We start from the raw sequence: 115343 nt of genomic DNA on the forward strand, positions 1-115343 counted from the left end.
ACATGATCCGGGTTGCAACCATGCCATAAAAGATGGCATTGTAGAATTGATTACCCCTTTGAATTAACGCCACTTTTTTTTGAAATACTTAAATATACTTATTGTCAGGAGAGGTTCTTGCAAAAAACCGTTTGGTCACTTATGAGATGCTTCGGTTGCTTCTTTCCCTCAGAATGACAGGCAGGGGATATTTGCAAGAGGCTCTTTTGGCAATGAGATAGCTCTCTGACCCACCTGTTTTTCCACCTGCTTCAAATCTGGATTTTCCGGGATGAATGATTAATCTATCAAAAAATTCCTGCTGCGGCAGAAAGGCGGTTTTCCATGGCGAGACTTAATCCGGGCGATGCGGCCCCAAGGTTCCAATTGCCCGACCAACATGACCAGACGGTCAGCCTGGCGGATTTTCACGGCCGGAAGCTCCTGGTCTACTTTTACCCCAAGGCCGGCACTCCGGGGTGCACCCGGCAAGCGTGCAGTATCCGGGATGCCCGGGAGGCATTGGCCGGCCTGGGTCTGGCCGTGGTGGGCATCAGCCCCGATCAGCCGGCCAAACAGAAAAAGTTCGACGACAAGTACGGGCTGGCCTTTCCGCTCCTGGCGGACCCGGACCATCGGGTGGCCGAGGCCTACGGCGTCTGGGGCGAAAAGACCATGTACGGCAAAAAATCTATGGGTATTATCCGCTCGTCGTTTTTGATCAACGCGGAAGGCAAGATTGTGCAGGCCTGGTACGGGGTTAAGCCGGAGGACACAGTTCCCAAGGCCCAAAAGGCCCTGGCGGGTAAGTGAAAAAGTGGGGCGGGTTTTAAACCCGCCCCTTAAATCCCTTTCAAGGATGTCTGCTCCGCTTTCCCCCTCCCCTGGTGGGAGGGGGTTAGGGGGAGGGGGGAAGGTATTGATAATCCTAAAGTAATTTTATCAACACGAGTGCCCCCCTCAATTCTTTACCGTTTCCCCCGAAAGCTCCGACGGGTACAAGGGTAGATACCGGGTGCCCAAATCGAAGATCAGAATACCCCCGGCGATCAAGGCCAGGGTGATGATGATTTCGATGAACGACGGGAAGTAGCTGAACTGGCGGTAACCGCCGTAGCTGGTGAGGCTGACGTTGAAGCGGTTCAAAACCACCCCGAACGCCGATAACCCCGCCGCCCAGTAGAGGCCCTTCACCGAGTTGCGCACCTCCTTAAACGTCAGCAGAAGACCCGGCAGGGCCACGGTCCCGAACAACTCCAGGTAAAAGAAGAAGTGGGGTGTATCGAAGGCCCAGACCGTGGCCCCCCGGGCATAGAGGTCCGTGACCTTCATAGCGAAATAGACCAGAAGAGCGATCCCCAGCCCCTTGCTGAAGTCCGACAGCAACTTGATCTCAGATTTGCGCTTATAGGCCCAAGAACTGATGAGGCTCTCCAAAGTCACTACGCTCATCCCGCCGATCACCGCGCTGCAGAAAAACAGCGGCCCTATGGCCCGGCTGGCCCAGAGATCGGACATCTTTTCCGGCATCAACAGGTACAAGGCTCCCAGGGACGATTGGTGCAGGGTGGAAAGCATCACCCCGGCCACCACAAAGACCAGGTAAATATTCCGTAAAAAATTCACCCACTCAAACTTCTCCCAGCGCTCCAGGGCCATGATCAGGATGTCGATGCCCAGGACCGTGGTATAAAGCATGACGCACCAGGACACCTCGAAGAGCACCGAATGTGGATTCCACATCACCATGGGGTGCCAGATACGCCAGGGCTGCCCCAGGTCGAAAAACAGCCCCACGACAAACATCAGGTAGCCGAGGAAGGCCGAGAGCTTGGCGGGCCGGAGTAGCGGTTCGAATTTTTTCAGGTTAAAGATATAGATGGCTGCGGCCATAGTGAAGCCGCCCCCGGCCAGGGCCACCCCGGCCAGGATGTCAAAGCTGATCCACAGCCCCCACGGGTAGGCGTCGTTTAAGTTGGTAGTAGCGCCCAACCCAAAAAAGAGCCGGATCAAGGCCGAAATGAGGCCCAGCACCAAGATCACATAAAGGATGGCGCGTCCAGGGGTCAACTTACCCTCGCCCGGATACCATTTTTCCACCTTATCGGCCATGGCTCACTCCTCCTTACCTTCCCGGGACTGCTGTTCCTGGACTTCGGCCCGGCGCTTGTTGATGTAATGCAGACCCACGGCCAGGCCCCCTACTCCCAGGGCCACAAAGGGCACCTTGGACATCCATTCCCGGCCGTGGACGCCGTAAGGCTGCTCCCCCAGGTCGGTGCGGAAGCCCCGGTGGTTGAGACCCAATTGCTCGAAAGACACCGCGGTCAGATAGAGCTTGGCAGTCCCACCCGCGACCTTCTCGCCGTAAACCTCGGGGTAATACTTGCCGGGATGAGCGCCGATGCGACGGTGGGCTTCTTTCAGAAGCTCTTTCCGCTCCCCAAAGAGCAGGGTCTCGGTCGGGCAGACGGTGGCGCAGGACGGGTTCAGGCCGATCTCAATGCGGTCGGCGCAGAAGTCGCATTTCCTAATCAGGGGCACCGCCGAACTCCATTGGAATTTGGGAATCTGGAACGGACAGGCCATCATGCAGTAGCGGCAACCGATGCAGCGTCCGTCATCATAGACCACCGGCCCGCTGGCAAGTTTTTCCAGGGCCGCCACCGGGCAGGCCGTCACGCAGGCCGGATCATTGCAATGCATGCAGCGCCGGGAGATGAAGTGCCAACTCAACTGCCCGTCAGGTTTCTCAATCTCTCGAAAAATAATCCGGGTATAGTTGTTGCTGTCCAGGTATCTGGGATTGCTCCAGGTCTCGCTGAACTCCGTGCGTTCGCCCGGCAGGTCGTGCCAGCTCTTGCAGGCCACCTGACAGGCCCGGCAACCGATACAGCGAGTCGTATCGATCAACATGGCTTTACTCATGGCTGTCTCCCTTGCGGCCTATCAGACCTTTTGCACGTCCACCAGGAACACCTTGTACTCCGGGATCATGGTGTTGGCGTCCCCCACCATGGGGGCCAGTTGGTTGGCGGCGTAATTGTCCTGGGAATTGGGGCCACCGGTAGTCAAGCCGGCAAATCCAAAGTGCCAGGGCAACGCCACCATCTCTACGGTGTTCGAAAAACCCGCCTTGCCACAGCAAAAGGGCGCGACCCGGTTGGTGACATTGGCCCGGGCCTTCACTTCCCCCCGAACGCTTTTCACCTTGACCCAGTCCCCAGCTTTGATACCCCGGGCCTTGGCCAGCGACGGGCTCATCTCCACGAACATCTCGGGCATCATCTCCGCCTGCCAGGTGAGGTTCCGGGTCATGACCCCGGACTGCCAGTGCTCCGTCACCCGGAAGGTGGTGGCAATGACGGGATATTTGGGGTCGCAGAGCTGGGCTACCTTATCCATCTCCGATTTCCACACCTTCATCACCGGGTTGGATTGCTGCGGCGACATGACATTCACATACGGGCACTCCAGCGCCTCGTAGTGCTCCGGAAAAGGCCCTTCCTTGCAAACACCGCCGGGGACAAACAGCCGGCTCTTGCCTTCCGGCAGCATGATGAAGGGGACCTTGGCCGACACGTCCGGCGGGATATGCTCTTTAGTCTGAGCGTTGATCCAGCCGAAATCCGGGATGTCCAGATTCTTCCAGGTCTTAGCCGCCGGGTCCCAATGGAACATGGCTTTCTTGGGGCTCCAGGGCACTCCCTGGGGATCCAAAGAACAGCGATTGTAGATGATCCGGCGATTCACCGGCCAGGCCCAGGCCCAGGTAGGATAGAGCATCAGGCCGCTGGGGTCTTTCTTGTCCCGGCGGGCCATGAGGTTGTTCTTCTTGTCCGGCCCCGGATAGGACCCGGAGTAGATCCAACAACCACACGCAGTGGAGCCGTCGTCTTTCAGGGCCAGGAAATTGACTACCTGTTTTTTGTCCGCCACGGTGGAGCCGTTGATCTCCTTGGCCACCAGGTGCACGTCCGGGTCATCCCCGTAGTTCCAGTTAAGGTTGACGATGGGGTCGGGGAAAACCGCTTTGGGATCGTCTTTATAGAGTTTTTTAAGCTCCAGGGCCAGGCGGTTGGCATACCACAGGTCACTATGGGCGTCTCCATGGGGCTTCACCGCCTGGTAGCGCCACTGCAGCCAGCGCCCGCTGTTAGAGGCGCTTCCTTCCTTCTCCAGGGCATCCGCCGCAGGGAAGAGAAAGACCTCGGTCTTGATGTCCTGGGTCTTGGCCCCGGGGCGCTTCCAGAACACGGAGGTATCCGTCTCAAAGAGGTCAAACGCCGCCATCCACTCAAGCTTCCCCAGGGCGTCGTAGGCCTGGGTCAGGTTGGGGGAACTCACCGCCGGGTTCATGCCCCACACCAACATGCCCTTGATACCGCCTTGCCCCATGGATTCAAACAGGGGAATCCAGGAATATCCGGAACCCTGATAACCCTTGCCGATCTTGGGGAGATAATCATAGGCAAACTGGTTTTGAGGAGTGGCCGCGTCCCCCCAGAAGGCCTTGAGCAGGCTCACAAAGAACTTGGGCTTATTGATCCAAAAGCTAGCCTTGGGAGTTTCTTTGTCCAGGTAGTCCTTCAGGGTCGGGTGCGCGGCCTCATTGGGAATGGCCATGTACCCCGGGACGATATTGAACAATAACGCCATGTCCGTGGAGCCTTGGACGTTATTTTCACCCCGCAGGGCGTTGATGCCGCCCCCGGGCATGCCCATGTTCCCCAGGAGTTGTTGCACGATGGTATAACTGCGGATAATCTGCACCCCGGTGGAGTGCTGGGTGCCGCCCATGGCATAAAGCAGCGAGGCGGACTTGCCCGGGGCGCCCGTGGCGCTGTACACCGCCGCCATCTCCAGGAACTGCTTTTTCGGCACTCCCGTAACCGCTTCCACCATCTCCGGGGTATAGCGGCTATAGAAGGTCTTCATAAGCTGGAAGACGCACTGGGGGTTGACCAGGGTGGGATCGGTGACCGGTTTCTTCTCTGCGTCCAGTTCATAGCTCCAACTGGCCGGATTATATACGTGCTTCTCTTTGTCAAAACCGGAAAAGAGGCCGTCTTGGAAACCAAAGTCTTTATTTACCAGAAAGGCGGCGTTGGTATAGTTCACCACATAGTCTTTATGATAAAGGTCGTTTTGGAGAATATAATTAATGAGGCCGCCCATCAAGGCGATATCGGTGCCGGGCCGCAAACGCACAAAGAGATCGGCTTTGGCCGCCGAGCGGGTGAAGCGGGGGTCCACGACGATGAGTTTGGCCCCCTGGTCCATGGCCTTGGTAATCCATTTGAAACTGACGGGATGGTTTTCGGCCGGGTTACAGCCGATGATCATGACGCAATCGGCATTGGCAATATCGTTCCAGTGATTGGTCATAGCGCCTCTGCCAAAGGTGGGCCCCAACGAGGCCACTGTGGAGGAGTGTCAGAGGCGGGCTTGATGTTCTAAATAGACGATGCCCAGGGACCGGGAGAGCTTACTGAGGAGATAACATTCCTCATTGTTTAAAGCGGCCCCGCCGATGGAGGCCAAAGTTTCCGTGCGGTTCACCGGTACGCCGCTTTCGGACTTGGTGATGAAATTCGCATCCCGGGTGGCCTTGATGCGCTGGGCCAGGGTGGTGATGGCCCAATCCAGGGGCTTTTCTTCCCAATGGTCGCTGCCCGGGGCGCGGTATTTTACTTTGTTGAGGCGCCGGGGACTGGTGACCACCTCGAAGACCGCCTGGCCTTTGCTGCACAAGGTCCCTTCGTTGATGGGATGGTCGGGGTCGCCTTCGACGTTAACGAGTTTGCCCCCCTTGGTGTTGGCTACGAGACCGCAGCCCACCCCGCAAAAGGGGCAGATTGATGTAGTGACTTGGGTGTCCTTGGTCTTGGCGGGAGCGACGAAACCGGCCCATCCGGAGCGCGTGAAGATGACGTCCGAGAGCCCCAACGCGGTGATCCCGCTTCCCAAACCCTTAATAAAGGTCCTGCGGGTGATGCCCATTTTCCACCTCGGCTTGGGTGTGGAGTTCAGGAATAAAGAGGAATATAGTGGCGAATTTAAACTTATCTGTAACCTTTACCTGAACCGCTATCACCTCCTTCAGATTTTGTGACTATGTATTCGCACTGTTGCACAACTGTTGCATATTTGTCAACTATGATTTCCTGGCATATTTTAGGAAGCGCCGGGCAGAATTATACCGGGGCAGGGTCTGGGCCTGATGGCGGAGGAGATTATTGTGCAGGAGTTTGAGGTTTCTCGAAGAGACTAACCTACTTCAAACCGTGGGAAATTCTCATGCTTAAAATTTTTTTATTACCACAATTGATGGCTCCTTGACATTAATTTGACTACGGCGCCCTTTAAAAGCTGGGTGTCTGCTAACCTGTATCTTGTTGATTTGTATCTCCGGATTCTCATATATTCGGGCAACCTTATGGTGGTATAAGTCGGTGACCCCAAGGCCATGGCACAACTGGACCAGGAAACTATAAGGATTTAAGAGCTCATCTCTACACATACGATGATCAGCATAAACCTGGAGGTGAAGATGCGCCTCAGACTGCTGAAGCCCCGTGCGGCCTACATAACCGATGAGTTCCCCCGATCTTACCTGCTTACCCTCGACGATCCCTTCAGCGTATCCTTGCAAATGCATATACCCATAACCTTTGCGGTCTTGACCACTTAAGATCAGGGTTATGCCACCTTCCTGAGAAGTTGAGAGGGTATTGACGACCCCAGAGGTTATGGCATAAACCCTGGTCCCCTCCCTGGCAAAAATATCCACGGCGCGATGATGCCTCCCCCCGCTGCGCCATTCGCCCCAACTGTCCCGGAAGGAAAAGGGATAAGCTACCGGGAAACAGTAGCCGGGGTGGTTTGGTGTAGGCAAGCGCATTAAGCCTCGCTGCATTTGGTCCACTCCGGGAAGCTGTTTCTGGGCATATTGGAGGAAATCATTGTACGCTTGCCGGACCAAGGCCTGAGCCTCATGGCTGGGAGAGAGAGCTGGCTGGTGGTCTTCTCGCCGCAAACCAGAGTTAGACATGTTTGACATAAGACGCGCAAGAAAACCGATTCTTGCCCACAATCTGCCCAGGTAGCGTGGGGCCAGCCACATATTTTCACAGAAATCAGCGTCCTGTAGATCATTTGCCTTTCCCGGCTTTATTTGCGTCGATTCCGGGATGCCTTTGGAAGGGCAGGCCTTAGGATGCTGACTGGATTCCATCTGGCTCACTGCTTTGATTAGCGAGGGCCACAAGTTATGGGATTGGCCGGTCTCCTGGATGATGGCGCTGGTCCGGGTGTTTGGAGGAGCCCACTGACGTGGGGGAGGGTTCGTAGCAGTCTGTTTAGGCGGGGAGTGTTCCCGGTCAGAGAAGTTATAGTAGACCACCCCTTTTTCCAAAACCCTGACATATGATTCAGCGAGCCCCGGTGAATGACCTAAGAGCAGCACCCCGGCGATTATGAGCCATACTCCGCTGAACAACTTCGATATCCTCCTGTGGTGAGAATTATCCAAAAGAGTACCTCGAAATTTATGCAATAATTATGCCGATATCATCCAACTGAGCGCGTACCGGATATGGGGCTCATGGTCAAGTTGGGTGGGCTGGGCCTTATAGCATTTGCCAAAAGTTTTTTCCTCTAATTCTCCTCTCCCCTTGTGGGAGAGGGTAGGGTGAGGGGTTAATAAGAAAAAACTTTTGAGCCTCTTGCAAAAGTCTCTTTGCGGTCGAAACCTTATACGGGTATTGATAAGTTCGCCGGTAGCACAGGCCTTCCAGCCTGTGCTACCGCAGGTTAAACCTACATGGCAGAAGCTGCCACCCCTGAGGGATAAAATCCTCCTACCCACTGAAGGGGCTTTAAAAGTCCCCCTTTGAAAAAGGGGGATTTAGGGGGATTTGGATTTTCACGCTAAAGCCTGCGACTCCATAATGTCCGGCAATTTTGCAAGAGGCTCTTTTGGCAATGAGTATAGATGTCGGATTAGTATCTCTTATTTCGGACGCGCTGGCAAGGTTTACAGCACACGAGAGAGGAGACCGGGCCTTGGAACCTGAGACATAGAGAACGTATGTGTGACAGATGATGTTGGCGAATATCAATCAGGGTAAGGCGAAACTATTATTTATATTCCTAATTATTACATTTATAAAATATAGAAATATAAAAAGAACTTAGGAGCGGCTTACCCGAAAAACTCCGCCAACGCCGCGGCCATCTCCTTTACCTGGTCGGGGGCAAACCACTTGATCTCCTTATCCGAGCCGAACCAGGTGTGCTGCCGCTTGGCGTAGCGGCGAGTGTCCCGGGCGAGAAGCGTCAGGGCCTCCTCCCAGCTCCAACGCCCGGTGAGGTAGTTGATGAGATGGCGGTAGCCTAAAGCCTGGAGGGGTTTTAAATCCGGCGGGTAGCGGGTGAGCAGCTCTTTGACTTCTTCCAGCCACCCTCGCGCCAGCATGAGCTCCACCCGGGTCTCGATGCGCTGATAGAGCTCCTCCCGGGGCAGAGCCAACCCCAGCTTCAGCACCTTGTAGGGCGCGTCCTGAAAGCGGTGGGCGTTGATAAACTCGGACAGCGGCGTGCCCGTGGCCTCCATGACTTCCAGGGCCCGGATAATCCGGTAGGTGTCGTGGGGATGGAGCCGGTCGGCCGTGGCCGGGTCCAGGTAAAGGAGGCGCTGGTAGAGCACGGGCAGCCCCAGATCCTTAAGCTCCCCCTTGAGCCGCGCCCTGACTCCCGCCGCAGGCTCGCCTTCTGTGAACAGGCCGGAAAGCAAGGCCCTGAGATACAGCCCGGTGCCGCCCACCACCAACGGCGGCGCCTGGCGCTTTTGCAAATCCGCCAGGACCTCCCGCCCCTCACGGCAGTAGCGGGCCGCGTCATAGGGCTCCGGCGGGTCCGCCACGTCGATGAGATGGTGGGGCACCTGGACCCGTTCTTCTTGGGTGGGCTTGGCGGTGCCGATGTCCATTTCCCGGTAAACCTGGAGGGAGTCGGCATTGACGATCTCGGCCCCGATTTTTTGCGCCAGGGCAATCGCCACCGCGGTCTTACCCACCGCGGTCGCGCCTACCAGGACCGCCACCCGGGGTTTTTCTATGTCACTGGACCTGATAATTTTCATTCGACCATAAAAGTGAATCGGGTTTTACCCTGGCAATAAACCTCGGGGAAAAAGGGGAAAAGGAAAGGAATGACGATTAATTTTTTGGACATGCCTCAGGCTAACGTGTTCAATCGTTGTTCTTTTTTTGTTCTTTCCCTTTTCGCCCTTTCCCCTTTTCCCCTTTTCGCCCCTCTTTTACCGCCGGAAGCTCTGCCGGATGTCGTGGTAGCTCATAAGCCGCCACAGGGGCCGCCCGTGGGGGCAGTGGGAGGAGACGGCAAGGTCATCCAGCTGGGCCAGCAAAGCCTGAATAGCTTCCGGAGCCAGGGTTTCCCCGGCCTTGACCGCGCCTTTGCAGGCCATGAACTGCAGGGCCTGCTCCTTGACTTCCTGGGGGCGGGTGCCGCTTTTAAAAGGTGCCAAGCTTTCCACCGCTTCGGCTACCACCGCCTCCAGGTCGGCATTGGCCAGGCAGGTCGGGACCGCCGTGATCACAAAACTGGCCCCGCCAAAGGGTTCAAGCGACAGCCCCGCCTGGGCCAATACCTCCAGGTGCTCCTTTACCCAATCCGCCTGGCTTGCTGGCACTTCCACCACCTGGGGAAAAAGCAGGCTCTGTTTAGCCGCCTCGGCCCCCTTTGCCTTTAAGGCCTCATAAAGCACGCGTTCGTGGGCCGCATGCTGATCAATGAGAATAAGCCCGTCGGGTCCTTGCGCCAAAATATAGGTCTGGGCCAGGGTGCCCAACACGGTCAAATCTTGAAAACGCCAGGTTCGCTGGACAGGCGCAGGCCCGGGGGCCGGCGCCGTCGCGGCCTCAGGATAAGTGAACGGCGGCGGTCCGTAACGGTCTGGCGGAGGCGCCATCCGGGGAAACAACGCCGGCGGCGCGCTCTCCATGGCTCGGGGGGCAGCTTCCGGCTGCCAGCTCACCTTCGGCCGGGGACGCTCGCCATACAGGGGCCCCAGCCCCTGGCGCAAGGCGGCGAGGAGCAGCGGGTAGACCTTGCCGGGGGCTTGAAAGCGAATCTCGGTTTTAGCGGGATGGACGTTGACATCCACGGCCTCAGGAGGGGCCGATAGCTGCACCACCGCCCCGGGGTGCCGGCCACGGGGCAGGAGCCCGGCGTAGACCTCTTTTAAGACCGCCCCCAAAACCATATCTTTGACCACCCGGCCGTTCACCAACAAGACCTGGAAGCGGCGGCTGGCCAAGTTAAAATCCGGCTCCGTCACCAGCCCCGTAACCTGCCAGGCCCCCTGGCCTAGAGATAAGGGCAGCATATGGGCCGCCAGGTCCGGGCCGAAAACCGCGGCCACGCGTTCATTCAAGCTGCCTGCCGCCGGGGCCGCCAACAAGGTCCGGGTTGCGGTGCTCAGGGTGAAGTGCACCTGAGGGTAGCCCAGGGCGAGACTGCGAAGGATTTCTAAAATCTGGGCCTGCTCCGAGTCTTTGCTTTTCAGGAATTTCTGCCGGGCCGGGGTGTTGAAAAAGAGTTCTGCCACCTCCACCTGGGTGCCGCGGGCCGAGGCCCAAGGAGAGGCCGTCATAATCTCCCCGGCCCGGGCCACCAGCCGATAACCGCTTGGCGCCCCCTCCGGACAACTGATGAGGGTGAGGTGGCTCACGGTGGCAATGGATGGCAAGGCCTCGCCCCGGAATCCCAGAGTTCTGATGCCCAGCAGGTCGGTTTCAGCTTGAAGCTTGCTGGTGGCGTGGCGCTGCAGGCTTAATGGCACCTCTTCCGCACTCATGCCGCAGCCGTCGTCCACCACCCGGATGAGTTTGCGGCCGCCCTCCTCCACCGTCACGCTGATGGTGCGAGCCCCGGCATCCAGGGCGTTTTCCACCAGTTCTTTGACTGCCGCGGCGGGGCGCGTAATGACCTCCCCGGCAGCAATTCTGGCAGCTACCTGGGGGTCCAGGATACGGATGCGACTCACGGATTCCCCCTTGCCTTGCGGGTGTCCCTGGTTTATCATGTGCCTCAAGGAGGGCTGTGACGGTTCTTCTTACCTGCCTCGCCGGCCATTTGAATTGGCCTTCTTCTGGCCGGCGGGGAAACTTTTAGCTATCAGCTATCAGCTTTCAGAAAAACAAACTTGTCGGATCAAAGACCCCGCTATTTTTTGGCTGACTGTTGAAAGCTAAAAGCTGACTGCTCTTTACTATAACAAAAAATTACCCCACGGGGGAGGAGCATACATGGCCCGGGACAAAGAAGCCCACACACCCCTGACTCCCCGGGAGGAACTGCTCCTGAAGGTGACCAAGGAGATCATGGTCAAATTCATCGAAGTGGGACGGGTCTCCCCGGCTTCCTTTGCCGACACCTTTAACTTAGTCATCGGCACCTTGCGCCAATCTCTTAAAGAAGGGGAAAAAGGGTAAGAGGAAAACAGGCGAAGAGGTTAAAACAAAATAGATCTTTTCCCTTTTGCCCTCTTCCCCTTTTCGCCTTTTCCCCCGATTTTTACCAGAGGAACCACTATGCGACGAAGCGGCGCTCGCGCAGACAATGAACTCCGGGAGATCAGCATCACTCCGGGCTATCTGGATTTTGCCGAGGGGTCTTGCCTCATCACCTGGGGCCGGACGCGGGTCATCTGCGCCGCCTCGGTGACTGAACAGGTTCCGCCTTTTCGCCTCCATACCGGTGGCGGCTGGGTCACGGGAGAGTACGCCATGCTGCCCCGGGCCACCCATCCCCGGGGGGACCGGGAATCTCTCAAAGGCCGGGTGGGGGGCCGCACCCTGGAGATTCAACGCCTCATCGGCCGCTCGCTTCGGGCCGTGGTGGATTTGCAGGCCCTGGGGCCCCGCACCGTCACCATCGATTGCGACGTCATCCAGGCCGACGGCGGGACCCGCACCGCCAGCATCACCGGGGCCTTTGTGGCCCTGTGCCTGGCCCTGGAGGATTTGCGGCGCCGGGGGCTGCTGGACGCCTCCCCCATCAAAGAACAGATGGCCGCAGTGAGCGTGGGGCTCGTCGGGCCGCGGCTGCTCCTGGATCTGGACTACGACGAGGACTCCCAGGCCATGGTGGATGCCAATTTCGTGGGCACCGCGACAGGCAACCTGATCGAGGTGCAATTAACCGGGGAGGGCGGGTCGTTTCCTGCGGCCCAACTTAACCGCATGCTGGAGTTGGCCCAGGTGGGGTTAAGCCGGCTCACCCGCATCCAGGAAGAGGTTTTGGCCCCGTGTCTGCCCCTACCCTGGTGATAGCCACCCGCAATCCTGGGAAGGTCCGGGAACTTCAGGAACTCCTGAAAAATACCGGAGTAACCCTGTTAAGCCTGGCAGATTTTCCGGAGATTCCCGAAATCCCAGAAGATGGGGCAACTTTCAAGGAAAATGCCGCCACCAAGGCCCAGGCCGTGGCCCGGCTCACCGGGTTTCCGGCCCTGGCCGATGACTCCGGCCTGGCCGTGGACGCGTTGAACGGCTCTCCCGGGGTCTTCTCCGCCCGCTACGCCCAGGACTTAACCGCTCCCCGCCCCCCAGATGACGCGGATAACTGGCGTAAGCTTTTAGAGGAAATGCGCGACGTTCCTTGGGAGGCCCGCTCCGCCCGCTTCGTCTGTGAAATCGCCCTGGCCTTGCCCGATGGCCGCCTCTTTAGGGCGCATGGCGAGTGTGAGGGCATCATCGCGCTTTCCCCCCAGGGGGACCATGGCTTTGGCTACGACCCGGTCTTTTGGGTGCCGGAGCACGCCGCCACCATGGCCCAACTGGGACCTGCCGTGAAAAATCAGATCAGCCACCGGGCCAGAGCCCTGGCGGCCTTCCGCGACCTTTTGGCCTCCGTGCTGGATGAATTGACTTGAAGCATGTAGGGGCGGGTTTCAAACCCGCCCCTACAAATCACACATGAGATAGATTTATTCTCAGCCCTGCACCGCCGCCAGAAACTTCTCCAGACTCTCCCGGTTTTCCACGTTATAAAAACTCTCTTTGGGCTCGTCCGGCAGGATCTTGCGCACCAGGCCGGTAAGCACGTTTTTGGGCCCCACCTCCACCCAGGTGTCGATGCCCGCGGCCTTGAGGTTGACGATGAGTTCGGCCCAACGTACCGGGGAGGTGAGCTGTGCGCCCATGGAGGCCCGCAAAATCTTGGGGTTCGTCTCCGGGGCCGCGGTGGCATTGATGTAGAGGGGGAACTGCGGCGCCTGAAAATTCAAGGTGTCCATAAACGCCCCGAAATCGGCGTTGGCTCCCATCATTAAAGGAGAGTGCCAGGCCCCGGAGACCTTTAAGGGGATGACTTTGGCCCCTTCAGCCTTGGCCGCATTCCCGGCCCGGGCCACAATCTCGGGAGCACCGGAAATTACCGTCTGCACCGGCGTATTGAAGTTGGCCAGGGCGATGGGGCCTTCTTTGGTAAAAGGATGCACCAGCCCCTTCACCTTCTCCGGGGTGAGGCCAATAATTGCAACCATAGCGCCGGGATATTTTTGGGCCTCGCGGTGCATGAGGCGGCCGCGTTCGCGCACTGCCGCCAGGGTGTCGCCGGCGGAAAGCACGCCCGCGGCAAACAGGGCGCTGTATTCTCCTAAACTGTGGCCGCACACCGCGGCAGGCGTAACTTTGGCTTTGGCCAAAGCCCGGTAGAGACAGAGGTTGACCGCGGTGACTGCGGGTTGCAGATTCACCGTCAAGGTAAGTTCTTCCATGGGACCGGTGAAGCAAAGTTTTCGTAAGGGCAGGCCGGTGGTGGCCTCGGCCAATTCGAACAACTGCTGGGCCTCGGGGTCGGCGTTAAACAGGTCCTGGCCCATGCCCACGTACTGCGAGCCCTGTCCGGGAAACAAAAATGCGATCTGGGACATGATTACCTCGACAAGATTATGGAATTGGTGGGAGCGTCGCCCGCCTCATCTTAGTTAGTTCAGCGGTCAATCGCCCTTGATATAATTGCCTTTCTGAGGGCCGCCGCCGCGGCGGTGACGTCTTTGGCCGCGGTGACCGCGCTCATCACTGCAGGATGCCGGGCCCCCTGGGCCACTACCTGGCCGATATTTCCCTGATTGATGCCGCCCATGGTACTCCAGGGAATCTTAAGATGCGGCGCGATGCGTTTCAGAGCCTCAACCCCCAGAGGGACGGCGGCAGGCTTGGTGGGGGTGGAGAAAACCGGGCCGATATTGACGTATCCGGCCCCAGCGTTTTCGGCTGCCAGGGCCTCTGCCAGGGAATGGCTGGAGGCGCCGATAATCAGCTCCGGGGCGATCTCTTGGGCCGCGGTCACGGGCAGGTCCGCCTGGCCCAGGTGGACCCCATCGGCGCCTGCGGCCAGGGCGATGTCCGTCCGGTCGTCGATGATCAACAAAGCCCCGGCGGCCTGAGTTCGCCGGCGGAATTCCACTGCCAACTCATAAAGGGGGCGGCCTGCCATGTCCTTTTCCCGCAACTGCACGATTCCCACTCCGGCGGCCAGGACTTTATCCAACACTTCCAATGAGTTTCGACCGGCGCAAAAGGCTTCGGTGATGACCACATAGAGGTCAGCTTGCATAAACGCGGTTAAACGCCGGGCCAGGTCCATCAACCGCCTCCCACCAGGCGCACCAGTTCCAGAACGTCACCTTCGGACAGATGGGTTTCCCCGTAGGCCTCCCGGTCCACGATCTCCCGGTTGCGCTCCACTATGGTCCCCTGGGGGTGGAGGTCCAGTTCCGCAAGGAGGCTTAACACCGTGGCCGCCGCCACCTCCCGGTCCTGGCCGTTGATGGTTACTATCATTGCTGCATTCCTGATTCCGTAGGGCGCAGCTGCGTGTGCTCCCTCAAATAAGGCGGACACACAGGTCCGCCCCTACATGACTGCTCTTACTCCACAAAGGCCCGGTCAAAATCCTTCCATACCGGGTCGTAGCCGGCCCGCCGGATGGCCGCCACCACCTCGGCCGGGCTGCGGCGATCCTCAATCTCAAACTGCTCCAGCGCGGCGTCATCGTTTAAGTGGGCATAACCGCCGGGCCGGGTGGAGGAGCCGGCGCTCATCATGGTCACGCCCAAGGGCATCAAGCTGTCCCGAAGACGGGAACTTTCCCGGGTGGAGAGATTGAAGCCCACTTCCGGCAGAAAAATCCGCAGGGCCAGCATCAATTGCACCAACTCCCGGTCAGTGGGCAGATGCTCCACCTGGTAGCGTTCGGGCACATGGCGCAGGCGCGGAAAGGAGACGGAGATGGCGCTCTGCCAACACTCCTTTTGAAGCTGGCGGGCATGCAGGCCCATCCAGAAACCGTCCGCCCACCAGTGGTAGAGGCCCAAGAGCGCCCCGATACTGAGTTTTCGGACCCCGGCCCGGCCGGCCCGTGCCACGGCCTCAAGGCGGTAGTCGTAATCCCGCTTACGGCCCCGGGGGTGCACTGCGGCGTAGGTCTCCCGGTGGTAGGTCTCCATGTAAAGGGTGACCCCTTCCAGGCCCTTATCCACCAGCAGATGGTAGTCCGCCTCATCCAGGGCGTAGACCTCCACGGCCACGGAGACGAAGTACTCCCGGGCGATGGCCACGGCCTGGGCCAGGTACGAAGCCGGCGCCACTTTCGGGGCCTCGCCGGTAAGCAAGAGGATGTTCTGAAAACCATGGCCGGCCAGGCTCTCGCATTCACCCCGGATTTCCGCCGGCGTCAGGGTGCGCCGGTCGCCGACGCTCCCGGAGTGCAGGGCGTAGCCGCAGTAAAGGCAGTCGGAGTGGCAGATATTGGATAGGTAAATAGGGGCATACAACCCGATGGTCCGTCCGAAGTGCTGCCGGGTGAGGCGGTGCGCCGCCTGGGCCAGGTCCTCCAGGAACGGGACCGCGGCAGGCGACAGCAAAGCCGCCAAATCCTCCGGAAACAACTGCTCCCGGCCCAGGGCTCGCTTGACGTCTCCCGGCCCGGCCCGGTCCATGACCTCCCGCAACCGCGCCTCCGGCCAGTCATCTAAGATTTTGCCGAAGGGGGATGTTTTTGATGCTATCTGCATAAAAAGTTTTTTTGTGACTACATCTCAAACGGCCACTTGTCTTTATCCCTGCACTCTTCCCAAAGGGCTTTGATAACGCTTCTGGTCGTTTCAAGCAAAACCTTACCATTTATCGCGTGGTTATCTTCATAAATCACATTTCCATTACCATTCCTGCCCTCATTGATTAAGGGAAAATCATAGTTATGTACGGCGTCGCACCTAACGTAGCGATAAAGCAACTCGGCCAGAGAGAAAAGAGGAAGTTTATCCCGTAAGTTCTGCTCGTCAAAGCCAGGGATGGCCGCTGCCACAACATTTTCAATGAACTTAGCTGGCGAAACGTATCGAGTCCCAGCTTTGATTTTATCTTCGGTTCCATAACACAGCTTCAAAGCTTCAACGATTTCCGAATGTTGTTTTAGAGCTTTGTAATTGCCATTTTCCCGGAGCTTGGAACGAGGCCACTGATAGAAGAATAGAAGATCAATTTTTTCAAAGAATTCGCGAATATCTGAATATTCGAGTACAATCTTAACGTAAGCTTCGCCGTCTCGAAGAGTTGGAAATCGCAATGCAGCAAAGGCCCCTAAATAGCAACTAAGAACCAATATGCCTTCAAGGAGATAACGTTGGTTCTCTATCAATTCATTAGCCTTTTCAACATTCTTCTCCCATTGCTTGAAATACTCATCTATAAAGAAGGTTTTGTCGGACATAGAAATCGGTCACCTCTGACAACTCAATGTAATGCCATTTTACTTTTCTGATTCGCACACAGGAGCTTGTTTACAAAAGTGTTTAAGAATTAATGAATGAATTTTCCCCTTAGTCGAAAATACCATTTGTGAGATCGTCTACAAAATCTGCTGCCCAATGTGATCCATGGCCTGCTCTATATGTTCTATACACATTAGACGATTTACGTCTCACTCTTACTTCGCCTATAATTGGTTGCACACCTAAACCATTCACTGGTTCTTCCCGCTCTGTAAGCTCAAAGTCGAATGGCTCAAGTCCATTTGACGAAATCGCATTATTGAAATCTTCTATTTCGGATTTGTCGACAATCATCTTTTATTTCCAATCAAACCCTAAGGCCAGGCTCATTCTCCCGATTTAGTGCGCCGGTTGGAGGGCTTGGTTGGTCCAGTAGCTCTCCGGGCGAGTTCAATCAGGGAGCGCAGGGCTTCATTGACCGCTTCTTCCGTGGGAAAGGCTTGGGCCACATCAGGACTGAGAAGGACCAGATTGGTGGCACTACGGGAAGCTTCCAGATACTTGCCGCGCACCCCGGGACCGAGGTCCTCACGACGATACTCCGAACGCAAATCGTCAGTCTTATCCTTCTTCATAGATTTTTACCTCTTGGCGAGTCATAACCCGCGCACTAATAATTCTAATCCGACCCTCACGATCGGTATGGGAAACGATGAGCAACCGGCCAAACCTGGAAAGGCCGAAGCTGAGGAATCGTTGTTCGTTCACAGAATGATCCGGATCAACAAAGGTTATCGCCAGTGGGTCCCCGAAAATCGTCGCTGCCTCAAGGAAGGTGACACCGTGCTTTTTTTCATTAGTTGCAGCTTTATCAGGGTCCCATTCAAATTTCATTCAGCCGTCCTTTACACCAAAAACCCCGTCAACGGCGAAGACGCGGCGGCAACTTCCCGCTCCGGGCCCAGGCCGGAGAGAAAGGCCAGGCGGCCGGCCTCTACGCCCATGGCAAAGGCCTTGGCCATGGCGGCGTGATTCTGGGCGTCGGCCAGGGCGGTGTTCACCAGGACCGCGTCCGCGCCCATTTCCATGGCCTCCGCGGCGTGCGAGGGGGCGCCCAGGCCTGCGTCCACCACCACCGGCACCGTGGCCTGCTCAATGATGATGCGGATCATGTCCCGGGTCCTGACCCCCCGGTTGCTGCCGATGGGCGCGCCCAGGGGCATGACCGTGGCGGTGCCCAGTTCTTCCAGGCGCTTGGCCAGAACGGGATCGGCCTGGATGTAAGGCAAGACCACAAAGCCAGACTTAATCAGCAGTTCGGCGGCCTTCAGGGTTTCCACCGGGTCCGGCAGCAGATACTTGGGCTCGGGAGTGAGTTCCAGCTTCACCCAGGCTGGGAGACCCATGGCCCGGGCCATTTTGGCCAGGCGCACGGCCTCATCCGCGGTTCGGGCTCCCGAGGTGTTAGGGAGAATCAGGTATTTTTCGGGGTCCAACACCGAAAGGATGCTGTCGGTTTCCGGCTGGCCCAAATCCACCCGGCGCAAGGCCACCGTGACGATTTCCGCGCCAGAGGCGGCCAGGGCGGCTTGAAGCGCCGCGGCGGAGGGGAACTTTCCTGTGCCCACCATAAGGCGGGAGCGGAACCGGCGTCCGGCGATGATTAGCGAGTCGTTCTGCATATTTATTTGCCCATCGACTATGATTAAGGAGGGCAAGTCCCTCTTTCTTAAAGGGGGATTTCGGGGGATTATCGGGAGCTTATTATAATCCCCCCTGCCCCCCCTTTAGAAAAGGGGGGAACTTCCCTCCACTTTTGCTTTCACTGCTCACTGATTACTGATTACTTTCCCTGACCGCACAGCGGACAGTCCGGCCGTTTAATCCGGGCCAGGGATTGAAATCTTCCCGCCAGCCCATCATAGGCCAGGAGCCGACGGGTCAGGTTTGATTCCCGGCCCAAGAGCAGTTTCAAGGCTTCCACCGCCTGCAGGCAGCCCATGGTGCCGGCCACTGCGCCCAGGATGCCCGACTCGCTGGAGGAGGGCACCGCCTCCGCCGAGGGCATCTCCGGCACCAGACAGCGGTAACAGGGATTCTCCGCCCCGGGCAGAGCTACCAGGAGCTTCCCATACCACCCCGTGGCCGCGGCTGACACCAGGGGAATACCGTCCCGCCAGCAGCACTCCGCCAGGAGGAAACGGGTGGGAAAGTTGTCGCTGGCGTCCAACACCACCTCAAAGCCGTGCAACACTTCCTTAACGTTGGCCGGGTTGAGGCGCTGGTCAAAAGTTTCTACCCGGCAATGGGGGTTCAGGGCCGTCAGCGCTGCTTCCGCCACGGCCACCTTCTGCCTGCCTAAGTCGGCCGACCGGTAGAGAATCTGGCGCTGGAGGTTGGACTCCTCCACCGCGTCGCCGTCCACCAGGCCCAGGCGCCCTACTCCCGCCGCCGCGAGATACAACAGCGCGGCAGAACCGATGCCTCCAGCCCCCACCACCATAACTCGGCTGGCTCGCCAGCGGGCCTGTCCTTCCCAACCCACTTGGTCCAGGAGGGTGTTCCGGGAATAGCGTACGGTTTCCTGGGAGGAAAAGTCCGCCCGCGCTTCGGTCCTCATAAGCTTCCTTGAATTTGCGGCCTTGAGCGGCCCGAACAATTGCACCTTTCCTTATTATCTTATGCAAATTATAAACTTACGCAAGTCATCCGACAACCCGGGGCGCGGGGATTTCCTCTTCAGACCACTCAAGGGCTTGCCTTGACAGACTTTCTCCATTTAGGTAACCTTCAATAATCTTAAAGGAGAAGAACGTGGAATTTGAAGCCGTCATCGGGTTGGAAGTCCACGCCCATCTGCTCACGCATAGCAAGATCTTCTGCGGCTGCGCCACCTCCTTTGGGGCCCCGCCCAACACCCACGTGTGCGAGGTCTGCCTGGGGATGCCCGGCAGCCTGCCGGTCTTAAACGAAAAGGCCGTGGAATTCGCCCTAAAAATGGCGCTGGCTACCGACTGCCGGGTCAATCCGGAGTCGGTCTTCGCCCGAAAAAATTACTTCTATCCCGATCTGCCCAAGGGCTACCAGATTTCCCAATATGAGCTGCCCCTGGCCGAGCACGGCTTTCTGGATATTAAAGTCGAAGGCCAACCCCGGCGCCTGGGCATCACCCGCATCCACATGGAAGAAGATGCGGGCAAACTTATCCACAGCGAATCCCGCCCGGTGAGCTTCGTGGATTTTAACCGCACCGGGGTGCCCTTGATCGAAATCGTCAGCGAGCCGGACATGCGCACCCCTGACGAGGCGGTGGAGTACCTCAAGGGCTTGCGAAATATCCTCCTCTACCTGGAGATTTGCGACGGCAACATGGAGGAAGGCTCGCTTAGGTGCGACGCCAATATCTCTTTGCGTCCGGTAGGGCAAACCGAACTCGGCACCAAAACCGAACTGAAGAACATGAACTCCTTCCGGTTCGTCAAAGCGGCCCTGGAATATGAAATCAAGCGGCAGCGGGCGCTGTTGGCCGCGGGTCGGGAAATCGTCCAGGAGACCCGCCTGTGGGATACGGCCGCCAATCAGACGGTGTCCATGCGGGGTAAGGAAGAGGCCCACGACTATCGCTACTTTCCTGACCCGGACCTGGTGCCCATCAAAATTTCTCAGGAGTTGATTGACCGCCTTACAAAACAACTGCCGGAATTGCCGGCGGCGCGCCTGAAGCGCTTTCAAGCGGATTATGACCTGCCCGAATACGATGCCGAGGTTCTGACTGCGGACAAAGCCCTGGCCGACTACTTCGAGGCCGGAGTCCGGGAGTTCCCTCGGCCCAAGCAGGTGAGCAACTGGATTATGTGCGAAGTCCTGCGAGAATTAAAAAAAGAAGAAGCGGGGATTGCCGCAATAAAGGTTACGCCCGCGGCCTTGGGGCAATTGTTGAAGTTGCTTGAAGCCGGTACTATCAGCGGCAAGCTGGCCAAAACCGTGTTCGAGGACATGGTGGCCACCGGCCGCGACCCCGAGGTCATCGTCCAAGAAAAAGGCCTTACCCAAATCAGCGACACCGGAGCGCTGGAGACAGCGGCTCAGGAGATTATCGACGCCCACCCCCAGGAAGTGGCCAACTACAAGGCAGGCAAGACCAAGGTCATGGGCTTTTTCGTTGGCCAACTGATGAAAAAAACCAAGGGTCAGGCCAACCCGCAATTAGCTAATGAAATTTTTCAGCGGCTTTTAGGTTAACAATCCTTTGCGCCTTCGCGCCTTGGCGAGAGACTTCACGCCAGGACGCATAGGCGCAAGATAAAATCAGGAGCATAAATGATCCCCTATTGCAGCATCTGTTGGGACATCGACAAAGTGAAGCTCCTCGACCAGCGGCGTCTGCCCGCGGAAGAGCTCTATCTGGAAATCACCGATTACCACGACGTCATCGAGGCCATCCGCACTTTGGCGATTCGGGGCGCGCCCGCCATCGGCGTGGCCGCGGCCATGGGCGCGGCGTTGGGGGCCTTGGCCTTAGAGACTCAGGACCAAGTAGAGTTCCAGGCGCGCTTTCAGAAAATCTGCCAGGAAATTGCCCAGGCCAGGCCCACCGCGGTGAACCTGTTTTGGGCCCTGGACCGCGTCCAGCGCCTGGCCCAGGCCCACGCCAATGAGTCCGTCGCGGCGCTCAAAGACCGCCTCGTGAATGAGGCCCAGACCATGCTGTCCGAAGACGAAACCACCAACCGGCACATGGCTCAGGCAGGGCACGTCTTGATCCACAACGGTCACCGGGTCCTCACCCACTGCAACACCGGGGCCCTGGCCACCGGGGCCTACGGCACCGCCCTGGGGGTGCTGCGGGCGGCCTGGGAGGCTGGCAAGCGCTTTTCGGTGTGGGTGGATGAAACCCGGCCACTCCTCCAGGGGGCTCGGCTCACCACCTGGGAGTTAGGCAAGCTGGGGATTCCCTACACCCTCATTCCCGACGGGGCCGCGGCCACGCTGATGCATCAGGGTAAAGTAGACCTGGTCATTCTGGGGGCGGACCGCATCGCTGCCAACGGGGACACCGCTAACAAGATCGGCACGTATAGCGTGGCGGTCCTGGCCCACCACCACGGCATCCCTTTTTACGTGGCGGCGCCCTTGTCCACCTTTGATTTCTCGATTCCCGACGGCAACCATATCCCGGTGGAAGAGCGCGCCGCAGAAGAGGTGACCCATCTTTGGGGGCAGGCCGTGGCGCCATTGGGAGCCCCGGCCTTGAACCTGGCCTTTGACGTTACCCCCAACGACTTGATTGCCGGCATCGTCACGGAAAAAGGCATCATGGAACCGCCCTTTACTTCCAGTTTGAAGCCTTATCGACACACCCAGGAGTAACCTGATGCGCACAATGGTCCGATGCCTCCTGTTCGCGTTAATCGTGCTCATGGCCCAACCCGTGCTGGCGGCAGGCCCTTACAACATCCGGTTCCCGGCCTCCCCCGGAGGCTGTGACCCCAATGCCGTCACCGTAGTGGGCAGCATCCAGCACTACCGCATCAAGAAAGGCGACGACCTTCTGGATCTGGCCCGTCACTATGGCCTGGGTTATTCGGAGATCGGGGTTATGTACCGCCAGTGGGATCCGTTCTTGCCTCCAGTGGGGGCGGAAATGACCATCCCCACCATGTGGATCGTGCCCAATAACCATGGCAACCAGATCATTGTCAACACCGGCGCCATGCGTCTTTACTATTTTATCAACAACAACACCCAGGTTTATACCTTCCCCATCGGCATGGGTGTCCTGGATTTCAAGACTCCCCAGGGAAAATTCCGGGTGATTGAGAAAAAAGTTAATCCCACCTGGCATATCCCTAAAAATTTGCAAAAGAAATATGAAATGGCGGCAATGCCCCCGGGGCCGGATAACCCGCTGGGCGAATACAAGCTAACCCTATCCTGGGGCGATTACGGCATTCACGGCACTGCCATGCCCTTGGGGGTGGGGCGCATGGTGAGCCACGGCTGCACCCGGATGTACCCTGAGCACATTAAGAAGCTCTTCCCTATGGTGCCCATGGGAGCCTCGGTCGAATATGTCTATGAACCGGCTTTGATTGGCTTCCGCCAGGGCCGCATTTACCTGTCGGTGCATGAAGACGTGTACTTCAAAATCCCTTCCATGATCCTTCACGTTCTGAATATGATAGAGCAGCGCGGCCTGGCCGATCAAGTTGATATGCGTAAGGTGATGCAGACGGTGGAAGAGCACTACGGTAATCCAGTGGATATCACCAAGCAAGGGGCCGGGGGCCTGGCCCTTAACGTTTCTAACGAATAGGCGAAATTTTTACTCTATCAAAAATTTCGTCAAGCTACGATAAATAGGGGCCGCTAATCCGGCCCTTTATTTTTTCCTCCGAGTCCTCCGCTTTTCCTCTTCTCTTAAAGCGATTGCCAAAAGAGCCTCTTGCAAAAGTCTCTTTTCGGTCAATATCTTATTTGGGCTTATGAGTTCGCCGGTAGCACAGGCTTTCCAGCCTGTGCTCATATAGGCTAAAGCCTGCGACTACATCATGTCCGGCAATTTTGCAAGAAGCTCAAAAGTTCTTTCCTTTTATCCCTGTCTCCCCTTGCGGGAGAAGGTCAGGGTGAGGGGTAAATACGAAATAAAAGTTTGCCAATGAGTATATAGCGTTTGCCATAAATTTATGCCGCTGGCTGATTTTTAAATCTCCATAAATCCCCCTTTTTCAAAGGGGGACTTTACAAGTAATTCCTTATAGTTCCCCCCTTTACCAAAGGGGGGTTAGGGGGGATTTGGGGTGTTAAAGTATCTTCTATTACGGAAAAAACTTTTGGCAAACGCCATAACTGTCGACTTATCCAAAAAGGCTTTCACCTGCCCATCAAGATGGATCATTTTGAACCTCTTCGTTGCTTGTCTTATATGGCGGGAAATTATCTGGTTTGGCTATCTGGAGGCGGTGGTTAATATAAAGGCAGATGTCAGATGGGTGCCAGCCTTACCCGACTTTAACGTGACTCAAATCTTCAGGAGGCAAGCAAGTTAGGGGGAGGCAACGACTGCCCCAAAAGACAGAAGGTGTGGTGAGCCCAGCTCTCCACACCTTCTGAATACGTTGGGGTTACCCCCAAAATAACTGCACTAGTGCTTTACATGGCCTGTTTGGCTTTTTTCGGTTTAGCCGGCGGGCATTTCACTGCTTTTTTCTTCTTGCCCTTTTTGGCCTTACCGTATTGTACCTTGGCGCACACTTTTTCCGCCGCGTCTTCGGCCCTGGCAGCAGCCGCCTCAGCCTTGTTGGCCGCAGCGGAAGCGCGAGGTACGGGGACTTTGGCATCTTGTGCGGCCGCTTCAGCCTTTACTACCGACGCGGCTGCCCGATCTGCAGAAGCCTTAGCCTGCTGTGAGTACATTGAACACTGATCATAGTACTGTTGGCAGCAGCCAGCACCTCCCAGCACCAGGGCAAAGACCGCGAGGAGAGCCAAGGCATAACCTTTTCTCATTGCCTTCCTCATCGATTACCCCCTTTCGGAGAGATATTTTCACTCTCCATGAGCTAAATCACCCTTGGTGCTACTTACTTCCGCATCTTCTTCATCAGACATGCTTCTGCTTTCGCAGCAGCAGCCTCAGCCCGATCAGCCGCGGCCTCAGCTTTATCAGCCGAAGCTTTCGCGTCTGCCGCCGCCATTTCGGCGTTCCGCGCCGCACTGTCCGCCTTAGCAGCCGAAGCCGCCGCCTGATCGGCGTACATCTTGGCTTCGTCTACGCTCTTCTTGCAGGCGTCGCAGCACCCCATTCCCATGGCAGCGATAAACGCCAGGAGAATGGCCCATGCAAAGCCTTTCCTTACCAAAGCTTTCCTCATCATCTATCCCCCCTTCTCAAAGAGATGGTTTAAGGTAAGTAAGATGCCCACATTTAATAATACTGGGCTGGAAATATCAAGAAAAAATGTAACCTCCTTGATATTTTTTCCTTAGACCCTTTTACTACGGTACTAAAACCCTGTTTCGATTAACTATAGGTATGGATTGAAAAATATCAAGGAAAAAGTTTCCAATTAATAATTTTTTTTTGAGGCTTTCTGAATGTCAATATTTATCACCTTGATTTTATTGATTAAACAGGTTTGCCTGCAGATTCTTTACAGAATAAAAATTCATCTCGCCCCAATTTTCTCCCACCCTGAGGTCCACTGTCAGAGGCACTTTCAACCGCACGACCCCCTCCATAACCTGCCGCACCAGTCGTGCGGTGTCCGCCAATTCAGTCCGGGGCACTTCAAATAAAAGCTCGTCATGGAGTTGCAGGAGCATCTGTCCAGATAAGCCTGCCTTCGCTAGCGCCGTTTCCACTTCCAGCATTGCTTTTTTGATGATATCCGCCGCGGTTCCCTGGAGCGGGGTGTTAATGGCGCTGCGCTCCGCCTCCTGCCGCACGATACGGTTGCTGCTGGTGAGCTGCGGCGTCTGCCGCCGGCGTCCCATGAGCGTGGTCACCCAGCCCCCCTCTCGAGCCTGCTGCAAGGTATTCTCCAAATATACCTTAACCCCGGAGTATTTGGCAAAATAACGCTGAATAAACTCACTAGCCAAGCGATTGCCCACCCCTAGCTGTTTGGCCAGGCCGAAGGCGCTCATGCCGTAAATAATGCCGAAATTGACCACCTTGGCCTGCCGGCGCATCTCCGGAGTCACCAACTCAGGATGGATGCCGAACACTACCGCTGCGGTCTGACGGTGGATGTCGATCCCGTCCTTAAAAGCCTTGAGAAGAATAGGGTCCTCAGAGAAATGGGCCAGGATGCGCAGTTCCATTTGGGAATAATCGGCGCTGAGGAATACCCGGCCGGTTTCCGGCACAAAGGCCTGGCGAATCTGCCCTCCCAACTCCCCCCGGACCGGGATGTTCTGCAAATTGGGGTCCCGGCTGGAAAGACGCCCCGTGGCCGCCACCGACTGCAGAAACGTGGTGTGCACCCGTCCGGTAGCCGGGTCCACCAACTTCAGGAGGGCGTCTACGTAGGTGGATTTGAGCTTGCCCATGCTGCGGTACTCCAGGACCTTGGCGGCGATGGGACTTTCTGAGGCCAGGGCCTGAAGCACCTCCACGTCGGTTGAGTAAGCGGTTTTGCCCCGCGTCCGCTTTTGGGGTGTGAGCTTCATTTTCTCAAAGAGGATGCGGCCCAATTGCTGGGGCGATTGGATAAGAAATTCTTCACCCGCCAGGGCATAGATTTCTTGTTCCAGCCCCTGCATCGCCCCTGCCAGGTCCTGGCCGAAGCGTCGCAGAAATTCCCGGTCCAGGAGGATCCCACGGGCCTCCATGCTCGCCAGGGTACTGACCAACGGCAATTCCAGGCCCGTATAGAGCTCCCAGAGGCCTTCCTGGCGCAGCTCCTTTTCAAGTAAGGGCCAGAGGCTGAGGGCCACCTCGGCCCGGTTGGCGGCGTACTGACAGGCCAGATCCCGGTCCAACTTAACCGCCGTGGTGGGCCGGCCCGCTAGTTCTTTGGGGCCTTGCAGAGTTATTCCCAGGTAGTGCAGCGCCACATTTTCCAGGGTCTGCTCGTACCGGCCGGGGTTGAGGAGGTATGAGGCCAGCAGAATATCGCCGGTAAGTCCCTTAAGCTTCTTCCCAAAACGATGGGCCAGGAGCAGTGCGGCCTTGAGATCCGCCCCCACTTTGGCAATCTCCGGCGCAGCCCAAAGCGGCCCCAGTTTCTCCCACACGACGGATTCCCCCGGTGTCAACGGGACATACGCAGCTTCACCGCTCTGCCAGGCCACCCCGACCCCGGCGACCTCCGCCAGCACCGGGTGCTGTTCGCTGGTGACAAAGCACAATCCCATCTCCCCTGCGTCCCCCACAGCCCTGGCTAGCCGCTCCAGCTCATCGGCCCCAAGCGCTAAGGAACAGGCCGCCGTTGGTTGGGAATCGAATCCCAAATCCTTGGTCAATTTGGTGAATTCCAGATCCACGAACAGCTGACGTAGGGTTTCACGATCCGGCGGGCCGGGGTGGAGCGCCTCCAGATCCACTTCCAACGGCACCTGGTCATCGAGTTCCGTCAACTGCCGGCTGAGCCGCGCCAATTCGGCATGTTCCTGCAATCGGGCTTTCACCGCTTTTTCTTTAAGGTCACTTATATGGGCCAGCAAATTTTCCAGGTTATGGAACCGGACGATCAACTTGAGGGCGGTCTTTTCCCCGATGCCCGGCACCCCGGGAATATTGTCGCTGGCATCTCCCGCCAAAGCCCGCACTTCCACCAGTTCTTGTGGGTCCAAGCCATATTTTTCCCTAATAGCCGCCGGGTCGTACCGCACCTCCTTCATGGGATCCCACATGTCCACCCCCTCGGCCACCAGGGGGAGGAGATCCTTGTCCCCGGAAATGATTTCAACCTCATAGCCCTGCTCCCGGGCCCGCCGCACCAAGGTGCTGATAAGATCATCGGCTTCATAGCCTTCATACACCAGGGAAGGCAGATTGAGAGCATCGATAATCTGGCGGATGTAGGGCAGCTGGGTCACCAGGGCCTCCGGCATAGGGGGCCGGTGCGCCTTGTAGTCTTTATAGAGGTTATGCCGGAAGGTGGGGCCTTTGGCGTCGAATACCAGGGCCAGATGTTGGGGTTGCCGCTCCCTGAGCACCTTGAGGAGCATAGTGGTCACCCCGTAAGTGGCGTTGGTGGGCACCCCTCGGGAATTGGACAGGGCCGGCAGAGCATGAAAGGCCCGGTAGAAATAGGAGCTGATGTCAATAAGATAGAGGACACGGGATTCTTTGGCCATGGGAAATCCTTTTCCACCTTATAGCCACTGCTGTCTCACCTGTCAACTCGAGAAGGATGCTTGTGTCCCCGCTTCAGAATTTATACAAGCTCAGACGAAAAAGGGTGCCACTACATTCAAATTGCCACTCAATAATTTCAACAACTTATGTTAGTAGAAATGCCCAAAATCGACCCCAATCGTCGAAGATGAGTCTGGGAGCGAAGCGATCCGAAGAATTTTATAATTAAGCATAAATACAAATTCTTCGCTGCGCTCAGGATGACAAAACTGCTTTTCATAGAGATCTCAGATCTTGAGAACATGGGGGAGAAGGGGGGCAGGGGGCACGCCTGGGGGTATACCGTATCCCCTTGAAATGAAACAATCTGTCGGGGCCGACCTAGGTGTCGGCCCTCCATTAGGGCGGACACGCGGGTCTGCCCCTACAGGGTTTGTCGTTTTCCAATGTGAAGAGCATTACAGGCCATCATCCCAAGGGAGGGCGGCCGTTGAGTAAAAAAGGTGTCTGGATTATAACCAGACACCCTGTAGCAAGCACGGCTACAAGAGAAATTTACCCTTGCCGGTGCTTTCTCCGGGCATAGGCCGCCAGCCCTACCAGGCCGGAGCCCAGGAGCAGCACCGTGCTGGGCAGGGGGATCACGTCAGATTTAGCATTTACAACCAACCCAGGGAAGTCGAATAAGTTTTGGAGGCCTCCGGTTTCCGTTATCTCTTTAGCAGTAGGAAATTTAAAATCAAAGGCTGCCAGTTCCCTCTCAAATCCGGTCGCCCCGTCAGAAAAAAAGGAAAGGGTGAATCGCTGTGGCACAGTTACATTGACGTCATATACCGTCAAGATGGCGAAATCGCTCACCCCCCCGCCTTCGAAAGCCGGTTCCAGCATCTTGATGCCATATTCCGCGAACTTCCCATTGTTGATAAAGTTGGCGACCAAGTTGCCGTCGATGAATACGCTTTCATTAGTCGTAGATACAGACGGGTTGCCCTGAGTTGTAAAGCCAGAGAAGGTCACCTTAGGGAGGGCGCCTTCTAAGGATTCATCAATGTTGATGGTCGGCACCGCCCAGGCTGAGGACGTGGCCAGGACCAGCAGGGCCGAGATCGTCATGACGAAATGGGTTTTCTTCATAAGAATTCCCCTTCTGCTGCGTTTCACTTACTTTCAGGTAAATATGCCCGTCGGCAATTTTACGCCGTGACAATGAACATTATTGGATAGAAAGCCTTTGACGCAGAACCTCCTTTTCCGCTTTTTTGAAGAGTAGTTTATTCGGCTGGAAGAGCGGACAATTTTTGACTGGTTTACAAGAAGAACAAAAAAAGAATTGTAACTTATCTTTTAAATTATTTTATTCCTATTGTCAAGGGATAAGATGAATTTTTGAGAAAGATGCTTGTGACGGCTATAGCGTTTGCCAAAAGTTTTTTCCTTTTATTCCCCTCTCCCATTGTGGGAGAGGGTTAGGGTGAGGGGGGATTAGAAAATCCTTTGGCAACGGGTATAAGTCTATACTTTCCCTTCGATTCCATTCCTTAAGTAATTACTTCAGGGAGTCGCTGAGACCGCTTACAGGCTCAAATCCTCTTATTTTGAATTCAAGCAATTTCCATTAATGCTGATAACTTACTTAAATAACAGATAATTATAAGATGACGGGTCGGACTGGCATAAAGAATTATTTCAGCCAGGATCTTCGGCCCGGCCTTTGCATAATTTATGGATAAAGGGAGGTAAGAGACATGGTGAGCTTGTGGTGGGGCGGCGCAGTTGTTCTGACGATTGCAGGAGCGTTGCTTTATTGGGGAGCCCGGGTGTTCGAGGTGGAAAGTTTCTATATCGACAGCAGCGCAATGTTGGGACTGGCCCTGGTCCTGGTGGGTTTGGCCCAGATCTGATCCCGCTTCGCTTTCCCAGATATTCCTTTCTAACTACCAGCCATGCCGGGTGGGGAGAGTAAGCCAGCTTAAACAAACAGATAGGATGACTCAGCCATCTAAAGATTATTCGAAGTCCCGGACGCTTGTAAGCCCCTCGGGCGACCCTGACGGAGCCTGCCGAAATAATCTCATGGCAGCAGGTACCGGCGCCACTGGTTACTGGCAATTCCGTCCTCGGGTCATCACACCCGGGGCTTGCCCCAGATCTCCAGGACGGAGAGCTGCATGAACCGTTTGGACGCCGCGCTCTTGATGATGGCAACGGTGTCCCAGCCCCTGGCGGTGCCGCCGATGGCCACCACTTCTTCGCCTTCGGGAATGAGGCCCGCATCCACTGCCTCCATGACGATCTCGCAACACACCTTGAGCCCCTGTCCCAGGCGCCGCAAGGTATTGGCGATGAGCAAGGTGGGGGCGCTGCCCTTGAATTGGTCCGCCAGGCTCGCTTCCAGGGAATGGGTGAGAATGGTAGCCTTAAGGACCTTGCCCCCCAGATGGGTGATTTCTTGGTAGTGCTCGTCCCTAAACTCGTCGATATTCGGCCCCTTGAAGCCGACGGAGTGCCCCACTACCACCAGGTTGACGTCTTTGCCCTGCAGGCGCCGGGCAGCCTGGACCCCAGAATCTCCGGTGGTGGAGGCCACTACCAGATGACGAAACTTTTCAGCCACGGCCTTTTCCATCAAGTCCAAACAGGCCGCAGTGTTTTGCGGGCCTACACCCCGGAAGTACCACGCCTCTCTTTTAATCATGGGTTTCTCCTCAAAGATAATTGCTGTGCTAAGTGTACCAAATGATCGATAAACTTGGACAAAAAAACCCTGGCAGAGTCAATCTTCAGCGTGATACAGCCCTCCCCAATAATCCATATCCCCCAGCCATCTTCCCTTTGCCTTTGATCCCCATGGCCTGTCAAGACGGTTTCATGTTATTTGCAGGTTTGCCGATAAGAATATTTAAGAAAGAGCCAAGGGGCCCTGTGAAGGAAGAAGCCCTGGGGAGGGCCGAGGTTAAGCCGTTTTCTGTTTGGTGAACTTATGAAAAATCCCATTGATAGCCTGAGAGCCTGTGAATCTCTTGACGGCAGAATAGGTCCGAGCCCCGGCTCCGAGGCCTCATCACAACATGGGCACTCTATTGTTTTATCATCTTTGCCCGCAGATTATTCCGGAGAGGATGAAGCCCTGGAACGGAGCTTCAAAGAATTGGTGCGTTACTATCGCCACTCCAGCGTAGGGCGCCGCTGTCTGGGCATCGTTCACCAGATGAATACTCCGCTGCAGGTCCTCTCCTTCCAGCTGGACCTTTTGGAGCAGAAAGCCCGGGAAGAACTGGAGCTTCTCAGCGAATCTTCCCTGTCCAGCGCCGAAAAGCTGGAGACTCTGCATCTCTACCGCCAGGAAAAATTTCGCCAACTACGGAATGAACTGGAAAAGCTGCAAAACTTTACTCGAAGCCTGGCTCTTCAAGGGATGCATGAGGACACCCGGGAGAAGTCTCACCTGGATCTCAATCAGGTCTGTGGGCAGGAACTTGAACTCTATCTGTCTAACCCGATTTTCAAACACCGGATTACCAGAGAATTTCACTTCGGGGATGGCCTGCCTCTAATCTATGGACACTATATCGATTTTAGTCAGAGTTTCCGGAATCTCATCGATAATGCCCTGGAAGCTATGGAAGGATTGGAGCACTGCCACTTGACGGTGGTCACAGCCTGCCTGGATAGACGATTTATGGTGCGCATCGGTGACACCGGGGTAGGGATCCTGCCCGAACAATTACCCTGGATCTTCGAACCCTACTTCACTACCAAGCGAACCGCTGTCGGGCCCCGGGCCGGCCTGGGGTTGTTCATGGTCCGCCGACTCCTGGCTCCCTACAATGCCGAAATTCGAGTGGACAGCCTCCCGGGTGCGACTTGGCTGACCCTCTCGATTCCGCTGGTTTAAGCTAAGAGGCGCAGGAGAATCTTCCTCCATGGCAGGCGCCGGCGCCGTTGCGGGAGCTTTGCCGGCAACGGGCTCGATCATCTGAGGTGGTGGCCGGCGGTTCAAATCCGCGGTTTGCAGGAAGACGTCCGCGGCCCGGCCGGCTTTGAAGTATTGAGCCACGAGTTGCAAACGGGCCAGGCGCTCCAAGGGCGGCGGGTGGTCATCCAAGAAATAGGTTCTTTGAAAAGGGTCATGATAGTTAACTCCAGCCATTCTCTCCCAAATGGCTGCCCCCTTCTCGATATTATAGCCGGCCTGAAAAGCATACCAGGCCCCATAAATATCTGCTTCCCGCTCATTATCCTTGGAAAAGACGCTTACTACCGCATTTTGGGACACCCGTCGCACGTCCGGCGACACCATGGCATGCCGCCAGTCCATGAGGCGGTTGAGGGATAACGTACTAAACGCGGTAAAGGCCTCCCCCACAAATTGTCCCAGTTCCCTGTGCAGTGCGCCTCGAACGAGGTGACCTTGGGTCTGATGAGCTAGTTCATGGCCCACAACTAAGGCCAGCTCATCGTCATTCAGACAGAAACTTACCAGGCGCTGGCTTAGAATGACTTGTCCGGGAGCGGCACAGGCATTAATAGTTCTGTCCTTTGTATTTACCAGAATGGCGTATTCCGCCGGTAAAAGTTGAGGATAAAGCACTTTCGTAAATTTTTGATCATCACGCCTAATCAAAAGTTCCACCGGTCCGGTAAGGTAGCGCCCCCTGGCTTCCAGGTTGATATGCTTGAGGTCTAACATCATAGCAGGTAAGAGCTCCCCAGGAAGAGCCATCTTGACCATTCGTTGAATACTACTGGATCCGGAACGCTGAGAACTAGATAGTGGGAGGAAAAAGAGAAAATTCTTGAAAAAGTTGCGTGTCGTATTGATGGCTTCATCCCACGCCACCGCCTCGGTGGGAATGGGCCAGTTATTCACCGCCAGGATAATATCCCCCTGCTTCAAATTGGCATCCCGGGCCGGAGAGGGGTACCAGACCTGATCCACCACCACCTGGCCAGTGGCCGTGACCCACCAGTTAAAACCCAAGAAGGGATAGGTGCGGCCCTGAGTCTGGGGTAGCCACGGCATCAGACGGAGAAAGACCCGAGCGGCACGCTCAGATGACCATGAGGCATATGGGTGGCGTTTGGCGACGGCCAACTGAGCCGCCTCCACGTGGTGAGCCGTGGGGGTTGGCTGCGTCACCTCGGCACACCCGCCCAGGCTCAGAAGACCAAGGGCCAGAAAGACGATGAGCCTCAATTTGAAAATGTCTTGGGGACGGGGATATCCAGCCCAATATTCTCTGGCAAGGTCATCAGACCCGGAAGAAACCGTCACTTCATGAATCCCCTGTGAGCAAATTGGTTATCTCAGCTGGAGTCGGTTTTCTCACTTGAGACTGCTCCCGTGAGTAAACCCGAGCTGTTTTAGACTCAGAACCAAAGCCCACATGATAAGAAGGACCAAGACCAAAATACTGAAAAATCGCAGTAAGACTCTGGAAGATATAATATAATTTTGAAAATGATGAATTGATTAATCTATAAAAAGGTATACGGTAAACAAAATTTGATTTTTTATTTAACACTCTTTTATAACTAGTTCCCTTCCGTATTACTTTGCAGGTTTTATTTCGAGGTAATTTGGGCAATTCATTTTCTAAAATATTTTTTATCAAGGTTTTGGAAGAAGGTATATTAGTTAATGCCTTGGGAGTCGATATTGTGGCGAAAATATCATAATCATATTTAGCTTCACAGTTTTCACATAGGACAAAACTTTTTAGATAAGTCTTATATGTAATATTGAATAGGTTTAAATCTCTAGCCCCGATGGGTGGAATTTTCGGAGTTTTAAACTCAACGGTAAAGCTTTTTGTCAATATATTCATGGTGTTGCCGCAATATGCGCATCTTTGATAGTAATCACATTTATTATTACGCAAATCTTTCAAATAATTCCAACTATTCATCTTAAGCTTTCCTTCCTCCTTAAAAGCGCCAGCGGAACGAGACCCCGGCGGTAAGGAGTCGATAGTTGTCCACCCATTCCCGAAAATAGAAGGCATGTACATCCATGTAAAAATTCTGAACAAATTCCCATTCCAGGGCAGCCAACCCTTGGAGGGACGGACCCCAATCCCCATGCTCGCCCACGGCTTGCACCGTTCCCTGGAGGATCAAGGTGGGGAGGCGGAAGATTTGCTTGTCGAAGTTCACCCCGATACCGATGGCATTATAGATCTTGGGGCTGAAATAGGCTTCGTGCCGCTGGCTATAGGATGTCAGGAAATAGTGCGGGTTAAACTCCAGGTGCATCCGAGGTTGTCGCACGGCCTGCCAATTTAAGCCCTGGTATAAGGTCAAGCGCTGGTTATGATCGGAATAGAAGGCGCCCCCAACAAAGCCCCGCCAGTCCAAGCCCGGGCGAAATTGGTGATTATATGAGAGGTCCACCTGCTGATACGTGGTGATTTGAGCCTCCGTGAGATTGATAACCGATTGGTAAAGGCGGGGAAACAGGTAAGAATCCTGGTCAAAGATATCCCGGCGGCTGTACCGTAACGTGGCATCGGTACGGGGTCCGGCGGCGAACGCCAGTTCCAGGGTTCCCATGAGGCGGTTCTTATGGTCTTTTGAAGTAAAAGAATAAGATTTAGTAAGATCTTCTGATAAAAAAGATGTTGTAGGAACGGGAATTGGGAATGGAAATGGCCTTAATGCAGGGGTAGTAGTCAATGTCGACCGAACTTGTCCGGTTTGGACTACATGAAAATCGTCCCGCTTCCAATAACGGCGCAAAATAATTTCCCCGCTAAGCTTCAGGCGATCATGTGCCGCCAGAGGCCCCAGCCCCAAGGAAACTTCGGCCCGGCGTAAGCGGCTAGACGCATCGGTTCCTTGGGAGAATACCGGGTTTAACCCTAAATCAAGCTGACCATACTTGACGTTCTGGTTGTTCTGATTGTATTCCCGGTATTCGATCCCCAATTGGGCCGGCAGCACTTTGGTGATCCAAAAGCTGCCGCCAACCCGCACAACCCCGCCGTAGAGCTTGTTGCTGTCGGTGAAATAGAGGGCTTCGGGTTGGACGATGGGCAGGAAATCAGAGACAAAGGCCGGCAGATAATTGCTGAGTCCCAAACCCTGGGGCTCCCGGTTAAAGCGGGAGAATTGCCAGGGACGCTGGGCCTCTTCGGGATGGCGTTCTCCCCGGTTGCCGGGAAAGCCCCGGGAGGCCAACTGCGGCCTCATCTGCTGGCGAACATCCTCCAATTCGTTAAGTAACTCGATATCCTGGGGTGTATCCTGCAAGGCCAGAGCAAAATCCTTATGGGCCGCCCCCCAATTGCCTTGAGAGCGGGCTGCCCGGGCCCGGGCCACCTTGGCGCCCTGGGAATCTGGTTTCATGGCGATGATTTCCTGGTAGACCGCGGCCGCCCCTTTATCCCCCATGCCTTCCAGATTTCTGGCCTTTTCCATGAGGTAGTCTTCCCGAGGAACCTTGCCGTCCAACTGGGCAAGGGTTGTCTGAGCCTCCGGAAAGTTTTGTTCTCCCCGGCAAGCCCGGACCAATAGGAGAAGCCCCTGGGCATAACCCGGAGAATCCGCCGGGATTTTGGCCACCGCGGCCTTGACTCCCTCATATTGATGGCGCATGAGATAAACTTTGGCCATCTCCAGAGGCGCGCCGGGATTGTTCGGGTCTTTCTCCATGAGGCTCAGGGCCTGGCCCCAATTCTTCTGGGACATCTGGCATGCCAGGAGACGCTTGGCGATCGATTGATCGTGTGGCCGAAGTCTTAAAGCCCGCTCGTAATAGCGGACTGCAGCGGCCTGGTCTTCCAATTCCATGGCCAGAGCCGCCAGCCCTAAAAGCTCCCCGGGACTATCCGGACGCCGGTGGTTGCCATATTCCCGGAGGACATTCTGCAGATAATTGAGTTTGCCAGCCTGTCGCCCCAGTTGTCCGGAAAAATAGCCCAGGGCCGCGACCTGTTCCGGACCTCCCACCTTGATCCCGGGCAACCGATTCATCACCCGGTTCAGGTCCTCATAGCGCGGCAGCCGGGGTAAGACTGAGGTCAAGATCAGCAGGGAGGCCTGATGGGAGCGGTTCTTCCAGAGATTCTCGGTGAGTAAGTCCACGGCCCGATAGAGATTTTTGGGGTCAGTGGAATGGGCATAACATCGGGCCACCAGAGCTCGCTCATCCTGGCTCAACTTAGGTAACGGCTCCAGTTCCTTCTGGGCCAGAATCAGGGCCTTGGGAAAATCCCTAATTTCCAGGTAGGCTTCGATGGCCGCCACGCGCACCACCGGTTCCTGTGGTTGCTCCATGCGCAGGCGGTTCAGAAGCTCCAGGGCTTCGGAACCCCGCCCCAGATAGGTCAAAACCCGGGCCTTTTCCAGACGGGCGACGCGATCCTCGGGAGCCTTCTTGAGGAAAAGATCATATCTACTCAAGGCTTCTTGCAGGTTGCCCAACCAAAGGTAGAGATGGGCCTGCTCCCGGAGAAGGGCCGAGTCCTCAGGAGTGGAGCATTCCTGCAATTCCGTGGCCGCCTGATCCCATTTCCTCTCTTCCAGGAGGAGACTAATGCGCCGCAGGCGTAGATTGACGTCATCTTTGATTTTTAGAGCTTCGCCGTACTGGTTCAAGGCATCATTCCGCGTTTCGCGCTTGAACGATAGGATTTCGGCCAATTGGCGCCTCACCTCCACGTCCTGGGGATTTTGTTCCAGATACGTGGAAAAGTAATGGGCCGCCTGGCTCCAGTGCTTCTGATAGAATTGGAGTTGCCCGGAAAAGAGCAGCAGTTTCGGATCCTTGGAGTTTTGATTGCGCAATGGCTCAATCATTTCCAAGGCATCCTGATAACGGTGGGCGTAGGAATAAGTCAAGGCCGCTTCCCACCGTAGCTCGCCCCTGATGAGCTGTCGCCGGGAAGCTTCATCCCACATACCCGCGGCCGCTTTAAAACGTTGCTTCCGGGCGTAGAGGCGGGCTAGATTGATGACGGTTTCCTGGTGAGTATCTCCAGCCACCCAGGCCTGGTGGTATTCTTTCTGGGCCTTGTCGAAATCCCCGATGAGGAGCAACTCCAAGGCGTACCAGCGCCGTAATTCCAGATCGGGTTGTTGCCGCATTAGAGGGGCCAAAACCCCTGCGGCTTCCGCATGGTTACCTTTTTGGGCCCAGATCCGGGCGAGGGCCAGGGCATATTCCTTCTGGCCCCGATTGCGGGCATAGAGCCAGAGATACTGATTCAAAGCTCGGTCAGTATCATGGGCGGCATCTGCGGCTTTAGCAGCCTCCAGGCGCAACGCTGAATCTCCCGCGCCCTTTTCCAGCAAGCGCTGGTAAATATCACTGGAGGCTTGATAGTCCCGCTTCCAATAATGCAGGAGGGCCAGGAAGTGGAGGGCTTCGGCGTCCTCAGGGAACTCGGTCACCTCCTCTTCCTGAAGGGCGATGGCCTCTTTATACTGGTCTTGCGACGCCAACAGTTTCACCAGCAGCCGCCGCACCTGGGGGTCGTGGTCCAATCCGTAAAGGCGCTGATAATACGTGACCGCCTGAGGATAATACTTCTCATGACGGGCCGCGATGCCGGCTGCGGACCCCAGGATGTTCCGATCATCCGGCTGGCGCTGAAGGTACAAGGCCAGTGCGTCCAACGCCGCTTGGGTCTCCCCCAGCCGCTCCAAGGCCTGGGCCTGAATCGTCAAGGCGCCGGGCCCGGGGTTCCGATCCATCATCTGGCGGGAAATCTCCAGGGCCGCCTTAACTTGTCCGGCATCAAGATAAATCCGGCTCAAAAGAATGCCGTTTTCTGAACTATCCGGGTCCCGGGTCCAAGCCTTCCGGGCCAGTTCCATGGCGCGAGCCTGATCGCCCTGGCCCGCCGCCTCCTGGGCCGCACGGTATAAAGATTGCTTGGACCTCCAGAAGTCATGGTCCTGACTCCAGGCGAGCCAAAAGATTGCCCCTAAGAAAAACAGGGGCAGCAACCATACCAGCAAGCGACCTTTGCTAACCATAAACCCGCTTGGGATCCATGGCGGGAAGCCACCTAGGTCTGATCATGACCGCCAGCACCAGATCCCCCAAAATCCAAATAATTGCGGCAGAAAACACGGCGTTGAAAAAAACCAGCCGGGGCTCACACCATCCCCTTAAGAGAGCCACTACCGGCAGGCTCAGGTGCAGGAAAATGAACCCAAGATGCGGAGCCAATTGCCACCACGGACTGACATGAGTAAGAGACCCGGCATTGTTGACCCGGTAAGCGGGCTTGCGACCGGGTGGATAGAGCAGGGCCGCAAGGATGGCCAGCGTATGCACCGGAAACAGGCTGCAGAGCATTTTGAACTGCCTGAGCGGTTCTTTGCCAAAAAAGAGATAACGGAACATCAGGATAGTGCTCAGAAGATAGACGCCGCGCAAGACCCCATAGGCCAGTTCGTCGCCGATAATGCAGGACTGGCCGCGACAGTAAACGACCAGCGGAATGGTGTAAAACAAAGGGAATACAAGTCCACTGGCCAAATAACTCACCATAATAAAAAGAAAATGTGTCTTTTGCAGCCAGGACAGACCGGATTTGAAGAGGGGATTGTCCCAGAAGAAGAGGCGCATGGTGTCCAGGCACCATTGGAAACGCTGGCGATAGACCCCACCCAGGGTCATAGGCGCCAGGCCTCGGGAGAGGGGGTAAGGATAGTAAACTCCTTTCCAGCCCCGGCTAACCAATTCATAAGAAGAGGTGAAATCTTCCACAAGGTTCCAGGAAGAGAACCCCCCCATCTCCTGGAGGGCCTGGCGGCGATACACCACCCCGGAACCACAAGAAATCACGGCGTTGGCCTGGTCATTGTGTAACTGGATAGTTTCGTAAAAGACCTTATCACTGTTGTAATACGGATCACCTTCGGGCAAGAAAAAAGCCTGCTTGCTTTGGACATAGCCCACTTGCGGCCGATGGAAAATACCTGCCAGCCGATCCAGGATCTCCGGACTTGGCACCTGGTCGGCGTCCAGGACCAGAATCAAATCGCCGCGACTCTGGCTCAGACCGAAATTAAGGTTGCCGCTTTTGGCATCCTGGCGGGGCGCCCCTGCTTGAGCGCGGGAAAGGTACTGAAATCCACAAGAGTGGGCCAGGGCGGCCACTGCCGGGGACGCGGCATCATCTAAAACGTAAACTTCCAGAGGCCGGTAGTTAATCTGCTGAACCGCCCGGAGCGTGGTGGTGATGACTTCCAGGGGTTCGCCACAGCAGGGAACGAAAATATCCACGGAAAAATTGCCGTGGCCCTTCGGGTCTTCCGGGCGATTTGGCTGAAGGAACCAGGTGCTGTAACACAAGAGGCAGAGGAGGAGATAGGACAGGATCTCAGCCAGAAAGAACGAGATATCCAGCGCGGCGCGGCTGAGGAACACCAGTCTACCTAGCCAGCCCAGATAGGCCAGCCCTACGGATAAGGCAATCAGGGAGAAGAGCCTGGCCCAGTGACGGTATGCAAGGTGCTCCAGGCCGGAACCAGGTTCATTCATAGCCGAATGCAGGGGAGGGGTTCCCCATCGCAAACGGGGATTCTCACCCATCGCCAGAACCCCCGTTCACACCGGCCGGACTTGGACTTTAGCGTTCCATCGGCTGTGATGTTTCATAAATATTCCCTCCCTGGAATGTTGCATGTTGAATCATGATGGCGGAAGGAGTCCGGAAGCCTTTTACACCAATGGATTATTGGTATACTTTTTTTCAATTTAATTCAACTTAATAAATACTATATTCTCTTATTAATTAAGCTTCTTCGAACTATATTGACATTTGTCTCATACCCTCATAATCAACAGCTTTCTTATCCTAACGTAGCTAATTTATACTATATAGATTATTGTATATTATTTTTACTTTAATTTAATTGATTTAACTGGTATTTAGTGCATAGTAATCCCTACTTATTGTGCAGGACGCTACTAGAGGGGAGTAGAACTATGGCAGGGAGAAGGAAATTTTCGGCCAGGTACCTGCGGGTTGAAAATATCACATCCGGGCGAGGCAGTGAATTCGGTCCAGATTCCTTAAACTGAACCGCGCAGCCAAGCCCAGGCCAGCCCCAGGTACTCGTGCCAGGCGGATTCCACCTGCCCCAAGTGCCCGGCTTTGGGAAAAAACCTGCTCGCATCATGCCCCTGGGCTTCCTTGACCAGATAATCGGCCGGGGCCGGGATGGGCTGTAGGCCGTGCTTTTTAAACAAGGCCACGGACCGCGGCATATGGGCGGCGGAGGTGACCAGAATAATTTTTTGAGCGCCCACCATTTTGGCGATCAGGACAGCTTCTTCCTCTGTGTCCCGGGAGTTCCGCTCCAACGTGATATCTTCTAGCTTTACCCCGAGGAGCACGGCAATCCGGGCCATCACGTCGGCCTCCGGGACAGGATCATAAACTCCCCTGCCGGAGAGCAGCAGCTTGCTTCCCGGGATGGCTTTATAGAGACGCACCCCCTCCACAACGCGCCCCAGGGCCGCTTGGCTGATTTGGCTATTCACCGGTAGCCGGGGGTCAGATACGTGCCCGCCTCCCAGTACTACAATCCATTTGGGAGAAGCGGCATCAGCACTCCCCTGCCAGGACATATTCTCAGGATGTAAGAGCGCGGGAAAGCGCCCTTCCAGGGGCGTCAAGAGTTTTGCAGACATGAACGATAAGCTCAGCAGGAGCAGGAACATAGTGCCCAGGGTCACCACTATCTTCCCCAAGCGCTGCATCCTGGTGGCCCAGAGGCAAAATAATCCCAGGACCAAAATCTCCAGGCCGATGGAAACCGGATTAAGGAACTGAGACACGATTTTTTTCACCATGAAGATCATCGGAATTCTCCGCTAAGTTTATACGAGTTTCCCTCAAGAATTTATTGATTCAAGAGGGACGTTGGAATAATATTACAACAATTCCTTCCCTTCATCCAGGCAGGTCTTCAACTAAGCAGTGACTGGGGACGGGGTTGTGTTCCTGGGGCAGAGGAATTTGGCAGATGAAATTTTCTTAACTTTTTTGGGGGCTGCGGGGGAAGAGGTAAAGTGTTAGTCGAACTTAAAACCTTTCTCTTTGAACAACGTTATACATGCCGCCGCTACCTCAGGGTCGTACAACGTGCCCTTATTCCTGGTGATTTCTGCCAGGGCCTCCCCTATCCCCAGCGAAGGCCGGTACGGCCGATGAGAAGCCATAGCCTCCACCACATCGGCTAGCGCCAGGATGCGAGCCTCCAGGCAGATGTCCGAGCCAGTCAAACCCGCCGGATAACCGGAGCCGTCTAAGCGCTCATGGTGTTGCAGCACTATCGCAGCTACGGGCCATGGAAAGTCTATATTCCGCAAGATATCGCACCCTACCTGAGAATGGGTTTTAATGATATTGAATTCATACTTATTAAGTTGGCCGGGCCTATTGAGAATCTCCGCCGGCACCACGATTTTACCGATATCATGAAGGAAACCAGCCGCGTGCAGCCCTGCAATACGGTCCGCATCAAGACCCATTTCTGCCGCGATGGCGCAGGCCAGTCGGGTGACCCCCCTCTGGTGGCCGGCGGTATAAGGGTCGCGCATTTCCAGGATGGCCGCGATAGTTTCCACAGTCTGTTGCATCATGGCCTGCAAACGCTTCAGGCTCTCCGCCAGCCCTTGAGCCAGGCGTAGAGATCTAATCCCCACCGCGATGTCCCCGGCCACCTGGTTCAAGAAGCTGATTTCTTCCTCCATGAAGGCATCGGGGACTCCGGAATACACTTTCAAAATACCGATCACTTCGTCTTCGTGAATTAAGGGCAGGGATATGCTGGATTGATAACCCCGGTCCAAGGCTTCCTGACGCCAGGGGTTTGGAGCTGGGTCCGTGGCAATGCATTGCCTGATAAAAGGTCTTGCGGTTCTGATGGCATCACCCGTGGGTCCCCTGCCCGGGTCCGAATCATCCCACCTCACTTTGATGGTGGCAAGATAGCCCTCTTCCACCCCGGCCCAGGCCACGGGAGTCACCTCAAAGCTGTCCGGTCTGACCAAACCGATCCAGGCGCATCGGACATAGGGTATCCGGCTCAGACGATCACAGGTGTCTTGAAAAAGCTGAGGCTCACTCTTGACGCGGAGCAGATCCTCATTGATCTCCGTAATGGTTTTGAGCAAAATATTTAAATCATCGATCCTTTCTTCGGTGCGTTTCCGTTCGGAGATGTCGAACAACACCCCGTTGATATAAAGGATTCTCCCTTCCGGGTTACAGACAATATGGCTGCGCTCTTGAATCCAGAGGGTTTTGTCATCCCTGGTCTTGATCCGATACTCCCTGACATATGACTTGTCTGTCTTTAAAGCCAGAAGAAATTTTTCCTTGGCTCGGGATATATCTTCCTCGTGGATCAGATCCACCCACTTCAGGCTCCGGGAGTTGAACTCTCCCTGTGTATAACCAGTGAGCTGCTCGACTTGATCATCAAAAAGATTAACCGCCCCATCGGCATTTCCCAGAAAGACCACCGCCGGCAGATTACTTATCAATAATCGGAATTTTTCTTCACTGGCGCGCAGGGCAGCTTCGCCCTGCCGGCGAGCCGTCATGTCCCGTGCCACACTGAGGATCAATCTGCGATCGTCCAGGTCCATGAGACGGGCATGAATCTCCACTGGCATAATAGAATGATCTTTGCGAAAGTGAGCCGAGTCAAAGATGATCTCCCCTTTTTGCAGCAATTCCTCAACGAGCCGGGCGCGTTCCACCATAAACTCTTGAGGAGTCAGCTGCGCGATATCACCTGCCAGCAGTTCCTCCTTCTCATAGCCCCGGGACTTATAAGCCGCTTCATTAATGTAAATTAACCGGCCATCCAGATCATGCAAGAAAATGGAATCACTGGCGCCATCCAAGAGCTTTTCCTTTAACTTTAGTTCTGCTTCGGCCCGTTTATGCTCGGTGGTGTCCAGGGCCAAAATGGCCAGTTCTTCGATCTCCCCGGCCTCATTGGGTATCGGACGAAAATAGTTTTCATAACATCTCCCGCCATGACAATCCATAAAACGAACCAGTTCCTTGGTCCGTAAGGCTTTATGCAACTGCTCCCTTCTTTTCTTAGCCACCTCCGGGGGCAACAGATCAAATACATTAACCCCCACGGTGTCCTTAATTTTTTTCCCCAGTCTTCGAGCCGCTACCTCATTGATGGCCAGGATGACTCCTTCGCGGTCCAGGAGCAGCACTGTCTCCGGAGTGGCGTCCAGGAGGGCTCTTAAAGTTTCCCGGCTTTTCAGAAGGGCTCCTCCCACCTTTTTTCGCTCGGCGATTTCCTCCTCCAGTTGGGTGGCAGTCTTTTTATATTCAAGATTAGTGAGCCCTTGCTCGACGATCATAACGGCAAGTTCGCTCAGCAGGGATAAGACTTCTTTAAATCGGGCCTCACTGACCACCGGCACCTTGCTTAAGGCTTCCAGATACTTATCCTGATCATAGCCAAAAACTTGCGCCTGCTTCTTAAATTGATCGTAGTCTGGCTCTTCAAAAAATACCTGTCCAGTAAATAGGTTAGCCAGATGCTTGCCTTTAATGATGATGGGTGTGGCCCCATCAATCAGGCCGTGGTTACATTTCCGGACATTTAATTCATGCAAGGCCATTAATTCTTCGGTCAGGGAAGCATCGCTGTGCTTACAATGTCGAAATGATTCCGGGACAACCCGATGGAAATTGGTACAAATATCTTGCCAACTGGTGGCAATGAGGACATCCTGAGACGGGTGGGCAATTAAGGCAAAAGGAAAACCGGTGACCAAAGAGAATTTTATAAAGATTTCTCTTAACCGGTCGATATCCACCAAATCCTGGATGGAGTATTTCCCGTCAAGGAGATCGGGAGCCACAGGATTTGCAAAATCCGGCGGGATAATTGTTGCTAATTTTCCCGCTCGCTTGGTGAGTTTGGTTCTGGGTCTGTCGACTTCTGTCATCCTAATATTTCCTCAAGTAATACCCCAACGAGCACTATCAACTATATATTTGAAGGTCGCTTTTACGGCCTCGCGTGGACCAGGGAGCGATTTACTCTTTAAAAAACTTCACCCACGAACGCCATACTGATTTTTCAAATAGACCTCGTTCCTTTTAAAGCCGATTGGAACAATTATAGTATCGGGTTATTAGAACGATTTGATTAATTTTTTAATGAAGCTGCAAAAAATTAGGGCTGATTTTTATCTGGCAACAATTGGTTTTAGTTGCAGACCGGCGGCCCTCACGGTGAAGCCACCACCAGGTCATCAGGCCATGAAATTATGATGGTATTAGCGTCAACTTACTGATATAAGCGGAAATAAAAAAGCGCGTTTTCAACGTTTCGATATTGCTGAAGGCTGGCTGGCAGGGTTGATTTGGCAGATTATAGCGTTTGCCAAAAGTTTCCTCCAATTCTCCTCTCCCCTTGTGGGAGAGGGTAGGGTGAGGGGTTAATAAGAAAAAACTTTTGGCATGAGTATAAGCCGCGTAATCGAGCCATCATGCCGAGGTGGCATTTTTGACGTCATCGAAAGTGCCACAAGGGCATCGCTTATTCTGTTTAAGGGGTTAGATCAAGGATGAATCAACCTATTTCCATAAGTCTTTTTAATGTTTTTCTCATGATGGTCATTATTGCCGGCTCCATCGGTCTCAGCATCGCCGTCATGGTCATTTTATTGCGCAAGCGTCATAGTCAGGCGGTGAAATTTGACCCGATGCACATTTCCGAATTGATCAAACTGATCGTTTCTGTTGCTTCCTTCATTATGGTGTGCATCACGCTTATTTTGCTGGTATACCAAAATCGCACTATCGTGCTGCAAACCAGATATAGTTGGCAATCAGTAGAGAGCAATGTCTTTGGTATTGTCACGAATCAGACCTTGGCAGAAGATCAGATGTTTGTAAATGCCCCCGAGTTAAGGCCATATTTTTACGATGGCAAGCTCATTACCACTTCCGACCCCCTCGCTGAAAAGGTTAAAGCCACCGCTGAGTACCTGCTGGATTATTTTGACTCTCAAACAACCCAGTTAGCAAAATATCCCAATCTCTGGCGCAGCGAAAAAGATGCCTGGGAAGCAAACATCGTCGATCAGTTTGCCTGGAGTCCGGTCTTATGCTGGTACCTGGAGATGAATAAGACCTGGTGGAGTGATGAACTGTACTCTTTAATGGGAAAAGGAGAAGAAAAGCGGAAAAAAGGCCATAAGCAACAACCTCCATTCGATCCAGTTAAAAATCGCGACGAAATACAGCCAAACAATATCATGAGGCGATAATCGCTGGTGCATTACATCTCGCAGTTTTAATTATTATGAAGCAGGTCTATGAGCCCTCGGCCCAATCTACCAACTGGAGCTTGGGGGTAACCATGCAAGGAGGTGGTTAACGGGGAAATTTGGCCCGGGCCGCACCTCCCCTCGGCAGCGCTCTTTTCCTTCCTCCGGCGCAGCGTTTGCCGACCCTTCTTTTGACCTATAACTCCTTAATGAAACTTTGATTTCATCTCTTCCCAGGTCTTTTTCATTTCTTCCAGGGTCCTTTCAGAGCCAGCCTTAAGGGCCTCCCAGCTCTCTCCGCTGGCCGCCTTGATTTCACTGAGCTTCTGCTTGGCGGCTTCCACCTGGGGGCGCAGGTGATCGATCTGTTGATACATCTGGATCTTGGCGTCGGCGCTGGCCATATCGGCCTTGGCCTTGTACTCCTGCAGCTTGGCGGTCCATTCTCTGATCTGGGCCTCCATTTTCTCTTGATACGCTTCTTTTAATCCCATATCACACGTCCTCCTTTAGGGTATTTGCCGGCAAAACCGTGCCATTCAGGGTTTGTTCAGGCGAGACCGCATCAACAGGTAGATGGCCAAGCCGCCCAGTCCCTGGCCCGTGGCCAGAGCCCCCAAAAGGATACGGTAGACGCTGCCTACGGGGTTCCATTCGTGGTGAATCCGGGCCATGGCCGTAAACCAGAAGCCATCCCCCGGAGAACCCGTCAGGGTCCACAGAGAAATGAACAGGCCGGTAATGGCCTGGAGGGCCAGGAATCCCACCAGATAGACCCCCACGGTACGGTGAATTTTGCGAAAAGTGGCTTCCAAGATGAACACCTCATCTAAAAGTTAACTCGCCTAAATCCATTTGAAAATAACCGGTAATAGTAAATTAAGAAGTATTCCCGTTACTGCAATATCTTTTGAGAAAAAGATTTGTGGGCCAGGTTCACTCAACCCAGGCTCCCTTCATGGCTTGGCCATCAGCCTCCATCAACCAGCAATTCTCAAATACTACAACAAGATTGTATTTATTTTTAATTCGATTATGACAAAAATGTGATAGTTGGACGGAAAGAATTAACGAGGTCCAAATCCCCTCATCGCCCTGAAGATTAAGAAATCAAGGCCCTTCGTTGATCTCCGGTAGGTCTGCTGCTGCCGATATACGCAGGCATATTTCTTGCTTTAAATTTGGCATATGGAAACTAACCTCACTGAACTGGAATTAAAAGTTCTCTATGAGATTAGTAAGATCATGGGCCAGGCCCTGAATCTCGATCAGGCTATGGAAGCCGTGTTGGCTATTTTGTCCGATTCCCTGGCCATGCAGCGGGGCACCGTCACCCTGAAAGATCCGGAAACCGGCCACCTGCGCATCTGTGCCTCCCATGGCTTAAGCCCCGAAGAAAAGCAGCGCGGCGTCTATCGCCTGGATGAAGGGGTTACTGGACTGATCTTTCGCACCGCCCAGCCTTTCGTGGTTCCCGATGTCAGCAAGGAGCCGTTATTCCTCAATAAAACCAAATCCCGCAAAATCGACAAAGGCAAAATCTCCTTCATCGGGGTGCCTATTATTCTGCATAGCGCCCCCATCGGGGTCTTGAGTGTGGACCGCCTTTATGGGGAGGATATCTCTTTTGAGGAAGACATCCGTTTTCTTTCCATCGTGGCTACACTCATCGTCCAATTTGTCAGCCTCAACCTGCAGGTGCGGGCCCGGGAAGAAAACCTGCGTAACGAAAACCTGTCCCTCCGGGTGGAGCTCTCGGAGAAGTGCCAAAACCTGGTTATCGTAGGCAAGAGTCCGGCCATCCTGGAGGCCCAGAAACTGATTAAAAAAGTGGCTCCGGTCAAGGCTTCGGTTTTGCTGATGGGGGAGTCGGGAACAGGAAAGACCCTGATGGCCCAGGCGATTCACGCCTTGAGCCCCCGGGCCCAGTATCCCTTTCTCAAAATTAATTGCGCCTCGCTGCCGGAAAATCTCTTGGAGGTGGAGTTATTCGGGCTGGAGAAAGGCGCTTCGCCGGCAGCGGTCCGGGCCAAACCCGGACGCCTGGAAGAAGCCGACGGCGGCAGCGTGTTCCTGGATGAAGTGGAGGAGCTGTCACTGCCCCTGCAGGCCAAACTCTTGCGATTTCTCCAGGAACGCGAATTCGAGCGTCTCGGCAGCACGAGAATCAGAAAAGTGGATGTCCGGATCATCGCAGCTACCGCCAAGGAATTGACCGAGCGGATCAATGCCGGTTCCTTCCGGGAAGATCTCTATTACCTACTCAGCATTTTTCCCATTCGAGTACCGCCCCTCAGGGACCGCCGGGAGGACATCCCGCCTCTGTTGGATCACTTCCTGGATAAGGTTTCGGATGAATACGCCCGTCGCTTTTATTTTACGGAGAAGGCCCTGGAGGTCTTATGGAATTACGGCTGGCCCGGGAATGTGCGGGAAATGGAGAACCTGGTAGAACGCCTGTGCATCATGGTAGAGGGTTCGGAAATCGATCTCAAAGACCTGCCGGCCTATTTATCCCCGGCGGGAATCAAAGCCGAGCCTGAGGATCAGGCCTTTCTTTCCCGTCTCAAGGAGATGGAAAAGCGGGAAATCGTGGCCGCCTTGGAGCGCAATCACTGGATTCAATCCCAGGCCGCCATGGATCTAGGCCTGACCTTAAGGCAGATCGGCTACCGCGTCAAACAGTTCGGTCTGGAACGGCTGATCAAGGAGCAACGGGGTCAAGGCCCGGGCGGCAAGCTGAAGGTCTTGAACCACCGCTAATTGTATCTCCCTTCAGGTCTTGATTGGAGAACTTGGCCTGGCCCGCTTACAAAAAAGTAAATCCTATCGCCAGACATCCCTTTCTTACGTTTTTGTCGACCAAATGTTTGAGCTTCGATACCATTGACGCCAAAGAACAGGACCTACCACAAACCAGGTACTAAACGATAAGGCACCTTCTGGGCATAGTCGGTATAGCCCGCCAGTTCCGTCTGTAACATGCGGTCCTCTATCCCCGTGCGCCGGATCAACCCCGCCAAGGCAAAGAGCATCGGCAGTATGGACCACCAGGACCCCAATGCCAGGCCGCTGCACAGCAAAAACAGGATGCCGCCGCTGTATCCGGGGTGGCGCACAAATCGGTAGGGACCCGTGGTGATCACGTATTGACCGCGATCCGCCTGGATGCGTACTGCGGATGAAAAGAAAGGGTTGACCAGCATTGACCACATGCCCAGCCCCATCCCAAAAGCATAGCCGATCAAACCGGCAATCTGCACCGCCAGGGGCATAGGCCCGGACCAGTGCAAGCGCCCCACATCCAGACCGGCGATCCCCCAATGCACGGGCAGGGTAAGATACATTAGGCCCAGGGAAAGCCTGTCGTGCTCGCCGGGACCGGGACGCAGGCGTTCTTTAATCAAGTCCGGGTTGTGTCGGTAGAGCCACAGATAACCCAACGAACTAAAGACCGCCATCACCCCGATATAGGCCCAGAACATGGGCAGATTTAAGCGGCCCGCGGTGGCGAACAAAGCTCCCGCCATCAGTCCGAACCAACCCAAAAATATTGCCACAAGTGCCAAAGCTCGATTCCTTTAAAAAGATCCGCAATCAGTATTACCCCAGGCTGTTCAATTGCAGCGTAATGGGCTTGGTATCCGCGGCCGGACCCTCGAACTGAATGGGGCCGGGGAAGCGGTAATGGTCCTCATCGGCCCACTTCTGGCGTTCTTGCTCAAGGAACTTGAAGGCCGGCGCCGTCAGGTCCACCTTTTGCTTGGCGATCACCAATTCGAGGCGCCCTTTGCGCTCCTCCAGATGCATGAGGGGAGCCAGGGGGATGCCGATGGGCTGCCACGAAGCCACCGGCTTGTGCAAATCCTTGATCGCCGCCATGTACCCCGTCGCACCGTTGGCGAGTAAGCTATACGCCGCGAACCCCAGGTTATAGCCGTAGTCGCAGTCGAACTTGGTGGGGAAGGTGCCCCGGCCGTCATAGCCGTAATAATGATTCTGGGTGCGCAGGGTGCCTTTGTAAATCCCTTTGGCCTTTTGCTTGCGCAGGTAGGTGGCTACCATCTCCAAAAGGATGCGTTCGGTATTTATCAGGGAAAACGGGAAGTTGCCGTGGCTGTCCCGGGGCAGCAGCAGGCCCCTCTGGAGCAGGGACGGAAAGCCCAAAAAGACGCGGCTGTCATAGTCGCGCCAGATGTCACTGTTGTCGATGAGCTGCACCTGTTCTTCATAAGAGAGCTTGTGGAAGGACTCGTCTGCCGTGGCCTCCCGATTGTAGGCCGCGATGATGTAGCTGATCTTGATGATCAAGACGTTGACTTCATGGATGAATTCCAGGATGCCCTCAGGCACCAGGATAGTGCCGTAATTCTTGCCTGCCCGGGCCCGGTCCACGATAACGTCAGCGATAAGGCGCACCACGTTGTGGATGGTAAGTTCCTTTTCTTCGATCTCCTCGCCGATGAGAATCACATTCGGGTGGGTTTGGAAGGCCACTTCCAAGGCGATATGGGAGGCGCTGCGCCCCATCAGGCGGTTGAAATGCCAATACTTCAGATCGGACTTGCAATCGGAGTTGAGATTGCCCACCTCAGTGGCAAAGGCCATACAGGCGGAGTGAAATCCAAAGGGGATCTGGAGCAGCCCCGGCACCTGGAGGTCGCCGTCGATGGTTTTGGGGATGCCGATGACCTGCGTGTTGATGCCCCGGAGGTTTTCCGCAAGAAACGCAGCGTTGGTGTTGGAATCGTCGCCCCCCACCACCACCAGGCCGGACAGCTTCAAGGTGGCGCAGGTTTCCCGGCACTGCTTCATTTTGTCCGGATTATCGATCTTATCCCGGCCGGTGCCCAACATATGAAAGCCGCCGGAGTTCAGATACTCGGAAACCATGCCATCGGTGATTTCCACGTGTTTATCGGTGATGACGCCTTTGGGACCGGCCAGGAAACCGATCACCGTGCTGTCGGGATGGGCCCGCTTGGCCGCATGGTACAACCCCGCGATGACATTGTGGCCTCCCGGGGCCGGACCCCCGGAGAGCACGACCCCGATACGCCGGGGCGTTGCCTGGCGAGGCGGGCCATCCGGAACGACTTCCACCAGCTTATTTTTGCTCACAAAGGGCAACTGTTCCTGGGCCACCTTCAGCACTTCCAGGTCAACGCCGTCCATGGGGCGGGTCTGACCGGTCCCCGCGGCCAGGTTTGGGCACAGGTGGGGTTGGTAGAACCGGCGTCCGGCCTGCAAAGTAGTTTCGTTGCCAAGTAGTGCCTCGATGACGTTCTGCCGGGGTTCACCTGCCATCACCATCCTCCTTTCGAAATCCCTGCACCAGGGTTTGACGATATCCTTTTAAATTCGCCGGTAGCACAGGCTTTCCAGCCTGTGTTCTAGAGGCTAAAACCTGCGCCTCCATAATGTCCAGCTCTTTTGCCAATGAATATATAGCGCTTGCCAAAAGTTTTTTCCTCTAATTCTCCTCTCCCCTTGTGGGAGAGGGTAGGGTGAGGGGTCAATAAGAAAAAACTTTTGAGCCCCTTGCAAAAGTCTCATTAAGGTCGATATCTTATCTGGGCGTTTATAAATTCCTCGGTGGCACAGGCGTCTCGCCTGTGCGAATCGAAGTCCCCCTTTGAAAAAGGGGGATTTAGGGGGATTTATAAATCAGCCAGCGGCATAAATTTATGGCAAACGCTATAATGTCCAGCTCTTTTGGCAATGAGTATAAGTATTGGCTAAAACCGTTCTCATCATACACCAGGAGAAGCCCTGAGAGAAACAATGATCGCGCGGCCCCACGAGTATTATTCGGGATTGACGAAACGTTTTCCGAAAGGTCGGGCAAGGTCTTAGAAACCCAGCCTGCAAGGCCCTACAGAGAATAACCTTATCGTACCCGCCCTTTATACCGGGTTGCAACCAAATGGTTATTTTTGGAAGCAGCAGGCCTTAACCTGCACCTGCACAGGCGAGACGCCTGTGCCACCATTTATAGCGATTGCCAAAAGTTCTTTCCTTATAATTCCCCTCTCCCCTTGTGGAAGAGGGCTTGGGTGAGGGGTGGATATAGCGTTTGCCAAAAATTTTTTTCCGCCCCTCGTTCCCAAGTTGCACTTGGGAACGCCACTTTTCGCCCAAGCTCTGCTTGGGCACCTCCCGTAGGGGCGGACCTGCGTGTCCGCCCTCCATCGGTGCCCATCTCCGGCGACACAGGCTTGCGGCACCAATGCACCTAATACAAAGTGGCTCATAAAGGTAATTTTAAAGAGCAATCGCAAGCTTAACAATCATGAACCGAAAGTGTCTCACTCTCAGGGAATAACCCCTCTGTCCCCTTTTAAAAGGGGGTTTAAAGTCCCCCCTTTGGCAAAAGGGGGAACTATAAGGATTTACTTATAAAGTCCCCCTTTGAAAAAGGGGGATTTAGGGGGATTTGGATTTTCACGCCAAAGCCTGCGGCTACCAAATTACCTGTGTGAACGCATTTCCTTATTAGACATCAGGCCCCGGCGCCGGCCACCTGTCTGGCCACCTCCAGCAAGAAAGCGTCCCGGCCATGGCCGGCCAGAAGCGACAGGCCCACAGGCACACCCCCGACGTTTCCCAGGGGCAGCGTCACCTGGGGCAGACGTCCGATCCCGGCAATGGACGTCAGGGATAGGGTGCGGGGATAGTAGGCAAGTTGCGATTGAGAGCTTCGGGCTTCTTCTCCCAGGGTCCCTTTTTCGGGGGCCAGGGCCGGGGTGGTCGGCAGGCACAGGAGGTCATGGGGCTCCAGGAAGGCGTCGAGGCGGCGGCAGTAGTCCTCCCGGCGGCGGCTGGCGGGTCCGATTTTTCGCCGGTCCAGGCTACGGGCCAGCTCGAAATTATTTTTGGTGCGGGGTCCAAAGGCCGGTTGCACCGCTTCCACCCAGTCCCCCAGGGAACTCCAGATCTCGGCCCACTGAATGGTGCAGAAGGTGTCAAACCAGGCAGTCAGTCCTGAGTCCCGGGGCTCTCCATCGATTTCCCGAAGAGAAGTCTCTTTCACCTTATCTCTAAATAACTCCCGCAATATCCAGAAAGGTTCCGCCAGAGCCTGCCGCACTTCGAGATCGCAGAGTTGCAGGGATTCCCGGAGCACATGGATGGTCCCCAACTGGGCCGGAGCCGCGCTCTGAAATGACAGCAAAGACGCAGCCACTCGCGTCAAAATATTGACGCTGGACGCCAAAATTCCTACCGTGTCAAAGGTGGGGGCAAAGGGCAGCACGCCGGCCACGGAAATCAGGCCGTGGGAGGGGCGCAAGCCGCAAAGCCCGCAATTATTGGCCGGAACCCGCACCGACCCGCCGGTATCGGTGCCCAGAGCGAAATCCGCCAGGCCGCAAGCCACCGCCGAAGCCGAGCCGCTGGAGGAGCCTCCCGGCACCCGGTCCGGCGCCCGGGGGTTCAGGGGTGTGCCGTAGAAAAAATTCTCCCCGTCCAGACTAAAAGCCAATTCATCGCTCACCGTCTTGCCGATACAGGTCGCTCCCCCAGCCAATAACTGGTCCACGCCTACCGCGTTCACCGCGGCGGGGGAGTGGGTTTTGGCCCAGTCCGGATTACCGCCGCCGGTAACGTAACCACCGAGATCAAAAAGGTCCTTACCCCAAAGTTAAGGCCGTCCAAAGGCCCGGAGCCGGTGGGTTCGATCTTTAGGAGTTGGACAAAGGCGCCGGATTCCGCCGCGTTGATCCTTCCCGATATAGGCATGGAAATTCTCCTATAACGCTTGCCAAAGTTTTTTACTACTCACCTCTCACCTAACCGCTCCCTCCTCAGAAAGGAGAGGGGATAAAAGGAAAGTATGACTTGGCTGACCAGGCATTTCAAAACCTGCCTTCGATAAGCATGGTCATCCTGAACGTGGCGAAGAAGCTCATATTTTTAACAAGTTGAGATCGTGCACTTCGTTCAGGATGAAAGATAAAAAAGGTAAAAACGGTGTGTTCATGGCTTAAAAATCACCCTAAACTGCCCTAAAAATCGCCGAAAACGGCCGGGCGCGGGCCGTTTTTGGGGGCAAACCCGGCACATGTGCCGGGACATTGCCAAGGTTCCCTCGCCATATAGCCGGTCTAAACCCGCGTGCAAGTGCGTCCCGGTCGATGCGGTGCCAAGGGTGTGCCGTCCCTGTCCCGAGGTAAATATGCGGCTCATGCAAATCTTAGCCAGTAATATCAAGGGATTATTGGTGAGCCAGTAATCTTGTGCCGGGACACGGCACGGGTGGGACGGCTGGAGCAGGCCCATTTTTCTCAGGTTGGAAGGCTGTGATTCACTTTTATCCCGGCAAGGCATGGAGACAGCATAAACTCTGGACTGCGAGGCATCCAACATTGATGAGGAAGATGACAGGCTTTTCGAGCAGGCATTATTAAAAGTCATTTCAAAACCAATTTTGGGTTCACTTTACAATGACTTGAAAGGAAATAATCTCCCCCCTTTGGAAAAGGGGGGCAGGGGGATTTATATAACGTCTTGAAATCCCCCTAAATCCCCCTTTTTCAAAGGGGGACTTAAACCCAAGCGAGCAAGTTTTTCCTCTCTGAGAAAGAAACCTAATTCTTGAGACAGGTTTTGAAATAGGTTCTAAAAATTAGAGACAGGACTGCTCATCGTCATAACAGAGAAGATAATAATGGCCGTGGAAAAATCCAGTCCCACAGCCGGTGAAGCCGAGGACATGCCTTATGATTGAATCGAAAAAAAATGCTCCTGGGGAGGGGCGCGCCGGGCTGTTTCCTTAAATCTGACCGGGGAGTTTCTTTGCGCTACGGCCTGAGGAAAAAGCTGATTTATGTTCCCAGCACATAACACTTTCCCGGCAACTCCTTCACCAGGCCCTGGAGTTCGAGAAGCGTGAGGCGGGTCAGGATGTCCTTGATGGGGAGGTGGGAGGTATTAACCAATTCCTCTAATTGTTTCGGCTCCGAGCCCAGCAGCTTCAACACAGGGTCCTCCGGAAAAGTTCGGGGAGGGGCCGCGGCTTCCGCCACCCGACTTACGGGGGCAGTTGGAGCAAACAGGGGGCCGGGAGCCTTTTTCAAGCCGGGCAGTTCCTGGAGGATATCCTCCACATCCTGGACCAGCTTGGCGCCTTCCTGGATAAGGCGGTGCGGCCCCAGGCTGGTGGGGGAGTCGATGGGCCCGGGGACCGCAAAGATTTCCCGGTTCTGGTCCAGGGCGCAGCGCACCGTGATGGCGGTGCCACTGGTCACTCCGGCCTCGATCACCACCACCCCCAGGGCCAGGCCGCTGATGATGCGGTTGCGGATCGGGAAATTCTTGGCGTCCGGCGGCGTGCCCAAGGGAAACTCACTCACCAAAGCCCCATGCTCCGGGATCTCTTGATAGAGCTTGCGGTTTTCCGGCGGGTAGACGACATCCAGGCCGCAGCCCAGCACCGCGAGGGTCCGGCCGTTCATTTCCAGAGCCCCTTGGTGGGCTGCGGTGTCGATGCCCCGAGCCAGGCCGCTCACCACCGTCACACCCCGGGCTGCCAGGGCTCCCGCCAGGCGCCGGCAAGCCTTGAGCCCGTAATAGGAAGCGCCCCGAGTCCCCACTATGGCCACCGCCTGCCCATCTTCCGCGGTCAGCGTCCCCTTGATAAAGAGATAGAGCGGCGGATACGTGATCTCCTTAAGCCGCACGGGAAAGCGGGGGTCTTCCTGGGTGACCATCTCGACCCCGGCAGACTTCAGGCGCACCAACTGCCCTTCCAATTTATCCCAATCCCTAAACCCGCGGATGGCCTGAGCAATGGCCGGACTGATCCCTTTCAGAGCCACCATATCTTGAATCCGGGCCTGAAAGACCGCAGCCGGACTGCCGAAGCGCTGGATCAGACGCTGCGCCAGCACCAGCCCTACTCCCGGGATGCTCTTCAGGCCCAGCCAGGGAAGTTTATCGGTCATTTGGCCTCACCACCTGGTTCCGGTTCTAATCGATTTGCCGATGGAGCACAAGGAAAAAGCCATCCGGCGCCTAGCTTCTTTGAAATTAGCTTTATGAGCCCAACTCAGTATTAACCCTCAAGGGGTAGCGGCGATTGACATTTTGGCCAAGGTCCTTATTTTAACTTCAGAATAGCGCAAAACCGCAAGGGCACAAGAGGAGGATTATGATGCTCCGGAAATTAATGGTTCCGGTATTGTTGAGTCTGCTCATTTTATTGTTGGCCAGCCACTTGGTTCAGGCTTATTCGGCCTATTTCTACGTCATCCCCACCAGTGCGCCATTACGGGAATGCGCCGGCCAAGAGTGCGATGTGCTCCTCACGGCTTATAAGGGCGATAAGGTTGAGATCCTGGAACGGACGAGCACGGGCTGGTCCAGGGTGCGCCTGGTGGACCGGACCGGAATAGGGTGGATACCCAGTGACCTGCTCAGTTACAGTCCTGATTTGCAAGCCAAGCCCACACCTCTTTCCTATGTCAATACCAGCAGTCTGCCCCTGAGGCAACAACCCACCCCTAGCGCCAATGTCCTCACTACGCTGCATTTCAATGACCAGGTGGAAATGTTGGGAGTTAGTGCAAGCGGCTGGGCCCAGGTGCGGGACCTGCAAAGCAGCACGGTCGGTTGGGTACCGCCCCGTTATCTGTCCTCGGTGACTTCGAGTACTCCCAAGTCGCCCCGACGCCACCGGGCTCCAGCCCGCAAAAAGGCGCCTCCGAAGGAAGAAAAAGCCCCAACCGAAACTGCCGAACCACCCAGCGCCATGTGAGTTTTGGTCAACCCTGAGCTAACAGCGCCTCTCCCATGGGGGGCGCGTGCAGGGCAATACCGAGTTGGGTTCAAAGGGCAAATTTTGATGGGCGTAGGCTCTGGCCCACGCTTGCACAGGCGAGAAGCCCGTGCCACCATTTGCACGCGAACTGGAATAAAAAACTATTTAATCGGGATTTGATCGGCAGTTGCGCCTCTATTTCGGGCTGGTTTTTTCCGATAGCCGCGCCTCGATGCGGTGGGCCAGGGGAATTAATTCGGACAGGCGCTGGCGACGGGCCGCCCGCTCTTCTTCCGCCAGGTGCATGGTTTCCGCCGCGGCCTTAAGGCTGCCCAAGAGCGATCCCAGAGTATCATCCAGGCTGGCTTCCTGAAGCCGTAGCCACTGATCCACAAGAGGGAAGAAGTACTGAAATTTCAGGCCCTCCCGGTAATTGAGGAGCTGCACCCGCACTTCCTCGGCGAGCCATTCCTTCAGGGCCGCCAGGGCCCGCTCCAGGTCCCGGAGCAGTTGCCGGCGCGGGTCGGTCTCTCCCTTTAACCCCAGGCGGCGCTTGAGGTTATCCCAAGTCCGGCCCAAAAACCCCATGCCGGAGCGCAGCCACACTTCCCGGGCAAACCGCCAATCGGGAACCACTTCCAGGTTCAGCAGAGGCACTTCCAGACCCGGGGGCCGGGGGATGGCCGTCGCTTCCAGGGCCGGGGCCGCAGCCGGCAGCCCCAGTTCGGCAATCTCCCGATAATAGAGAGCCAAGGCTTCCTGGAGGGCCAAAAACAGGGGCTGCCACGAGTGCATCAACTCCTGGCGCAGCCACTCTTCTTGCTCCCGAATGAATTCCACCAGCGCGATGTTGACTTCACCGGTGATATGGTGGGCCAACGCCTTGGCAAAGTCTTGAAAGAGCTGATAAAGGACGGTGCGGAAGACCGGTGTGCCGGACGGCGAGGCGATCTGGTCCCAATCGGGCTTAAAATTTCGGATGAATTCGTCCAGGTCTTTCCCCACCTGGCCGGAATGCCGATCCATCAGGCTGTCCACCCGGGAGCGCAGGGCCTTCTTCAACCGGTTACCGGCGCCCTCCATGGTCTGGCTTAAGGTGGCCATGGTGGCCGTAAGCGGCTGACGCCGGGCCTCCAGACGGGTTTCCAACTCCTTAATGGCGTCCATGCCCCGAGTCATAAGATCCTGGGTGAGTTCCAACTGCTCCCTTAAGCCCCTGGCCACCATCTTCACCTGAGCCAGACTACCCCCGGCCAACCGCCGGGTCCGCAAATCCGACAGGGCGGTTTTCAGATCTTGGTCGAATCGGACCGCCTCTCCATCTGAGAACGCGGTGGAGTCCGGGTCCGTGGCCCAAACCTTTAATACCGCAGCTTCCCGGGGATCAAGGGTTTCACCCCGGGCCTGCCGGCGATCCAGGAGGAGTTTCAGGGCGGAAAAGGCATAGACCCGGGGGTCCGGCTGCCAAGAGGACAACTCTTGTACGACCCGGTCCCGGATCTTCACCACCTCTCCGGAGGAGGTGTGCTCTCCCAAATCCAGGTTAAGCAGGGCCAGGATATGGGGAATCAGCCCCATTCTTTTCAGCTCGGCCAGAAACTGAAAGTCCGCCTGGCGCAGCCCCACCCGGGAGCTCACCACATAAAGGACCAGATCGCTCTTGATGAGATAGGCCAAGACCTGGGCCAGATGCTGGGGGAACGGCGAGTCGCTCCCCTGGCAGTCGCCCAGTTCCACCCCGTGCGCCGGCCACGGGAAGGGTATGGTGAGGAGCACGTCTTTAAGGTACACCGCGGTGGCCTCCCGGGTGACCAGCTCCCGGTGGCGGGCCAGGTCCGGGCCGGTCAGAGGCAGCACGCCGGTTGCGGGCATGAGGTCTTTGAGGAGATCGTAGCCTTCCAGATAGGATTTCAACAGCAGATAGTTCTGGTCCAGGCTGCCCCCGGTCCAGAGTTCGGCTTCCTGGGCCTCGGCCAGGACCTGGGCCAGGAGTTCGCGATCCAAAGCCTCCTGCAGATTCAGGGGCTCAGCCCGCTCCACCAGGCGGGGATTGGGCAGAAGCCCCAGGGCCCGGCGGATTTCACCGTTGATTTCGTCCCACGCCTTGAATTGGAGCACTGCGCCCGCCTCCGGCCCGGGCTGGACCCGGGTGATCATGGCGGTGAGGATGCCGGCGCCCCGCTTTAAGAGGTCCTGCCCCAACAGGCTGTTGATCATGGTGCTCTTGCCGGACTTCACCGCCCCTACCACCGCCAGACGGCAGGTGTCCTCCGCGGCGTGGGCCTTCACCTGGGACAGCACTTTTTGCCAGTGCTGGCCCTGGGCCGCGGCCTGGGGGAAGAGACTGATCCACTCTTGGGCCATATCCTCGAGGCGGCCGATCTCTTCCATGAAGGCCTGATGGGACTGGGGCTCCGTCATGTCTCAAGTTCCTGGACGATTTATCCCTATTGCCAAAAGTTCATTCTTAAAGGTTGGTTTTTAAATCCCCCTAAATCTCCCTTTTCTAAAGGGGGACTTTCAAAGGATTTCCGCTAGTTCCCCCCTTTGGCAAAGGGGGGTTAGGGGGGATTTAGTTCTTGGACCATGTGCCAAAAAGAAAAAACTTTGGCGAAAACTACTGGCAAGCCGCCTCAGCGACTCAGCTACCACCCTTCTTAGGTGCGAACCCGGCGATATAGGGACGGCCCAACTCAATGCGCACCCTGTCGGCGATTTCCACATTGACAATCTGGTCGTCGATATTGATGATTGTGCCGATCATGCCACCACTGGTAATGATGCGATCGCCCTTTTTCAGGTTGTCCAAGAGCGCCTTGTGTTCTTTGGCCTTTTTCTGTTGTGGCCGGATCAGAAGAAAATAGAAGATCACGACCATAAAGATCATGGGCACCACAAAACTCCACATCGGGCTGGCCTCGGGGGCTGCTGCCGCACCCTGGGCATATGCCATATTAACCACCTGTACTACCTCCCTCGTTGCGATTTTGATAGAAATCTTGACGAAACGCGGCAAACCGCCCGTCGGCGATGGCTTGCCGCATGGTAACCATCAAATTTAAATAGTAATACAAATTATGCAAAGTTAAAAGGCGATAAGCCAGAATTTCTCTCGCCACATACAGATGCCGCAGATAGGCCCGGGAATAATGCCGGCAGGTGTAGCAGCCGCAGGCCGCATCCAGCGGCCCGGGATCATTGCCGTGTACCGCGTTTTTTATCACCACCTTGCCCGCGGTGGTAAAGGCCATGCCGTTGCGCGCGTTTCTCGTGGGCAGCACGCAGTCGAACATATCCACCCCTCGGGCCACGCCCTCCACCAGGTCTTCCGGGGTCCCCACCCCCATGAGATACCGGGGTTTGTCTTCCGGCAGCATAGGTGTGGTTGCTTCCAGCATCTCCATCATGAGTTCCTTGGGCTCGCCCACGCTCAAGCCGCCGATGGCATAGCCGTCAAAGCCCATGGCCGCCATGGCCTGGGCCTGATCCCGGCGCAACTCCGCATTCATACCTCCCTGGATCACGGGAAACAGCGCCGCGTCGGGGCGCGTGCGGGCCTCTTTACACCGCGCCGCCCACCTCAGGGTCAGGTCTGCGGCCGCTCTTACCTCCGCCTCCGGGGCCGGATAGCCCGGGCACTCATCCAGGCAGATCATGATATCCACCCCCAGCGCCTCTTGGAGGCCCACCACGCGCTCCGGGGTCAAGAAATGGCTGGAGCCGTCCAGGTGCGACCGGAAGGTCACCCCCTCCTCGCTCATGGTGCGGAACGGCGCCAGGCTAAAGATCTGGAAACCGCCAGAGTCGGTGAGGATGGGGCCGTCCCAATGCATGAAGCGGTGCAACCCTCCAAGGTTTTGGATAGATTCAACTCCGGGCCTCAGATAGAGATGATAGGTGTTGCTCAGGATAATGGCTGCGCCGATCTCCCTGAGGTCTTCCGGCGTCAGGGTCTTCACCGTGGCATAGGTCCCCACCGGCATGAACACCGGCGTATCGATCTTGCCCCGGGACGTGGCGATCTCCCCCAACCGCGGTCCTGCCGGACCGGCGGATTTTATGAGACGAAATTCAAACATTTTAAGTATTCCAGCGAAGTGGCAAGAGGGAAAGGGCCTTTGTTCTTCCTAAGTTAATCGCCAACCTCTTTCAATTTTATTGAAGTCCCAAAAGGCGGACCTCAGCCCAAGCTTTGGAGTTTACTATCGTCAGAATCGCTTTGAATCTATCTTATATTCTTCCTTATTACCTTTGGGTTTCCTTCGCTATCTTTAAAATAATAAAGTAACGAAAATGGGTGTCTTTTAACACCCTGACCCAATGAGGGTAACTCTCCATATTCTGCTTTAAGAGCAGATTCTGTTAATATTTTCTTAGAGAAGTCAAACAAGACAAGTACAGAGTCACCCGAATATTTGGCAAGCTTAGCGATTTCATCTTCATTATCACATCTTTTAAGCTTCGTGCTACGGCAATCTGGTGTTCTAACTGCAAACTCGACAGCAACGTCACCAACCAAAAAATCGAATCTTCCTTTGCCAGTATAGCTATATGGATTAGAAGTTGCTACCTCAGGTTCAAAATCGTTGGCGAAATATCCTAAGAGATAAAATCTTATACAAGGTAATAAATATTTTTCGATATAATAATTAAACCATTGCTGCTTAGAGAATCGCTCATTAAGAATGCTTGAGTATAACAAGAAGAAGGTTTTTTTTATTTGGTTAATAGTAACCATTTATTTCTGAGTTCCTTTATTGATTTTTTTATAATTTATAAAATCAACATACAATCGCCATAACTATAAAACCGGTAACGCTCCTTAACCGCTTCCTCGTAGGCCTGCACAATCAGGTTCCGGCCCGCGAAGGCGCTCACCAGGAGGAGCAGGGTGGACTTGGGCAGATGGAAGTTGGTCAGCATCCGGTCCACGGCCTTAAACCGATACCCCGGGTAAATAAACAGGTCGCACCAGCCCTGCTGCGCCTGAAAGCCTGAGGGCGTTGCGCAGTATTCCAGCACTCGGACGCTTGTGGTGCCTACCGCCACCAGGCGTTTCCCCTGGGAGCGCGCCGCGTTGAGACGCGCGGCCGCAGCCTCGGATAATTCGAAGTATTCCGGCAGCATCTGGTGCCGGGTATAGTCGTCCACCCGCACCGGCATGAACGTCCCCGGTCCCACGTGCAGAGTGAGGCGCACGATCTCGATGCCCCTCTGGCCCAGTTCCTGCAAAACCGTGTCGGTGAAGTGCAGCCCCGCGGTGGGGCAGGCCACGGCCCCGGCTTGGGCTGCAAAGACCGTTTGGTAGGTAGCGCGGTCCGAGAGTTCCGCCAGACGATTGATATAGGGCGGCAGGGGAACCGCTCCCGCCTCCAGCACCGCGGCCACCGCGTCGCCACTGGCGCAGGTGAAGCGCACCTCAACGACCCCCGGCTGCGGCAGAGCCAGAACCATTGCGGTCAGGTCAGCTCCGAAGTTCAGAGCCTGCCCAACCCGAAGGCTTCCCCGGTGCGTGGCCCGGGCCCGGGCTGCCTGGGGGACTTGGCCGTTGCCTTCGGCTTCCGGCAAGTGGTGGAGCAGCAACTCCACTTTGCCGCCGCTATCTTTATGGCCGTTAAGGCGCGCCGGAAAGACCCGGGTGTCGTTGACCACCAGGACGTCGCGATCGTCCAGCCATTGGGGCAGATCCCGAAAGCGCCTGTGACCGATTTCGCCCCCGTCTCGCTTTAGCACCATGAGGCGCGAGGCATCCCTTTTCTCCAAAGGGTATTGAGCCACTAACTCCGGCGGCAAAATGTATTCGTAATCTTCAATCAAGGGCATGGCGACGAGACTCGTCGTGTAATTTATTGTGGGTTGCACACAGCGCACCTATCGTAAGGTCGGGTTTAAAACCCGCCCCTACAGGAAGGTGTTCGCACCTTACGTCACCCTGAGCAGGAAGCCACCGGGAATAGAGTATAATTGACGCCGGAATCCGCATTTGATAAGTTTAACCCAGTCATTTTTTCGTGCAAGGACGACACCTATCGTGACTCGCAAATTCTTGACCACCATGGCGCTGATAGTCTGCCTCTGGCCCCTGCAGGCCGCCGCGGCAGTTTCCCCGGAAGCAGTGATAGCCCGGGTTCAGACCCTTTATGACAAAGCCGGCGGCTTTCAGGCCCGCTTTCTTCAGGATTCCCGTATTAAGGCAACCGGCGCCTCGGACTCCGCGGCAGGGTGGATGTATTTTATGAAACCCTCCCGCATGCGCTGGCAGTATGAGACCCCCCCGGAACAGAAAAAAGAAATCGTCTCCGACGGCCGGCTGGTGTGGATGTATATGCCCCAAGACGGCGTAGTCATGGTCTATAAGTTGGAGAAAGTGCTGCGTTCGGACCTGGTTATGCGGTTTTTTTCGGGAATAGGCCTGGTCCAAAAGGATTTTAATATTTCCTGGCAGCGCCCGCCCCAGGAGGGCGCCAGCTATGTTATCGACCTGTTTCCCAAAAAGGACCAGCCGGAGCTCAAGCGCCTCACCTTAACCATCAACCCCGACACCTATTTGGTGGAGAAGCTGGATTTTACCAACGCCTTAGGGGAGGAGAGCCGCTTCACCTTTACCCAGGTGAAGTTAGAGGTTCCCCTGGCCCCCACGTTCTTTACCTTTACACCGCCCCCGGGCGTCCAGGTGATCCGGGAAACTCCGGGCTCCTGATATGCGGTCCGGGTGGTTAAAAAGCTCTGAAGTATCCTAAAACTGTCTGAAGTATAGACTTCAAAAAACAAACCATGGAATTTACCCAGCAACAACAAGAAGTGCGGCATTGGTTGGAACGGCGCCGGGGAATTCTCCTGGCCCACAACTATCAGCCGGGAGAAATTCAGGATGTGGCCGATTTTTTGGGTGACTCCCTGGCCTTATCCATGACCGCGGCCAAAACCCCGGCCGAAGTCATTGTGTTTTGCGGGGTCCATTTCATGGCGGAAACCGCGGCCATCCTCTGTCCGGACAAAACCGTCCTCCTGCCCCGGGAAGACGTGGGCTGTTACATGGCCGCCACCATCACCGCGGAGCAACTCCGGACCCGGAAAGCCGAACTCCCCGGAGTGCCGGTGGTCACCTATGTCAATTCCACCGCGGCGGTCAAGGCCGAAAGCGACATCTGCTGCACCTCCGCCAACGTCGTCCAGGTTGTCAATTCTTTGACACCCTCCCGGGTTTTGATGGTCCCGGACCGCAACCTGGCCCTCTACACCGCCCGGCATACCAAAAAAGAAATACTCTATTGGGAGGGCTGCTGCAACGTGCACGACGGCCTGGGCGCCGCTGAAGTCCTGGCTTGCCAGGCCGCCCACCCCAAGGCCGTGTTCATCGCCCATCCCGAGTGCCGTCCCGAAGTTTTGGATCTGGCCCAAGAGATTCGCAGCACCAGCGGCATGCTTCAGTACGCGCGCCAGTCCAACGTCAAAGAATTCATCATCGGCACGGAAATGGGCATCCTCCATACCTTGCGCAAAGAAAATCCCGACAAACTTTTTTATTCCCCTTCCCCCCACTTGATCTGCCCGGATATGAAGCGCATCACTCTTCAAGACGTCATTGCCGCCCTGAAAGACAACCGCCACCAGATCACGGTGCCGGAGGAGACCAGGCGGCGGGCCCTCCAAGCGGTAGAGCGCATGTTGGCTGTTCCCCGTGATTAATGCGCCTTCTGATGCGGTGCGGTCAGGCAACTTAGTCCTCCATTCTTTTAAAGTGTTGGCCCGGTTCTTGCTGCTCCATTCAGTAAAGTATCGAATGGAAAGCTGAGAATTCACCATGTCTAAAAAAAATTCAGGGCCACGTCCTAACTATGATAACCTGGGCCATTTTTTGCACGATTTGGCCCAACCCCTGGCAACGGTAACCGGTCTGGTCGATCTTCTGCTCCTGGAAATGAATGAACAAGATAAGTTGTTCCAGGAAGTCCAGTTGATTAGTGACCAACTGGAGAAAATCATGTCAATACTTGGCGACATTCGCCAGATCGCCCGGGAGGCCGCCGAGCGTGAAGCAGAATCCCAGAAATCGCGCCGGTCTCCGTTGTCCTGATCTCCGGCCGCAAACGCCAGGCGCGGTCTGAAAGCCTCGCGTCGGTTTTCTATTCTCAGCAAGATCCTTTCCCAATCTTCCGCTCTCTTTCACATCGCAAGATACGAACTTCGGTCCGGCAGCCTTTCCCTTGCCAATCTCACCAAAAGCCCCTATCATGATGACAAAGCACGCCGGAAGTTATAGTGCTTGCCAAAAGTTCTTTCCTTATTATTCCCCTCTCCCCTTGCGGGAGAGGGCAAGGGTGAGGGGTAAATAAATTGGCAATGAATATAGGTCTGGATTCTTCCGGCTTTCCTATAAACCGGATTCCTGACTGCAAATAACTCGGGGCAGGCCCTCTAAGGCCTCATCCCCTGACCTATTCTCGCCATGGCACAGAAGGATGCTCCCCCTGAAGTTGTCTCCCGGGTGTATGAACTCCGGGACCGGATCAACTACCACAACTACCGCTACTATACGCTGGATGATCCGGTGGTCTCCGATGCCGAGTTCGATCGTCTTCTGGCCGAACTCATCCGGCTGGAGGAAACTTACGGCCTGGCCACGCCGGATTCCCCCACCCAGCGAGTCGGGGCTCAACCCCTGGACAAGTTTGAGACTGTCAACCACCGGCAGCCCATGCTGTCGCTGGAAAACGCCTTCAGCGAGACCGAGGTCCAGGAGTTCGACGAACGGCTGAAGCGGTTCTTGAAGACCGCGGACGAGTTTGACTATGTCCTGGAGCCCAAGATGGACGGCTGCGCCGTGGAGTTGGTCTATGAATACGGCCGCTTTACCATCGGCTCCACCCGGGGCGACGGCTACCGTGGCGAAAACGTCACCCAGAACCTCAAAACCATCCACACCATCCCCCTGGGGCTGTTGACCGAGGCGGAGGCGGTCCCGGAATTGCTGGAGGTCCGGGGCGAAGTCTACATGGACCTTCCAGAGTTCAAACAACTCAACGAAGAGCGCCTGGCCAAGGGCGATCCCGCCTTTGCCAATCCCCGCAACGCCGCCGCCGGTTCCCTGCGCCAGTTGGACCCCAAGATCACCTCAAGCCGGCCCCTGAAGATTTACTGTTACGGGATCGGGGAAGTGCGGGGACGCAGCTTCGCAAGCCAGTGGGAAATTCTCCAGACCCTGAAAGCCTGGGGCCTTAGAGTCAACCCCCTGATTGAGCGAGGCCGGGGAATCATTGCTGCCACCGCCTATCATCAGAAACTGGAGCACCAACGCCACGGCCTGCCCTATGAAATCGACGGCATGGTTATCAAGGTTGACTCTCTCGCCTTGCAGGAGCGACTGGGCACCAAGACCCGCAGTCCCCGCTGGGCCCTGGCTTTTAAATTTGCCGCCACCCAGGCCACTACCAAAGTTTTGGACATCGCGGTGAATGTGGGCCGCACCGGCGCAGTGACTCCCATGGCGGTGATGGAGCCCGTGGAGGTGGGCGGCGTTACCGTGAGCCGGGCTACCCTGCACAACGAAGACGAAGTGGCGAGGAAAGACGTCCGGCTCGGGGATACGGTCCTGGTCCAGCGGGCCGGGGACGTCATCCCGGAAGTGGTGAAAGTCATTATGGAAGCGCGTCCGCCCGACGCCCAACCCTTTAAGATGCCCACCCATTGCCCGGTGTGCGGCACCGAATTGGTGCGGCCTGAGGGCGAGAAGGTCACCCGCTGCCCCAACCCCGATTGCTTCGCGTCCCGGACCCGGGGGATTCAGCACTTTGCCGGGAAAAGCGCCATGGACATCGACGGCCTGGGAGAGAAGATCGTCCTGAAACTGGTGGAGGTCGGCCTGGTCAAGGATGTGAGCGACCTCTACCGGTTGACCGAAGGCGACCTCATTCCCTTGGAGCGCTTTGCGGAAAAATCGGCCCAGAATATCATCATGGCCATTCAGGCTAGCAAAAGACCGGCACTGTGGCGCCTGATCAACGCCCTGGGCATCCGCTACGTCGGCGAGGCCACGGCCCAGCTTTTGGCTCAGCACTTCCACAGCCTCGACGAATTGATGCAGGCCGACCTGGAGGAACTGCTGCATGTAGGGGGGGTGGGCAAACAGGTGGCTGCCAGTATCCGGGAATTTTTCGATGCTGCGCAAAATCAGGCACTGATCAAAAGACTCCAGGTAGCCGGAGTGATGGGATTGCCCCCAGGACCTGCCGCGGCCTCGCCCCTGGGCGGCAAGACCTTTGTCTTTACCGGGGGGCTGCCGCATTTCTCCCGGGACGAGGCCAAAGCCCAGGTGTTGGCCCGGGGCGGCAAGGTAACCTCGTCGGTGTCCGCCAAGACCGATTATGTGGTGGCAGGGATGGACCCCGGCAGCAAGTTGGCCAAGGCCCGGGAACTGGGGGTGACTATTCTGGATGAGGCGGCCTTTGAAGAATTACTCAAAAGGAGTGGCTGATGGCAGATAAGGCACGCGTCCACGTGTTGATCGAGGGTCGGGTCCAGGGGGTCTTCTTCCGGGCCTCCACCCGGGACGAGGCCCGGGCGCGGGGGCTCACCGGCTGGGCCCGGAACCTCCCGGACGGCCGGGTGGAAGCCTTATTCGAAGGCGACAAGCGGGTCGTTTCAGACATGCTCACCTGGTGCCATAAAGGCCCCCCTTATGCCTACGTGGACCGCGTCGAGGTTGAGTGGCAGCCCTATCAGGGAGACCTGACGGATTTTCGGATTGTGTATTGAAGGAAATCTCTGATACGGATTCTTGGGGAGAATGATTTTAAGGAGCTAATTAATTTGGCGAATTAGAATAAGCTTTTATGACAGGAAAATCGGATCCCCAAACTGGCAGCCTTAATGGGGCGCTGAACTTCATATTTGACAACCAGTTGCCACCTATACTATCCTATTAAAAATTTTAATAAATTACAATTTTAGAATTCTATTATGAAACTCGAAGAGCCAGCCAAGCAACAAAATGTTGCCGAAAAAGAACTCAGACGTCTGCAACATTTTGGCATGAAAAAAGTCAAAGAGCTTGGCTTAAAAGAAGAGGACGTACAGCGCTTAATTGATGAGTATCGATCCGAGGCATAATCATGGCTGACAACGAAATTTCTCCTTCCGGCGACCTCGTGTTCAAACCCTGTAGCCGGGCCTTTTTTGTCTATTACGTGGCCATGGCCCTGGTATTTCTGGGGCCTCGGCTCAACCCCGAGGTAGGGCTGCCGGTCTGGTTGGGGACCATTTTGGGGCTGATTATTGTGGCCGCGGTGGTCTACCAGAAATACGGTATGGAGTACCGCGTCACTGCCCAAGGCGTGGCCCGGGTCTGGCGCTGGCCGTCCCCCCGCCGTCAGGAGATTGCCTGGGAACACCTGGGAGAGGTCCTGGTGCTCCGGGGCCTGACCCAGACCGTGCTTCAGGTGGGCAATCTCGCTTTGCCGGATAAATCCGGGGGGCCCGAGATGTTCTGGCACGGCCTGGCCAACCCCAAAGACGTCAAAGACCTCATCGACGGCAAGCGCCCATGACAACCCTGGAAGAAGATTGGGGGACAGTCCCGGCCTTGCCCGAGCCTGCGCGGCAGGGTGTACCGTGGGAAGACCCGGAACTTTCCGGCTGGGTGGGATTCTTCCGCACCCTACGGGACCTCCTGCTCCACCCGGGGGAATTTTTTGACAACCTGGGCCCGGGAGGGCGGGCCGAGCCCTTGGCCTTTGCCCTTATCGTGTCCACCGCAGGGGTGTTGATCGCCCTCTTCTGGCACTTCCTGATTTTAGCAGGAGCTCTCGGGAACGCCCCCGGCCCGGTCTCTTCCTTAAACTTGGGAACTGGGGCGCTACTTGGCCTGATGATCGTATCGCCGCTCCTGGTGCTGGCGCACCTTGCAGTGGGGAGCCTGTGTTGGTGGGGGAGTATGGCGCTGTCAGGGGCCGGCCGGGATTTCACCCCGGCCTGGCGGATTTTCTGTTATGCCCATGGAGGTCTGGTCTTGGCTCTCATCCCCTTTTTGGGCATGCCGCTGGCTGGCGTCTGGATTCTGATCTTGATGTATATCGGCGCCAAAGAGGTGTTCGGGTTGTCTGCTTTCGGCGCTCTGGGCGCTCTGGCCACTTTCTTGATTTTCCAGGCCATGCTGGGGATGGTCCTTTTACTAGGCCTGACTATCGGCCTGGCCGGCCTGGGGTTCATGGCGTTGCTGGGCTGAAGTGGCCTGAGCCACCTGGGCTTCCCGCCGCTTCCGCCTGATTCTCAAGCCATGTCCGCCCCAGCCGATCACCAATCCCAACGCCAGGCTAATGTAGGCCAAAAGATAGGTGGGGATGACGGCCAGCTGAAATTTGAAAAGCTTAAGTTCCGGTCCCGGCTGTCCATTTTCCAAAGCAAAATCCACCAGCACAATGGCCAGGATGATCAGGATCGCCAATTTGAGTTTAGCCATAGGTGCCTCTCTTTTAGGGATCTCATAAGGAAATGCGTTCAAACAGGTATACTCATTGCCAAAAGTTTTTTCCTTTCCACCCCCTCACCCTAACCCTCTCCCACAAGGGGAGAGGGGATAGAAGGAAAGAACTTTTGGCACTCGCTATAATTTGGTAGCCGCAGGCTTTAGCGTGAAAATCCAAATCCCCCTTTTCCAAAGGGGGACTTTTTACTGCCTCCCTTAAGGCCATGCGGTTTCGTACAAAAAGGATCAACCGGCGCCTGACTTCTTTTAAATTACCTTTATGAACGCTCGGTATTACTCTTTCAGGTAGCGTTTCACCACCGCCTTCAGATCTTCCAGGTCCGAGGACTTGACCAGATATTCATCTGAGGCCCAGGTGGCAAAATCCTGCTTGTACTCGCCGTAGGCGGTGCTCAGGACCACCGGTAAATCCGGCCGCTTTTCCTTGATCTGCCGCAACGCCTCGATGCCGTCCATCTCCGGCATTTTGATGTCCAGGATAACCAGATCCAAAGGAATCTTGTCCACAACTTCCAGGGCTTCCCGCCCGTTGGCGGCCTGATAGACTTCGTAGCCCTCCTCCTTGAGTTCTTCGCTATATAAAAGGCGAATGCTCATTTCGTCGTCCGCCACCAAGATTTTTTTCATAACCGTCCTCCTTTAGGGGCCTTGAGCACGCTGGCGGGAACCGCACCCTGGCCAACATCTTTCACGAGACAATATTTTGCCACCGGCAGGGTAACGATGAAGGTTACCCCTTTGCCCATTTCGTTGTTAACCTCTATCTGGCCATAATGGCGGGAAACGATCCGTTGGGCGATAGCCAGCCCCAGGCCGGTGCCGTAATCTTTGGTGGAAAAAAACGGATTGAAGATATTGTGAAGCACTTCCATGGGAATGCCGCCGCCGGTGTCCGAGATGGCCGCCGCCGCATAAAGACCGTCGGGCCTTTCCACCGGAAAGGTGCGAATAGTCAGGGTGCCGCCGTGGGCCATGGCCTGGACTGCGTTCTGGAAGAGGTTATAAAAAACCTGCTTCATTTGCCGATCATCGCAGTGGAGCCGGGGCAACTGGGCAAATTCCCGCACGACCTTGATATTATTGGCATCCAGATCCCGCTGCACCAAAATCAGGGTGTCTTCGATGAGCTTGGCCAGTTCGTGGTCACCGTAATAGGACAGATTTTCCCCGGTGAAATCCAGGATTTCCCTCAGGAGTTTTTCCAGCCGGGTCACTTCCTCCTGGATTACTTCCACATAGCCCCGCAGCGGCGAATTAGGCTCCACCAACTTGGCGATGCGCCGGGCGAAACCGCCGATGGAGACCAGAGGGTTACGAATTTCATGGGCCATGCCCGAGGCCAGACTGCTGAGAGCCGCCAAACGGTCCGACTCCAACATCCTTTCCCTGATGAGAAGCAATTCCCGATTGTTGGCTTCGATGGTGGAATAGAGATGGGCGTTCTCCAGCACCAGGGCGGCCTGGGTGGCAAACATCTGGAGCACGTGGAGCGGCTCCGATTCCAGGGGGCGCCCAGAAGCCTGGTTGTCCACCAGGACCACTCCGGTGGTCCGGTCTTTCACCACCAGGGGCACCACAAAGAATTCTTGGGCCGTATACTTGCCTCCCAGTGCAGGGGGCACTCCCGGTCCTTCAACGGTCTCATGATGATGATAGGGAACCTTCCGCAGCACCGCCAGGGCCAACGGACCCTGATCCGCCCTGAGAGGGATTTCCCAATCACTCACCGGTATCGGGTCCGCCGGCGGCAGCATCAAGGCCCTGAGGCTGGAGGTCACGCCGGCAATGGGACTACGGCTGGCGCCTTTCGCACCTCGCAATATCTGAGCGGTTTCGTCCACCATGAGCACGACCACCCGATCGAACCCCAAGCCCTGCTCCAAAGTGAGGCCCTGGATGATAATCTCCAGGAGCCGATCCTCTTGCACCGACGTCAGCAAGACTTGGGAGATCTCTTGGAGGGCAGTAAGATTGCGGACCATGCGCTCGTTCTTTTCCGCCAGGTCCTCAACCTGTTGATAGGTGAGCGCATTCTCGATGGCGTTGACGATAACCCCCGCCATAGTAAAGAGCAGCTGGCGGTTTTCCGGGTCGAAGGGCAGATATTCGCCGTTGGGGTTGAACTTGTCGTACACCCCCAACGTGCCCGTCAATTGCCCTTTGAAGGTGAGAGGCACGGCCAGGCAGTAATGGGCATGGCCCGCCAGATCCTTTGATTCCCCTTCAAAATAGGGTGGCTCCCCCGAACCCGCAATGGGCAGCATTTTAGGCAAGGCCGGGCAATCCGTGGGGATCTGGCCATAACGGGACGAAACCCGGGGTTCCCCGGTGGCGGCATCTATAATCTGGAGGGCGGCGCCACGGGCGGTGATGACCTTGGCAGTGGTGCTGACGATGCGTTCAAGGATCTCATCGAGCTCGACGGTGGAACTCAACGCCTTCCCCACTTCGAAGAGCACCGACAGCTCGGCAATCCGTTTTTTGGCCTCTTCCTGAACGATGGCCTGGCGCAACGCGGCAGCCAGCATCAGGCAGGTCAACTGGACCCCCTGACGCTCAGGAGTAGTGAAGGAACGATCAGTCCGGTCTACCAGGATCAAGACCCCGTAGAGAAAATTGTCATCTGCCACCGGAAAGGCGGCCAGCGTCTGATAGGCGGGGTGAAGTTTTTCCAGGGGGGCATTAGCGGCCACCACCCCCGGCTCCTGGCGATGGACAATAGTGGCCTTGCGAGTGTTAGCCGTTTCGCCCACCAGCCCCTGACCCATGGGAAATTCCAGGCGCAGGTGAGGGGGCACCGGCCCCTGGCTGCTCACGTTGAGCAACAGGGTCTCTCTGGCTTTGTCCAGACCGAAATAGAGCGCCAGATCCATCTTCAGGTTCCGGGCCAGAAGATGAACCATGTTGTTGAGTCGTTCCCCAAAGCTTACGGTAGAGGTGAGCACCTCTACCATTTGGGTTAAAAACGCCGTGCGCTCCGATGCCATGGAACCTTACCCGCCCACCAAGCGCCGGCGTTTTTCCGCGGCTAGTTGGTACAATTCTACATATTTGGGGGCCGCGGTTTTGCCCCAGGAATAATCCAGGGCCATGTTGCTCTTCATCAGGGCCTCCCAGACCTGGGGTTGCTGGTAACTCGCCAGGGCCCGCTGCACCGCGCTCAAAAGCGACGCCGGTGTATACCCGGCGAACTTGAACCCGGTGCCCGTGACCCTGGCCGGGTCGAATTCCTCCACGGTTTCATCCAGGCCCCCGGTGGCCCGAACCACGGGAATGGTGCCGTAACGCAGGCAGTAGAGCTGGTCCAGGCCGCAGGGTTCATACCGGGAGGGCATGAGAAACATGTCGGCCCCGGCGATAATCTGGTGGGCCAGCGCTTCGGTGTAGCCGATCATGAGACCCAGGCGCTCATGATATTTGAGGCTCATTTCCTGGAGAATATAATGGTGGCGCTCTTCCCCGGTGCCCTGGATGATGAGACCCACATCCAGCTTCATCAGGTCATCCATGATACCTTCCACCAGGTCAATTCCCTTACGTTCGAAAAATCGGGTGGTCATGCCGAGGAGCGGCCGGTTCGGGGACAGCTTCAAGCCGAACCGGTCTAACAGGGCTTTCTTGCAAATTTTTTTCCCGGCAAGATTATTGCGGTCATAGTGTGCGGCCAAAAACTCGTCCTTTTCAGGGTTCCAACGCACATAATCGACCCCCTCCAGCACGCCGTAGAGTTCTTGGGCCCGTTCCTGGAACAAGCCCTCCAGCCCGAAGCCGTATTCCGGAGTCAGAATCTCTTCCCGGTATTTGGCCGATACCGTGGTAATCAGGTCGGCAAAGACTACACCACCTTTCATAAAGTTAATCTTGCCGTAAAATTCCAGGGCCTTGGGAGAAAGCAGTTCCCACCCCAGCCCGGTGAGGGGCAGGTCATAAGACGAAAATAACCCCTGGTAGCCGACGTTGTGGACCGTGTACACCACCGGCAAGCGCTGCAGGGAGGGACGGTCGTTATAGATGGTCCTCAGATAAACCGGTACCAGGCCGGTCTGCCACTCGTGTGCGTGGCAGACGTCAAACTCCAGCTTCAAGGCGTCGATCATTTCTACGACTGCCCGGGAAAAGAAAATAAACCGCTCGGCATTATCGTCGAAATCCCCATACGAGGTGCCGTAGAGACCCTCCCGGTTAAACAGGCTGTCCTGCCCGATAAAGTAAAAATTCAAATTGGGGTCGATCTGGGAGGTAAAGATCTCGGCCGGCAGGGTCTTAAAGGAGAGGGGAATGGAGAGGGTCTGCCCGGTGCAGGTGAGGGTGCGGCCTGATTCCCGCACCTGTCGGTAAAGGGGCAACACCACCGCCACCTCGTGACCCAGCTTGACTAAGGACCAGGCCAGGGCGTAGGTTACTTCCGCCAACCCGCCGCTGCGGGCAAAGGGATTTGCTTCCGGGGTCACCATGAGGATACGCATCTGTCATCCCCCGTGGATTACAGCGTCAACTCCCGAAGATACTTGGCCGCATCTTCCGGAGGCGTAGGATTAATGTAAAAGCCCGACCCCCACTCGAATCCGGCGATCAGGGTGAGCTTGGGCACGATCTCAAAATGCCAGTGATAGTAGGTGAGTTGAGATTCCCGTATGGGAGCGGTGTGCAGGATAAAATTGTACGGGACTTTGCCCAAGGCCTTCTCCAGGCGTTTTAAGGTTTCCGAGAAGATCTCGGCAAGCAGCCGGAAAGACTCTTCTTTTAAATCCACGTAAGAGGAAAGGTGCTCTTTGGGGAGAATCCACATCTCAAAAGGAGACCGGGGCGCAAAGGGACAAATGGTCAGAAATTCCTGATTCTGCAACACCACCCGGCCCTGCTGCTGAAGTTCCTGGCGGATCATATCGCAAAAAACGCAGCGTTCTTTGTAGTTATAATAAAACTTGCCGCCGCTCAATTCCTCCTGGACCAACTCCGGCACAATGGGGAGGCCGATGAGTTGGCTGTGGCTATGCTCCAGGGAAGCGCCCGCAGCCCGGCCCTGGTTTTTGAAAATCAGGACATAGCGGAAGCGGGGATCCTCGCTCAGGGTGACGATCCGGTCCCGGTAGGCCCTGAGCACCCGAGTAAACCCATCCAGGGAAATGGTGGCCAGGGAGAGCTGGTGGTCGGGGCTCTCAATAATGACCTCATGGGCCCCCACCCCGTTCATCTTATCGAACATACCTTCGCCGGCCCGGTCCAATTCCCCTTCCTTGGCCAAGGCCGGGAACTTGTTGTTCACCACCCGCAGTTGCCAGCCGGGAGTGTTGGGTTCGGTCCCGGGGTCCCGGTAGGCCAGAACCTCAGGTGGCGTGGTATGTTCATTGCCCGGATCGAAGGGACAAAAGCCGCCCTTGGTGACCTCCGGCTCCACAACAAAATCATGGGGGCGCTTCCCCCGCTCCGTCGATATGATCACCCAACGGCCGATGATGGGGTCCTTGCGTAGCTCAGGCATCAGTCTCCATTCCTAACTCCGTCGCCTCCTTTTGTGGGTGCTCGCTTGGTGCCGCCACGGGGTAACGGATGTTCCACAGTATACTTCTCTGGGGATATTTCGCAAGGGATTTGGCGGACATGGGATACTTCAACCCGCAACCTACCTCCGATTAAAAGCAAGATTTACGTTCTAAAAATCTCCTTGCAACTCCCTCTAAGTCATAATATAAGACGGCCGGGCTCATAGTCCAGTCCGGCCCGGCCATATGCGCGTTCGCTTTTGCTATAGCTGGCCGCTGATTGCTGTAAGCTACCTCCGAAACAGATACATGATCAAGGTCAGAACGACACTGATAAGGATGCAGGTCCCCAAGGGAAAATAAAAGCTGAAATTGCCGCGCTTATAGCTGATATCCCCAGGCAAATGTCCCAGCCAGGGGAGCTTGGGAGCCAGCAGGAATACCGCGCCAACCATCACCAGGAGCACTCCGATCACAATCAAAATGCGACCTAAATCAGACATATTGTCTTCATTTCAATCAAAGGTTTTTTATGATTTTGTCGTAATCGGCATGGGAACCGATCCAGAACCAAATCATGTGATTGTTGGATTTGACGCCCAAGGCTCTCCAACCCAGCCCGACACGGATGGAAAAGACGGGCTTGATACGATGCACCTTCTTGTAGCGAAGCATTGGATTTCCGGGGTCTTATCGCCAAAAGTGAAAGGCTTTTTTGGCTTTGCGCTGGACCGGCTCGGGAAGATTACGGAAGGCTTGACGAAACTTTTTGGTGACTTGGGTGATCACAACGGTTCTTCGTCAAGGGAGACCGTTCTGCCTTCCATAAATTCCGTCAAAGCCTCATCAGACAATTGGGAAATCTGGTCTTGGGATTGGGCGAAGGCCCGGTCCCAAAGCTTTTCGGAGGCAATTTCGTCGAGCAGCAGCGCGGCCAGCGCTTCTTGTTCTTCGGGGGGAAGTTGGGAAGCCTGGGCGAAGGCTTCCTCAAGCCGAGTGTTCATACTTTTATCCTCGCTTATAAAATAGTTAGCACAATTAAATTATTGATTCAATGCTGCTGCTCCCCCTTGGACTATTATTAGGGTCTTTAAGCAAATTTTCAAGTGGATTCCCGTTTCAGACGAATTATCTCGCCCTATTGTCAGGTGCATTTAATTCAGGTTAAAATGTTTAAATTATGTTGATTATTCCGGCCATTGACCTCAAAGACGGCAAATGTGTGCGTTTGCGCCAGGGGCGGGCCGAAGACGTCACCGTCTTCGGCGACGACCCCGTGGCCATGGGCCTGAAGTGGCAGGAGGCGGGAGCCCAACTCCTTCACGTGGTGGACCTGGACGGCGCCTTCAGCTCCGAACCCAAAAATCTGAAGTCCATTCAGGCTCTCCGTGAGGCCTTGTCCATCCCCATCGAACTGGGCGGCGGCATCCGTACCTTGGATATCATAGCTGCATATATTGAACTGGGCATCGACCGTCTCATCCTGGGCACCGCGGCCCTCAAAGACCCCGACTTGGCGGCCCGCGCCTGCGCCGACTATCCCGGCCGCATCGCCTTCGGCCTGGATGCCCGAGACGGCTTCCTGGCCGTGAAAGGCTGGACCGAAACCAGTCAGAAGAACGTCCTCGAAGTGGCCCGGGAACTGGCCAAACTCAAGCCCGCGGCCTTCATCTATACCGACATCGCCCGGGACGGCGTGAAAACCGGCGTGAATCTTGCGGCAACCCAGACCCTGGCGGAAAGGGTGGATGTGCCGGTCATTGCCTCCGGCGGCGTGAGTTGCCTGGACGACATCAAAGCCCTGCTGCCCCTGGAGCCTTTGGGGATCATCGGGGTCATCACCGGCCGGGCTCTGTATGACGGCAGCCTGGACCTGAAAGAGGCCATCCGCCTGGCCCAAGGCGAGTGAGACAGTAATCAGTTGATAGTTTTTTCTGCTCACTGGCGACTCGACTGTTTGCCTCAGCCACTGATTTTTTAACTGAACGGGCCATAAGTGGTCTGATCAGTTTTTTCTACCACTGATTACTGATTACAGACCATTAACCACTCTTAATAAACATGACGTTAACCGATAACCATGACTATCTCCACCGGGTCCAGCGCCCCACGCGCTACCTGGGCCGGGAGATTAACGCCGTCTTCAAAGACCCCCGGGCCGTCGCCCTGCGGGTGGCCTTACTCTTTCCCGATCTCTACGAAGTGGGGATGTCCCACCTGGGGCTGAGCCTGCTCTACGGCATTTTGAACCGGGAGGAACATATCTGGGCCGAGCGGGCCTACGCCCCGGCGCCGGACCTGGAAGCGGATTTGCGGTTCCGGCGTCAACCCCTCACCAGCCTGGAGTCCGGCACTCCTTTAAACGCCTTCGATCTCTTGGGCGTCAGCCTCCAATACGAATTGGGCTACACCAATCTCCTGAACATGCTGGACCTGGGTGGCGTGCCCCTTTTGGCCGAAGACCGCGACGCTACCCACCCGGTGGTTATTGGCGGCGGCCCCGCCGCCTTCAACCCCGAGCCCGTGGCGCCCTTCTTCGATGCCCTGGTCTTAGGCGACGGCGAAGAGGTGATCCTGGAGATAGCCGCGCTGGTGGCAGATTGGAAGGCGCAAAACGGCACCCGCTCGAAGTTGTGGCAGGCCCTGGAAACGCTCGATGGCGTCTACGTCCCGGCCCTTTTCCGTATGGACTTCGACGAATCTGGCACCCTCCAGACCATTCATCCTCTGGGACGCAAAAGCACCGTGGCCAAGCGGGTCCTGGACGATCTGAATCGCATCCCCGTCTCCGCCTTTCCTCTGGTGCCCTCCTGCCAGATTATCCACGACCGCCTCAACGTCGAGATTTCCCGGGGCTGTACCCGGGGCTGCCGTTACTGCCAGGCTGGCATGATCTATCGGCCGGTTCGGGAGCGCGACCCCGCCGCCGCGATCAAATGGATAGAAGACGCCTTGGCCGCCACGGGTTTTGAAGAGGTCTCGCTCTTAAGCCTCAGCATCGGCGACTACGGGCCCCTGCCTGGCCTGCTCCAAAGCTTGATGGACCAATTGTCCCCGGCGCGGGTAGCCATATCGCTGCCCTCGATGCGGGCCGACACGCTCACCCCGGAGATGATGGCTCAAATTAAGCGGGTGCGCCGCACCGGCCTCACCCTGGCTCCGGAAGCCGGCACCCAGCGCCTCCGCCAGGTGATCAACAAAAACCTCACCGAGGCGGCCATCATGGACTCGGCAAGCCGGGCCTTTGGCGCGGGCTGGCAGCTTCTCAAGCTCTACTTTATGATCGGCCTGCCCAGCGAGACCAAAGAAGACCGGGAGGGCATTGCGACCCTGTCCCGGCAGATTCTCGCGGCCGCGCCCCGAGGCGCCCGCCCCCGGCTCAACGTCAGCCTCTCCAGCTTCATCCCCAAGCCCCACACCCCGTTCCAGTGGGAGCGCCAGGAAAACCTGGAGGAGTGCCGCCGCCGCCTCTTCGAAGTCAAGGACCGCCTGCGCCAGAAAAACATCCAAAGCAAATGGAACTCCGCGGCCCAGACCTGGCTGGAAGGCGTCTTTTCCCGGGGCGACCGCCGCCTGGCTAAGGTTCTGCTGGAGGCCTACCGCTTAGGCTGCCGCCTGGACGCCTGGAGCGAACACATGCGGCTCGAACCCTGGCGAGAGGCCTTTCGCCTGGCCGGGGTGGACCCGGACTTCTATTTACGGGAACGCGGCACAGACGAAATGCTGCCCTGGGACCATGTGCACTGCGGCGTCAGCCGGGAGTTCCTGCTTTCAGAGCGGGACCGGGCCGAGCAGGGCCTGGAGACCCCGGACTGCCGCCAGCAAGGCTGCCAGGACTGTGGCGTCTGTGACCACGACACCATTGACCTTAAGCTTCAAGACCCGGTAGGCTTGCCACCAGCGCCGCCGCAACCCCCGGCCCCGAGTCCGCAGGCCCCCTGCCGCTACCGTCTGACCTACGCCAAACTCGACGAGGGCCGTTGGCTGGGCCACCTGGAACTGGTGGGGTCGCTCTATCGCAGCCTGCGCCGCTCCGGATTGCCCCTATCCTTTACCAAAGGCTTCCATCCCCTGCCCCGGGTCTCCTTCCACGGCGCCCTGCCGTTGGGGGTGGAGAGCCTGACGGAAATCATGGACGTGGAACTGACGGAGCCCGTCCCCGTTGACACGCTGGTGGCCACCCTGAACCGGGTGCTGCCCCGCGGCATTAAGGTCCTTGAGGCGTTCCCTTTGAACCGGCGTCAGGACCCGCCGGGGCGGGAACACGCGGTCTATGAAGTGGCCAGCCGCAACCCGGTCTTTGAGGCCACAGCCGCGGCTACCTTCTTAGCTCAAGCAGAATTTATGGTGACCCGGCATCGGCCCAAGGGCGATGAACGCGTGGACCTGCGGCCCCTGGTTGCCGATCTGACGGTCATGGACCCCTTGCACCTGCGCCTGGACCTGCATCGCCAGGAAAAGGGCAACGTCAAGGTCACCGATGCCCTGGCCGCCATCTTCGCGCTCGACGACAGCCAGGCCCGAGAACTGCGCATCGTGAAAATTAAAAGTAATTAGGTGGGGCGGGCCTCCGCGCCCGCCACCACTTTTCCTTGGTAGCCGCTGGCTTCAGCCTGCGCGCATTTACTTGGTGGCACAGGCGTCTCGCCTGTGCTGAGAAAAGTAGGGTGGGCACCGCCCATCATTAATTTGGATCGATTGACATAATGGGCAGTGGTCGCCCTGCTGCGTGCTGCTCACTGATCACGGATATATTAACTTTATGGCCAATTTGCTCTTAATCAGCGTCACCGCCTGCGACACCCGGGTGGCTTTCGTCGAAGACGGCCGCCTGGCCGAATTCTATGTGGAAGGCCGGTCCCAATACGGCCCGGTGGGCAACATCTATAAGGGCCGTGTAGTCAAGCTTCTGCCCGGCATGTCCGCGGCCTTTGTGGATGTGGGCATGGACCGGCCCGCCTATCTCTTTGCCGAAGATGTCACGACCCAGGAAGATGAATTCTTCCAGCTTTGGCTCAAGGACGAAGTCAACGAGACCCCATCCGGCCGGCGGCTCCCGGCTCCTTCCATCACCGACCTGCTCCATGAGGGCCAAGACCTGTTGGTCCAGGTTTTGCGCGGCCCCGCGGCGAACAAAGGCGCCCGCCTCACCACCCACATCAGCCTGGCCGGTCATTATCTGGTCTATATGCCCACTTTGGTGCAACTGGGGATTTCCCGCCGCATCACTGATGAGGCCGAGCGCCAGCGCCTCAAGGCCCTCCTGGAAGAATTGAAACCCGCCGAAGGCGGCCTCATCGCCCGCACCGCCAGCCGGGACCAAAACCTGGAGAAGATGTCCCGGGAACGGGACGTGCTTCTGGGCGTGTGGCAACGCATTCTGCGCAGAAAAGGCCCGGCCTCTTGTCCTTCCCTTCTCCACCAGGAAATGGAAGCCGGACGCCGGGTGGTGCGGGAGCTCTATTCCCCCGAAGTCGACCGGGTGCTGGTGGATGACCCCGCCGCGTTCGAGGGCATCGCCGATTACCTGGAATCCCTCAACCCCTGGGATAAATACCGGGTGGAACTCTATACCGAGCCTGAGCCCATCTTCAGCCATTTCGGCCTGGACCTCGATTGGCACAAGCTCCTGGCCCCCCGGGTCTGGCTCAAAAGCGGCGGTTATCTGCTCATCGAAGCAACCGAAGCCCTCACCGCCATCGACGTCAATACCGGCAAATTTGTGGGCCGCAACCACCTGGAGGAGACCATCCTCAAGACCAACCTGGAAGCCGCCAAGGAGGTCGCCCGGCAACTAAGGCTCCGCAATATCGGCGGTCTCATCGTCATCGACTTTATCGACCAGGAAAAGGCGGCCAACCGGGACTTAGTCTACCAGACCTTTGTGCAGGCCCTTTCCCGGGACCGGGCCAAGACCACGGCGCTGCCCATCTCCTCTCTGGGGCTGGTCGAGATGACCCGGCAGCGGGTCCGGGACAGTCTGGCCCAGACGATCATGGAGAATTGCAGCGCCTGTAACGGCAAGGGCCTGACCTTGACGCCCCGGACCCTGGCCTGCGACATCATGCGCCAGCTCACCGCCGAAGCCCGGGAGTTCCCCGGCTGCCGCCTGCAGCTTTCGGCCCACCCCCAGGTCACCAAAATTTTGCAGGACGAGTCCGCCCCCCTCCTGGACCGCCTCACCAGAGAGCACCAGGTCCAGGTAGAATTAACCCCCCAGCCCCAGTTTGCCCGGGACCACTTTGTCATTTCCCGCGAACTCCCGAGGTAGGGGCAGGTGTCAGGTTTCAGAGGTTAGGGTCAGACAGTTAGCAGTTGCCAGGGGTCAGTGGTCAGTGTTAAATGAAATAAGGCGAATACCCCTCGTTACCAAGCTCCAGCTTGGCGATGGGAATGTCTCTGGCGGGTGGACCTGTTATTATTCTGGTTCCCAAGCTGCGCTTGGGAACCCCATTGATTGGCAAAGCTTTGCTTTGTTGATGAATCCGTGTCTTAATTGGAAGGTTCCATAAGTCAAAGGTGCCCAAGCCAAGCTTGGGCCAAAATTGCGTTCCCAAGTACAACTTGGGAACGAGAAAACCCCTGAAACCTGGAACCTGAAACCTGAAACCTATGACTACTGCTCCCATCATTCTAGGCACCGCTGGCCACATTGACCACGGCAAAAGTGCCCTGATCAAGGCCTTGACCGGGACCGACCCGGACCGCCTCAAGGAAGAAAAGCTCCGGGGCATCACCATCGAGCTGGGCTTTGCCGAGTTGGAACTGCCCTCCGGCCAGCACTTAGGGATCGTGGATGTGCCCGGCCACGAGCGCTTCGTGCGTCACATGGTGGCCGGCGCTTCCGGCATGGACCTGGTGGCCCTGGTCATTGCCGCGGACGAAGGCGTCATGCCCCAGACCCGGGAGCACCTGGAGATTTGCCAGCTCCTTAAGGTCAAGCAGGGTCTGGTGGTCCTCACCAAGGTTGACCTGGTGGAAGAAGACTGGCTGGACCTGGTGGAGGAAGAGGTGAAGGACGCGCTTAAGGGCACCTTCCTGGAAGGCGCACCCATGGAGCGCTTCTCCGCGGTCACAGGCCGCGGCAAGGAACACCTGCTCGCGACCTTAGGCGAACTGGCCGCCCAGGTGCCCCCCAAGCCGGTCACCGGCATCTTCCGCCTGCCCATCGACCGGGTCTTTACCATCAAGGGTTTCGGCACCGTGGTCACCGGCACCGCCATTTCCGGCCGCTTGAAGGTAGGCGAGGCGGTGAACATCTATCCCCCGGCCTTTAAGGCCAAGGTCCGGGGTCTGCAGGTACACGGTCACACCGTCGAGTCGGCCCTGGCCGGCAACCGCACCGCCATCAACCTCCAGGGCCTCGAAAAAGAGGAAGTGGCCCGGGGCATGGTGGTGGCGCCCTCAGGAGCTTTGATCTCCAGCCGCCGCCTGGACGCTTATCTGGAGGTCCTCCCCAGCGCCCCGCGGCCGCTTAAACACCGCCAGGCGGTGCGCTTCCATACCGGCACCAGCGAGAGTGTCGCCATGCCGCTGATCCTGGACGCGGATGAGTTTGCCCCGGGGGCCTCGGGGTACGTCCAATTTTTCCTGAGGGAACCTCTGGCCCTGAAACCCGGCGACCGCCTGGTGATCCGTAGCTTCTCCCCGGCCTTTACCTGGGGGGGCGGCATCGTCCTCCACGTCAACCCCACCCGGCACAAACGGCGCCAACCCGAATTGCTGGACCACCTGAAAACCCTGGAGCAGGGCGCGCCGGAAGACATCCTGCGCCTCTATCTGGCCGAAACCGGAGCCGCGGGCCGCTCCCGGGCCGAACTCACGGCGCTTTTGCCCTGGGACCCAAGCGACTTGGCCAATCTGCTGAACGCGCTCATGCTCAAGGGCCAGGTCCTCAATTATGACCAGGAGAATCAGCGCTATCTTTTGACCGCCACCCTCCAGGAACTGGAACAACGGGCACAGCAGCTCTTAACCGATTACCACCGGAAATTCCCGCTCAAGCCCGGCCTGTCCAAAGAAGAGTTGCGGCGGCAACTGCCTGCCGCCATGGAGGTCCGCCTGTTCAACTATCTTCTGGGCGATCTGGCCCAAAAGAAACGGATCGTCTCTGAAAAGGACCTGGTGCGCCTGACTACCCATAAGGTGACCCTGGGCCAGGACCAGGAGGACCTCTCCCGCCGCCTGGACGAGCTGTATCGCCGGGGCCATTTCTCGCCGCCCACCTTCAAGGAGGCCACCGAGGCCCTGAAGATCCCCCCCGATAAAGTCAAACAACTCCTCCAGGTCTTGGTCAACCAGACCCGGCTGATCAAGGTTAAAGAAGACCTCTATTTTCATCAGGCCGCTATGCATGAACTGAAGGCCGCGCTTATCGATTTTCTCAAGAAAAACCAAGAGATTACCGTTAACCAGTTCAAGGACCTGACCCAAACCAGCCGCAAATTCACCATCCCCCTCCTGGAATACTTCGACTCCACCCGCACCACGGTCCGGGTGGGCGAGGCCCGGAGGTTGCGGGAAGGCGCCTGACCTATCCTGCGGCTAAGAGGACCAGCCATGAATCCCCCTCGCCTAAGCTATCGGCAATTCTGCCTGATCATTCTCCTGGCCTGGTGCGCCCTGGTTTCGCTTCCTTCCGGGGCGCTGGCCTTATCGGCCCAAGACCTCATCGTCGTTTACAATCGCAACGTGCCCGACAGCCAGGCCGTGGCCGCCTATTACGCCGAAAAACGCCAGGTGCCGCCTGATAATCTGGTGGGGGTGGAGGTTTCTTCCACGGAAGACATGTCCCGGAAGGAGTTTGACGAGAAATTGACCCCTCCGGTAAGAACCCTGGTGAATAAACTCAAGACCCAAGGCAGGACTCCGGCCATTCTGCTCGCTTACGGCATCCCCTTGCGGGTGGGGGCGGCCCCGGCCACCAAAGCGGATCAGGCCCTTGGGGAACTCGCTACCCAAAAGCTTAACGAATATCAAAAACAGGTCATGGAACTGGCTATGAGGCTGGACCAATTGACCCCGGCCTTGCCTGCCTTACCAGGCAAACCCGTTTGGGGCGAGCCCTCCAAAAAACTGACCTATACCCCGCGGCAAATCCTGACCATGGCCCAGCAGTCATACCAGCGGGGAGTAGCATATTTGCAAAAGCAGCCCGCAGACCCAAAAAATCGATCCGAGATCACGTCCCTGTTGATTAAATTGGGCGGGGTCTCCCCCGAAGCCCAAGCCTTGATGGCAAGAACCGCCCAGAAACGGGACAGGCATTTGCCCCCGCGGCAAAGAGAATTCTTGGGCTTAAATCAGGACGACAAACAAGAAGTGGAAGAAGGAATGTTTCGGGGTATCTTGCCGGACACCGCCCAGAAAACCGCGGCGGCTATCGGCTCTACCCGCGGACTCCTGGGAGAAATGAAATTCTGGTTTGAGGCCCGGCTACAGTATGAGAATCACCAAACCATAGCGGCAGTGGATAGTGAATTAACCCTAATAATTGCCGGTCCCTATCAAAAAACCGGCTGGCTTCCCAATCCCTGGAACTTAACGTTTAACCGCCTCTCGTTCATTCGCGCCGTTCGAGATCATACCGTTATGGTGGGCCGCCTGGACGGCCCCACCCCCGCCATTGCCCGGCGCCTGGTGGACGATGCTTTGGCCGTGGAAAAAACGGGCCTGAACGGTGTCTTTTATATTGACGCCCGGGGGCTTTCGGGCAAAGCCGCAACGGGCAATTATGCCTGGTTTGATGAACACTTACTGCGCCTCTCTGATCTGATGGCGAAATACTCTGCGATGAAGGTGGTTCTGGATAAAAAGCCCGCGGTCTTTCCACCGGGTTCCTGCCCGGATGCGGCCCTCTACTGCGGCTGGTATTCCGCGGGCAACTACGTGCCCGCCTTCAAATGGCAAAAAGGCGCGGTGGGCTACCACGTGGCCAGCTATGAGGCCACCACCTTGAAGAAGCCGGACGGCAAAGTCTGGTGCAAACGCATGCTGGAGGAAGGGGTGGCTGCCACCCTGGGGCCGGTGACCGAACCCTATCTAAACTCCTTTCCTCTTCCGGACCAGTTTTTCCCCATACTGATGACCGGCAAACTGACCTTGATAGAGGTTTACTTTCTTACCGTGCCGCAGGTCTCCTGGATGCAAATCCTCATCGGTGATCCCTTGTATTGTCCATTTAAGAAAAATCCGGCCATCCAGGCCTCCCGAGGCAAAGACGTCGTGCCCCCGAAGCAGGACTAAACGATTTGCCTCACGTTGCGAATGGCGGGATCATGGGATAAAATGCGCTATGTTTTATCATAGTTTTTGGGGGTTACGGTGCGCTGACCGATTAGGGGTGAGGAGATTAGACCTCCCACCCGGATCTGCCCGAGAGAATTTTCCGAGATGACCACCATGTCATTTTTAGAGCACCTGGAAGAGTTGCGCCAGCGTCTCATTGTCTGCGTGGTGGCCGTCCTCATTTGCATGGCCATTGCCTGGCCTTTAGTCCCCACGGTGCAGAAATACATCACCCGCCCCTTGCAGGAACCCTCGGTGACCCAGGAATGGTCGTATGCCGCGGAATCCTGGGTTATGCAGAAATTTCCCAGTCTGGCCCAACGCCTGGGTTTACACCCGGAGCCTCCCAAAGTTAACCCCCACCGATTGAACTACATGGCCCCGCTGGAGCCCTTTTTCGTCCAGATGAAGATTGCCATGATCACCGGCCTGGCTTTGGCCTTTCCCCTCATCCTTTACCAGATGTGGCTGTTTTTTGCCCCCGCCCTTTACCCTAAGGAAAAGAAGATTATTTACTATTTTCTTCCCGTCGGCACGATCGCCTTCATCCTGGGAGATATCTTTTTCCTCAAAATGGTATGGCCCCTGATCATCTCCTTCTCCATGCGCTTTGAGAGCGACTTCCTATTCTCCATGCTCAACCTGACTCAGTTTGTCAATTTCTGCCTGCGCCTGCTCCTGCTGTTCGGGTTGATCTTTGAACTGCCCCTGATCCTGTTGATCCTGGCTCGGGTTGGGATAGTCCGGGTAGATTTCTTGCGTCGCCAGCGGCGGGTGGCGTTCCTGCTCAGTGCCGTGGTGGCGGCCTTTCACGCCGACGTGCTCACCATGGCGGCCATCGCCATACCGCTGTATGCCATGTATGAACTCTCCATCCTGACGGTCCGGGTGTTCGGCGGACCCCACAGTCGGGGTCAGGAGCCGGAGTCCGCCCCGGTGCCGGCGGAAACTGATCTGGAGCCACCCTCCGCATCCTAATCCCTGGGTGATCTTGCCGATTCCCTGAAAGTACAAATACTCGCTTCCCTTGAATTTATTGATAATTTGGCTATCTTCACCGGTAACCGATAACTGAAAACTGTATTACATTGACATCTTTGTGGACTGACCTATATATTCACGAGATAAGGATAATCAGAGGTTTATGATGCACACCGACATGGAAAAACCGGGCGCAGGCGGTGACACCCCCGGTGCCGAAAAGCCCCGTAGCTGGCTGGGACAGGTGCTCGGTCGCCTGGCCGGTTGGATGGGGGGATATGATTACCATTACGCCGGGTATCTGCCCAGCCGCCCGGGATTCTTGTTGCGCTATACTCTGGACCCGTTCTTCAAACGGGTTACGGTGAACCCCCGCCATCTGGAGCGGTTGCAGGAGCTGTCTCAACAGGGCGCAGTGGTTTATGCCTTGAAATACCGCAGCCATATAGATTTTCTGTTCTTTAACCGACGTTATCAAAAACTGGGTGTGGTGGCCCCGGAAGTGGCCTTTGACCTGAACCTGTGGATGTGGCAGCCCCTGTCCCATCTGATTCAGATCATCTCCGCTGCGGTCAATTATTTTACCCGGCGCCGCTCCTGGCCCAATCCTTTCCAGGATGGTTATTTCCTCAAGACCATTCAGGAGAAACGCGGCTCCCTCCTCTTTCTGGTGGACCAGGTGGGGTTCCGGCAGCGCTTCCTCAAGCCCCGGGAAGACCCCATCCGCCATCTCCTGGAGATCCAGGAACAGGTGGATTTCCCGATTTTTCTGGTCCCCCAAATGGTGATGTACGAAAAGATCCCCTTCCGGGATTACAAGGGGTTATGGCAGCTCTTTTTCGGCGATAGCGAAAACCCCGGCCGGCTGCGGAAGCTGGGTCTGTGCATCCTCAAGGCCAAGGGCGCGGTAGTGGAAGTGGCGGAGCCGGTGAACCTCAAAGAGGCCCTGGCCGCCGCGGCTGACGACGTCCGCCTGCGCGATCTGGCCCAGCATATCCGGCGAGAAATGATTCAGCGTCTCGACTTGCAGCGGCGGGTGATTACCGGACCGGTGGTCAAGTCCCGGGAAGAAGTCATGGAACTCACCCTCACCGACCCGGCCCTGAGCCAGTCCATGGAGCACCTGGCGGAAACCGAAAAAAAGAAGCTCGCCAAAATCAAGAAGACGGCCCAGGATTACTTCTGGGAAATCTCCGCCGATCCCAGCGTGTTTTACACCAGCAGCATGCATAAAATGGTGAGTTGGCTATCCCAGCATCTGTTCGACGGCATTGTCTTTGATGAGCAGGGGTTCGAGAAGGTGCGGGAAGCCAACCAACGGGGCGGCCTGATTTTCGTGCCGTGCCACAAAAGCCACCTGGATTACCTCATCCTTAATAACCTCATTTTCCAACACCACATGCAATCGCCGCGCATTGCCGCAGGCAAGAACCTCTCCTTCTGGCCCTTAGGCCCGATTTTCCGGGGCTCCGGCGCTTTTTTCATCCGCCGCCGGTTCCTGGGCGGCAAACTGTATGCCGAGGTGCTCTACACCTACATCAAGACCCTGATCAAAACCGGCTTTAACCTGGAGTTCTTTATTGAAGGGGGGCGCAGCCGCACCGGCAAATTGGTGCTGCCCAAGCTGGGACTCCTCAATATGATCCTTCGGACCTACGATGAAGGGGCCGCTCCCGATATTCTCTTTGTCCCCACCTTCATCGGTTATGACCAGGTGTTGGAGGAAAAAGCCTATCTCAAGGAGTTGGAGGGCGGCAAAAAAGAGACGGAATCGATGGGCCAACTGGTCCATGCCCGAAAATTTCTCAAGAAAAGTTACGGCCGGGCCTATATCCAGTTCGGCGAACCCCTGTCCCTGAAAAACTACCTGTCCCAGTTACACCAGACGGAGCCCGGAGAGGTTCAGGCCCGTCACCATGGCCAGGAACTGGCTTACCGCATCATCCAGGCCATTAATCAGATTTCCGTGGTCACCCCCTTCTCCCTGGTCTGCGCCGCTCTCCTCACTTATCCCAGGAAAGGCGTCTACCGCCGGGAACTGCTGCAAATCATCCAGGTTCTCTTTGATTATCTCAAGGCCCAGAAGGTGCCTGAGGCCGATTCCCTGGAGGATCTCAATCAGGCGGTAGAGGATACTCTGACCCTGTGCGAGTCCCGCAAGCTCGTCACCCCTATCGAGAAGGAAGAGGGTTTGACTGATGAATTAGGGTTGGGCGGCTACAGCATCGATGAGACCAAACGCCCACTTTTGGAATACTACAAAAACAATATTCTCCATTTCTTCCTGCCCGCGGCCATGGTTTCCCTTGGAATCCTGGCCCGCCAGGGTTTCGAATTCAACCGGGCCCAAATCCTTGAGGATTATGGCTTCCTTCAGGATTTTTTCCGGAACGAATTCATTTTCAGCGATGCCGATCCCCAGGCCCAGATAACCCAAACCCTGGCCTATTTCCAATCCCGAGGAGTAGTGATCAATCTCGATCCCGAGGAGGCCTCCTATACCCTGTCGGCTTCCGGCCTCAAAGAACTGGTCTACTTCGCCAACCTGCTGTTCAACTACCTGGAGTCCTATTGGGTGGTGCTGCGCTCCATGAAGTATCTCCAGAAAAAGCCCCGGAGCGAGAAGGAATTCTTGAAGCGTATCCAGTCCATCGGCCAGAAACTTTTCAAGCTGGGCGAAGTGGAGCGCAGCGAGGCCCTCTCGGAAGCCACCTTCCAAAATGCCTTGAAGATTTTCGGGGAAAAGGGGATTGTCCTAAAAAAGGCCCCGGAAGGCAAAGGGGCCACCACCTTCAGCCGGCCCGCCGACGAAGACGCCAAAGAATACTACGGCCGCCAACTGGCAAGGTTTCTCCGGCGCTGAGAGCTGGAAGGAGCTATGTCACCCGCCCAGCCTTTACCATTGTCGATGTCGCGGTAAAGTCCGCTCGGACGTAGGGGCGGGGTTTCCCCGCCCGGCCAGTGACGTTTTTTAAACCGGGCGGGGACCCATTCTCTACACTTGCTTAAATGAACAGTATCGTGGCTAAGCCATCAATTCCCGGAGCCGCCGGACGTTTTCCGCAATGGGTTTCTTATTGAAAAGCCCGGAACCGGATACGAACACATCCGCGCCCGCAGCCACCAGGTCTTTCACCGTGTCCACATGCACTCCGCCATCCACCTGGATAAGCGTGGGCAGGTTCTGTGCGTCAATCATCTGCCGCAGCCGCCGTATCTTGGGGAGGACCCCGGGGATGAATTTCTGCCCGGAAAAGCCCGGATTCACCGTCATCAGCAGCACCATGTCCACTTCCTTGAGCACATATTCCAGGCAGTTCAAGGGAGTAGCCGGGTTCAGGGTCACCGTCGCTTTGGCCCCGGCTTCCTTGATCTGCTGGATAAGCCGTTCCAGGTGCACCGTGGCTTCCACATGAATCCCCAGCCAGTCGGCCCCGGCCCTGACAAAATCTTCGACGTAGCGCTCGGGATTGCTGATCATCAGGTGTACATCCATGGGCAGGGTGGTAGCCTGCTTGAGGGCCTGGGTCACTGCCGGACCGATGGTGATATTGGGGACAAAATGCCCATCCATGACATCCACGTGAATCCAATCAACGCCGGCCTGCTCCGCTTCCTTCACCTGCTCCGCCAGGCGGCCGAAATCTGCTGATAATATCGAGGCAGACAGTTTTTTCATAGACGCTCCAGTTTCCCCTTTTTGACAATCACAGGCCGGGTCTTGGTTCAACTTACCCTTTGCATCAGAGAAAAATCAAGGCGGGAATGCTGCCGGGAGGAATTTTGTTCGCCAAAACCTCTCTCAGGGGAACGGTGCCTGGCAATGCCCCTGCCCCCGAAGGATTCTTGCACCTTAAGCGATGTAACTGGCTTCGTCCTTTACCCTTGCGGCCGCTTCAAGGTCCGTCAGCCAGAGAATCTCCCCCGATTGCGGGTCAATGAGTTGGGCCGGCAGACGCTCCGGGTCCCGGGGACCGTGCAGGATGTCCCGGAGGACCTCGGCCTTGCCTGCGCCCGCCACCAAAAAAGCCACCAGCGCTGCCTGGTTGATGAACGGAGCAGTCAGAGTGACCCGATAGAGGTCCTGCTCGGCCACATAGACTTCCGCGGTCCAGCGCTCGGTTTCCTTGAGCACCGGCGTACCCGGGAACAGTGAGGCCGTGTGGCCGTTGTCCCCCAGCCCTAATAACACCAGGTCCAGGCGGGGGGGGCGTCCCGCAAAGAATTGCCGCAGTTGCGCTTCGTACTGCCTGGCGGCTTCCGCCGGCGTTTGGGCGCAATTCAGGAAGTGGATCTGCCCTGCCGGGATGGGTACGTGGTCCAGCCAGGCCTCCCTGGCCATGCGGGCGTTGCTGCGTGGATCATCCAGAGGCACGCAGCGCTCATCCCCCCAAAAAATATGCAAACGATGCCAGGGAGCCTGTTCCTTGAAGGGCAGACCGGCCAGCAATTCATAGGTGCGCCGGGGGGTGTTGCCCCCTGACAGGGCCACGCTGAACCGGCCCCGGGCGGCCACGGCCAGGTTGGCCTGTTTCACCAACAATGCTGCCGCGGCCCGGCTCAAGGACTCCAGGTCAGGGTACACCTTGATCATGGCTGCACCATGGTGACCCGGCAGACTGGCTGGTCTGTCTGACATTGGAGAAACGTGGGCGTTATCCAACTGCGACCGTCCTGGGCCATCAACATATCGGCTGCATCCGGCCCCCAGGTGCCTGCGGCATAGTTGGGAAAGTCGGTGGGGGTGATGGTGTTCCACACATCCAGGACCGGCATGAGTATGGACCAGGCGACCTCAGTCTGGTCCGCCCGCATGAACAGGGTGGCATCTCCCACCATGACGTCCAGCAACAGGGTCTCATAGGCCTCAGGCGTAGCCACTTTAAAGGCCTCCCGGTAGAAGAATTGCATCATCACTGGGGACAGACGCATGGTCGGACCCGGATACTTGGACTCAAAACGCAGAAAGATGCCTTCCTCAGGCTGAATGGCAATGATAAGCCGGTTAGGTCGCCAGTCCATCACCGATGCCGCGGGGAAGCTCTGATGGGGCACCCCCTTAAACTGGATGGAGACCTCCGAAATCTTGGCGGGCAGGCGCTTGCCGGTGCGCAGGTAAAAGGGCACCCCCTGCCAACGCCAGTTGTCCACCTCGAGTTTGACTGCCGCAAAGGTATCAATAGCAGAATCGGGGGCTACGTCGGTTTCGGAGCGGTAGTCCTTGACCATCTCGCCGTCCATTGTACCGGCCCCGTATTGGCCCCGCACCGCAAACCGGTGAATCGAATCCGGCGGGATGGGCCTTATGGCCCGGAGCACATCCACTTTCTTGTTGCGTACTTCGTTGTCGCTGAAGGAGATAGGCGGCTCCATGGCGATGAGGCACATGATGGTGAGCAGGTGGTTCTGGAGCATGTCCCGCAGGGTCCCGGCGTGGTCGTAGTAGTGAGCCCGGCTGCCTACACCCTCGGCCTCCGCCACCGTGATCTGCACGTGATCGATGTAATGCCGGTTCCAAATAGGCTCGAACAGGGTGTTGGCAAAGCGGAAGGCCAGAATATTCTGGACCGTCTCTTTGCCCAGATAGTGGTCGATGCGAAAGATCTGGGATTCTATAAAAATTTCTCCCAGGTCGCGGTTCAGTTTCTGGGCGGACTCCAGGTCATGGCCAAAGGGCTTTTCCACCACGATGCGGGAGCGCTTGCGGTCCAGGTTCAGCTTGGCCTTACCCAGCTCCCGGGCGATGGGGTCGATCATGCGCGGCGGCAGACTCAGGTAAAAGATGCGGTTGGCTTTGGTATCCCAGTTCTTGTCCTGGTCTGCCAGCTTCTTGGCCAGATCCCCGAAGACCTCGGGCTTGTCCAGGTCTGCTGCCATGAAATTCAGGTGCGCCGCAAAACCCTGCCATTCTTCGTCTACAGTTTTGCCCCGGCGGGAAAATTTGTCCACGCCCTCCCGGAGGTGTTGGCGGAATTCTTCGTCGGTAGTATGCCGGTGGCCGGTGCCGATGATGGAAAATTTCTCCGGCAGCCACTTGTCCAGGTAAAGATTGTAAAGCGCGGGGATGAGCTTGCGCCAGGCGAGGTCGCCGGCGCCCCCGAAGATGACGAAAACCGTGGGCTCCGGCCGATGATCGGTTCTCATAAAACCTCCCAAAAAGCAGTGGTCAGTTATCAGTGGTCAGTGGTCAGAAGCGCCTCTTGTAAATAGGGTAGCCGCAGGCCTTAGCCTGCGCCGCACAAGCTGGAAAGCCTATGCTACCTAAGATCCATTAGCTTGCGGGCCAAATAGTTGTCAACAGGCATTGGCCTATCTTTTTCTGACCACTGGCCACTGGCTACTCCCACTCTGTATGAAAGCTGCCAGGGGCATCGAGGCGTTCGTATTGATGCGCCCCGAAAAAATCCCGCTGCGCCTGGATCAGGTTGGCCGGCAGCACCGCGCTGCGGTAGGCGTCGAAGTAGCCCAGAGTCACCATCAAGGCCGGGGCCGGCAGCCCCAGGGTGACAGCCACTTTCACCACTTCCCGCAAGTCCGCCTCCCGGCTCAGAAATTCCTTGCCCAGGCGGGGGTCCATAAGGAGATTCGCCAGGTCCGCCTTAGCCTTATAAGCATCGCGGATATCCTCCAGCAGTGCCGCCCGGATGATGCAGCCGCCCCGCCAGATGCGGGCCACTGCCTCCAGATCCAAATTATAGGCATAGGTGCTTGAGGCCGTATGGAGCAGGGCCAAGCCCTGGGCGTAAGTGGCGATCATGCTGGCGTACAGGGCGTTTTTCAACTGGCCGATGAAGCGCTTCTTATCCCCGGTGAAGGTCTGGGCAGGTCCGCCCAGAACCTGGCCCGCGGCCAGGCGCTCACCCTTATAACCCGACAAATCCCGCATGACCACCGCCACGTCGGTAGTGGGTGTCCCCGTCTGCAAGTCCATGGCATCCCAGGAGGTCCACATGCCGGTGCCTTTCTGCTTGGCTTTATCCAGGATCATATCCACCAGAAACTTGCCGGTGCGGTCGTCTTTTTTGGCAAAGATTTTGGCGGTGATTTCCACCAGGTAGGAGTTAAGCTCGGCCCGGTTCCACCCGTCATAGATGGCGGCCAAATCCGGCGGCGTCAGGCCCAGACCCCGCTTCATGAGATCATAGGTCTCCACGATCAGTTCCATGATGCCGTATTCGATGCCGTTATGGACCATCTTGACATAGTGTCCGGCAGAGCCCCGCCCCAGATAAGTTACGCACGGGTCGCCGTTGACATGGGCCGAGGCCGCTTCCAGGATGGGACCCACCCGGTCGTACATCTCTAAAGGGCCACCGGGCATCAGGCTGGGGCCATAACGGGCGCCGGCCTCCCCCCCGGAGATCCCCATGCCCATGAAGTTCAGGTTTTTGCCGGAGAGGATTTTGCCTCGCCGGTTGGTATCAGTGAAATGGGAATTGCCGCCGTCGATGATCAGGTCGCCTGGCGTAAGCAACGGAAGCAACTCCCGGATCACCATATCCACCGGATCACCGGCCGCCACCAGTATGATCATTGCCCGGGGCTGTTTCAGCAGCCCTAAGAATTCTTTCAGGTTGTAGCCGGCTTGGATGGTGCGGGACCCCACCTCGGTTTCCATGAAGTCTTTGGTCTTCTCGGTGGTCCGGTTATACACGGCCACGGAAAAACCGTGGTCGGCCATATTCAGGACAAAATTACGCCCCATGGTCCCCAGACCGATCAAGCCGATGTCACAACCCTGCTTGCTCATAGAAAACTCCACTTATGAGAAGTTCAAGGTTCAAAGTTTTCATTCATCAGGAACTTCTCATAATTTAGTGCTGGGCCTGAAGCCAGTGAAGGGCTCTTTATACCTGACTACTAACCGCTCACTGATTACTGATTACTGCTCACTCCTCCAGCCCCAACTCCTTTAATTTACTGCGGGTAACCTCGAAGTCGGTATGGTGGATCCCATGGAATCCCAGGCTCTGGGCGATCTCCACAAACAGGGCCCGATCATCAATATAGACGGACCGCGCCGGGTCCGCCTGGGAGATGTCCAGGGCTATGCGGTATATGTCCACATCGGGTTTTTTGAAATGGACAAAGCAGGACGACACGAAATAATCGAACAGGGCCGTGAGATCGAATTTCTTGATCCGGTAGATAGTCAATTCCCGCCCTTCATTGCTGATGGCCGCGGTCTTCAAACGATATTTCCATTTGAGGGCGCTCACCAGGTTGATCATATCCACCTTGGGCTTGGACTGGGCGAACATGAACTCTTTGAAGTCCTCCCGGCTAAACGGCCGCTCCTTATAAAACACCACCTGGTTCAAGTAAGTGTCCAGGTTCAGTTTACCCTGTTCATAGGTGTCGAAGCTCATCTTATGCCGGTCGTTAAAATCCTCCAGGTCCAGGGCAAAGCTCGCGGCAGCATCCCGGCGCATGTGGCGGTCCCAACCGTTGGTAAGCAAGACCCCGCCAATATCCGAAAATATATGCGTAATCGTGGTGGAACTCATTATTTACCCCAAGGCCTTTTGGCGCTTGGCCTCCAGAGTTTTCATGAGGGAGTCAAAGGGCTTGTTAAACTTGTCCACCCCTTCGTCCTCCAATTGCTGGGTCGCCTGATTAAGGTCAAGGCCCAACTCCGGCAGGCGCTGGAGGAAACTTGCGGACCGGGGCACCTCCTCCGTCAGGCGGGAGGCGGGGTTGCCGTGGTCCCGGTAGGCTTCCAGGGTCTCCAAGGGCAGGGTGTTCACGGTTTCTTCCCCTATGAGGGGCTCCACGTATTTGAGATCAGGGTACGCCGGGTTCTTGGTGCTGGTGCTGGCCCACAGGAGGCGCTGAGGCCGGGCCCCCTGAGCCGCCAATTTCTTGAACCGCTCGCTCCCAAAGATTTCCTGGTAGAGGGTGTAGGCAATTTTGGCGCTGGCGATGGCGATCTGCCCCACAAGGTCCTTCGCCCCCGTTGCTTTGGCCCCGCCCGCGGCCGCGATTTTTTCCAGTTGGGGGTCCAGCAGCACGTCGATGCGGCTCAAGAAGAAACTGGCCACGGACGCCAGCCGGTTCGTGGGTTGGCCCTGGGCCACCCGGGCTTCCATACCGGAGATATAGGCTTCTGCCACTTCCTGATACCGGGGCAGGCCGAAAAGCAGGGTAACGTTGACGTTGATGCCTTCACTGATGAGCTCTTGGATAGCAGGCAGCCCCTCTTTGGTAGCAGGCACCTTGATCAGGACATTGGGGCGGTTTAGCGCCTGCCACAAGCGCCGGGCCTCGGCTATGGTGCCCTGGGTATCGTGGGCCAGGTGGGGATTGACTTCCAGGCTGACGAAGCCGTCTTTGCCGTCCACCCGGTCATAGACGGACCGGAAGACGTCCGCGCCCTGCCCTACGTCCGCCACGGTAACGGTCTGATAGATCTCCTGGATGGACTTGCCTGCCTGGGCCATCTTCCGGATATCCGCGTTGTAGTCCTCGGAGCCGGCAATGGCCTTTTCGAAAATCGCCGGGTTAGACGTGACCCCTTTGAGTCCGTCTTCATCAACAAATTTTTTCAGTTCCCCGGAGTCGATCATCTGCCGGCGGATATAATCCAGCCAGATGCTCTGGCCAAAGGTGCCCAGTTTTACTAAAGGATTCTCTTTCATGCCTGATTCTCCTATTTTTCCAGTGCCTTGATTTTGGCCAACCGCCGTTTGAACCTTTCCTCCCCTTTAAAGCTCGCTTTCAAAAAATTCTGAATCAGCTCCCAGGCCAGGGCATAGCAGGTCACCCGCCCTCCCAGGCACATGATGTTCATGTCGTCGTCCTCCACCCCCTGGTGGGCGGAAAAGGGGTCGGTGATGAGCGCCCCCCGGGCTCCCGCCACTTTGTTCACCGCCACACAGGCCCCCACGCCGCTGCCGCAAAAGGCGATGCCCCGTTCCACCTCGCCTGCCGCCACGGCCCGGGCCAGGGGCACTACGAAGTCGGGAAAGTCGTCGGCGGGAGTATACTCATGGGCGCCGTAGTCTACCACCTCGTGCCCCAGGCCCTTGAGGTCCTCTTTCATCTGCTCTTTCAGTTCAAAGCCACCGTGATCAGCGGCGATGCCCAAACGCATGGCGTGCTCCCTTTAAGTACCGTTTTCGGTTTCCGGTTTTCGGTATGAGATTGCCGCATCATCTTGGTGGCACAGGCTTTCCAGCCTGTGCGCCCGAGGCTTTTGATTGCTGTGCCACCGAATTCAATCATTGGGCGGTCCGGTGGCGCGGGCCTCCGTGCCCGCCAAAACTCAAATAATGGGAGCAGGAGGCACCGTATTGAAAATGTGGGGCCGCCGCCCTCGGCGGCCATTCCTTAATCACTCCTATTTGATTTGCTTTACTAACTTCACGATGGCACTCCGGGAGATCTCTTCGAAATCTAGAAGTTGCGCGGGCTTGCCGGTCTTTGGCTTCTTGGTCACCGCCAGGGAATAGACCGCCACCGGGTTGGGCGCCAGAGCCCCCAACACCGCTTCACCGATGCCGCCGGCGGGATAATGGTCTTCCACGGTGATCAGGCCCTTGGTGGCTTTGGCCGCCGCCAGCAGGGTAGCCGCATCCACCGGTTTAACGCTGTACAGATCGATCACCCGGATATTGATGCCTTCTTTCTGTAACTCGTCGTAGGCCGCCAGAGCTTCAGACAGGGTAACCCCGGCGCCGATGACCGTGGCCACGTCGCTGACGCTCTGGCGCAGCACCTTGCAGCCCCCGATGGGAAAAGTCTCTCCGGCTCCATATATGATGGGCGTGGCCGAGCGGCTGGTGCGGATATAGACAATGCCGTGATGTTGCAGCGCCTCTTCCACCAGCCGTTCGGTGGATACCGCGTCCGCGGGGTAGAGCACTACGCTGTCCCGCACCGACCGGAACATGGACAGGTCTTCCAGGCCCATCTGGGACGGCCCGTCTTCGCCGATGGCAACCCCGGCATGGGACCCCGCAAACTTTAAGTTGGGCTCAGTATACTGGCTCATACGAATCTGGTCGAAGGTCCGGGAGAAAAAGGCCGCAAAGGTGGAGACAAAGGGAATTTTGCCCCGGGTGGCCAGACCCAGCCCGGCGCCCACCATGTTCTGCTCCGCGATGTACATTTCAAAAAATTTCTTGGGATAGGCGTCCTCGAAGATTTCGGCATAGGTGGAGTTGCTCACTTCGCCGTCCAGGCTCACCAGGTTGGGAAACTGGGGATAGAGTCGTTTCAAGGCGTTGCCGTACGCCTTTCGGGTGGCCAGGGAGTCGCCCAGCTTATAAGTCATGGCTCCCGCGGGCTGAGGCTTGACCTCCGCGGGTTTCAGGTCCTCGGGTTTGCCGACCTCACCTTTGACCGACTTGTCCACGGGGCCCAACTCCGGCAGGGCTTTATCCAACTGTTCCTGGTTCAAGGTCTTGCCGTGCCAGCCATTAATGTTCTCGATGAACGACACCCCTTTGCCCTTGATAGTATGGGCAATGATCATGACGGGTTTGTCGGTCACGGTCATGGCCTTCTCGTAAGCGGCGATAGCCTCCGGAAACGAGTGGCCGTCGTTGACCAGAATGGTCTCCCAGCCGAACGCGGCAACGCGGTCCTCATAAGCCATCAGGTCCCAGCCGTACATGGTCTCGCCCCGCTGGCCCAGGCGATTGACATCCAGCACCGCCACGAGATTATCCATCTTATAATGGGCCGCCAGCTGCATGGTCTCCCACTGGGACCCTTCGGCCATTTCGCTGTCCCCCAGGAGCACATAGGTCGTATAGGGCAATTTGTCCAGGTACTTGGCATTTAGGGCGATGCCCAGCCCGATGGACAGGCCCTGTCCCAACGACCCGGTGGCCGCTTCGGTGTAGCGGAACGTCATGGTGGGGTGGCCTTCCAGGGGGCTGCCGAAATGACGGTAGGTCATGATTTCGGCTTCGGTCAGTTTGCCGGCCGCGGCCCACAGGGAATAAAACAGGGGCGTGGCGTGTCCCTTGGAAAAGATGAGCCGGTCGTTGTTGGGGTGCTTGGGGTTATCCAGATCATATCTGAAAATGCCCCCAAACATGAGGCCTGCCATGAGCTCGGTAGCCGACATAGACGAAGTGGGGTGGCCCGAACCCGCTTGGGTGGTCATGTTGAGAATATAATAACGGATCAGGGTGGCCAGTTTCTTCAGGTGCGTAAACTTCGCAGCGTCAGGCATGTCAAAGTTCCTCCTTGATAAAACTCATTCAAGAAATGGGCGGCGACTATCCTCGCTGACGTCCATCCGGACAACAGGCAAACAAAAGTCTGAGGAGGCATTCCGGAGGCCAAACCATTACCCCGCTGAAACACCAAACCCAACGGCGGCGTGGCGCGGCCTTCGACCAACGTTCCACAACTCCATGATTTATCGGTCAAAAGAGCCGTGGTTTAAATACTTTTACTTAACTTAATAACGAAACTTCGTTTGGCAATATCTTGAGACCACAAAGATATCTCATTCACGACGCACGGGAAACGTCATGACTGCCCCATAGGCGCCGATGAGGCTCACCAGCGGGGCTAAAGAGCAGATCAGGGCCAGATAGACCACACTGGGCCATTCTCCCAGTTGGACGAGAATTTCCGGATTCAGGAACCGCCAGACAAAGGTCCCCACCCCTATCAACAGTAGGATGGGGGAGAGGATCAGCTTGATGACTACGGGTTTGAGGTAACGAGATTCATAGTTCAGCCACCAGGTAAACCAGCCGGTGACCATGGCCACGGGGGTGAAGAGCACCCCGCCTCCCAGGCAATGAAACCCCGTGACTTCAAAGGACCTCACCCCGGAGAAAAGATAGAGCAGGGGAAAAACCGTGGCCGCGATCATGAAAACTATGGGGAAATGCACTACCATGGGATGGGGATGGCGGCGCAGCAGCGGCACCCGATGCGCCTGCCGCAGCCAGAACTCCCGGGCCGCCGAGGGCTGGGCCGCCGGGATCTCGGGCTCCACCCCTTCCTCTATCATGACCCCCACCTGGGGATAGCGTTCGAAGACTTCTTCGCCGTGGGGGGCGTCGGCAAACTCCCCGGTCAGGTCGGCCCCGGCCCCATGCGCCTCCATGTGCTGGCCGCCCTCCCACAAGGCGCTGCCGCTGACGTCGTATACTTTGCCCTGAAAGACAATATAGACGGGCCGGCCGTCGGCCCCGTTGTTGGCGGCCAGGTCCGCGGGCGTGAATTCCCGGAGTTTGTCAGGCTTCTCTGCCAAAGGCTATCCTTTCTGAGCAGTTCTTTTATTTTCCAATCCCGGAGTCTGGCCTTTTTCGGTCTGGAGCGCCTCGTCCTCCAGGGGAAAGGTAACCATGCCCCCGAAATAACCGTTGGCCGTCACCAGGGGAGTTAAGGATAGCACCATCAGGAAATAAATGAAATTGATCCCCGTGAGATTTGCGAGGACGTTGGGATCCAGCCACCGCCAGAAAAAGGCCACCCCGGCAATGGTCATAACCGCATAAGACAGGCCCATTTCGATATGCACCGTCTTGTGCATTCCCCCTGGGAAATTGAGCCAGTGGGTAAACAGGCCGGTGGCCACCGCGAGGGGCATGGTCCCAAGCCCTGCCCCCAGGCAATAAAACGCCGTGTCATCAAAGGATTTATCCCCGGTAATGGCATACAGGACGCTGAAAAAGGTGGCGGACAGCATAAAGACAATGGGAAAGTGGGACATCATGGGATGCGGGTGCCGCCGCAGCCAGGGGAAGCGTCTTAGCAGCCCTGCCAAGCCCGGCGGGACCTCTCTACCCGGGCACTGCAGCCCCGGGTCCTGTGGCCTTGAATAAGATGATGCACTACCCCTCGCACGCACGGCCTCCTGCCCCCTACCTTCCCTGGCATTTTCTCGTCTGCACCACTCTACCCCATCAAGTTGACCAGGGCCAAGCTCAATATGGCTAACGGATAGTAGCTGGCTCGGTTGAACAGCGCCGCCGCCTGCTCCTTGTCTTTGGTCCGGTACAGCCGCAGGGCCGGAAGCAGAAGCAGCACAATGCCTGCTACCGCCGAAAGAATCACCATGACCGGCGTGAACCTGAGCGGAGAGAACCGCACCAGGAGCGCGCCCAAGACCACGCTCAGGGCCAGCATCCCCAGAACCATAGCGCTGGACCGCTCGGGGCCATACCTCACCGGAATGGTTTGAGCCCCCAAGCGTTGATCCTCATCCACATCATGCCAGTCGGCAGGGATATTCTGACCGCCGATTTCCCAACAAAAGAGCCACAAAAATAAAAGCAACAGGAAGCCCGGCGCAGGGTATGGGTCCACGGCAAAGACCGCGGCCACCCCTCCCAGGCTCTTGACCAGGCCGCTGACCAGGATCCTTAAATGGCTGACCCGCAGCAGCAGACAATAGATTGTTTCTAACAGACAGCCGGCCAGAAAGATATAAGCACACACAGGATTGAGATAATAAGCGCCTAACAAGGCCATAAGCGCCCAAGCCAATGTCCACAGGAGCCCCTCGCCGAAACTCACCTGTCCCTGGGCCATGGGGTGGCGCATGAATAAGGCGTCCAGATAGCTGGCCTTAGGCCTTCCGCCGGCAGCCTTAAGCTTCTCCTGATCCACCCGGTAATCTACCACATCATTTAAGGCATACACCGCAGTATAGCCCGCAAAGACGGTCCACAGCCCCACCGCAGTGACTTCGAAGGGAGGAATCCCGCCAAACCAAAGGAGCGCCGCTAAGGCCGGCGTCGCCAAATCCAGCAGGCCATGGGGCGTCCGGGACAGGGCGAAAAAGAGCTTGACCCGGGAGAGTCCGGCAGCCATCATGGGCGTTGTGACGTTCAGGGTCCTCTCCTTTCCACGTATTCATCTTACCGGTCAGGGAGAAAGGCATCAGCATATTTCCCTATTAAAGTAAGGAGCCCCTGGGGTCTGTCAAGCAGTACATCCAGCATGGACAGCCGGTTTTTCAATACTTCTCTCGAATGATACGAGGTTACCAATAATTTTCTAATCTTTGCGGCTACTTCTCTATATGCAGGTTGTCTTTTCCTCCTTGACAGGCGCGGCTCCTGTTCTTAGGTTTGTTGATAGTTGGTTCCCAAACCTGGATTCCGGAAACGGCTGTCCTCAGGTAGCGCCGGGATGACTGTGATCGGGGGCCACTTTTGGCCTTGGAGAAAGACGCCTATGCATCCGGTAACGGCCGCCGAGTTATCCCCCTGGACCCCGGAGTTATTGAGCTTTGGGTTTTATGTCATCATTGTCCTGGGCCTGCTGGCCGTCCTACTCTTTCTGACCAGTTGGCTGGGGGAAAAGAAACCCGATCCGGAAAAATCCCGCCCTTATGAATGTGGCGTAATTCCCACCGGCTGGGCCCGCTTCCGCTACCCGGTGCCATTCTACCTGGTTGCCGTCTTCTTCCTCATCTTCGACGTGGAAGCCGCTTTTATCTTTTCCTGGGCCGTGGCCATGGAGGATCTAAGCTGGCGCGGCTGGTTGCAGATTTCCTTTTTTATCATCGTGCTGCTCTTAAGCCTGTTCTACATCTGGAAAAAGGGAGGTCTCGATTGGAGGCCCGTAGCCCCGCCCCGCCGGATAAACCCGAAAACCTGATCCTCAGCCGCGTCGATGCGCTGATCAACTGGTTTAGGTCCTACAGCTTCTGGCCGATGTTTTTCGGGCTCTCTTGCTGTTTTATCGAGGAATCCGTGGCGCTCACGCCTCGGTATGATATGGCCCGGTTCGGCGCGGAGGTCCTGCGCGGCTCACCTCGGCAGGCGGACCTGTTGATCATCTCCGGCACGGTCTTTAAAAAGATTGCCCCGGTGGTGCTCCGGCTCTACGAACAGATGGCGGAGCCCAAGTGGGTCATCTCCATGGGCTCGTGCGCCAATTGCGGCGGCATGTACGATTGCTACAGCGTGGTGCAGGGGGTGGACCAGATGATGCCGGTGGATATCTATATTCCCGGTTGCCCGCCCCGGCCTGAAGCCGTACTCCAAGGTCTGGTGCTCCTCCAGGAAAAGGTGAAAACCGAGCGCCCGTCCCGGAAACTTTTCCACCTGGCCGGCGGTACTCAGGGCACCCAAAGACCGCTGGCGGTAGACGGCGTTAACAAATCCCGGGACGCACGCGGCCCCGGTTACTACGGCACACCCCTCCGTGGCACCGCGGTGACCCCGCCCTGGTTTTGGGAAAGCCGCTCCGAGCTTATGTGGACACCACCTCCGGCCCGCATCGAACTGACTGAGGCCGATAAGACTCTCACCCAGGCGCTCCAGGAAAAATTCGGGGATGCGGTGAACCCCGCGGCCGAAACCTCCGATATGCCGACCTTTCAAGTGTCACCGGAGCGGGTTAAAGAGGTGCTGCGCTTTCTCAAGACCGAGGCTACCCCCCGGTTCCGGCGTCTGGATGACCTCACCGCGCTGGATGAATCCACCCGGCGCGAGCGGCATGATTACCCCGATTATACCCTGGTCTACCAACTGCTCTCCTTCGATCCCCCCAGCCGGGTGCGATTGAAGGTGCCCCTACACGGGAAAAGCCCAGCCGCCGGCAGTATCACCGATATCTGGCCGTCGGCCAACTGGTACGAACGCGAATGTTACGATATGTTCGGTATCCGCTTCGACGGCCACCCCCGGCTCTGGCGGCTCCTCATGCCCCATGACTGGGAGGGGCACCCCTTGCGGAAGAGCTACCCCGACCGCGCCACCCACATGCCGCCCTATACCCAGGAGGACGCCCGGAAATACCAGCCCCTGGATGCCGGTAAATATCTGGAAGGGCGGGCCGGGGAACAAGAATTCATCTTGAACGTTGGCCCCCATCATACCAGCACCCACGGGCTGATCCGCTTCATTCTCGCCCTCCGCGGCGAAGAAATCACCGCCATGGACACGGACATCGGCTACCATCACCGGTCCGTGGAAAAGATCGGCGAGCGGCAAAGCTGGCTTCAGTTCATCCCCTACACCGACCGGGCCGATTATCTGACCGGCGTGGCCAACAACTTAAGCTATCTCCACGCGGTTGAGACCCTGGCAGACATCAAAGTCCCGGACCGGGCCCAGTTCATCCGCGTGATGCTCACCGAACTGTTCCGCTTAAGCAATCACCTGGTCTGGTTCTCCACCTTCACCGTGGACACCGGCGCCATCACCCCCACTTTTTACGCCTTCGCGGAACGCGAAAAGATCATGGACATCGTCGAATTGATCACCGGCGGCCGGCTCCACCCGTCCTGGTTCCGGCTGGGCGGCGTCGCCGCGGACCTGCCCGAGGGTTGGAAAGAACTGGTGGATGATTTCGTCAAAGGCTTCACCAAACTGCTCAACGAACTCGAAAAGGCCATTACCAAAAACCCCATTTGGGAAGCCCGGACCCGGGATATCGGCTATCTCTCCCTGGACGATGCCATAGACTGGGGCGTGACCGGGGCCAACCTCCGGGCCTGCGGCCTGGAATGGGACTTGCGGAAAAAGTTCCCCTACTCCGCCTACGAGGCCTTTGATTTCGACATTCCCACTGCCAGCGAGGGTGACTGCTACGCCCGCTATCGGGTGCGGGTGGCCGAGATGCGTCAAAGCCTCAGGATTATCCGGCAGGCGGCCAACGAGATGCCCCCGGGGCGCTACGTCACTGACGACTACCGTTACGCCCTCCCCCGGAAAGAAGACACTCTGAAGGACATCGAAAGCCTGATCCATCATTTCATCAACGTTACCCGGGGGCCTAAGATTCCCCGGGGCGAAGCCTACGCCGCCACTGAGCATCCCCGGGGCGAACAGGGTTTCTATGTGGTCAGCGACGGCCTCAACATGGCCTACCGGATGCGCATCCGCTCTCCCGGGTTTGCCAACGTCCAGGCCCTGCCACTCATGTCCGTGGGGCACCTCTTGGCGGATTTGATCATCATTATCGGTTCCATTGATTACGTCATGCCGGATATTGATCGGTAAGGGCTTATGATTCCAGACGAATTACGAGAACGGCTCAAAACCCGCATCAGCGAGGCCGAGTCCCCTCGGGAACAGGCCATCAATGTCATGTATGAAGTCCAGCGGCATTATGGCTATCTTACCGACGAAGGCCTGGAAGAAGCCGCGGCCTTGGTGGGGATGACTCCCCTGGAGCTGGAGGAGCTGGCCACCTTCTATGATTTCATTTATCGGGAGCCGGTGGGCCGCTTTGTCCTCCACGTCTGTGACGGCGTGGTCTGTTGGATGTTCCACGAGGGGTCGCTGTTTGATTATATGTGCCAGAAACTGGGGGTCTGCGCCGGGGAAGTTACTGCGGACGGCATGTTCACCGTGCTGCCCACCGCGTGTATCGGCTACTGCGACCAGGCCCCGGCCATGGTGGTTAACGGCCAGTTTTTCGGGCATCTTACCCCAAAGCGGATCGATGAGATCCTGGAGCAATTAAAACTCGCACCCTGTGATATTGTTTTGTGCCGGTGACTAGATGTACGTGCAAGCCCTTTTAAAAGATTGCGAGAAGAGCTGTCCCACCAGCTTTGAGGACTATCGCGCCGGGGGCGGCTACGAGGCCCTGTCCGAAGTGGTCCTGAAATTATCCCCTCAGGATCTGATCGAGCGCCTCAAGGAGTCCGGCCTGTTAGGACGGGGGGGAGCCCGCTTCCCCACATGGCGCAAATGGAGCTTTGTCCACGAAGGCGCCCCCCACCCACGCTACGTCGTCGCCAATACCGACGAAATGGAGCCGGGCACTTTCAAGGACCGCTACCTAGTCAACACCAACCCCCATCTGGTCATCGAAGGCTTGATCCTGGCGGGTTACGCCATCAGGGCACAGAAAGGGTTCTATTTCATCCGCCCCACCTACGAAAAAGACGCCCAACTGATGGAACGGGAGCTGCAGATGGCGCGGGAAGCGGGGTTTTTGGGGAAAAACCTCCTGGGCAGCGATTTTTCCTTTGATATTATAGTGCACCGCAGCGCCGGCCGCTACATCTGCGGGGAGGCGACGGCCCAGGTCCAGGCTATTATGGGCAAACGGGCCCACCCACTAAAAACTGTGCACATGACTGACACCGGCCTATGGGATAAGCCCACCATCGTCAACAACGCCGAAACCCTGGCATGTGTGCCCCTGGTTATTCGTAACGGCGGCAAATGGTTCAAGAGTCTCGCCCGCACCGAAGCCGGCGATGGCACCATGCTTTTCTGCATCAGCGGCAAGGTCAAGAATCCCGGCTGCTATGAGCTGCCCATGGGCATCCCCTTCCGGGAAATCCTGGAGGAAGTAGCCGGAGGGATGCTGCCGGGGTCCGAACTCAAGGCCTTCATTCCCGGCGGCGCTTCCACCGCCTTCCTGCCCCCAAAATTTCTGGACGTGGCCATGGACAACGAGGGCTTGAAGGCCATAGGCCACCGCCTCGGCACCGGCGCCATCATGGTCTTTGACCAGCATAGCTGTCTCGTGGGCGCCACCTTGAACCTGATGGAATATTTTTCCCGGGAATCCTGCGGCTTTTGCACCCCCTGCCGGGAAGGCATCCCCTACATCCGGGATCTGTTGTGGCGTATCGAAACAGGCGATGGCAAAGAGAAATATATCACGATGCTCCGGGAAATGGCCGGACATATGAGCAAGGCCTATTGCGCCTTTGCTCCCGGAGCCGCGGAATCCCTCCTGGGCCTTCTGAACTACTTTGAGGATGAAGTCAGAGAGCACATCAGGCAGCGGCAGTGCCCGTTGAAGATGATCGATGGACCCGGCCGGGAGCTCTGGTATCCCCCTCAGGAATAAAGACTGATGCCCAAACTGACCATCGACAACCGGGTGATTGAAGTCCCAGAAGGCGCCAATGTGCTGGAGGCCGCCGAAAAATTGGGAATTATGATTCCCCGGTTCTGTTACCACCCGGCCATGGGGTCCATCGGGGCCTGCCGGGTTTGCGCGGTCATGTTTTTAGAGGGGCCGGTGAAGGGGGTGGAGATGAGCTGCATGACCAAGGCCAAAGACGGCATGGTCGTGTCCACTACCCACCCGGAAGCCATGGAGTTCCGCCGCTATGTCATCGAGTGGCTTATGTTGAACCATCCCCTGGACTGCCCAGTCTGCGACGAAGGCGGCCACTGCCTCCTCCAGGACGAGACCGTCTCCGGGGGCCACGGCATCCGGCGCTATTTAGGCCCCAAGCGCACCTATCACGACCAGGACCTGGGCCTGTTTGTCCAGCACGAAATGAACCGCTGCATCCAGTGCTGGCGCTGCCGCCGCTTCTACCAGGAGTTTGCCGGCTACCGGGACCTGGGGGCCATGGGGATCGGCAACCGCACCTATTTTGGGCGCTTCAGCGCTGGCGCCTTGGAAAGCCCGTTTGCCGGCAACCTCATCGATGTCTGTCCCACCGGGGTGTATACCGATAAACCCTCCCGCTTCAAAAGCCGGCGCTGGCACCTCGAGAGGGGGCCGTCCCTTTGCCTCCACTGCTCCCTGGGCTGCAACATCGTGGGCAGCGCCGAATACCGGGAAATGGTGCGCCTGGAAGCCCGCCTGCATGAGGACGTAAACGGCTACTTCATCTGTGACCGGGGCCGCTACGGCTTTTACTATGCCAATCTTCCTACCCGGCCCCGCCAGGCCAGGGCAGGAGGCCGGAACGTCCCCTGGGACGAGGCCATTCAGGCGGCCGCCGCGAGGCTGGCTAAGGTCAGCCGGAAGTACGGCCCCGGCGCGGTGGCCTGCGTCGGTGGCGCCCGCAGCAGCCTGGAGACCCAGGGAGCCCTCAAGCTCTTTTGCAGAACCCACGGCTGGCGGGACCCCCAGTTCTTCTGGGACCCTCTTCTAGAACGCAAAGTCAAGGCCGCGGTGGGCCGGCTGGATGAACGGCTGGCAGTTTCCCTGCGCCAGATTGAGGCCGCGGATTTTATCCTGGTCGCGGGCGTCGACCCCATCAACGAAGCCCCCATGCTGGCCCTGGCCCTGCGTCAGGCTCAGCGGCAAGGAGCCACGCTTGCGATCCTGGACCCCCGGCCCGTAACCCTGCCGTGCGAATTTCAGCACCTGGCGGTTGCCCCCGGAGAACTCGATACCGCGCTGGGCGCCCTGGTCAAAAACGCTCTGTCGTCCGATCAGGTGGCGGCCCTGCCCGAGCCCGCCCACGCCTTCTACGATGCCCTCCCCGGCCAGTACCCCGGTGACCCTAACCTGGCAGAGCCTTTGCCGGACCTGGCCGCAGCCTTGCAAAAAAGCCAAAAGCCGGTGGTGGTCTGTGGCACCGACATTGTCCGGGAGACCACGCCGTCTATCGCCGCGGAACTGGCCCTGCTCCTGCAAGCCGCCGGGAAACAGGCCGGATTATTCTATCTGTTGCCCGGGGCCAACGCCTTCGGGGCCGGGCTGATCATGACGCCGGACCAACCCAACCCCGCCGATCAGCCGCAGGCCCAGTGGCCCTGGGGCACGGCCGAGCTGGGGGAACCCCTGGGTCCCGGGCAGCACGCCTTAAGCGCCGACCAGATCCTGGAAGCCATCGACCAGGGCGAGATCAAGGCCCTGGTCCTGGTGGAAAACGACCCTTTCTGGCAGTCCTATGATGAAGAGCGGCTGGCCTGGGCCTTGGAAAGACTGGAACTCCTCGTGGTCCTGGACTATGTGCCGTCGCCCATGGTGATCCGGGCGAACGTGCTTTTGCCCACCATTTCTCTGTTCGAACGGACCGCGTCAAGTTTCGTCAACCAGGAAGGCCGGGCGCAAACGGCGCCACCGGTTCACTTCGGGGGGACGCCCATTGCCCTCATCAGCCCGGATCTTCATCCGCCCCGGACTTTCCTCGATCATGTACCCGGGAGCGATCCCCGCACTCCGGCGGAAATTTTCCAGGAGCTGACCCAGGCCGTCTCGAGGCTCAAGACCCCTGCCCCAGACCTCTGGGTCTGGCTGGCCCGGCAGAATCCCGTTTTCAGCCGCATGACCTCTTTGCCCGAGCACCCGGAGGGGGTCCGTCTGCTCCCGGAAGCGAACTCCGAGCCTGATTTTGCCGCGTCCTTTAAGCCGCCCGCAGCCTTGCCTCCAGATACCGTGGAACTCCTGCTGGTGGATTGGACCTTCGGCACTGAGGAACTGGCCGGTTACGCCGAAATCCTCCGGCGGGCGGAAACGCTCCCGGTACTCTGCATGCATCCCCGGGATGCTGAGAAATCTGGCCTGACAGACGGCAACCGGGCCGCCATCCATCTGCCCAAGGGGTCCCTGGCCGTCAAAGTAAAGGTAACAGCCGCCATGGCCCCGGGGGTGGTGGTGCTGCCCCGGCACCGGCAATTGGATTGGCGCAAGCTTTCGGAGACCCCGGTATATCTGACCCCGCAGCACATCGACAAGGTACAGGGATGATCCCATGAGCCTCTGGATTATTGGCATCATCTTATTGATCGTGAAACTGCTGGTGGCGCTGGTGGCCCTCCTGCTGTTTGCGGCCTACCTGATCTTGGTGGAACGCCGGCTCCTGGGCTTCCTGCAAATCCGCCTCGGTCCCAACCGGGCCGGCTACCAGGGACTTTTGCAACCCATCGCCGATGCCGTCAAACTCCTGACCAAAGAGGACCTCATCCCTCAGGGCGCGGACCGGTACATCTTTCTTTACGCCCCGGTGGTGGTGGCCTTCACCGCCATCCTCATCTTTGCCGTAGTCCCCTTCGCTCAAGGCTGGACCTGGCGCGGCCAACCCATCCCCGGGGTCGTGGTCGACCTCAACGTCGGCCTGCTCTACGTCTACGCCCTCTCTTCCCTGGCGGTCTACGGCGTGGCCCTGGGCGGCTGGGCCTCCAACTCCAAGTACAGCCTGCTTGGCGCCATCCGGGGGGCGGCCCAGATGATCAGTTACGAGTTAGCCCTGGGGTTGTCCCTAGTTCCCGTAGTCATGCTGGCCGGCTCCTTCTCCCTGGTGGACATTGTCAACGCCCAGGCCCGCTGCCCTTTTATCGTGTTTCAGCCGCTGGCCTTCATCATCTTTTTCATGAGTTCCCTGGCCGAAATGAAGCGCATCCCCTTCGATATCCCCGAGGCGGAGCACGAGCTTATCGCCGGTTACCACATGGAATACAGCGGTATGCGTTTCGGCCTCTATTTTCTGGGAGAGTACGTCACCATGGTGACCCTGGGAGCCCTGGTGGCGGTCTTCTTCCTGGGGGGCTGGCGCGGCCCGTTCCTGCCGCCGCTGTTGTGGTTTTTGATCAAGGTGGCCTTTGTTGCCTTTGTCATCATCTGGATTCGGGGCACCCTGGGCCGTCTGCGCTATGACCAGCTCATGCACCTCGGCTGGAAGCTCCTGATCCCGGTGGCCTTGCTCAACATCATCATCACCGGCGGGGCCATGCTGGCCTTTGGATACAAGTTGTAACCCGTAGGGGCGCACCTCTGTGTGCGCCCGGGATTAGGGAGGACACAGAGGTCCTCCCTACAAAAGTGATCGGTGGCTAAAAATGGTTCATCATACCGAGCCCCATAAACTCCCCGGCCAGGGGAAAAGCAGCTATGACCTGATCGACGCTGGCGCCCTCTGGGCCGAGCTCGATCTGGAGAAGGGGATAAATTTCCTCGATTTGGGCTGCGGGCAAGGTAATTATGCCCTGGCGGCCGCGGCAGTCATCGGGCCCACCGGTATAGTCTTCGCCGTGGACCTCTGGGAAGAAGGCATCGCTTTACTCCAAGACCGGGCGGCCAAAGCGGGCCTGACCAACCTCAAGGCCCTGGTATCTGCAGCGGGCCAAGTCCCCTTGGCAGACGAGAGCGTGGATGTGGGGTTTATGGCCACGGTGCTTCATGACCTGGTGGAGGCTGGGACTGCGACCGGCGCCCTGACGGAAATTACCCGGGTGCTCAAGCCCTGCGGGCGCTTTGCCATCGTGGAATTCGACAAGATCGACGGTCCGCCGGGACCGCCACGGCACATTCGACTGGACCCGGAGGAAGTGGAAACCCTGGTGGCCCCTTATGGGTTTAGGCGCCAAAAGACCGCCAAGCTGGGACCTTACAACTATTTGATTACTTTTATGAAATCTTGAAAAGGGCTTTTGCCGGGAACCGTAAACATGGAGGAGCAGCGCAACTGGATACAGGTAAGCGGCCGGGTGGTGGTCGGGCTCATGGATGCCTTTGCCATCGTGCTCCGGCATCTCTTCCGCCGCCCCGTCACTGAAGAGTATCCGGAATACAAGCGGCCCTTGCCCGAGCGCACCCGAGCCCGCATCATCCTCACCCGGGACCCGGAAGGTGAGGAACGCTGCGTCTCCTGTTATCTCTGCGCCGCGGTCTGCCCAGTCTCCTGCATCTCCATGCAAGGCGAGGAACGGGCCGACGGCCGCCGCTGGGCCAGGTGGTTTCGTATCAACTTCGCCCGCTGCATTTACTGCGGCCTGTGTGAGGAGGCCTGCCCCACCCTGGCGATCCAGTTGACCCCGCACTTCGAATTTTGCGACCTGGACCTCCTGAACCTGGTGGCGGAAAAGCACGATTTGCTCGTGAACCACGGCGGCAAGAACCACGACTATAATTTTTATCGCCATGCCGGGGTCACCATGGTGGGAGCCAAGGGCACCCACATCGATGAAGCCAAGCCGGTGAATCTCAAAAGCAATCTCCCTTAAAGGATGGACAGGACCGGGCCATGAACATCTACGTCATATTCTTTTACATCCTGGCCGTCATCATCGTGGCTTTCACCCTCCTGGCCATCACCCGGCGCAACGTCATGCACGCCATCGTTTACCTGGTAGGTTCCTTCATTGCCAACGCTCTGTTGTTCTATCTCCTGGGGGCGCCTTTTCTGGCGATCCTGGAAGTGGTCGTTTACGCCGGGGCCATCATGGTGCTGTTCCTCTTCATCGTCATGATGCTGGAAATCAAGCGAGACGAACGGACCCTATGGCCCTTTCTGCGACAATGGTTGCCGGCCCTGGCCCTGGCCGGGACCTCGTTTATCGTCATGTTCGTGCTCATTTTCCTGGAGTCGGGCAGCAACCTGTCCCTGACTCTGGTCATGGCATCGCCTCTGGCCTTTGGCCGTTTTCTCTTCCAGAAATATTGGCTGGGCGTGGAGATAGCTTCTTACCTTTTGTTCGTGGCCCTGGTAGGCGGCTTATACCTTGGCCGGGGCGAAAAAACCGGAGACTGATTTATGGTCACCCTTGTGCCTTACAGTCACGTGCTCATCCTGGCGGCGATCCTCTTTGTGCTGGGGGCCGGCTGCGCCATTGCGCGCCGCACCCTTATCATGATCTTGATCGGCGTGGAAGTAATGCTCAGCGCCGCGGGCCTGGCCTTTATCGGGGCCGCCATGCGCTGGCAGCAGTTGGACGGCCAAGCCTTCGTCATCTTCATCATGGCCGTGGCGGCCTCCGAGGTGGCGGTGGGCCTGGCCCTGGTCGTCTATTCCCAGCGCCGCACCGGTTCGGTGAATGCGGATGACTATGATCTTATGAAGGGCTAACGTGAAAATCGTTCTCCTGCTCCTGCTGATCTTTCCCCTCACGGGCGGCATCCTCAATGCCGCTATCGGCCGGCTGTTACCCCGGCGCCTCTCCGAGGTGATCGCCTGCTTAGGCGTTCTGGGAGCCCTGGTCATGGCCGCTGTTGCCCTGGGCCTGGCCGGAAAAGGGACCTACGACCTCACCTTCTTCCCCTGGATTAGAGTAGGTGAATTTTCCGCCGCCATGAACGTCCATTACGATCCTCTGGCTGCGTCCATGGCCCTTATGGTCACCTTCGTCTCCAGCATCATCCACATCTATTCTGTGGTCTTCATGCGCAAAGACTCCGATTATGTCCGATATTTCACCTACCTGAATCTTTTTGTCTTTGCCATGCTGGTGATCACCGTGGCCGACAACCTGATCTTCGTTTATCTGGGCTGGGAAGGGGTGGGATTCTGCTCCTATGCCCTCATCGGCTTCTGGTATACCAATGAGGACTTCGCTAATGCCGGCCGCAAGGCCTTTATTGTAACGCGCATCGGCGATATCGCCTTCGGGGTGGCCCTGGGCCTGTTTTTCATACTATTTCAGAGTTTTTCCATCAACTACATTGATAGCCATGTCTCTTCTCTCAGCACTAACATGGCTACCGTTTTAGCCCTGCTGCTCCTGTGGACCGCGGCTGGCAAATCGGCCCAACTGCCTTTGACCGTCTGGTTGCCGGACGCCATGGCCGGGCCCACCCCGGTGTCGGCCCTGATTCACGCCGCCACCATGGTCACCGCCGGAGTTTATCTGCTCATACGGCTGTTTCCGGTGGTGCAGATGGCTCCCATCGCCTTATTAATCATTGCCGTTATAGGCTCCTTGACCACCCTTTATGGCGCCCTGGCAGCACTCGCTCAAACCGACGTCAAACGGATACTGGCTTATTCCACCATCAGCCAGGTGGGTTATATGATCCTGGCCGTGGGCGCCGCCGACATCGTGGGCGGCATGTTCCACCTCCTGTCCCACGCCTTCTTTAAGTCGCTGTTATTCATGTCGGCAGGCTGTGTCATCCAGGCAATGGATGAAGAGCACAGCATTTTCAAGATGGGCAACCTCCACCGCTTAATTCCCATGGTCTCCTATGTATTTCTGGCTGGAGCCTTGTGCCTGAGCGCCTTTCCGCTCTTGGGAGGCTATTTCAGCAAAGATCGCATTCTGCTGGCCACCTTCATTTATCCTGATTCTACGTATAAAGTCCTCTGGTTCATCGCCTTGTTTGCCGCCTTCTTAACACCGTTGTACACGTTTAGAGGTTACTTCATCATATTCTTGAAGCGTCCCGGCGGCCGCCAGGCCGGAGAAGTTGAGCCCCTGCCCAAAGCCATGGTCTGGGTTTTGTGGCCATTAGTCATCCTGGCTTTATTTGATGGTCTATTAAACCTCCCGGGTGGGATCGGCAAGAATTTTCTGGGCCATTATCTCGACACTGTCCCCGGGGCCCGGCCCGACTTGGGGGCTTCCGTGTCGCTGGAATGGATCATGGGGATCATCAGCGCCTCCATAGTAGTGGTCTCCATGCTCCTGGCCTATTTCCGCTATGCCCATCGCCCGGTCAAAGAACCCGAGCACCGGGGTTTTCATGAGTTCTTGTTCTCCGGTCTCTATCTGGACCGGGCTTATCAGATCATTTTCGTCCGCCCTTATCAGAGCATGACCGAATTTATTAAGGTGCGAGTGGAAGATCGAGTCGTTGAGCCGCTTATCGACATCTCCGCCATGAGATCATTTCAGCATTTCTGGAATGTCGCCAAATATCTCTGGCTTGCCGTTGACGAACGCAGTGTTGATCAAAGTTACGCCAAAAGCGCCAGGGGCTTCATCTCCTTCTCCCGCGTCCTGGGATACTGGACTACCGGCAGGCTTTCCACCTACCTGACGATGTTACTGTTGGGACTGACCATATTCTTGGTGATTTTGGCTTATTGTTGGTTTTACTAACGGAGGCGAGACATGCTGCTGCAATTTCCTCTGCTGACCATAATCATATTCCTTCCCTTGGTGGGAGGATTTTTGGCGCTGGCCACCGGCAACCGTTATCCCCTCCTGTGTCGTTGGATCAGCCTCATCACAACAATTTTGGAATTCTTTCTGATAACCTCGATCCTCTTTCTGAATCTACAGCCTATTGCCGGCCCAAGCGGTGTCTGGCTGCTCGCGGAAGATTACCCCTGGATTTCGAGTTTTGGGATACGCTACGGCCTGGGGTTGGATGGAGTGAGCCTGCTCCTCCTGCTTCTCACGGCCTTTATCAACATCCTCTGCGTCCTCATTTCCTGGAGCGCCATTACCACCAAGATCGGCTCCTTCCATTTCTTCCTGCTCTTCTTGGAGTCCAGCGTTATGGGCCTGTTCATGGCCACCGATCTCTTGCTCTTTTACCTGTTTTGGGAAATCCAGATCATTCCCATGTTTTTCCTGATCGGTATCTGGGGCCATGAAAACCGGGTATACGCCGCGCTCAAGTTTGTTTTATTCACCTTGTGCGGCAGCTTGCTGATGCTCCTCGCCATGATCGCCCTTTATGTGATTCATGGGCAGCAAACCGGGGTTTATACCTTTGCCTATTACCAATTGATGCACACGCAATTTAGCCCCACCACTGAATATCTTCTCTATGCCGCCTTTATGCTGGCTTTTGCCATCAAGATCCCCATCGTGCCTCTCCATACCTGGTTGCCTTCCGCCCATACCCAGGCCCCCACGGCCGGCAGTCTGGATCTGGCCGGCTTACTCCTTAAAACCGGCTTTTATGCATATTTCCGCTTTGCCATCCCTCTCTTTCCCCTGGCGGCGCAAGCCTCCACCCCGTTCCTGATTGCCTTGGGATTGGCCGGCATGTACTACACCTCCTGGATCGCTTTGGCCCAAAGCGATATCAAAAGACTGGTTGCCTATTCCAGTATCGGCCACATGGGGCTGATGGTCGTGGGCGTCGCCGTCTGGAACACGCTGACCTTGAGCGGCTCCATCCTGCAAATGGTCAACCATGGCCTGACCACCTCGGCCTTATTCCTTATGGTGGGTATGATCGGTGAGCGCATCGACTCCCGGGAGTTTGGCGAATTGGGTGGCCTGTGGGGGAAGATGCCCGTGTTCAGCTTCTTTTTTCTGTTCTTTGCCCTGGCCTCCTTGGGTTTGCCGGGACTGAATAACTTCGTGGGCGAAATCTTGATTCTGGTAGGTCTCTTCCAGGCCGGGCCGCTTTTGGGCATCCTGGGCTTCGGCGGATTGATTTTTACGGTGATTTATATCCTCAGAATGGTCAAAGACGCCCTGTTCGGTGAACCGAGAGCAGAGCACGTCTGGGTGGATGTCAACGCTCGGGAAATAATCATACTCGTGGCCATGGCCGCCCCTGTTCTCTTCATCGGCCTGTACCCCGGGCCGGTATTGAGGCTCTTGGACCACCCGGTAAAGCAACTGCTGGTCCAATTCACTGGCCTGGCCACGGGAGGATGAGATTTTTTTGTAGGCGCGGACCTAGGTGTCCGCCCTATTTCGGGAGACCAACAACTCTCTCTACTCGTGCCCAAGCTGAGCTTGGGCTCCAAATTCATTCCCAAGTGCAACTTGGGAACGAGAAGGAAAAACCATGAAAATCCTCATCGTCTATTACTCCATGTACGGCCACATCCTGAAAATGGTGCGGGCCGCAGCCGAAGGGGCGCAAGCAGTTGCCGGCGCCGAAGTCATCCTGCGCCGGGTTCCGGACCTGGAATACAATCTTCCCAAATTACAGGGTAGCACACATGCCCAGGATGTATTGACGCAGCAAAAGGATATTCCCTTGGCCACCATTGCTGATCTGAAAGACGCCGACGGCGTCATCTTCGGCACCCCAACCCGCTACGGCAACATGTGCGCCCAGATGAAACAGTACTTTGATCAGACCATCGAGCTGTGGCTTACCGGCGCCCTGGAGGGCAAGCCCGCGGGTATCGTGGTGTCCACGGCCAGCACCCATGGCGGCCAGGAGACTACCGCCTTGACCATGATGGCTCCCCTGCTCCACCTGGGCTTTATCATTGTGGGCGTGCCTTATTCCACCCCGGGTATGCTTCACACCGAGGGCCGGGGCGGCACGCCTTACGCCGCCAGCACCATAGCCGGCGGACGTAACGAACTCAATCCCGCTCCGGAGGACCTGGAGATCGCCAAAGCCCTGGGCCGCCGGGTAGCGGAAATTACCAAAAAGCTCAAAAGTTAGAACTCACCCGGTAGCACAGGCTTTCCAGCCTGTGCAGCCTGCAGCGGGAAAGCATAGCGCATCCCGCCTTTGCCGCCTGGTTGGAGAGATAGAGGGTAAGAAAATCTTTTGGCAACGCTTATAAGAGGACACTAAAAGTATGGCAACCGACTGGATCGGCCTCCTCCCCATCCTGATTCTCGCGGGCGGCGGCACCCTCATCTTCCTGGTCGGCGCCTTTTGGCGAGGGCGGCCTGAAAGCTTCCTTTTTGCCTTGGCCCTGCTCACCGCCCTGGCCGCGGGTGCGGTGGCGCTGTTTCTGCCTTCTCCCAACCCGACCTTCGAGGGTATGCTGGACTTGGGCGGCTACGCCCGCTTCTTTACCCTGCTTCTGATGTTTATCACCACGGTGACCCTGCTCTTCGTGCGGCAATACGCCCTCGCCCACGGCTTTTCCGGTGATGAATTATACGCCCTGCTGATTTTTTCCGTCCTGGGGATGGTGCTGGTGGCCATCGGTATCAATTGGGTCATCTTTTTCCTGGGGTTGGAACTCTTGTCTCTGTCCCTCTACGTCCTCATCGCCATTAAAAAGGGCGAACCTTACGGCAATGAGGCGGCCTTGAAGTATTTCATCATGGGCGCAGTGGCCTCTGCCTTCCTGACCTTCGGCCTGGGATTGCTCTATGCCATGACCGGCACCCTTCAGATCGCCGAATCCCTGGCCGCGGCCCAAACCTTCCCCGACCACCTGTCGGTCATTATCCTGGCCCTGGCCCTGGTCCTCACGGGTATCGGCTTCAAGGTCTCCCTGGTGCCCTTTCACCTC

At 56.8% G+C, this 115343-nt stretch carries 97 protein-coding genes and 2 pseudogenes (1 of these 99 running past the window's edge); 41 read left to right on the plus strand and 58 right to left on the minus strand.

All coding sequences use genetic code 11. The annotated features are described in order from the left end of the window. The first annotated feature begins 324 nt into the window (after positions 1-324). Entirely contained in the window at positions 325-792 is a 468-nt protein-coding gene (gene bcp / locus WC600_12995) for a thioredoxin-dependent thiol peroxidase (protein ID MFA4903646.1), read from the plus strand. Positions 793-939: 147 nt separating this feature from the next. Here the strand turns inward: bcp and nrfD are convergent, their stop codons facing one another. The 6 genes from nrfD to mutL all read right to left on the minus strand — a co-directional run bounded on the left by nrfD (position 940) and on the right by mutL (position 11050). Next, on the minus strand, positions 940-2091 hold the full coding sequence (gene nrfD, locus WC600_13000) for an NrfD/PsrC family molybdoenzyme membrane anchor subunit (GenBank protein MFA4903647.1): 1152 nt from the start codon (positions 2089-2091) through the stop codon (positions 940-942). A gap of 3 nt (positions 2092-2094) precedes the next feature. Beyond that, a complete protein-coding gene (locus WC600_13005) occupies positions 2095-2907 on the minus strand; it encodes a 4Fe-4S dicluster domain-containing protein (protein ID MFA4903648.1) in 813 nt (270 codons plus the stop codon). A 21-nt stretch (positions 2908-2928) separates the two neighbouring features. After that, a complete protein-coding gene (fdnG, locus tag WC600_13010; GenBank protein MFA4903649.1) occupies positions 2929-5982 on the minus strand; it encodes a formate dehydrogenase-N subunit alpha in 3054 nt (1017 codons plus the stop codon). A gap of 301 nt (positions 5983-6283) precedes the next feature. Then, positions 6284-7216: a M23 family metallopeptidase gene (locus WC600_13015; GenBank protein ID MFA4903650.1), complete on the minus strand. Its 933-nt coding sequence runs from the start codon at positions 7214-7216 to the stop codon at positions 6284-6286. 969 nt (positions 7217-8185) lie between these two features. Next, entirely contained in the window at positions 8186-9124 is a 939-nt protein-coding gene (gene miaA, locus WC600_13020; GenBank protein ID MFA4903651.1) for a tRNA (adenosine(37)-N6)-dimethylallyltransferase MiaA, read from the minus strand. Between the two features lie 177 nt (positions 9125-9301). Further along, on the minus strand, positions 9302-11050 hold the full coding sequence (mutL, locus tag WC600_13025; GenBank protein ID MFA4903652.1) for a DNA mismatch repair endonuclease MutL: 1749 nt from the start codon (positions 11048-11050) through the stop codon (positions 9302-9304). 262 nt (positions 11051-11312) lie between these two features. Here mutL and WC600_13030 point away from each other — a divergent pair, with 262 nt between their 5' ends. From WC600_13030 to WC600_13040, 3 genes are all read left to right on the plus strand, one after another. Beyond that, positions 11313-11498 carry a hypothetical protein gene (locus WC600_13030; protein ID MFA4903653.1) on the plus strand — a complete coding sequence of 62 codons (186 nt, stop codon included), beginning with the start codon at positions 11313-11315 and terminating at the stop codon, positions 11496-11498. A gap of 99 nt (positions 11499-11597) precedes the next feature. Next, the gene (rph, locus tag WC600_13035; GenBank protein MFA4903654.1) at positions 11598-12335 is read left to right on the plus strand and encodes a ribonuclease PH; all 738 of its coding nucleotides are present in this window, start codon (positions 11598-11600) and stop codon (positions 12333-12335) included. Next, entirely contained in the window at positions 12314-12940 is a 627-nt protein-coding gene (locus tag WC600_13040) for an XTP/dITP diphosphatase (protein ID MFA4903655.1), read from the plus strand. The genes rph and WC600_13040 overlap by 22 nt, the downstream gene beginning before the upstream one ends. A 60-nt stretch (positions 12941-13000) precedes the next feature. Here the strand turns inward: WC600_13040 and fabD are convergent, their stop codons facing one another. The 10 genes from fabD to WC600_13090 form a co-directional block, all read right to left on the minus strand. Continuing rightward, a complete protein-coding gene (gene fabD, locus WC600_13045) occupies positions 13001-13942 on the minus strand; it encodes an ACP S-malonyltransferase (GenBank protein ID MFA4903656.1) in 942 nt (313 codons plus the stop codon). A gap of 59 nt (positions 13943-14001) precedes the next feature. After that, positions 14002-14658 carry a thiamine phosphate synthase gene (gene thiE / locus WC600_13050; GenBank protein ID MFA4903657.1) on the minus strand — a complete coding sequence of 219 codons (657 nt, stop codon included), beginning with the start codon at positions 14656-14658 and terminating at the stop codon, positions 14002-14004. Beyond that, positions 14658-14855, minus strand: a complete 198-nt coding sequence (thiS, locus tag WC600_13055) for a sulfur carrier protein ThiS (protein ID MFA4903658.1) — start codon at positions 14853-14855, stop codon at positions 14658-14660. The genes thiE and thiS overlap by 1 nt, the downstream gene beginning before the upstream one ends. Before the next feature lie 86 nt (positions 14856-14941). Further along, positions 14942-16087: a 2-iminoacetate synthase ThiH gene (gene thiH, locus WC600_13060; GenBank protein MFA4903659.1), complete on the minus strand. Its 1146-nt coding sequence runs from the start codon at positions 16085-16087 to the stop codon at positions 14942-14944. Between the two features lie 17 nt (positions 16088-16104). After that, positions 16105-16785 carry a hypothetical protein gene (locus WC600_13065; GenBank protein MFA4903660.1) on the minus strand — a complete coding sequence of 227 codons (681 nt, stop codon included), beginning with the start codon at positions 16783-16785 and terminating at the stop codon, positions 16105-16107. Positions 16786-16894: 109 nt separating this feature from the next. Next, positions 16895-17140 carry a hypothetical protein gene (locus WC600_13070; GenBank protein ID MFA4903661.1) on the minus strand — a complete coding sequence of 82 codons (246 nt, stop codon included), beginning with the start codon at positions 17138-17140 and terminating at the stop codon, positions 16895-16897. Between the two features lie 32 nt (positions 17141-17172). Next, positions 17173-17421, minus strand: coding sequence for a hypothetical protein (locus WC600_13075; GenBank protein ID MFA4903662.1), 249 nt, complete (start codon positions 17419-17421; stop codon positions 17173-17175). Next, positions 17408-17680 (minus strand): BrnT family toxin, encoded by a 273-nt coding sequence (locus tag WC600_13080; GenBank protein MFA4903663.1) that lies wholly within the window; start codon positions 17678-17680, stop codon positions 17408-17410. Before WC600_13080 ends, WC600_13075 begins: the two co-directional genes overlap by 14 nt. A gap of 11 nt (positions 17681-17691) precedes the next feature. After that, entirely contained in the window at positions 17692-18468 is a 777-nt protein-coding gene (locus tag WC600_13085) for a thiazole synthase (protein MFA4903664.1), read from the minus strand. Between the two features lie 161 nt (positions 18469-18629). Beyond that, a complete protein-coding gene (locus WC600_13090) occupies positions 18630-19406 on the minus strand; it encodes a HesA/MoeB/ThiF family protein (GenBank protein MFA4903665.1) in 777 nt (258 codons plus the stop codon). A gap of 176 nt (positions 19407-19582) precedes the next feature. Here WC600_13090 and gatB point away from each other — a divergent pair, with 176 nt between their 5' ends. From gatB to WC600_13105, 3 genes are all read left to right on the plus strand, one after another. Further along, positions 19583-21028, plus strand: coding sequence for an Asp-tRNA(Asn)/Glu-tRNA(Gln) amidotransferase subunit GatB (gatB, locus tag WC600_13095; protein MFA4903666.1), 1446 nt, complete (start codon positions 19583-19585; stop codon positions 21026-21028). Between the two features lie 78 nt (positions 21029-21106). Further along, entirely contained in the window at positions 21107-22156 is a 1050-nt protein-coding gene (gene mtnA / locus WC600_13100) for an S-methyl-5-thioribose-1-phosphate isomerase (protein ID MFA4903667.1), read from the plus strand. Positions 22157-22160: 4 nt separating this feature from the next. After that, positions 22161-23102 carry a L,D-transpeptidase family protein gene (locus WC600_13105; GenBank protein MFA4903668.1) on the plus strand — a complete coding sequence of 314 codons (942 nt, stop codon included), beginning with the start codon at positions 22161-22163 and terminating at the stop codon, positions 23100-23102. Positions 23103-23938: 836 nt separating this feature from the next. Here WC600_13105 and WC600_13110 read toward each other — a convergent pair. The 4 genes from WC600_13110 to WC600_13125 form a co-directional block, all read right to left on the minus strand. After that, positions 23939-24295 carry a hypothetical protein gene (locus WC600_13110; GenBank protein ID MFA4903669.1) on the minus strand — a complete coding sequence of 119 codons (357 nt, stop codon included), beginning with the start codon at positions 24293-24295 and terminating at the stop codon, positions 23939-23941. A gap of 74 nt (positions 24296-24369) precedes the next feature. Beyond that, on the minus strand, positions 24370-24663 hold the full coding sequence (locus tag WC600_13115) for a hypothetical protein (GenBank protein ID MFA4903670.1): 294 nt from the start codon (positions 24661-24663) through the stop codon (positions 24370-24372). Positions 24664-24907: 244 nt separating this feature from the next. Then, entirely contained in the window at positions 24908-27592 is a 2685-nt protein-coding gene (polA, locus tag WC600_13120; GenBank protein MFA4903671.1) for a DNA polymerase I, read from the minus strand. 556 nt (positions 27593-28148) lie between these two features. After that, positions 28149-28727, minus strand: coding sequence for a PEP-CTERM sorting domain-containing protein (locus WC600_13125; protein ID MFA4903672.1), 579 nt, complete (start codon positions 28725-28727; stop codon positions 28149-28151). Between the two features lie 611 nt (positions 28728-29338). Here WC600_13125 and WC600_13130 point away from each other — a divergent pair. Beyond that, the gene (locus WC600_13130) at positions 29339-29494 is read left to right on the plus strand and encodes a hypothetical protein (GenBank protein ID MFA4903673.1); all 156 of its coding nucleotides are present in this window, start codon (positions 29339-29341) and stop codon (positions 29492-29494) included. Between the two features lie 224 nt (positions 29495-29718). Here WC600_13130 and WC600_13135 read toward each other — a convergent pair whose 3' ends face one another. Continuing rightward, complete coding sequence (locus WC600_13135; GenBank protein MFA4903674.1) at positions 29719-30288, minus strand: hypothetical protein; 570 nt, start codon at positions 30286-30288, stop codon at positions 29719-29721. A 285-nt stretch (positions 30289-30573) separates the two neighbouring features. Here WC600_13135 and WC600_13140 point away from each other — a divergent pair, with 285 nt between their 5' ends. Then, entirely contained in the window at positions 30574-31488 is a 915-nt protein-coding gene (locus WC600_13140; protein MFA4903675.1) for a HAMP domain-containing sensor histidine kinase, read from the plus strand. Positions 31489-31665: 177 nt separating this feature from the next. Here WC600_13140 and WC600_13145 read toward each other — a convergent pair. From WC600_13145 to WC600_13170, 6 genes and pseudogenes are all read right to left on the minus strand, one after another. After that, positions 31666-32616 (minus strand): annotated as a pseudogene (locus WC600_13145) (M48 family metalloprotease). A 253-nt stretch (positions 32617-32869) separates the two neighbouring features. Beyond that, positions 32870-33502, minus strand: coding sequence for a hypothetical protein (locus tag WC600_13150; protein MFA4903676.1), 633 nt, complete (start codon positions 33500-33502; stop codon positions 32870-32872). Between the two features lie 19 nt (positions 33503-33521). After that, positions 33522-37574: a tetratricopeptide repeat protein gene (locus tag WC600_13155; protein MFA4903677.1), complete on the minus strand. Its 4053-nt coding sequence runs from the start codon at positions 37572-37574 to the stop codon at positions 33522-33524. Then, the gene (locus WC600_13160) at positions 37567-39090 is read right to left on the minus strand and encodes a glycosyltransferase (GenBank protein MFA4903678.1); all 1524 of its coding nucleotides are present in this window, start codon (positions 39088-39090) and stop codon (positions 37567-37569) included. The genes WC600_13155 and WC600_13160 overlap by 8 nt, the downstream gene beginning before the upstream one ends. A gap of 534 nt (positions 39091-39624) precedes the next feature. Next, a complete protein-coding gene (gene elyC, locus WC600_13165) occupies positions 39625-40416 on the minus strand; it encodes an envelope biogenesis factor ElyC (protein MFA4903679.1) in 792 nt (263 codons plus the stop codon). A 213-nt stretch (positions 40417-40629) separates the two neighbouring features. Further along, positions 40630-43545, minus strand: coding sequence for a PocR ligand-binding domain-containing protein (locus WC600_13170; GenBank protein MFA4903680.1), 2916 nt, complete (start codon positions 43543-43545; stop codon positions 40630-40632). Between the two features lie 624 nt (positions 43546-44169). Here WC600_13170 and WC600_13175 point away from each other — a divergent pair. After that, the gene (locus tag WC600_13175; GenBank protein MFA4903681.1) at positions 44170-44874 is read left to right on the plus strand and encodes a hypothetical protein; all 705 of its coding nucleotides are present in this window, start codon (positions 44170-44172) and stop codon (positions 44872-44874) included. A gap of 206 nt (positions 44875-45080) precedes the next feature. On the opposite strand, the gene WC600_13180 is transcribed toward WC600_13175, so the two are convergent. After that, on the minus strand, positions 45081-45368 hold the full coding sequence (locus tag WC600_13180) for a hypothetical protein (GenBank protein MFA4903682.1): 288 nt from the start codon (positions 45366-45368) through the stop codon (positions 45081-45083). 45 nt (positions 45369-45413) lie between these two features. Beyond that, a complete protein-coding gene (locus WC600_13185) occupies positions 45414-45689 on the minus strand; it encodes a hypothetical protein (GenBank protein MFA4903683.1) in 276 nt (91 codons plus the stop codon). A gap of 373 nt (positions 45690-46062) precedes the next feature. Between WC600_13185 and WC600_13190 the strand changes: the two genes are divergently transcribed. Continuing rightward, the gene (locus WC600_13190; protein ID MFA4903684.1) at positions 46063-47637 is read left to right on the plus strand and encodes a sigma 54-interacting transcriptional regulator; all 1575 of its coding nucleotides are present in this window, start codon (positions 46063-46065) and stop codon (positions 47635-47637) included. A 143-nt stretch (positions 47638-47780) separates the two neighbouring features. Here the strand turns inward: WC600_13190 and WC600_13195 are convergent, their stop codons facing one another. From WC600_13195 to dprA, 5 genes and pseudogenes are all read right to left on the minus strand, one after another. Beyond that, on the minus strand, positions 47781-48434 hold the full coding sequence (locus WC600_13195) for an isoprenylcysteine carboxylmethyltransferase family protein (protein ID MFA4903685.1): 654 nt from the start codon (positions 48432-48434) through the stop codon (positions 47781-47783). Positions 48435-48477: 43 nt separating this feature from the next. Continuing rightward, the gene (locus WC600_13200) at positions 48478-50181 is read right to left on the minus strand and encodes a diphosphate--fructose-6-phosphate 1-phosphotransferase (protein ID MFA4903686.1); all 1704 of its coding nucleotides are present in this window, start codon (positions 50179-50181) and stop codon (positions 48478-48480) included. Between the two features lie 1195 nt (positions 50182-51376). Further along, positions 51377-52447, minus strand: a pseudogene (locus WC600_13205) (amidase family protein). Further along, complete coding sequence (locus tag WC600_13210; GenBank protein MFA4903687.1) at positions 52426-52614, minus strand: hypothetical protein; 189 nt, start codon at positions 52612-52614, stop codon at positions 52426-52428. The pseudogene WC600_13205 and the gene WC600_13210 overlap by 22 nt, the downstream one beginning before the upstream one ends. Before the next feature lie 1085 nt (positions 52615-53699). Then, positions 53700-54818 carry a DNA-processing protein DprA gene (gene dprA / locus WC600_13215; GenBank protein MFA4903688.1) on the minus strand — a complete coding sequence of 373 codons (1119 nt, stop codon included), beginning with the start codon at positions 54816-54818 and terminating at the stop codon, positions 53700-53702. 206 nt (positions 54819-55024) lie between these two features. On the opposite strand from dprA, the gene WC600_13220 reads away from it, so the two are divergent. After that, positions 55025-55630 carry an SH3 domain-containing protein gene (locus WC600_13220; protein MFA4903689.1) on the plus strand — a complete coding sequence of 202 codons (606 nt, stop codon included), beginning with the start codon at positions 55025-55027 and terminating at the stop codon, positions 55628-55630. 198 nt (positions 55631-55828) lie between these two features. On the opposite strand, the gene WC600_13225 is transcribed toward WC600_13220, so the two are convergent. From WC600_13225 to queA, 5 genes are all read right to left on the minus strand, one after another. Then, positions 55829-58054 carry a dynamin family protein gene (locus WC600_13225; GenBank protein MFA4903690.1) on the minus strand — a complete coding sequence of 742 codons (2226 nt, stop codon included), beginning with the start codon at positions 58052-58054 and terminating at the stop codon, positions 55829-55831. A gap of 220 nt (positions 58055-58274) precedes the next feature. Next, entirely contained in the window at positions 58275-58586 is a 312-nt protein-coding gene (yajC, locus tag WC600_13230) for a preprotein translocase subunit YajC (GenBank protein ID MFA4903691.1), read from the minus strand. Between the two features lies 1 nt (position 58587). After that, positions 58588-59712 carry a tRNA guanosine(34) transglycosylase Tgt gene (tgt, locus tag WC600_13235; protein ID MFA4903692.1) on the minus strand — a complete coding sequence of 375 codons (1125 nt, stop codon included), beginning with the start codon at positions 59710-59712 and terminating at the stop codon, positions 58588-58590. Between the two features lie 146 nt (positions 59713-59858). Further along, entirely contained in the window at positions 59859-60371 is a 513-nt protein-coding gene (locus WC600_13240) for a hypothetical protein (protein MFA4903693.1), read from the minus strand. Positions 60372-60406: 35 nt separating this feature from the next. Further along, positions 60407-61495 carry a tRNA preQ1(34) S-adenosylmethionine ribosyltransferase-isomerase QueA gene (gene queA, locus WC600_13245; protein MFA4903694.1) on the minus strand — a complete coding sequence of 363 codons (1089 nt, stop codon included), beginning with the start codon at positions 61493-61495 and terminating at the stop codon, positions 60407-60409. A 169-nt stretch (positions 61496-61664) separates the two neighbouring features. On the opposite strand from queA, the gene WC600_13250 reads away from it, so the two are divergent. From WC600_13250 to WC600_13285, 8 genes are all read left to right on the plus strand, one after another. Further along, positions 61665-62333, plus strand: a complete 669-nt coding sequence (locus tag WC600_13250; protein ID MFA4903695.1) for an outer membrane lipoprotein carrier protein LolA — start codon at positions 61665-61667, stop codon at positions 62331-62333. A 74-nt stretch (positions 62334-62407) separates the two neighbouring features. Further along, positions 62408-63322: a quinolinate synthase NadA gene (gene nadA / locus WC600_13255; protein ID MFA4903696.1), complete on the plus strand. Its 915-nt coding sequence runs from the start codon at positions 62408-62410 to the stop codon at positions 63320-63322. 115 nt (positions 63323-63437) lie between these two features. Beyond that, a complete protein-coding gene (locus WC600_13260) occupies positions 63438-63710 on the plus strand; it encodes a hypothetical protein (protein ID MFA4903697.1) in 273 nt (90 codons plus the stop codon). 372 nt (positions 63711-64082) lie between these two features. Then, a complete protein-coding gene (gene ligA, locus WC600_13265; protein MFA4903698.1) occupies positions 64083-66107 on the plus strand; it encodes an NAD-dependent DNA ligase LigA in 2025 nt (674 codons plus the stop codon). Next, positions 66107-66388 carry an acylphosphatase gene (locus tag WC600_13270; protein ID MFA4903699.1) on the plus strand — a complete coding sequence of 94 codons (282 nt, stop codon included), beginning with the start codon at positions 66107-66109 and terminating at the stop codon, positions 66386-66388. The genes ligA and WC600_13270 overlap by 1 nt, the downstream gene beginning before the upstream one ends. Before the next feature lie 204 nt (positions 66389-66592). Then, complete coding sequence (locus WC600_13275; GenBank protein MFA4903700.1) at positions 66593-66742, plus strand: hypothetical protein; 150 nt, start codon at positions 66593-66595, stop codon at positions 66740-66742. A 2-nt stretch (positions 66743-66744) separates the two neighbouring features. Further along, complete coding sequence (locus WC600_13280; GenBank protein ID MFA4903701.1) at positions 66745-67179, plus strand: hypothetical protein; 435 nt, start codon at positions 66745-66747, stop codon at positions 67177-67179. Further along, on the plus strand, positions 67176-67856 hold the full coding sequence (locus WC600_13285) for a YIP1 family protein (GenBank protein ID MFA4903702.1): 681 nt from the start codon (positions 67176-67178) through the stop codon (positions 67854-67856). The genes WC600_13280 and WC600_13285 overlap by 4 nt, the downstream gene beginning before the upstream one ends. Here WC600_13285 and WC600_13290 read toward each other — a convergent pair. The 8 genes from WC600_13290 to WC600_13325 all read right to left on the minus strand — a co-directional run bounded on the left by WC600_13290 (position 67803) and on the right by WC600_13325 (position 74604). Then, complete coding sequence (locus WC600_13290; GenBank protein MFA4903703.1) at positions 67803-68090, minus strand: hypothetical protein; 288 nt, start codon at positions 68088-68090, stop codon at positions 67803-67805. The genes WC600_13285 and WC600_13290 overlap by 54 nt on opposite strands. A 300-nt stretch (positions 68091-68390) precedes the next feature. Then, complete coding sequence (locus WC600_13295; GenBank protein ID MFA4903704.1) at positions 68391-68744, minus strand: response regulator; 354 nt, start codon at positions 68742-68744, stop codon at positions 68391-68393. After that, positions 68741-71104, minus strand: a complete 2364-nt coding sequence (locus WC600_13300) for a GAF domain-containing protein (GenBank protein ID MFA4903705.1) — start codon at positions 71102-71104, stop codon at positions 68741-68743. The genes WC600_13295 and WC600_13300 overlap by 4 nt, the downstream gene beginning before the upstream one ends. A gap of 6 nt (positions 71105-71110) precedes the next feature. Continuing rightward, positions 71111-72583: a glycogen/starch synthase gene (locus WC600_13305; GenBank protein MFA4903706.1), complete on the minus strand. Its 1473-nt coding sequence runs from the start codon at positions 72581-72583 to the stop codon at positions 71111-71113. Between the two features lie 17 nt (positions 72584-72600). Continuing rightward, positions 72601-73599: a galactose-1-phosphate uridylyltransferase gene (gene galT, locus WC600_13310; GenBank protein ID MFA4903707.1), complete on the minus strand. Its 999-nt coding sequence runs from the start codon at positions 73597-73599 to the stop codon at positions 72601-72603. 291 nt (positions 73600-73890) lie between these two features. Continuing rightward, the gene (locus WC600_13315) at positions 73891-74103 is read right to left on the minus strand and encodes a DUF2905 domain-containing protein (protein ID MFA4903708.1); all 213 of its coding nucleotides are present in this window, start codon (positions 74101-74103) and stop codon (positions 73891-73893) included. Between the two features lie 16 nt (positions 74104-74119). After that, positions 74120-74275 carry a hypothetical protein gene (locus WC600_13320; GenBank protein ID MFA4903709.1) on the minus strand — a complete coding sequence of 52 codons (156 nt, stop codon included), beginning with the start codon at positions 74273-74275 and terminating at the stop codon, positions 74120-74122. 110 nt (positions 74276-74385) lie between these two features. Continuing rightward, positions 74386-74604 carry a hypothetical protein gene (locus tag WC600_13325; GenBank protein ID MFA4903710.1) on the minus strand — a complete coding sequence of 73 codons (219 nt, stop codon included), beginning with the start codon at positions 74602-74604 and terminating at the stop codon, positions 74386-74388. 176 nt (positions 74605-74780) lie between these two features. On the opposite strand from WC600_13325, the gene hisA reads away from it, so the two are divergent. The 7 genes from hisA to WC600_13360 all read left to right on the plus strand — a co-directional run bounded on the left by hisA (position 74781) and on the right by WC600_13360 (position 87731). Continuing rightward, positions 74781-75509, plus strand: a complete 729-nt coding sequence (gene hisA, locus WC600_13330; protein MFA4903711.1) for a 1-(5-phosphoribosyl)-5-[(5-phosphoribosylamino)methylideneamino]imidazole-4-carboxamide isomerase — start codon at positions 74781-74783, stop codon at positions 75507-75509. A 152-nt stretch (positions 75510-75661) separates the two neighbouring features. Continuing rightward, positions 75662-78157, plus strand: a complete 2496-nt coding sequence (locus WC600_13335) for a TIGR03960 family B12-binding radical SAM protein (protein MFA4903712.1) — start codon at positions 75662-75664, stop codon at positions 78155-78157. 205 nt (positions 78158-78362) lie between these two features. Beyond that, positions 78363-79871 carry an Rne/Rng family ribonuclease gene (locus WC600_13340; GenBank protein MFA4903713.1) on the plus strand — a complete coding sequence of 503 codons (1509 nt, stop codon included), beginning with the start codon at positions 78363-78365 and terminating at the stop codon, positions 79869-79871. Between the two features lie 341 nt (positions 79872-80212). Then, positions 80213-82132 (plus strand): selenocysteine-specific translation elongation factor, encoded by a 1920-nt coding sequence (gene selB / locus WC600_13345; GenBank protein MFA4903714.1) that lies wholly within the window; start codon positions 80213-80215, stop codon positions 82130-82132. A 27-nt stretch (positions 82133-82159) separates the two neighbouring features. After that, complete coding sequence (locus WC600_13350) at positions 82160-83845, plus strand: TIGR03790 family protein (GenBank protein ID MFA4903715.1); 1686 nt, start codon at positions 82160-82162, stop codon at positions 83843-83845. 147 nt (positions 83846-83992) lie between these two features. Further along, a complete protein-coding gene (gene tatC, locus WC600_13355) occupies positions 83993-84865 on the plus strand; it encodes a twin-arginine translocase subunit TatC (GenBank protein ID MFA4903716.1) in 873 nt (290 codons plus the stop codon). Positions 84866-85031: 166 nt separating this feature from the next. Beyond that, the gene (locus WC600_13360) at positions 85032-87731 is read left to right on the plus strand and encodes a 1-acyl-sn-glycerol-3-phosphate acyltransferase (GenBank protein MFA4903717.1); all 2700 of its coding nucleotides are present in this window, start codon (positions 85032-85034) and stop codon (positions 87729-87731) included. Positions 87732-87893: 162 nt separating this feature from the next. Here the strand turns inward: WC600_13360 and rpe are convergent, their stop codons facing one another. From rpe to WC600_13415, 11 genes are all read right to left on the minus strand, one after another. Further along, on the minus strand, positions 87894-88547 hold the full coding sequence (rpe, locus tag WC600_13365; GenBank protein MFA4903718.1) for a ribulose-phosphate 3-epimerase: 654 nt from the start codon (positions 88545-88547) through the stop codon (positions 87894-87896). Positions 88548-88721: 174 nt separating this feature from the next. Continuing rightward, entirely contained in the window at positions 88722-89462 is a 741-nt protein-coding gene (pgl, locus tag WC600_13370; protein MFA4903719.1) for a 6-phosphogluconolactonase, read from the minus strand. Next, complete coding sequence (gene zwf / locus WC600_13375; protein MFA4903720.1) at positions 89459-91012, minus strand: glucose-6-phosphate dehydrogenase; 1554 nt, start codon at positions 91010-91012, stop codon at positions 89459-89461. The genes pgl and zwf overlap by 4 nt, the downstream gene beginning before the upstream one ends. Before the next feature lie 193 nt (positions 91013-91205). After that, entirely contained in the window at positions 91206-92618 is a 1413-nt protein-coding gene (gndA, locus tag WC600_13380) for an NADP-dependent phosphogluconate dehydrogenase (protein MFA4903721.1), read from the minus strand. 139 nt (positions 92619-92757) lie between these two features. Beyond that, positions 92758-93375 carry an HAD-IA family hydrolase gene (locus WC600_13385; GenBank protein MFA4903722.1) on the minus strand — a complete coding sequence of 206 codons (618 nt, stop codon included), beginning with the start codon at positions 93373-93375 and terminating at the stop codon, positions 92758-92760. Between the two features lie 3 nt (positions 93376-93378). Beyond that, complete coding sequence (gene tal / locus WC600_13390) at positions 93379-94506, minus strand: transaldolase (protein ID MFA4903723.1); 1128 nt, start codon at positions 94504-94506, stop codon at positions 93379-93381. Positions 94507-94517: 11 nt separating this feature from the next. Continuing rightward, positions 94518-94961 carry an RpiB/LacA/LacB family sugar-phosphate isomerase gene (locus tag WC600_13395; GenBank protein MFA4903724.1) on the minus strand — a complete coding sequence of 148 codons (444 nt, stop codon included), beginning with the start codon at positions 94959-94961 and terminating at the stop codon, positions 94518-94520. 246 nt (positions 94962-95207) lie between these two features. Beyond that, on the minus strand, positions 95208-97052 hold the full coding sequence (locus tag WC600_13400) for a transketolase (protein ID MFA4903725.1): 1845 nt from the start codon (positions 97050-97052) through the stop codon (positions 95208-95210). A gap of 279 nt (positions 97053-97331) precedes the next feature. Then, on the minus strand, positions 97332-98090 hold the full coding sequence (locus tag WC600_13405) for a DUF2231 domain-containing protein (protein ID MFA4903726.1): 759 nt from the start codon (positions 98088-98090) through the stop codon (positions 97332-97334). Between the two features lie 3 nt (positions 98091-98093). Continuing rightward, positions 98094-98606, minus strand: a complete 513-nt coding sequence (locus WC600_13410) for a DUF2231 domain-containing protein (GenBank protein ID MFA4903727.1) — start codon at positions 98604-98606, stop codon at positions 98094-98096. Between the two features lie 131 nt (positions 98607-98737). Then, positions 98738-99658: a UbiA family prenyltransferase gene (locus tag WC600_13415; GenBank protein ID MFA4903728.1), complete on the minus strand. Its 921-nt coding sequence runs from the start codon at positions 99656-99658 to the stop codon at positions 98738-98740. A 363-nt stretch (positions 99659-100021) separates the two neighbouring features. On the opposite strand from WC600_13415, the gene WC600_13420 reads away from it, so the two are divergent. The 14 genes from WC600_13420 to WC600_13485 form a co-directional block, all read left to right on the plus strand. Further along, the gene (locus WC600_13420) at positions 100022-100447 is read left to right on the plus strand and encodes an NADH-quinone oxidoreductase subunit A (protein MFA4903729.1); all 426 of its coding nucleotides are present in this window, start codon (positions 100022-100024) and stop codon (positions 100445-100447) included. Beyond that, positions 100444-102798: an NADH-quinone oxidoreductase subunit B/C/D gene (locus tag WC600_13425; protein MFA4903730.1), complete on the plus strand. Its 2355-nt coding sequence runs from the start codon at positions 100444-100446 to the stop codon at positions 102796-102798. The genes WC600_13420 and WC600_13425 overlap by 4 nt, the downstream gene beginning before the upstream one ends. Positions 102799-102804: 6 nt before the next feature. Further along, positions 102805-103299: an NADH-quinone oxidoreductase subunit NuoE gene (gene nuoE / locus WC600_13430; GenBank protein ID MFA4903731.1), complete on the plus strand. Its 495-nt coding sequence runs from the start codon at positions 102805-102807 to the stop codon at positions 103297-103299. 4 nt (positions 103300-103303) lie between these two features. Beyond that, positions 103304-104611 (plus strand): NADH-ubiquinone oxidoreductase-F iron-sulfur binding region domain-containing protein, encoded by a 1308-nt coding sequence (locus WC600_13435; protein ID MFA4903732.1) that lies wholly within the window; start codon positions 103304-103306, stop codon positions 104609-104611. Positions 104612-104617: 6 nt separating this feature from the next. Continuing rightward, positions 104618-107200: an NADH-quinone oxidoreductase subunit NuoG gene (gene nuoG, locus WC600_13440; GenBank protein MFA4903733.1), complete on the plus strand. Its 2583-nt coding sequence runs from the start codon at positions 104618-104620 to the stop codon at positions 107198-107200. A gap of 4 nt (positions 107201-107204) precedes the next feature. Next, the gene (gene nuoH / locus WC600_13445) at positions 107205-108206 is read left to right on the plus strand and encodes an NADH-quinone oxidoreductase subunit NuoH (GenBank protein MFA4903734.1); all 1002 of its coding nucleotides are present in this window, start codon (positions 107205-107207) and stop codon (positions 108204-108206) included. A gap of 82 nt (positions 108207-108288) precedes the next feature. Continuing rightward, on the plus strand, positions 108289-108870 hold the full coding sequence (locus WC600_13450; GenBank protein ID MFA4903735.1) for a methyltransferase domain-containing protein: 582 nt from the start codon (positions 108289-108291) through the stop codon (positions 108868-108870). A gap of 9 nt (positions 108871-108879) precedes the next feature. Then, the gene (nuoI, locus tag WC600_13455; protein ID MFA4903736.1) at positions 108880-109452 is read left to right on the plus strand and encodes an NADH-quinone oxidoreductase subunit NuoI; all 573 of its coding nucleotides are present in this window, start codon (positions 108880-108882) and stop codon (positions 109450-109452) included. A 20-nt stretch (positions 109453-109472) separates the two neighbouring features. After that, a complete protein-coding gene (locus WC600_13460) occupies positions 109473-109979 on the plus strand; it encodes an NADH-quinone oxidoreductase subunit J (GenBank protein MFA4903737.1) in 507 nt (168 codons plus the stop codon). 3 nt (positions 109980-109982) lie between these two features. Continuing rightward, positions 109983-110294: an NADH-quinone oxidoreductase subunit NuoK gene (gene nuoK, locus WC600_13465; protein MFA4903738.1), complete on the plus strand. Its 312-nt coding sequence runs from the start codon at positions 109983-109985 to the stop codon at positions 110292-110294. 1 nt (position 110295) lies between these two features. Continuing rightward, the gene (gene nuoL / locus WC600_13470) at positions 110296-112266 is read left to right on the plus strand and encodes an NADH-quinone oxidoreductase subunit L (GenBank protein MFA4903739.1); all 1971 of its coding nucleotides are present in this window, start codon (positions 110296-110298) and stop codon (positions 112264-112266) included. Positions 112267-112278: 12 nt separating this feature from the next. After that, on the plus strand, positions 112279-113787 hold the full coding sequence (locus WC600_13475; GenBank protein ID MFA4903740.1) for an NADH-quinone oxidoreductase subunit M: 1509 nt from the start codon (positions 112279-112281) through the stop codon (positions 113785-113787). 133 nt (positions 113788-113920) lie between these two features. After that, a complete protein-coding gene (gene wrbA / locus WC600_13480; protein MFA4903741.1) occupies positions 113921-114535 on the plus strand; it encodes an NAD(P)H:quinone oxidoreductase in 615 nt (204 codons plus the stop codon). A 139-nt stretch (positions 114536-114674) separates the two neighbouring features. Next, positions 114675-115343, plus strand: partial view of an NADH-quinone oxidoreductase subunit N gene (locus tag WC600_13485; GenBank protein MFA4903742.1) — the start only. Its footprint extends 795 nt past the window's final position; 669 of the gene's 1464 nt are visible here — the first part of the coding sequence; it begins with the start codon at positions 114675-114677; its stop codon lies beyond the right edge, outside the window.

Source organism: Desulfobaccales bacterium, assembly GCA_041648175.1.
Taxonomy (GTDB): Bacteria; Desulfobacterota; Desulfobaccia; order Desulfobaccales; family 0-14-0-80-60-11; genus 0-14-0-80-60-11.

What these genes read in the sequence shown, in the direction of transcription:
- pgl (MFA4903719.1), bottom strand. Translation starts at nt 89,462, where the DNA reads ATGATCAAGGTGTACCCTGACCTGGAGTCCTTGAGCCGGGCCGCGGCA.
- nrfD (MFA4903647.1), bottom strand. Translation starts at nt 2,091, where the DNA reads ATGGCCGATAAGGTGGAAAAATGGTATCCGGGCGAGGGTAAGTTGACC.
- WC600_13415 (MFA4903728.1), bottom strand. Translation starts at nt 99,658, where the DNA reads ATGATGGCTGCCGGACTCTCCCGGGTCAAGCTCTTTTTCGCCCTGTCC.
- WC600_13335 (MFA4903712.1), top strand. Translation starts at nt 75,662, where the DNA reads ATGACGTTAACCGATAACCATGACTATCTCCACCGGGTCCAGCGCCCC.
- WC600_13200 (MFA4903686.1), bottom strand. Translation starts at nt 50,181, where the DNA reads ATGGCAGGTGAACCCCGGCAGAACGTCATCGAGGCACTACTTGGCAAC.
- WC600_13435 (MFA4903732.1), top strand. Translation starts at nt 103,304, where the DNA reads ATGTACGTGCAAGCCCTTTTAAAAGATTGCGAGAAGAGCTGTCCCACC.
- rpe (MFA4903718.1), bottom strand. Translation starts at nt 88,547, where the DNA reads ATGAAAAAACTGTCTGCCTCGATATTATCAGCAGATTTCGGCCGCCTG.
- WC600_13180 (MFA4903682.1), bottom strand. Translation starts at nt 45,368, where the DNA reads ATGGGATTAAAAGAAGCGTATCAAGAGAAAATGGAGGCCCAGATCAGA.
- WC600_13030 (MFA4903653.1), top strand. Translation starts at nt 11,313, where the DNA reads ATGGCCCGGGACAAAGAAGCCCACACACCCCTGACTCCCCGGGAGGAA.
- WC600_13315 (MFA4903708.1), bottom strand. Translation starts at nt 74,103, where the DNA reads ATGTCTGATTTAGGTCGCATTTTGATTGTGATCGGAGTGCTCCTGGTG.
- WC600_13135 (MFA4903674.1), bottom strand. Translation starts at nt 30,288, where the DNA reads ATGATTAAAAGAGAGGCGTGGTACTTCCGGGGTGTAGGCCCGCAAAAC.
- WC600_13285 (MFA4903702.1), top strand. Translation starts at nt 67,176, where the DNA reads ATGACAACCCTGGAAGAAGATTGGGGGACAGTCCCGGCCTTGCCCGAG.
- WC600_13115 (MFA4903670.1), bottom strand. Translation starts at nt 24,663, where the DNA reads ATGATGAGGAAAGCTTTGGTAAGGAAAGGCTTTGCATGGGCCATTCTC.
- WC600_13475 (MFA4903740.1), top strand. Translation starts at nt 112,279, where the DNA reads ATGCTGCTGCAATTTCCTCTGCTGACCATAATCATATTCCTTCCCTTG.
- WC600_13340 (MFA4903713.1), top strand. Translation starts at nt 78,363, where the DNA reads ATGGCCAATTTGCTCTTAATCAGCGTCACCGCCTGCGACACCCGGGTG.
- dprA (MFA4903688.1), bottom strand. Translation starts at nt 54,818, where the DNA reads ATGACCGATAAACTTCCCTGGCTGGGCCTGAAGAGCATCCCGGGAGTA.
- thiH (MFA4903659.1), bottom strand. Translation starts at nt 16,087, where the DNA reads ATGCAGATAGCATCAAAAACATCCCCCTTCGGCAAAATCTTAGATGAC.
- elyC (MFA4903679.1), bottom strand. Translation starts at nt 40,416, where the DNA reads ATGATCTTCATGGTGAAAAAAATCGTGTCTCAGTTCCTTAATCCGGTT.
- WC600_13260 (MFA4903697.1), top strand. Translation starts at nt 63,438, where the DNA reads ATGTCTAAAAAAAATTCAGGGCCACGTCCTAACTATGATAACCTGGGC.
- thiE (MFA4903657.1), bottom strand. Translation starts at nt 14,658, where the DNA reads ATGGACCTGGCCCGGCGTTTAACCGCGTTTATGCAAGCTGACCTCTAT.
- zwf (MFA4903720.1), bottom strand. Translation starts at nt 91,012, where the DNA reads ATGAGAACCGATCATCGGCCGGAGCCCACGGTTTTCGTCATCTTCGGG.
- WC600_13170 (MFA4903680.1), bottom strand. Translation starts at nt 43,545, where the DNA reads ATGACAGAAGTCGACAGACCCAGAACCAAACTCACCAAGCGAGCGGGA.
- WC600_13015 (MFA4903650.1), bottom strand. Translation starts at nt 7,216, where the DNA reads ATGGAATCCAGTCAGCATCCTAAGGCCTGCCCTTCCAAAGGCATCCCG.
- selB (MFA4903714.1), top strand. Translation starts at nt 80,213, where the DNA reads ATGACTACTGCTCCCATCATTCTAGGCACCGCTGGCCACATTGACCAC.
- rph (MFA4903654.1), top strand. Translation starts at nt 11,598, where the DNA reads ATGCGACGAAGCGGCGCTCGCGCAGACAATGAACTCCGGGAGATCAGC.
- WC600_13350 (MFA4903715.1), top strand. Translation starts at nt 82,160, where the DNA reads ATGAATCCCCCTCGCCTAAGCTATCGGCAATTCTGCCTGATCATTCTC.
- WC600_13270 (MFA4903699.1), top strand. Translation starts at nt 66,107, where the DNA reads ATGGCAGATAAGGCACGCGTCCACGTGTTGATCGAGGGTCGGGTCCAG.
- polA (MFA4903671.1), bottom strand. Translation starts at nt 27,592, where the DNA reads ATGGCCAAAGAATCCCGTGTCCTCTATCTTATTGACATCAGCTCCTAT.
- gndA (MFA4903721.1), bottom strand. Translation starts at nt 92,618, where the DNA reads ATGAGCAAGCAGGGTTGTGACATCGGCTTGATCGGTCTGGGGACCATG.
- tal (MFA4903723.1), bottom strand. Translation starts at nt 94,506, where the DNA reads ATGAAAGAGAATCCTTTAGTAAAACTGGGCACCTTTGGCCAGAGCATC.
- WC600_13140 (MFA4903675.1), top strand. Translation starts at nt 30,574, where the DNA reads ATGAAAAATCCCATTGATAGCCTGAGAGCCTGTGAATCTCTTGACGGC.
- mtnA (MFA4903667.1), top strand. Translation starts at nt 21,107, where the DNA reads ATGATCCCCTATTGCAGCATCTGTTGGGACATCGACAAAGTGAAGCTC.
- WC600_13300 (MFA4903705.1), bottom strand. Translation starts at nt 71,104, where the DNA reads ATGGCATCGGAGCGCACGGCGTTTTTAACCCAAATGGTAGAGGTGCTC.
- WC600_13070 (MFA4903661.1), bottom strand. Translation starts at nt 17,140, where the DNA reads ATGATTGTCGACAAATCCGAAATAGAAGATTTCAATAATGCGATTTCG.
- WC600_13395 (MFA4903724.1), bottom strand. Translation starts at nt 94,961, where the DNA reads ATGCGTTTGGGCATCGCCGCTGATCACGGTGGCTTTGAACTGAAAGAG.
- ligA (MFA4903698.1), top strand. Translation starts at nt 64,083, where the DNA reads ATGGCACAGAAGGATGCTCCCCCTGAAGTTGTCTCCCGGGTGTATGAA.
- WC600_13290 (MFA4903703.1), bottom strand. Translation starts at nt 68,090, where the DNA reads ATGGCTAAACTCAAATTGGCGATCCTGATCATCCTGGCCATTGTGCTG.
- WC600_13275 (MFA4903700.1), top strand. Translation starts at nt 66,593, where the DNA reads ATGAAACTCGAAGAGCCAGCCAAGCAACAAAATGTTGCCGAAAAAGAA.
- WC600_13280 (MFA4903701.1), top strand. Translation starts at nt 66,745, where the DNA reads ATGGCTGACAACGAAATTTCTCCTTCCGGCGACCTCGTGTTCAAACCC.
- WC600_13065 (MFA4903660.1), bottom strand. Translation starts at nt 16,785, where the DNA reads ATGTCCGACAAAACCTTCTTTATAGATGAGTATTTCAAGCAATGGGAG.
- WC600_13005 (MFA4903648.1), bottom strand. Translation starts at nt 2,907, where the DNA reads ATGAGTAAAGCCATGTTGATCGATACGACTCGCTGTATCGGTTGCCGG.
- WC600_13460 (MFA4903737.1), top strand. Translation starts at nt 109,473, where the DNA reads ATGAACATCTACGTCATATTCTTTTACATCCTGGCCGTCATCATCGTG.
- WC600_13130 (MFA4903673.1), top strand. Translation starts at nt 29,339, where the DNA reads ATGGTGAGCTTGTGGTGGGGCGGCGCAGTTGTTCTGACGATTGCAGGA.
- WC600_13320 (MFA4903709.1), bottom strand. Translation starts at nt 74,275, where the DNA reads ATGCTTCGCTACAAGAAGGTGCATCGTATCAAGCCCGTCTTTTCCATC.
- WC600_13240 (MFA4903693.1), bottom strand. Translation starts at nt 60,371, where the DNA reads ATGGTTACTATTAACCAAATAAAAAAAACCTTCTTCTTGTTATACTCA.
- WC600_13385 (MFA4903722.1), bottom strand. Translation starts at nt 93,375, where the DNA reads ATGAGTTCCACCACGATTACGCATATATTTTCGGATATTGGCGGGGTC.
- WC600_13325 (MFA4903710.1), bottom strand. Translation starts at nt 74,604, where the DNA reads ATGAACACTCGGCTTGAGGAAGCCTTCGCCCAGGCTTCCCAACTTCCC.
- yajC (MFA4903691.1), bottom strand. Translation starts at nt 58,586, where the DNA reads ATGGCATATGCCCAGGGTGCGGCAGCAGCCCCCGAGGCCAGCCCGATG.
- WC600_13360 (MFA4903717.1), top strand. Translation starts at nt 85,032, where the DNA reads ATGATGCACACCGACATGGAAAAACCGGGCGCAGGCGGTGACACCCCC.
- WC600_13400 (MFA4903725.1), bottom strand. Translation starts at nt 97,052, where the DNA reads ATGCCTGACGCTGCGAAGTTTACGCACCTGAAGAAACTGGCCACCCTG.
- galT (MFA4903707.1), bottom strand. Translation starts at nt 73,599, where the DNA reads ATGCCTGAGCTACGCAAGGACCCCATCATCGGCCGTTGGGTGATCATA.
- nuoE (MFA4903731.1), top strand. Translation starts at nt 102,805, where the DNA reads ATGATTCCAGACGAATTACGAGAACGGCTCAAAACCCGCATCAGCGAG.
- WC600_13085 (MFA4903664.1), bottom strand. Translation starts at nt 18,468, where the DNA reads ATGCAGAACGACTCGCTAATCATCGCCGGACGCCGGTTCCGCTCCCGC.
- WC600_13105 (MFA4903668.1), top strand. Translation starts at nt 22,161, where the DNA reads ATGCGCACAATGGTCCGATGCCTCCTGTTCGCGTTAATCGTGCTCATG.
- WC600_13210 (MFA4903687.1), bottom strand. Translation starts at nt 52,614, where the DNA reads ATGCCTATATCGGGAAGGATCAACGCGGCGGAATCCGGCGCCTTTGTC.
- nuoH (MFA4903734.1), top strand. Translation starts at nt 107,205, where the DNA reads ATGAGCCTCTGGATTATTGGCATCATCTTATTGATCGTGAAACTGCTG.
- tgt (MFA4903692.1), bottom strand. Translation starts at nt 59,712, where the DNA reads ATGTTTGAATTTCGTCTCATAAAATCCGCCGGTCCGGCAGGACCGCGG.
- WC600_13090 (MFA4903665.1), bottom strand. Translation starts at nt 19,406, where the DNA reads ATGAGGACCGAAGCGCGGGCGGACTTTTCCTCCCAGGAAACCGTACGC.
- WC600_13190 (MFA4903684.1), top strand. Translation starts at nt 46,063, where the DNA reads ATGGAAACTAACCTCACTGAACTGGAATTAAAAGTTCTCTATGAGATT.
- fabD (MFA4903656.1), bottom strand. Translation starts at nt 13,942, where the DNA reads ATGTCCCAGATCGCATTTTTGTTTCCCGGACAGGGCTCGCAGTACGTG.
- nuoK (MFA4903738.1), top strand. Translation starts at nt 109,983, where the DNA reads ATGGTCACCCTTGTGCCTTACAGTCACGTGCTCATCCTGGCGGCGATC.
- WC600_13420 (MFA4903729.1), top strand. Translation starts at nt 100,022, where the DNA reads ATGCATCCGGTAACGGCCGCCGAGTTATCCCCCTGGACCCCGGAGTTA.
- hisA (MFA4903711.1), top strand. Translation starts at nt 74,781, where the DNA reads ATGTTGATTATTCCGGCCATTGACCTCAAAGACGGCAAATGTGTGCGT.
- nuoG (MFA4903733.1), top strand. Translation starts at nt 104,618, where the DNA reads ATGCCCAAACTGACCATCGACAACCGGGTGATTGAAGTCCCAGAAGGC.
- WC600_13125 (MFA4903672.1), bottom strand. Translation starts at nt 28,727, where the DNA reads ATGAAGAAAACCCATTTCGTCATGACGATCTCGGCCCTGCTGGTCCTG.
- WC600_13220 (MFA4903689.1), top strand. Translation starts at nt 55,025, where the DNA reads ATGATGCTCCGGAAATTAATGGTTCCGGTATTGTTGAGTCTGCTCATT.
- WC600_13160 (MFA4903678.1), bottom strand. Translation starts at nt 39,090, where the DNA reads ATGAATGAACCTGGTTCCGGCCTGGAGCACCTTGCATACCGTCACTGG.
- thiS (MFA4903658.1), bottom strand. Translation starts at nt 14,855, where the DNA reads ATGATAGTAACCATCAACGGCCAGGACCGGGAGGTGGCGGCGGCCACG.
- WC600_13305 (MFA4903706.1), bottom strand. Translation starts at nt 72,583, where the DNA reads ATGCGTATCCTCATGGTGACCCCGGAAGCAAATCCCTTTGCCCGCAGC.
- WC600_13295 (MFA4903704.1), bottom strand. Translation starts at nt 68,744, where the DNA reads ATGAAAAAAATCTTGGTGGCGGACGACGAAATGAGCATTCGCCTTTTA.
- nadA (MFA4903696.1), top strand. Translation starts at nt 62,408, where the DNA reads ATGGAATTTACCCAGCAACAACAAGAAGTGCGGCATTGGTTGGAACGG.
- WC600_13110 (MFA4903669.1), bottom strand. Translation starts at nt 24,295, where the DNA reads ATGAGAAAAGGTTATGCCTTGGCTCTCCTCGCGGTCTTTGCCCTGGTG.
- miaA (MFA4903651.1), bottom strand. Translation starts at nt 9,124, where the DNA reads ATGAAAATTATCAGGTCCAGTGACATAGAAAAACCCCGGGTGGCGGTC.
- WC600_13075 (MFA4903662.1), bottom strand. Translation starts at nt 17,421, where the DNA reads ATGAAGAAGGATAAGACTGACGATTTGCGTTCGGAGTATCGTCGTGAG.
- WC600_13225 (MFA4903690.1), bottom strand. Translation starts at nt 58,054, where the DNA reads ATGACGGAGCCCCAGTCCCATCAGGCCTTCATGGAAGAGATCGGCCGC.
- WC600_13080 (MFA4903663.1), bottom strand. Translation starts at nt 17,680, where the DNA reads ATGAAATTTGAATGGGACCCTGATAAAGCTGCAACTAATGAAAAAAAG.
- WC600_13175 (MFA4903681.1), top strand. Translation starts at nt 44,170, where the DNA reads ATGAATCAACCTATTTCCATAAGTCTTTTTAATGTTTTTCTCATGATG.
- wrbA (MFA4903741.1), top strand. Translation starts at nt 113,921, where the DNA reads ATGAAAATCCTCATCGTCTATTACTCCATGTACGGCCACATCCTGAAA.
- tatC (MFA4903716.1), top strand. Translation starts at nt 83,993, where the DNA reads ATGACCACCATGTCATTTTTAGAGCACCTGGAAGAGTTGCGCCAGCGT.
- WC600_13150 (MFA4903676.1), bottom strand. Translation starts at nt 33,502, where the DNA reads ATGAATAGTTGGAATTATTTGAAAGATTTGCGTAATAATAAATGTGAT.
- bcp (MFA4903646.1), top strand. Translation starts at nt 325, where the DNA reads ATGGCGAGACTTAATCCGGGCGATGCGGCCCCAAGGTTCCAATTGCCC.
- WC600_13450 (MFA4903735.1), top strand. Translation starts at nt 108,289, where the DNA reads ATGGTTCATCATACCGAGCCCCATAAACTCCCCGGCCAGGGGAAAAGC.
- WC600_13155 (MFA4903677.1), bottom strand. Translation starts at nt 37,574, where the DNA reads ATGGTTAGCAAAGGTCGCTTGCTGGTATGGTTGCTGCCCCTGTTTTTC.